Genomic DNA, 115,034 nt, shown 5'->3' with positions numbered 1-115,034 from the left:
GGTGGCCATGGGGCACCAGCGTATCCTGCTGGTAACTGACCAGATTCTGGTAGACCTCGGTATGGCAGAAAATATCCGTAAGTCGGTTGAAGAGGCGGGCGGAGAGCTGTTTGTTTATTGCGGCGTGCTGCCTGACCCGACCACAGCAATCGTCGAGGAGGGGCTTGCCTACTATCGCACTCAGCGCTGCGACTCGATCCTGGCTTTAGGTGGAGGCTCGTCCATTGATGCTGCCAAGGGTATTGCCGCCAGCGCGACCAATGGTCCGGTGCAGTCGCTGGTGGGTATTCTCAAGATCCGCCAGGCGCTGGCGCCGTTGTATGCCATTCCTACAACCTCTGGCACGGGTTCCGAGGCCACTTTTGCCGCAGTCATCTCCGATGCAGAAACCCATCGCAAGGGCTTTCTGGCGGACATGAAATTAATCCCACTGGGCGTAGCGCTCGACCCGCTGCTACTCACCGGTATGCCGCAGGGTGTGACGGCTGCCACTGGCGCCGACGCCCTGACGCACGCCATCGAAACCTATATTGGCCGCTGGTCGAACGATGAAGTTCGGCGCCTGTCCGGCACTGCGACCCGTCTGCTGTTTGACCATTTGCCCCGGGTCTATCGTAACGGCCAGGATGTGCAGTCGCGCGAAGCGGTATCGCTGGCCTCCTACTATGCCGGCCAGGCGATTAATCACGCCAGTGTGGGCATGGTACATGCGATTGCCCATCAGTTCGGCGGCTTGTATGGCACACCCCACGGTGTGGCTAACGCGATTGTGCTGCCCCATGTGCTCGACTGCTATGTTAAACACAGCCCCGAGGCGCTGGCGGAGCTTGCCGCCGTCATCGGTGTGGGCAGGTCCAGTCAGACTGATCATGAGCGCGCCAGCGCCTTCGTACAGGCGACTCGCGACCTGCTGGCGCAATTGGGTCTTGCGACCCGCCTGGAATCTTTTCCCACCTCCGATATTCCCGCAGTGGCCAATGACAGCATGGCGGAGTGCCGGCAGTACCCGGTGCCACACTGGGTATCCCGGGCGGAGCTGGAGACTATATTGGACAAGATAGCTGTTTAAGGAACGGACTGATGACGATCTTGACCTCGATTTGGATGACCGAGGAGCTGCGCATGCTGCACGACAGTGCGCTCAAATTTACCGAGCAGGAGCTGGGGCCGAATCGCGAGCGCTGGGAAGCCCAGGGTATGTGCGATCGCGATGCCTGGCGTACCACCGGCGCTGCCGGGCTGCTGTGCGCCAGTATTCCGGTGGAATACGGTGGTGCTGGCGGTGACTACACCCACGAGGCCGTTATTTACGACGCCATGATACGCGGAGGAGCGGCGGCGTCCGTGGGTGGCGGCAACACGGTCCACAGTCAGATTGTGGCGCACTACATTCTCAACTACGGCACCGAAGACCAGAAGCAGAAGTGGCTGCCGGCTATGGCCGCCGGAGAGCTCGTGGGTGCCATTGCCATGACGGAGCCGGGCGCAGGGTCCGATTTGCAGGGTGTAAAAACCACAGCAGTGCGCGAGGGTGACGAGTATATTATCAATGGCGCCAAGACCTTTATCAGCAACGGCCAGCACGCCGAGCTTATTATTGTTGTGGCTAAAACCGACCCCGCCGCAGGCGCCAAGGGCACGTCGCTGATCGTGGTGGAGACCGAGGGGCTCGACGGCTTCGCGCGAGGCCGCAACCTGGATAAAGTGGGTTTGAAAGATGCCGATACATCTGAATTGTTTTTCAATGACGTCCGTGTGCCCACCGCCAATCTGTTGGGCGACACTGAGGGCCAGGGCTTTATTCAGTTAATGATGCAGCTGCCTCAGGAGCGACTAAGTATTGCCTGTGCCGGTGCGACGATCGCCGAAATGGCCGTTGAGACCACCGTGGAATACACCCGTGACCGAGCGGCGTTTGGCAAAAGTGTGTTCGACTTCCAGAACACGCGCTTCAAGTTGGCGGAGTGCAAAACCGAAGCCACTATTGCCCGCAGTTTCGTCGATCAGTGCATTGCCAAGCACATTAATGGCGAGCTCAGCGCGGAAGAGGCGTCAATGGCCAAGTGGTGGTGTACCCAGAAGCAGTGCGACATTGTAGACGAGTGCCTGCAATTACACGGAGGTTACGGCTATATGTGGGAATATCCCATCGCACGAATGTACGCTGACAGTCGGGTGCAGAAAATCTATGGCGGCACCAACGAAATTATGAAAGAGCTGATCGCCAGGTCGCTCTGATAGGGCCACGCAATCACAGGTAATCACAATGAAGAACCTATTACACACCTTACGCCGGGCCTGCGCGGTGGCCGCAACACTGGCAGTGTCCTTTGGCGTTGCGGTTAGTCAGGCCGCAGACAAGCCCAACATCCTGGTGATCTGGGGCGACGATATTGGCTGGTCCAACCTCAGTGCCTATCACCGCGGCATGCTGGGTGGCAGCACGCCCAACATTGACCGAATTGCTAACGAAGGTGCGATGTTCACTGACTACTACGGCGAGCAAAGCTGTACCGCGGGCCGCTCTGCCTTCATCACCGGCCAGCACCCGCTGCGCACTGGATTGCTGAAAGTCGGTATGCCTGGCGCTGATATCGGCCTGCAGGCGGAAGATCCCACTATTGCCGAGCTGCTCAAGCCCCATGGTTATGTGACGGGCCAGTTCGGTAAGAATCATCTGGGCGACAAGGACGAGTTCCTGCCGACCAATCATGGCTTCGATGAGTTCTTCGGTAACCTCTACCACCTCAATGCCGAGGAAGAGCCGGAAACATATTTCTACCCGAAAGATCCTGCCTTCCATAAGCGCTTCGCACCTCGCGGTGTAATTCGCTCTTATGCGGACGGCAAGATCGAAGACACTGGCCCGCTGACCCGCAAGCGCATGGAAATGGTGGATCAGGAATTCACCGACGCAGCGCTCAAGTTTATCGACAAGGCCCACAGAGACGACAAGCCGTTCTTTGTTTGGTTTAACGCGACCCGCATGCACGTGTGGACCCGCCTGGCGCCCAAGTGGGATGGCGCATCCGGTTACGGTTTGTATGCCGATGGCCTGATGGAGCACGATTACCACGTGGGCCTGCTGCTGGACAAAATCGACGAGCTCGGCATCGCCGACAACACGATTGTGGTTTACTCCACCGACAATGGCTCGCAGACCAGCACCTACCCGGATGCCGGCGTCGAGCCGTTTCGTGGTGAAAAAGGCTCGACCTGGGAGGGTGGCTTCCGCGTTCCCGCCATGATTCGCTGGCCTGGGGTGGTAGAGCCCGGCACGGTGATCAACGACATCTTCTCGCATCTGGACTGGATGCCCACACTCTTGAGTGCGGCGGGTGAGCCCGGTGTGAAAGAGAAACTGCTCAAGGGCCACCGCGCGGGTGATATGACCTACCGCGTGCATCTGGACGGTTACGACCAGACGGAACTGTTGACGGGCAAAGGCCCCGGTAAGCGCACCACGCTGTACTACTTTGACGACAACGCCAACTTTAATGCCATGCGCTGGAATGACTGGAAGATTCACTTCGGCTGGTCCATGCAGGGCTGGGCGGGTCAGCGTGAGGCACTGAACTTCCCGCGGATGGTTCACCTGCGTTCAGACCCCTATGAAACCTCGCTGGACTCCGGCCTGTATACGCGCTTCTTCGGTGATCAGCTGTGGCTGTTTGTGCCGGCGCAGCAGGAAGTCGGCAAGTGGCTGATGACCTTCCGCGAATATCCGCCGCGTCAGCCCACGGCGAGCTTCAGCATCGATAAGATGATTGATCAGATGCAGCAAATGATGCACATGCGCGCCATGCAGCAGCAAGGTGCAGGTGCCCGTCCCGGGCAGTAATCCCCTTCCAGACCCCTGCCCTTCGGGGCAGGGTTAGTCCCCTTTATCCTCGCGATAATCCCCGAATTCACCGTCGCGCTGTGACAGCGCTTCGGTGAGCTTGCCTCCGCCCTGGGTGGCGGCTATGAAATCCTTGAAGCTCTGCTGGTGGGTTGCCAGCGTACAGATCTCGGTGCCCTGACGCAGGCCGGCACGCAGGCCCATGGCTTCCATCTGGCGGTGCACGGCGCGTTTGTTGAGGGCGAGGATATCCGCCGGAATGGCGGCGATGCGTTCCGCCTGGACAAGCGTGGCGGCCTCGAGTTCCTCCGCCGGGAAACTGCGCGTGGCCCAGCCGTACTGTACGGCTTCGGTGCCGCTGACGGAGTCGCCGGTAAGCAGCATCTCCATGCCCTTGCGCATACCCAGTAGCCAAGGGTGAAACTGCATATCGGGCACGCCGAAGCGCACCGCGGGGTAGCCAATCTGGGCGTCGTCGGCCGCATAGACCACGTCGCAACCGGTGGCCAGTTCGCTGCCACCCGCCAGGCAGTAGCCGTGAACTTCGGCAATGACTGGCTTGGACAAGTCCCAGATGCGCATCCAGCTCTCTACCACGTGGCGCGGCCACTGGCTGTCGCCGCCCGCGGTGTGGAAGGGGTAGGCCTGGCCGACGTTGCCGCCGCCCAGGTCATAGCCAGCTGAGAAACATTTGCCGGAGCCGCGCACAATCATCACTTTCACTTTCGGGTCGGCATCGCCGGCCTCCAGTGCATGCAGGAGCTCACCGCGAAGCTGGTGGTTCAGCGCGTTGCGCTTGTCAGGCCGATTGAGGGCGATACGCCTCACGCCAGGCGAAGGCTCATCGATCAGTACTACTTCATAGCCATTTTCACCGTAGCGGCCTTGCGCTGCTTGTCCCTCGGCGTAGGGGTTCGCTTCGTTGGTCATTGTGATCTCCTCAATAGTGGCATTGATTGTACGTCCCGCAAGGGGCGGAAGGGATACAGCAATTTGTACTAACCCTGCTCGGAACGGCGGCGAATGAGGCGCACCAGGCGTCAGTGTGTGGTGTATGCTGCGCGTTTTGAAGGTGCGAGAAACCCTATGCTAAGCCCGCTACTGGATTTGCTGACCGGCCCCTTGCCCGAGGACGTCGCGCGCCTGTTTCACGGCCGTGGCCTGTGCTATGAGGGCTTGTCTTTTCTCAATGTGGACTGGTTCGAGCCGGTGGTGGGGGCCGTTGTCTACGGTGATGTCGACGATGATCTGGTGGCTTCAATTGCTGCGGCGTTGGCCGCTTTCGGCGAACATGAAAGCAGGGTGCAATGTGTATCCCTGCAGCGTCGTGGGCGCGGTACGAACTGAATTTCTAGGCTAACCAGAATATTGGATTTTTCCTCGACGCACGTCCCGGGCGGCAGTGGCTGCGCGAACGTGCCCAGGGAAAGCGCGTGCTTAACCTGTTTTCTTATACCTGCTCGTTCTCGGTGGTAGCGCTGCAGTGTGGGGCGGCAGAGGTGATCAATATCGATATGGCCAAGTCCGCGCTGGCCACCGGGCAACGCAATCATGCACTCAATGGGCTGCCGCCTGAGAGAGCCAGGTTTTTGCCGCATGATGTCTTTCGCTCTACCCGCAACCTGGAAGATCTGGGGCCTTACGATCTGGTGATCTCTGACCCGCCCTCGCGCCAGAAGCGCAGCTTTGAGGCCGACAAGGATTGTGCGCGCCTGCTGCAGCAGCTGGCACGAATGCTGGCTCCGGGGGCCGAAATACTCGCGTGCCTGAATGCGCCCTATCTGGGGGCGGCCTTTCTACCCGAGCTATTCGAGGCACACCTGAAGAGCTGTGAGTACGTGGAACGTCTGCCGCAGCGTGAGGATTTTCCGGAAAAGGATCTGGATTGCTGCCTGAAGATGCAGGCCTTCAGGCCGCGCGGTGCTTAGCGAATGTGACGCAGCAGGAAGGAGACCAGCTCTTCGCCGGATGGGTCTTCCAGTGGCCAGGCAGGGTCGCGGGAATAGCCCACGCTTTCCAGGCCCACTTCGTCAGCACGCTCCTTGATCGCAATGCCATGCAAAGCGTGATGTAGGAACAGGTCCACCGGGTTTTCCAGTGAGGTCGTGAAGTTTTCCACGTAAATGGGCGCATCACCAGCGTCCATGAGTTCCAGCATGTCCACTTCTGCGCGGTAGTCCAGGGTGGCCTGGTCTTCCAGCGCCTCGACGCTGGGAACACCGAGGAAGGTCAGCAGGTAGTTGGTCTGGCCCAGCGTGTTGACGAGGGTCAGAATGTCGGTGCTGCCCAGGATGTCCTCGAGGGGTGCCGTGAGCGGCAAGAGCACATCTCCCCAATCGATAATGTCATAGGTGGACTGAGTGACCAGGCCGCCGACGGCGCTGACACGGGTTGATTCACGCAGGATTTCATCCGCGTTATCCGGGTCCGCAAGGTCGTCGCGGGTGCCCAGCCACAGGCTGGCGCCGGCACCGGCGGATACGCCGTACAGTGCGACATTGTCAACATCCAGGTTCAGGCTCTCGTAATAGTAGCGCATAAATTGCAGCGCCTGGGCTGTGTCCTGCAGGGAGGTGAGTACACCGCCTTGCTCAGCGGCTGCGACAATGTCACCGCCCTCTTCGGGTACCGTGAGCAGGGTGTAGTTGATGGTGGCATAGGCCACGCACTCCTGCAGGAAGGCCCGTACGTCATCGGCTGAGTTGTTATGGGCGCTGGATTTGTCGCCGCCGGTAAAGCCGCCGCCGTGGATGTAGATGACCAAGGGTGTCGGGTCATCGCACTCCGGCAGGTAGATATCGAAAAGGTTGCGCTCATCATCGCCGTAGGGCACGTCGGCGGCAAACTTGGCAGAGATGTTCGGCAGGTCGATTGGCGCCGTGGTGAAGGTCAGGTCCAGGGTTGGCCGGGGTACCTGAGCTGGGCTGCTGGGGCGGCTCGAATCAGAGCTGTCGCTACAGGCGACGAGGGTAGCACCCAGTAATACCGGGGCTAGAACACGGAGAAATTGCATGTGTCACTTCTAAAAGCTATTTTGAATCGCGACAGTAGCAAAATGTACTCATTGTTTACATTTTAATCAGCCTGAAAATCTGGACGGAATCACAAAAATGGAAAGAAATCGCCTCGGCCGCAGTGGCATTGTCGTCTCCGATATCTGCATGGGAACCATGACTTTTGGTAACCAGGCGGATGAGAAAACCTCATTTGCCATTATGGATGCCGCGTACGACATCGGCATCGATTTTTACGACACGGCAGAGGTGTATCCGGTCCCTCCTGAGGAACGCTATATGGGCGTGACGGAGGAGATCGTGGGCCGCTGGCTGAAAACCAAGCCGCGCGATTCCATCATTCTCGCCACCAAGGTGGCGGGTCCCGGTCACGGCTGGATTACACCGCCGGTGCGCTCGGGGAAAACCGGCCTCGATCGCCACCACATTGTACGCGCCATCGAGGGCAGCCTGCGGCGTCTCGATACCGACTATGTAGATCTCTACCAGACCCACTGGCCCGATCATGGTTATTACTATGAAGAAACCCTGCGAGCCCTCGAGGAGCTGGTGGATTCGGGCAAGGTGCGGGTATTGGGTTGCTCCAATGAAACCAGCTGGGGGCTGACCAAGAGCCTGTGGGCGGCGGACAAGCACGGTCTGCCTCGCTATGAGACGATCCAGAACAATTTCAGCCTCAACCAGCGGCGCTTTGAAGATGAGTTGGCCCAGGTGTGTCGGCAGGAAGAGGTGAGCCTGTTGCCTTACTCACCTTTGGCGGGCGGCGTGTTGTCGGGCAAATACAATGACGGGGCGACCCCGGCAGGTGCACGCTTCACCAACTACCTCACCGCCGGAGAGCGGCAAAAGAAAATGGCTGCCCGGTTTATTAATCCGATCGCCGAAGCCTCTACCAAGCGATTTACTGCGATTGCCGCAGATGCAGGCCTGTCACCGGTTACCATGGCGGTGGCCTGGAGCAAGCAGCACGATTTTGTCGCGTCGACGATCGTAGGAGCGACCAGTATGGATCAGATGCCTGACATTCTGGCGGCGGCTGACGTCACGCTCAGCGCGGAAACCATGGCCGCAATCAATGCCGTGAGCCGGGAGCTCAAATATCCGATGGGCTGAGCCCTCGCGGCCGGTGTTTAGTGGTTAATCGGGAGAATATGTTTTGTTGAAGAAGTTGTTGCTGGTGCTGTTGGCCGTGGTGGTTATCCTCGGTGTTACTGCCGCCCTGATGTTGGGCCGCGCCGCGCCGCCGGAGCGACAGGTGTTTATCAACGGCAAGATTCTGACCATGGATGCCAGCAACAGCATTGTCAGCGCGGTTGCCGTGGAGCGCGACCGGATTGTCGCGGTGGGCGACGAGGCCGCGATTGCAGCGTATCGTGATGGCGCCCAGGTGATTGATCTCGGTGGCAAGGTCATGATGCCGGGGATTATCGATGCTCACGGTCATTTTCCCGGCACCGGGGCGCGCGCCATTATGGCGGATCTGAACAGTCCGCCGATTGGCGCGATAGAGGAGATCGCCGATATACAGGCGGCGCTGCAGCCCTTTGTTGATCAGACAGCACCGGGCAAGTGGGTGTCCGCCATGGGTTATGACGACACCCTGTTGGCTGAGAAACGCCATCCCACCAGGCAGGAACTGGACGCGGTGTCGACGGAGCACCCCATCTTCATCACGCATGTGTCGGGTCATATGGGGGTGGCCAACAGCCTGGCTTTGGAAATGTCGGCTATTGATGCCAGTACCCCGAACCCCGAAGGTGGGGTGATTGTGAAGGACCCCGCCAGTGGCGAGCCCACGGGTCTGCTGGAAGAGACGGTGGCCCAGGAAATCCAGGTGGGCACGGCCGCTGACACCATGACTCCGGGCAACCTCATTGCCATGTTTAATACCGCGGTGCACGACTATGTGAGTCAGGGCGTGACCACGGGCCAGAGCGGCGGTGCAATGGGGCCCATGTATCAGGGCCTGGCCTGGGCGAGCAAGCTGGGGTTGGTGCCCTTCCGGCTGGAAGTGTGGCCGTTCTGGAAACTCCTGGGCGAAGACGTGCTCTCGGGTGAGTTCGATTTAACGCCCTACGATACGCCGTACTTTCGCGGACAGACCATGAAGATCGTTTCGGACGGCAGTATCCAGGGCTTTACCGGTTATCTCGCTGACCCCTACCACACGCCTTTCCGTGGCGATGCAGACTATCGTGGCTATCCGATCTTTCCACGTGAGGAGCTGGTAGAGATTGTTGGCCGGGTGCATGCTACGGGTATGCAGATGGCTATTCACGCTAATGGTGATGCGGCGATTGATGACGTCATCCACGCCTTTGATCTAGCCCAGCAGGCCAATCCTGTCGCTGACCCGCGCCTTATTCTGATTCACTCGCAAATGGCGCGGGATGACCAGTTGGATGAGATGAAACGCCTGGGCATTACACCCAGTTTTTTTTCTGCACATACCTACTACTGGGGTGATCGTCACCGTGATATTTTCATGGGGCCCGAGCGCGCCCGGCGCATGAGCCCAAGCCAGTCAGCTCTGGAACGTGACCTCATGTTCTCCACGCATCTGGATTCGCCGGTGGTGCCGATGGAGCCTATGCGAATGCTCTGGGCGACGGTGAATCGTATTTCCACCGGCGGCGAAGTGATCGGTGAAGGGCAGCGTATTCCCGCGATGGAGGCATTGCGCGCTATCACGATTAACGCGGCCTACCAGATATTCCGTGATGATGAACTGGGTTCGATAGAGCCGGGTAAATACGCTGATCTGGTCGTCCTCGATGGCGATCCTCTGACAGATCCCGCGGCGATTGCAGATATTCAGGTGTTGCGTACGGTCGTCGGCGGATTAACCGTGTTTGAGCGCTAGTCGACATTCCTGCATCTGGCTGCCCTGTCCAGTGCCAGACTTTGCTAGACTGCTTGAGGTCGATGCGGAGCGTCGGAGAATAATAAGACTCTACAAGGATCAAGCACTATGACCATTCGATACTCAGTGGCACTGCTGTGCCTGTTGGCGCTACCCGTCGCCGCTGCTGAATGGGCTGAACCTATCGAAGCTGCCGCGGAAGAAGCCAGCATTACCAAGGCTTTGGACTCGATTGAGCGTGGCAACCTCGAAAAGCACCTGAACTACCTGGCAAGCGACGAGCTCCAGGGGCGTATGAGTGGTGAGCCCGGCTATGATGCCGCGGCCAAGTACGTGGCCGAGCAACTGGCTGCCGTGGGTGTGGAACCCGCCGGGTTGTTTGGTGGCTGGTTTCAGGATGTGCCCCTACTGCGCCGACAAATTGATGTCGACGGCGCTTCTATCACCGTACATACCGATCGTGGCGATGCCGGGCTGCGATGGAAAGACGATTTTACGATGGGCGGTGATCAGGTGCGCGACGAAACTACCGTGCGTGCGGAAGTGGTCTACGCAGGCTTCGGCGTGCACGCGCCTGAGCTGGGTTATTCCGATTACGACGGAGTCGATGTCAAAGGCAAGATCGTGGCTATTTTCGGCGGTGCCCCCGCCAGTTTTCCGCACAATGAGCGGGCCTATTATTCCTCCGGGCGCACCAAACGCGACCTCATGGTAGAGCGTGGCGCAGTGGGCTACATCTACATGCGCTCACGTAGTGATCAGCAGCGCCGGAGTTGGGACGTGGTGACACTGAATGCCGGTGTGACCGCCGGCATGTCCTGGAAGAATTTGCAGGGCGAGGTGGCCGACCACCATCATCAGTTGGAAGGTAGCGCCCTGGTGAATGAGGCTGTGGCCCCGGATATTTTTGCACCGTCGCCGATCAGCTTTGAACAGGCACTTGATGCCGCAGAAGCGGGCCGGCCGGCGTCCCAGCCACTGGGTGTGGAAATGACGCTGACCCAGAAGAGCGAGCACACTGATATAACCAGCCCCAATGTGGTGGGTGTGATTCGCGGCTCTGATCCTGAGCTGGCCGACGAGTATATCGTCTATACCGCGCACCTCGATCATATTGGGGTTGGCACACCTGTCGATGGTGACGCTATCTATAACGGCTTTTACGACAATGCCATGGGTGTCGCGCTGATGATTGAGGCGGCCCGTGCGTTCAAGGCGATGCCGCGGGCACCGGCGCGATCCATTTTGCTGGTCGCGGTAACAGGCGAAGAGCGCGGGCTATTGGGGTCGGATTATTTTGCCCAGTACCCAACGGTGCGCGCCGAGGGAATGATCGCCAATATCAACCTGGACATGCCTTTGCTGCTCTATCCACTGGCCGACATCATCGCCTTTGGTGCCCAGCACTCCACTCTGGATGTACCTATTGCACGTGCGGTTGAGGCCGAAGGGTTTGCGTTGACCCCTGACCCCATTCCCGAAGAAGTGCTTTTTATCCGCAGCGACCAATACTCCTTTGTTCGCCAGGGCGTGCCCGCGGTATTCCTGGTTCCGGGGTTTACCTCTACCGACCCAGACATTAATGGTGGCGCCTTGTTTCAGGGGCATTTGAAAACCCACTACCACCGGCCCAGCGACGACCTCTCACGCCCGGTGGACTGGCCGTCGGCGCTGCGCTTTGCGCGCGCCAACGTGCGTATTGGCCTCGAAATTGCAAAAGATATGAAACCACCTCGCTGGCATGAGGGTGACTTTTTTGGCGAAAAATTTTCCAGAGGACAGTGAATTGGATGACTGACAAACAGCGTAGTACCGCCGCGGTCGTCGCGGCTTTCATGGGGGCTGTGTCCCCTTCGGCAATGGCGGGTATCGACACTGCAGTTGAATCCGTCATGGCGCCAGCCGCAGCGCTGTTGTCAGCCTTTGTGTTTGCCAGAGTCGATGTGTTTGGCGTCGAAATTCCCTGGATTGTGTTGTGGCTGGCGGTGGCGGCGACATTCTTCACCCTGTATATGGGCTTTATCAATGTCCGCGGCTTTGGGCTTGCGCTGCGCCTGGTCAGGGGCGATTACCACGACCCCAAAGCCCGCGGCGAAATTTCCCATTTCCAGGCCGTCGCGACGGCGGTGTCCGGTACCGTGGGTGTGGGTAATATCGGCGGCGTCGCGGTGGCCATTGTTATCGGCGGCCCCGGCGCTGCCTTCTGGTTAATCGTGGCGGGCCTGCTGTCCATGTCGACCAAGTTGGTGGAGTGCACTCTCGGGGTAAAATACCGCAAGCACAATCCGGATGGATCGGTGTCCGGTGGCCCCATGTATTACCTGGAACACTGGCTGAGCAGCCGCGGTCGTCCGGGTATGGGCAAGGGGCTGGGCAGATTCTATGCCCTGTCACTGGTGATTGGCTGCCTGGGGATCGGCAATATGTTCCAGTCCAACCAGGCTTACGTACAGTTTGTAAACATCACCGGTGGTGAAGCGAGCTTTTTCGCTGACAAGGGTTGGTTGTTCGGGTTGGCGATTGCCCTGTCGGTGGGCGCCGTCATTATTGGCGGTATCCGTTCGATCGCCGCAGTGGCGGGCAGGATCGTACCGTTTATGGCTGTGCTCTATATGTGCTCTGCGCTGGTGATTATCCTGATGAGTATCGAGCACTTGCCTGCAGCGGTGAGCCTGATCGTCAGTAGTGCGTTCACCCTGGAGAGTGCCACTGGCGGCATGATTGGCGCCATGATTGTTGGTTTTCAGCGCGCGCTGTTTTCAAACGAAGCGGGACTGGGATCTGCCTCCATCGCCCACTCCGCGGTGCAGACTGATCACCCGGCCTCAGAAGGGCTGGTGTCGTTGCTCGAGCCCTTCATCGATACCGTCGTGATCTGTACGCTGAGTTCTCTGGTGATTGTGGTGACGGCCTATCCGGCGGGCTTGATGGACCAGGGGCTGGAAGGTATTGCCCTGACCTCGGCGGCGTTTGAGCACCATATCGACTGGGCGCCTTATCCGCTGGCCGTGGCGGCGTTATTGTTTGCCTTTTCTACGGCAGTGGCCTGGTCGTACTACGGCCTGAAGGCATGGACTTATTTGTTCGGCGAGCACCCTCTCAGTGAGAATATCTTCAAACTGATCTTCTGCTCATTCCTTGCCATTGGCTGCATGATTCAGTTGAGCGCGGTGCTGGACTTTGCCGACGCCATGGTCTTCCTGATTTCCGTGCCGAATATTCTGGGCCTGTACCTGTTTGCCCCGGAGGTGAAGCGGGAGGTGAGTGAATTCATGGCCAAGGTGAAGAGCGGAGAAATCCGTAACTACCGGCGCGACGGCGCGCTGGGCAATACAGACTGAGGAACCACGCGATGGCCCCCGAACGCGAGATTGAGAATCTGGTGTATCGCTATGCCGAGCTCATTGATGACGGCCAATTCGATACCCTGGCTGCGTTGTTTGCCCGGGCGCAATATGTCGACCAGGATGGCAATGTGCTGGGTGAAGGTGCCGAGGCCATTGGTGAAATCTATCGTGGCTTCACCCGGCTTTACCCAGAAGGCACACCTCGCTCACACCATGTCACTACCAATGTCATCATCGAAGTGTCAGGGCAGACGGCGAGCGCGCGTTCCTACTTTACGGTGCTGCAGGCGACCGATAACCTGCCGCTGCAGCCGATTATCGCGGGCCGCTATCACGATACCTTTGCCTGCGATGCTGACGGCTGGTATTTCACCCGCCGCCAGGTGTTGATGCGCCTCGCCGGCGACCTAAGCCAGCATTTGCTGGCGGCCCTGCCAGAAACTTAGAGCCGGAAAGGCAGATCCCGCAGACGCTGCCCGGTGGCCGCGTAAATCGCGTTGCCCAATGCTGCCGGTGCAGGCGGTGTGCCGGGTTCGCCCACACCGGTGGGTGGTGCGTCAGATTCCACAATCGTCACGGCAATTTCCGGCGCTTCACTCATGCGTAGCGTCGGGTAGTCGTGGAAATTACCCTGAACAGCAGCACCGTCCTTGAAGGTTACCTCGCCATAGAGCGCCGCGGACAGGCCAAACAGCATGCCGCCCTCCATTTGCTGACGGACAATGTCCGGGTTGACGGCCCGGCCACAGTGGACCGCAACGTAACCCTTCTCGAGCCTGGGTTTGCCGTTGGTCATGGAGATCTCAACGACCTCGGCTACCACGGAGTGGAACGATTCGTGCACTGCGACGCCCTGGTAGTGCCCTTGCGGCGCATTGCCCCAGTTACTGAGCTTCTCGACGGTGTCCAGAACCTGGCGATGGCGACTATCCGCAGGCAGATGTCTGCGGCGGAATGCAATCGGGTCTTCGCCAACGGCCACTGCCAACTCATCAACAAAACTCTCGGCAAAGAAACCATTGTGGCTGTGGCCGACGGAGCGCCAGGCGCCAAGCCGAACCGGCGTTTCGACATTGCGATAGCCCATGTAGATGTGATCAAAGGCATAGGGGATGTCCTTCAGGCCCTCAGTGGCTGAACCATCTTTCTTCGCGGCCATATCGGCCCCGAAGTCGATCAGGAAATCGGGAATCCAGCTCGGCAGAATACCCACCGACATATTCTGCACATTGTGCTGCATCAGGCTGGGGCCTGCCAGCCAGTTTTCCCAGCTGAGGACCTCGCCGTTGCTGCCCAGGCGGGCCCGGAATCGGGTTTTCATGGGCGGGCGGAAGTAGTCGTGGCGAGTGTCGTCCTCACGGCTCCACACCAGACGCACGGGCTCACCCACTGCGCGTGCAATCTGGGCGGCCTCAAACACATTGTCCGGGATGGCCCGGCGGCCGAAGCCGCCGCCGAGGAATTGGTTGTGTACGGTGATCTTGTCGTCGTCGATGCCCAGCGCTTTGCTGGCAAAGCTGCGGGCGAGGTCAGGTGCCTGCACGCCCACCCACACATCAGCGCTGTCGCCGTTAATGGCCACCGTGGCATTCATTGGCTCCATAGTGGCGTGGGCCAGGAATGGCGCCGAGTATTCCACCTCGATCTGATCTGCCGCCCCGGATGCCGGGGGCTTGCCATCATCTCGAACAGTGGCAAAGTCGTCGCCATCCAGAGCCTCGGATAGCGCCTGCTCAATGGATGCACTGTCGACCAGCGGTGACTCGCTCTGCTGCCACTGGATCGTGACTTTCTCTGCCGCCTTGCGCGCCCGCCAGTAGTTGGTGGCGACGACAGCGACACCGCTGTCGATCTGGACAATGTGCTTCACCCCATTGAGTTTGCGGGCCTCGGAAGCGTCGAAGCTGGTCACGGGGCCGTGAGCAATCGGGGGACGGACCACCACGGCAACCAGTGCATCGGCGGGGCCGGCGTCGATACCGAAGTTGGCACTGCCTTCCACCTTTGGCTGGTTGTCCAGGCGCTGGTTCTGTTGGCCAATCACGTTGAACCGGGACGCGTTTTTGAGGGCGACCTTGCTGGGTACGGGTAATGCCGCTGCGGCACTGGCCAGCTCACCGTAGCTGTAACTGATACTGCCGTCGGCGGTAGCGATGACGCCGTCACCAGCGTGGAGTTCCTGCTCGGGATGGCCACTGCGACCCACGGCTGCGGCCATCAGCATGGCCATGGCAGTGGCGCCGGTCTGGCGCAGGGGTTCATAGAGAACGCGGATGGCGTTACTGCCACCGGTAATTTGCAGATAGTATTCAGGATCGCGGAAGGCGTCGTCCACATGGGCCATTTCGTAGCGGATCTGGTCCGGAGCGACCTCAAGCTCTTCAGCAATCAGACTGAGCATGCCAGTGACGGTGCCCTGGCCCATCTCGGTTTTATGCACCTGGACGATGATGTCGCCCCCTGGGGTGATTTTCAGAAAGGCATCGGGTGCAAGTTCGGCGTCGTCGCCCAGGGCGCTGGCGTAGCCCTGCAGGTGGAAACCGAGGGTCAGACCTCCGCCAATGACGGAGACGTTGCGCAGAAAGTCTCGTCTGCTCAGGTTCATGCGTTCACCTCCGGTTCCCAGTTCTGGACGGCGGATGCGGCGCGCTTAATAGCATTGCGGATGCGGCCATAAGTGCCGCAGCGACAGATATTGCCGGACATGGCGCTGTCGATTTCCGCGTCACTGGGGGCGGGATTGCTGGCCAGCAGTGAGGCCGCGGACATAATCTGGCCGGACTGGCAGTAGCCGCACTGTGGTACATTCTCTACCACCCAGGCTTGCTGCAGGGGGTGATCGCCATTGGTCGCCAGCCCTTCAATGGTGGTAATGGCCTTGCCTTCGGCCAGGCTGATGGGCAGGGAGCAGCTGCGTACGGCTGCTCCCTCCAGGTGCACGGTGCAGGCGCCACACAGGCCCATGCCGCAACCGAACTTGGTGCCGGTAAAGTTGAGCTCATCGCGCAGCACCCACAGCAGCGGGGTATCTGGCTCAATGTCGATCTGCACTTCGCTGCCGTTGAGGACGAAGGCAATGGTTTGTGTCTCCACAGTGAAACTCCGTTTGTATCGCTACGGGTATGTTACGGATTGTTGCTTAAGCCGGGATTAACAATTGGTTAGTTTTGTGGCTTTTTGGTGGTGGTACGCAACAGGAAGTAGCCGGTAAAACCGGCAATCGCCGAGGCCAGCAGAATACCGGTCTTGGCAGCGAGCAACTCTTCCGGCTTGCCTGCGAAACCCAGGTCTGCAATAAAAATCGACATGGTAAAGCCAATGCCGCCCAGTAAGCCTACGCCGGTGATGTGCTTCATATTGAGCTCGTCGGGCAGCTTGGCCCAGCCAAGTTTTATAGCAATCCAGGTGAATCCGGCGATGCCCAAGGGCTTGCCGAGCAGCAAGCCGCACAGCACCCCGAGGGTGATCGGGCTGCTGACGGCGCTGCCAAACTCGGCAAACTCGATGGGAATGCCGGCATTGGCCAGCGCAAAGATCGGAATCACCAGGTAGGCAACCGGCAAGTGCAGGGAGTGCTCGAGGCGCTGCGCCGGTGCCTGTACCAGCTGGACCCCGTCGCCCATGGCGATTACCAGCGAGCGGAACCGGTTGTTGTGAATAATGTCGGGGTTTTCTGCCACAGACTTCTGCATGGCAACAGTGCTGTCCTTGACTCGGTCGATAAAGGTCTCGGCTTCGAATTTGGGGCGTATCGGGATCACGAAGGCCACGACAATGCCTGCAATCGTGGCGTGAATACCGCTGGCGAGCATGGCTGTCCACAGCAGAATGCCCACGGCGGCATAGGGCAGCGGGCGACGGACACCACCCAGGTTGAACGAGAGCAGCACGAAGGTGAATATGCCCGCATAGAACAGGGCAACGGTGTCCAGGCTATCGGTATAGAACAGCGCAATCACCGCGACCGCGCCCAGGTCGTCGACAATGGCCAGGGCGATCAAAAAGGTGATCAGGGTTTTGGGTATGCGCGGCCCCAGCAGGCTCAGGGCACCGATGGCGAAGGCGATGTCGGTGGCCATGGGAATACCCCAGCCCTTGGCATCCGGCCCGGAAGTGTTAAACACGAAATAGCCGAGAGCGGGGATGAGCATGCCGCCAATCGCGGCACTGATGGGCAGCATCGCCTGGCTGGGGGACGACAGTTCACCCACCAGCAATTCTCGCTTGAGTTCCAGGCCCATGATAAAGAAAAACATGGCCATCAGCGCTTCGTTAATCCAATGGTGAATGGACAACGAGAAGGACTTTTCCCCCAGACTGATAGCTAGTTCCTTGTGCAGGAAGTGTTCATAGCTGTAATGGAAGGGGCTGTTTGCAATGATCAGCGCGACGACGGCACAAATCATCAGCAGAATGCCCGAGGTGGTCTGGCGATGGATAAACTCTTCCAGCGGTGTGAGGATGCTGTCGAAAGATTTTTCCCAGGGGGCGTGGTAGACGCCTTTGGCCATAGCGGTGCTCCGAGATCTTTGGGTACTGCAGGTATGGCGGTATATCTTAGCGCCGAAGCCTTACTGGGTATAGCTTGACTCAGGCCGCCGCAGGGCGCACTTTCCTTGATCTTCGACAAACCGCCGAGGTGCTGCGGGGCCTACAATGGTGCAGTGTCAGATGGAGATAAAGGAGTTAGCCGATGTTGAAACGGTACCTGAACTCGTCCAGGAAGCCCGTGCGGGGCTGCGTTGCCTGGACGCGGCCGCCGCCAGGGTGGAGTGCGCAGCAAAGCATGGCACGGTGGTGGATGTGCGTGAACCCGGCGAGGTGAGCGCCCAGGCTGTCGCTGGCTCCGTTAATATCCCCAGGGGTGTACTGGAGATGAAAATTACCGATGCCGCGCCCCACGCACAGCACCCGCTGTATCTGCATTGTGCGACCGGTGGCCGCGCCACTTTGGCGGCCCGGCAGTTGAAAACCATGGGCTACCGCAATATGGCGGTGATTACCTGCCCGATCGATGCGGNGTGCGCCGCCATGGCAGACTAGCTGGCCAGCGCGGGGGCACCCTCGACCAGGAACGGGCCATCGACGCACAGCCGGCGGCCGTCTGGCGCTGCGCAGGCACCGCAAATACCCACGCCGCATTTGGTCAGGTAATCGATGGCGCTGAATATCTGGTCGTCTCGACAGAATTCCTTCTGCACCGCGATGGCCGCTAATACCATGGGCTCGGGGCCGCAGTTGTAAAACACCAGTTTGTCGCGTTCTTCGGCGGACATTTCCTGCAGGCGCTCGCGCAGCAACTCGGTGACCACGCCCTGGAAGCCGGCGCTACCGTCATCGGTAGCGACATGCACATCGGCAATCTGCTTGCACTCCTCGAGGAAGTAAAGGCGCTCGGCGGTGCGGGCCCCGGCAAATACCTCGGCGTTGCCGAAATCCCGGGCGATCTGGTACACGGCGGCAAGGCCAGTACCGCCGGCAACAGCCATGATTTTCTGGTCTTCCGCGGGATCCACGGGAATGCCGTGGGGGCCGCGCACATAGCATTCGGTGCCAATGTCGAGGTCGAGCATGGCGTGGGTGAATTCGCCCACATCGATGATGACCAGCGAGAACGGGTCGTCAGTCAATGCCGAGAAGGGCTTTTCGCCGATGCCCGGTACCCAAAGGAATACGAACTCGCCGGCCTGAACGTTTATTTTGCGATCGAAAGTCATGATGGTGATGTCGTCACAGACCTTCTCATTCTTCACCACAGTGACGGGCTTGAAGTTCATGTCCACGTCGTAGCGAATATGAGTCTCGGCGCGGTTTTTGCCGCTTTCCAGGTCCGCAGTGACCGCCTTGAAGTAGTCGTCGATCTCTTGAGTAGTCAGTCCGACCAGGGCTGAGCCCACGCCGATAACGTCTGCCCCTGCCTGCTGGAATGCGCGGACATCGTCTGCACTGGAGATACCGCCGCAGCCAATAATGGGCAGGTCGGTGACGACGCGAATTTCGCGCACGCATTTCAGGGCAATGGGCAGTACACCCTTGCCGGACATGCCGCCGGCACCATTGGATAGCACCGGGTGGCCGTGGGCCGAGGTATAGCCGGGCCCTACCGTGTTAATGGCACACAGGCCGTCGGCGCCGCCGGCCTCGGCTGCCTTGGCTATGGCGCCGATATCGGGGGTGTTGGGGGTCAGTTTGGCGACCACCGGAATATCCACCGCAGCCTTCACCGCGCTGACAATCGCCTTCACCATCTCTGGGTCCTGGCCCATGGCCATGCCGTAACCCTTGGCGTGGGGGCAGGAGAGGTTCAGTTCCAGGCCGTCGGAGACCGGTGCCAGGATCTTCGCCACCTCGACAAACTCCTCGACGCTGCCGCCGAAGATCGAGGTCAGCAGGAAGCGGTCTTCCGGCACATTCAGCTTCGCCAATGATCTGGCCGAGGCGGCCGGCCCAGCATTGGTGAGGCCCACGGCGTTCACGAAGCAGCCCGGCGCATATTGGCTCAGCACCGGCTCGCGGTAGCCCAATCTTGGCTCGGGTCCAATACTTTTGGTGGTGATCACGCCCACTTCGGGGATGTTGTCGAAGAAATACTGCATGATTGGCGCCGCAGTAGTAACGATACCGGAGGGCACGGTAAAGGGGCCTGACAAGGTTTTGCCGAAGAATTCAATGCTCACGGGCTATTCTCAATCGTGTGGTGTGGGTCGCTAGATGGGTCGAATTATAGAGGGATTCAAGGCCTCGCGCAGATATTTCGCCCCTGTACGTCTCACTGGCTTACAGCCCACTTTAATGTGAGCTCGTTCGAGCGGTAAAAAGTGGTACGGAAAACCCTGATCGCAACCAGATGAGGTGGCTACGGAGTGGCATCACTGCTTGAAGAACTAAAGCGTCGCAACGTCATACGCGTGGCCGAGCTGCCTCGTGCTGGCGCGGGTGTGGGACGTGATGGATTACGATTTATACCAATTCTGGCCCGAGGGTCCGAGTGACCCGAACTACTGCGTGATTCGGGTCGACCCGGAGCGGGTGGAGTTGTCCAAGATGTTAGGTACTATGGAGAAGCGCGTCTGGCGGGCCTAGTGCTCAGCCTTTCGTCAGGTCGCGAATATCTGTTGAGGTGCCGTTGGTTTTGACCGACTCAACGCCGTTGTCGCAGCCGGATCCCGACGTGTACATCTGGCTCTGGCCGATCACCTGGTGATTGGCGGCTTTCAGGACAAAGTAATGCTTGTCGTCCCCTGATGCCTTGCATTCATAGCGATCGGCGTCGCTGCAATTTTTCTGTACTGAGGCAATACCGTTCTCGGCAGCGCCCCTGCTGCTGTACATCTCACTCTTGAGGATGTTCTGGCCATTCCCGGCCACAAGGTTAAAGAAGAATTCGCCGTTTTTGGCGAGTTTAAGTTCATAGTATCCGGCCATCATAAAACTCCTCGGAATGGTGGGCGGCCCCGGTGGCTGCCCGGCTGTTTCAGCTTAGTCTGTGGCCGGAGTTTCGCCAGTCAGGTGCCGCAGAATGTCCGCTGTACGATTTCCTGGGGCATGGGTGGCACCGCATAGTGCGCGCAGTCTTCCCGCCATGTGTAAGGATCTTCCAGACACGCCCCCAGGGCGTGAAACGCGCGGAAGTCCTGCTCATCCTCGGCGGCACGAATGGCTTCTTCCACCCGGTGATTACGGGGAATAAATACGGGATTGGCCAGTCGCATTCGCTCCGCCCGGGTCTCTGGGGTGAGTGGGTCGTTGGTGAGCCGTCTGCGCCACTGGGCCAGCCAGAGCTCGAAGGCCGGTGTGAACTCAAACCATGGGTCAATGTCGCTTCCCTCATCGCGCGCCAGTTCATAGAGGCGCCTGAAGGCCAGGGTGAAGTCGCACTTCTCGGCTTCGAGCAACGCGAAAAAGTCTTCGATGAGCTTGTTGTCTGGCTCGGTAATATCGGCCAGGCCGAACTTATTGGCCATGCCTTGATGATGGGCCAGCTGATACTGCCCCGGAAAGCTGTCTACCGCTGCCTGTGCCAGGGCGACGGCCTCTTCCTGTGACTCGTGGAGTAGCGGCAATAGTGCCTGGGCCAGGGTCGCCAGATTCCAGTGTGCGATGGCCGGCTGATTGGCGTAGGCGTAGCGGCCGTGCTGGTCAATGGAAGAGAACACCTTGCCAGCGCTGAATTCATCCATGAATGCGCAGGGCCCGAAGTCCACGGTTTCGCCGCCAATCAGCATATTGTCGGTGTTCATGACGCCGTGAATAAAGCCCAGGCACATCCACTGGGCTACCAATTCGGCCTGTGCCGAGATGACGCTGTTGAGTAGCGCCAGTGGCTGGTTGGGCGCATCTGCCTGGTCGGGATAATGGCGCTGCAGCGCGTACTCGCTGAGAGTTTGCAGGGCTTCCTGTTCGCCGCGTGCCGCGAAGAACTGGAAGGTGCCAATACGGATATGGCTGGAAGCGACCCGGGCCATGACAGCCCCCGGCAGAGGGTATTCTCTGAACACGTCCTCGCCGGTGCTGACGGCCGCCAGGGCGCGGGTGGAGGGTATGCCCAGGGCATGGAATGCTTCGCTCAGCAGATACTCGCGAATCACCGGCCCCATAGGTGAGCGCCCATCGCCGCCGCGGGAATAGGGCGTGGGGCCCGAGCCTTTCAGCTGGATGTCGAAACGTTGTCCATCTACAGTGACAACCTCGCCCAGCAGCACGGCGCGACCGTCGCCGAGCTGCGGGTTGTAACTCCCGAACTGGTGTCCCGCGTAGACCGCTGCCAACGGCTCGGCGAGCTCAGGTACTGTATTACCCGCGATAACGTCAGTTCCCTCGGGGGATGCGAGCCAGTCAGGGTCGATACCCAGGTATTCTGCGAGCGGCCTGTTTACGGCAATCGGCCCAGGTACGCGAACCGGTGTGGGCGCCTGGCGCGTATAAAAGAGGTCGGGTAGGCGGGCGTAGCTGTTGTCAAAAGGGATCGAACCCATGATAGGAATTGTCCTGTGGTAGTGCTATCTGCTATATACGTCAGGTTCGGAATGATAGCCTAAAGCGCTCATGGGAGCCGGAGTTAGTTTATGTCCAGAAAGACCTGGGACACCCTTATCCAGAATGCCACTGTTTTCGATGGCAGCGGCGATAAGCCAAGAGAGATGGATATTGCCATCAAGCGCGGCAAGATTGCCGCCATGGGTATGTTCTTGCCGCGGTCCATGGCCGACGAGGTTATTGATGCCACTGGTAAGTGGGTGACACCGGGGCTGCTGGATATTCATACTCATCTGGACCTCGAGGTCGACCTCGAACCCGGGCTGCCTGAAGTCGTGCGCCACGGAACGACCACCGTGCTGGTGGGGAACTGTAGCCTGGGTACGGCATTCGGGAGTCAGCGGGTGGGTGACCAGGATCCGATCGTGGATTGTTTCACTCGTGTGGAGAACATCCCCAAGTCAGTGTTGCGCAAGGCTGCCGAGGCGGTCACCTGGGAGTCCACCGGCGAATACATGGATCATTTCGATGATATGCCCCTGGGGCCTAACATCGGCATTTTCATTCCGCACTCCATGCTGCGCATTGAGGTCATGGGTCTGGAAGCCAGCATTAGCCGTGAACCTACCGAGGCCGAACTGGTGCGGATGGAGAGCCTGCTGGACACGGCGATGGACCAGGGCTACCTGGGCATGTCCACCGATGGCCTGCCCTTCCATTACCTGGCGAACTCACCGCACACGGACAAACGCATTCCAACCCAGTTTGCCAGTTTCGGTGAGCTGAAGCGTCTGCTGCGGGTGGTGCGTAACCGCAACCGTGTTTGGCAGACCACGCCCATTATTGAAAACCGCGCCAAGGCATTCCTGTATTTCGCACTCACCAGCGGCCGCCTGTTCGGCAAAACGTTGAAGACGTCGGCACTGTCGGTGATGGAGTTTGTGCTCGCGCCCAAGGTACACCGGGGTTTTCTGGGTTTTGCCGCACTGATGAACAGCAAGTTGTTCAAGGGCAATATGCATTTTCAGGCATTGGGAACCAATTTCCGGGTCTGGTCCGACGGTATTGTCAGCCCACTGTTTGAAGAACTGGATTCAACTGCTGAACTCATCGCCAAAGAATACGATGATGTTGAAGGGCGCATGGCGCTGCTCAACGACCCCGCCTGGGTGGAGCGGTTCCGCAGCGACTGGTTGCACGGCCGCGTTGGCAAGGGCCTGGCCGGGCTGAAGACCAAGCTGGGTATGCCTGACAACCTGGTGCCTCGTGAGTTGCGGATGATGATCTTTGACGGGGCGCCGGTGTCCGAGTGGGAAGGCGAGAGCCTGCAGGATGTCTATAATCGTGTGCAGCGCTACCAGCGCGGCCAGTCGGACCAGGCTCGATCGGATGCAGAACGCGAGGCCTTTGATAGCTTCCCGCGCACGATGGCCGATGACGCCGATTTCATGCTTGCCTTGCTGCGTGAGTATGACAAGGGCTTCCGTTTCTGGGTGGACATTGGCAATCAGGGCAAACGCGCCACGCTGGATTTCCTGTTGCACAAAAATGCCATGCCCGGTTTCAACGATTCCGGCGCGCATATCACCAACATGGCCTTCTTCGATTCCAACCTGAGTTCGTTGAAGCTCGCCTACAACCAGTCGATGGAAACCGTGGCCACCATGGTCAAGCGTCTCACCAGTGAGCCGGCGGCGTTCTTCGGCCTGGAGGATGTGGGCAAGCTGGAACTGGGTGCCCAGGCCGACCTGGTGATAATCGACCCGGAAGCCTTGGCTAACTGGGATGACAACGAAAACCGGATTCTCGCCTATCGGGAGCTGTTCGAGCACAACCAGATGCTGAGTCGCTCCGATGGGGTGGTCACCCACACGTTCATTAATGGTGAACAGGTCTGGTGCGACGGTGCGGTGACCGAGGCCCTGGGCAGTAAGCCGCTGGGACGGGCACTGCGCGCGGCCTAACACCCGGCCGCGCGTCAGTCGGTGCGGGGTGTCAGCCCGGGAATGGGTGTTCTGTCTGCCAATGACGTGCAATCTCAATACGGCGGGCAAACCAGACCTGGCTGTGAGACTGAGCGTATTCGACAAAACGCTTGAGAGCCGCGAAGCGCCCTGGGCGCCCGACCAGGCGACAATGCAGGCCGATAGACATCATTTTGGGCGCGTCGACGCCTTCGGCATAGAGGGTGTCGAAACTGTCCTTGAGGTAGCTGAAGAACTGGTCACCGCTATTAAAACCCTGTGGTGTGGCAAAGCGCATATCGTTGGCATCCAGGGTATAGGGCACGATTAATTGGTGCTTGTCCGCATCGGTATACCAGAAGGGCAGATCGTCACTGTAGTCATCGGCGTCATAGACAAACCCGCCATCTTCCATGACCAATTTGCGCGTCTGCGGGCTGGTGCGGCCGGTATACCAGCCCAGCGGTCGCTCGCCTGTGAGTCTTTTGTGAATTTCGATGGCCTGTTGCATGTGCTGTCGCTCGACGTCCTCCTCCACGTACTGGTAATCGATCCAGCGCAGGCCGTGAGAGCAGATCTCATGACCATCGCGCAGCATGGCCTCGACAACCTCGGGGTGACGCTGCATGGCAGAGGCGACACCGAATACGGTGACCGGTACCTCGCGCTCTCTGAACAGCCGCAGCAGCCGCCACACACCGACGCGTGACCCGTATTCGTAGATCGACTCCATACTCATATGACGGGTGCCCTGGCGGGCATCGGCTCCGATGATTTCCGATAGAAACTTCTCGGAGGTCGGGTCGCCGTGAAGAATGCAGTTTTCGCCGCCCTCTTCGTAATTGATGACAAACTGTATGGCGATACGGGACTGATTTGGCCAGTTGGCATGCGGCGTGGTTTCGCCGTAGCCACTCAGGTTTCTTGGGTAGTGCTGGTCGGACATGGTCATTCTTTCCGGTCAACTCATGCCAGCGTATGGCTGGCATGAGTCAGGTTGGCATTATTGGCCGACAGTCGCGTCGGGCCGGCTTTCCAGTGGCGGCAACATGCCTGCATCGACAATAAAATCAATGATGTCCTTTAAACCTTCCTCTTGCTTCAGATTGGAAAAGACGAAGGGGCGATCGCCGCGCATTTTAGTGGCGTCGCGATCCATGACTTGCAGTGAGGCACCGACGATAGGAGCGAGGTCGGTCTTGTTGATAATGAGCAGGTCGGAGCGGGTAATACCTGGGCCTCCCTTGCGGGGTATTTTGTCGCCCGCAGATACGTCAATCACGTACAGTGTGAGATCAGACAATTCCGGGCTGAACGTTGCACTCAGGTTGTCGCCGCCACTCTCTACAAACACTATGTCCAATTCGCCGTGGCGCTTTCGAAGTTCGTCGATCGCAGCGAGGTTCATGGAGGCATCTTCACGAATGGCAGTGTGCGGGCAGCCCCCGGTCTCTACGCCGATGATTCGATCCGCTTCCAATGCCTCGTGCTCTGTGAGGAACTTGGCATCTTCCTTGGTATAAATGTCGTTGGTGACTACTGCGATGTCATAGACGTCGCGCAGGTGGCTGCAGAGCGCGCGCAGCAGGGCTGTCTTACCGGAGCCTACAGGGCCGCCGACACCAACTCGCAAAGTTTGTTTTACAGTCATGTATCTCTCCTTCAGGAACGGAACAGGCGGGAGTACTGAGACTCGTGACGGCAGCTGGCCAATGCCAGTGCCGGCAGTGACCCGCCAATATCTATGTCTTCAAGTTGTTTGGCTGCGCTCAAGCAGGCTTCCAGATCGGCCTGCAGCAGGCTGATCAATTGCTGGGCGGCCGTTTGTCCAAGTGGCACCAGTTTGGTCGCGGCCGCGGCCTGGTTTTCCAGCCAGGACCACAGGTAACCTCGACATGTACTGTCTTCGTCGATACCCCAGTGCGCAGCGGCGCAGGCGAAAATAGTTACAAAACTTTGCTCGCCGTCGATCGCGGGCAGTGGCATATCAAGGTCGCCCAGCAGGCGCGCCAGTGCCTGCCCCATTGCTGTGTCAGTGAGGCGTAATTCTGCAGTTTCGCGGCAGGCTAGCGCCAGCGCATTGTTGTAGTTTAGAGTATGGATGTCGCCGGACAGGCTGGACCGGTGCTGTCGCAGCAGTAGTGGCAGATCAACCCGCCCCAGCGAGAATGCCAGTTGTTGGCGCAACCAGTCAGCGGTGCTGTCTCGGTCAGTAAGCCAGCCGGCATCGACGGCATACTCCATACCCTGCGAGAACGCATAGCCTCCTACCGGCAGGGCTGGGCTGGAGAGCTGCAGCAGTCGCAACAGCGCGCTGTCAGTGGTGATGGCCATGTCCCCCCCGAGCGTAGGCACCGGATTCGGGAACGAATACCGCCTGGGTGCTAACCGTTGCCAGGCCCAGTTCGCTGAGCATTTCTTCCAGCACATGGTCGGGGGAAATACGCAGCCAGCCGGCGCCGATCTGTACCTTGGTATGACGATTGCCCAGGTGATAGCAGGCGCGGCTGAACAGCAACGCGTCGTCGGTACTGGCTTCCAGCACCGCTTCCCTGGCGCCGTCCACCTGTAAGAATTTGCCACATCGGGTTTTCAGGATCTCTCCAACCTGCAGGGTTTGGCCGCGCTCCAGGAAAATACGGACCTCTTCGCCGTTGCTGGACTCAGCCTTGAAGCGTCCTCGTTCGCGCTGCAGGTGATCGAGTACCACCTGGGCGTGGATGTTGTCGGCGGCAGCCGCGGTCTGGCGTTCGTAAACTTCGAGCATTCCTACCTCAGAACAGGTTGTACAACTGGGCGAGCGGCAGTACATCCGCTGGCTCGCAGGTAAGTAGTTCGCCATCGGCCCTCACCTCATAGGTTTGTGGGTCGACGGTCACCGTGGGCTGCCATGTGTTGAGCAGCATATTGGCTTTGCTAATGGATCGGGTATTGCGGCAGGCCACCATTTTACGGCGCACGCCGAGGGTCTCAGCAATGGCTGCTTCGACGGCTGCTCGCGAGCAGAAAGTGACCGAGGTATGCCGCGCGGCGCCGGCATGGGCACCAAACATGGGTCGATAGTGGACTGGCTGCGGTGTGGGAATCGATGCATTGGGGTCTCCCATGGGAGCCGCAGCAATAAAGCCGCCCTTGATAATCATCGAAGGTTTGACGCCGAAAAACGCCGGTTTCCACAGTACCAGATCGGCCAGCTTGCCCTCCTCAATTGAGCCGACTTCGTGATCTATGCCGTGCGTAATCGCGGGGTTAATCGTGTACTTGGCGACATAGCGTCGCGCGCGGAAGTTGTCGTGACGCTCGTTGTCCTCGGCCAGAGCGCCGCGCTGTACTTTCATTTTGTGGGCGGTTTGCCAGGTGCGTGTCACCACCTCGCCGACCCGGCCCATCGCCTGGGAGTCCGACGCAATCATGCTGAATGCGCCCAGGTCATGAAATATGTCCTCGGCGGCAATCGTCTCTTTGCGAATTCGCGAGTCAGCGAAAGCAACATCTTCCGGAATAGAGGTGTCCAGATGATGACATACCATGAGCATATCGAGATGCTCATCTACAGTATTGCGTGTATAGGGCCGGGTCGGGTTGGTCGACGACGGCAGTACGTTAGATTCGGCGCAGGCGCGAATGATATCAGGCGCGTGTCCGCCTCCGGCACCTTCAGTATGGTAGGTGTGAATCGCGCGACCCTTGAACGCAGCCAGAGTATCGCCGACAAAACCGGACTCATTCAAGGTGTCGGTATGAATGGCCACCTGTACGTCGAACCGCTCTGCCACGCTAAGGCAGGTGTCGATGGTAGCAGGCGTGGTGCCCCAGTCCTCGTGGAGTTTTAAACCGCAGGCACCCGCAGCGAGTTGTTCTTCCAGCGGCAGTGCCTGGCTGGCATTGCCCTTGCCCAGGAATCCGAAGTTCATGGGCAGGTCATCGGTGGCCTGAAGCATCTTGCCAATGTTCCATGGCCCGGGTGTGCAGGTTGTGGCATTGGTGCCGGTTGCAGGTCCAGTGCCTCCGCCAATCATGGTAGTCACACCCGACATCAGCGCCTCTTCGATCTGCTGTGGACAGATAAAGTGAATATGCGCATCGACCCCTCCCGCAGTAAGAATCTGCCCTTCGCCGGCGATGACTTCGGTGCCGGGGCCGATAACGATCGTGACGTTGTCCTGAATATCCGGGTTGCCCGCTTTGCCAATGCCGCATATGCGTCCTGTTTTAATGCCGACATCCGCTTTGACGATTCCCCAGTGATCGAGTATCAGGGCGTTGGTAATGACGGTATCTGCCACTTCTGAGCTGGTTAGTTGGCCCTGGCCCATGCCGTCACGAATGACCTTGCCTCCGCCAAACTTTACTTCGTCGCCGTAAACTGTGTAGTCCTTCTCCACTTCGATCAGCAGCGCAGTATCGCCGAGCCTGACACGGTCTCCGGTCGTGGGACCGAACATGGCGGCATAGGATTTTCTGTCGATGGTAGTCATGCGTCCGCCTCCTCGCTGTCCAGTGGTCCCATCACCTCACCGCGGAAACCATAGACCTCGCGTTTCCCCGCATAGGCGACCAGTTCCACCTCGCGGTCCTGGCCTGGCTCAAAACGAACCGCGGTGCCGGATACGATATTCAGGCGGAAACCACGGGCGGCTTCCCGGTCGAATTCCAGTGACGGATTGACCTCATAGAAGTGGTAGTGGGAGCCCACTTGTATCGGCCGGTCGCCGCTATTTTTGACGAATAGGGTGACGGTGGTGCGCCCCACGTTGAGTTGCAGATTGCCTTCTGCGGCGAGTATTTCTCCTGGCTTCATGGCCGTATCCTCAGTTTATGGGGTTGTGAACAGTGACCAGCTTGGTGCCGTCGGGAAAGGTCGCCTCTACTTGTACTTCGTGAATCAGGTCAGCCACGCCGGGCATTACCTGGTCGGCGGTGAGAATTTCCCTGCCGTAACTCATGAGTTCTGCCACCGTTTTGCCGTCGCGTGCCCCTTCCATAATCTCCAGGGTTAGCAGTGCGACTGCCTCCGGGTAATTCAGCTTCAGTCCACGCGCCAACCGTCTTTCTGCCAGTAGTGCCGCCGTGAATACCAGTAACTTATCTTTCTCTCTGGGGAGCAATTCCATGTCGTCTTCCGTCAGTTGTTCAGGTTAACCAGATACGTGGTTGGCAAGAGGGCCTGCCCAGTAGCCGAGGGCGTAGTGCATGCCACCAGCCTGTGAATGCCTTGCGTGCCTGCTCGGCGCTGTCGCCCAGGTAGCGGCCAACGACAAAGCTACCCACCTGAGACAGGTCGGCCTGAGGTGTGTGAGTAGCGTTGCGTAATTGATCCATGTCTTCTTCTGTCAGTGGTTTGCTTAAAGGGCCTGCAAGAAACAGGCCGCAGCTGGTCTCACCACGCAGCGTCGCGCTGCCCTGGAGTTGGTTTGTCAGGTTCTCTTCAGTAATGTGCAGCCCTTCGACAAACACCGGAACGCCATCGTGAAAGACGCGATAGCGCTGCAGGAAACTGCCCTGAGAAAACGGCTGATTCGAAGCAGGGAGACCAAAACAACTGATTTCCCAGCCCACAAAATGGCTGTCTCCCTCGAGCTCTATCTGGGTGTCCAGTTGCACACAGGCGCCGTTATAAATAATGGTCTCAAGCGGAAACCATTCGAGGCTGCAGCCAGGGGCGAGCTTGAGTCGGACGTCCTGCTTTTGCACTGGGTTGAAATCTCGCGCCCGGTAAATGCGTGCAGCTCCGGGCGTGGTAATCAGCGCCCTGGCGGCGTTCTCCATGTCGACATTAATGGTGAGATGGTCGCCTGAAACAACGCCCCCGGGGGGGTGCAGCAGATACAGGTGCGCCAGCGAATCACCCTCGGGGTAAAAGGCCTTTTGTACATACAGTGGCCCTTTGTGCCTGCAGCGATACAGGCGCGTCTGTGCTTCGCGCTGTGCGAGGCTGAGTTCTAGGGAGGCGTGCCAGGCAGATTCATCCACCAGGTCCGGTGCGACGATCGTATTCAACGCGACTGCTTGTCCTTAGCGGTGAGGTGGGTAGATACGGCGCGGCCTGCAGCCGGTGCCAGTATCGCCAGCCCGGCCAGCCCGGCCAGTACCGCCATTGCGGGACCCCAGTGGTCGAGGTGGGTCCATAAGTGGGCGAGATTAGTCAGTATGCCATCCGGGTGGGTGCCGTTGTGGGCGAATACGCTGCCGCTGGCAAAGGTGGTGGCGATCGCGAGAGAAAGGGACTTATTCATAGGTTCTCCAAAATGGGCTTTACCCAGGGTTTATGGTGAGTGATCTCGTCATCGGTCAGGCCCTGCAGCTCGTAGGGCAGTACCAGCCAGTCTGATGTTTCATGCAGAAAGTAATCGGGGATACGTCCTGTTCGGTTTTTGTCTGGGCGGTAAAAAGGCACAGCAATCCGCACGTCCTCGGGATAGTTGCGCTTGCACTTGGCTTGCAGGCGTTGCAATACCGCCTCAATGTTGTGGCCGCTGCTGAAGACGTCATCGACGAGTAGCAGGCGGTCATCCCGGTTGAGCTGCTCGTAGAGATACTGGAGGCCATGCACACGAATTGTTTCCGGCGACTGCACTTTTTCCAGATAGCTGTCCATACCGCGATAAGAGGTGCGGATGGCGATGTGGTCGGTCATGACGCCCAGGTATTGAAGGCACTCTTGGACGTAGATGCCAACCGTCGACCCGCCTCGCCAGATACCGACAATGAAATTGGGCCGAAAGCCGCTTTCGTAGATGTTCACTGCCAGACGGAAGGCGTCGTTGAGCAGTTCTTCCTCTTCGATAAATCGTTTCTCAGACTGCAGGGACACAATATCTCCAGACATTCGTACGTGTGCGCTCTATACTAGTCATAGTGTAGACCCAGTCGACAGGTCATGATCGAGAAAACCTATCTCTCTGCCCAGCAATTGCTGGAAGACTCTTTCCGCCTTGGCGCAGATATTGTCGCCGATGGATTTCGCCCTTCGTTTATTATCGCCATCTGGCGGGGCGGGACGCCGGTCGGCATAGCCGTGCAGGAAATGCTGGCCTATTCCGGCATTGAGACCGATCACATCGCTATTCGCACATCGTCTTACGCGGCAGAGATCGACGGACGTTCCGCAAGCATCCGCATACACGGTATGAACTACCTGATCAAGTACATTACCCACGATGATCGTTTGTTGATTGTCGATGATGTGTTCGACACCGGGCATACGATCGATGCCGTGATTCGCCATCTGCAGGAGAAGGCCCGGCTTAATACGCCGAGGGAAATTCGCGTGGCTGTGCCTTACTACAAACCCACCCGTAGCGAAGTTGAGCGCGTGCCGGATTACTACCTGCACGAGACTGAAGCCTGGCTCAAGTACCCTCATTCCCTCGAGGGCCTTACCCGAGAGGAAATCCGTGAACACCGACCTGTCCTTTACGACATTCTGGGCCAACATATTCGCGACGACTGAGGCGGGCATCTTCAGTTAGCCGGCGCGCCGGCATCAATCCATGCACCCAGAGTTGCTCGTTCTGCCGGCGTCATGCCGGTCTTGTTCAAGAAAGGCATGTCCTTGGAGTCCACAGTACGCGCCTTGATCCGGGGTGCCCATTGCTGCATCTGGTCAACGGTGTCCAGCATGACACCCATGGGTGCGGTGGTAAATGTCTCGTCGGTAGGTTGCGCAGAGTGGCAGCTCACACAGTGTTTAGTCAGGATCTTCTGCGCAGTCGGAGCGTTTACCTGAGAGACCGTGTCAGTCGAATCGCTGACCGGCGCTGGCTTGGGCATGACTGCCCAGGCCAGTGTGGCGGTGGCGAGCAGTGAGATAACCAGAATAATGGGTTTGTTAATCCCTTTGTGGCGGAGGTTAAAGTAGTGCCGCGCGAAGGCGGTGATTGCGATAATCGCCAGCAATATGAGCCAGTTGTGCTCATGGGCATAGGTCATTGGGTAGTGGTTGCTGATCATGATGAACAACAACGGTAACGTGAGATAGTTGTTGTGCGTCGATCGTAACTTGGCTTTCTGTCCCCAGCTTGGATCCGGTGCATCGCCAGCCTCAATGGCTGCCACGAGCGCGCGCTGCGAAGGCATGATGACCCTGAATACGTTGCCGGCCATAATCGTGCCAATCATTGCTCCCATATGAATATAGGCTCCCCGGCCGCTGAACAAATGAGTCAGCGCGTAGGCACTGACTACAGCGAGTCCGATAAGGACCAGACCCAGCACGTAGCCATTGCGGGCCAGTGGTGTCGCACACAGCGTTTCGTAAAGTACCCAGCCGCCCACAATAAACCCCAGGCCGGTGGCTATGGCCTGAAACTGGCTGAGTTCTGCCACCCTGCGATCAATGAGGTACGCATCCGCGCCCACATAGAACACCAGGATCATCAACACCATGCCAGTCAGCCAGGTGCTGTAAGCCTCCCACTTAAACCAGTGCAGGGTTTCGGGCATTTTCTCGGGTGAGAGCTCGTATTTGGCGACCTCGTAAATTCCGCCGCCGTGAATGGCCCATAAGTCACCTTTGATGCCTTTGTCGCTTTTCCAGCGCGGCGGGTCTTGCAGGTGATTGTCCAGCCAGACAAAGTAGAACGAGGCTCCGATCCAGGCTACACCGGTAATGACGTGCAGCCAACGGAAAATAAGCTGCAACCAGTCGAGGACATAGGCTTCCATATCAAGTAGTTTCCGAGTTGTCCCGCTGGTGCACACAAGCGCCAGCGGCGTAAGTTGCGAGAATACTGCGATCATCGCCGAGCATGGCAAGTACGAAAAGCAGTTCCAGGAGAGAGTCGCAGCGCTCGCTGCGATACTCCATCAGTGGTGTTGCAGCGGGATCCAGCACCACGAAGTCGGCCTCTTTGCCCACAGCGAAGTTGCCAATGTGTTGGTGACAATCGATGCTGTGGGCGCCTCCCAGCGTGGCCAGATAAAAGGCCTTGAAGGGCGTCATGCGGTTGCCATCCAGCTGCTGGGTTTTGTACGCGTCGGCCATTGTCTCCAGGATCGAGAATGTATTTCCTGCGCCCACGTCTGTTCCCAGTCCCACTTTGACGCCTTCGTGTACCGCCCGTTGCAGCTTGAACAAGCCACTGCCAAGAAAGAGATTTGAGGCAGGGCAAAAAGCAATCGCTGAGTTTGTATCAGCCAGGCGCTGCCACTCATCGTTTTCCAGGTGGATGCAGTGTGCGAAGGTACTGCGCTCTCCAAGCAGTCCGGCGCGGTCGTAGCTGTCGAGGTAGTGCTTCGCTTCAGGGAACAGCTCCTTGACCCAGGCAACTTCGGCGAGATTTTCCGAAAGATGCGTGTGCATATGCACGCCCGGATGTTCCGTTAAGAGTTTGCCAGCCAGGGCCAGCTGCTCTGGCGATGAAGTGGGTGCAAAGCGCGGCGTCACGGCATAGCGAAGCCGGCCGCGTCCGTGCCAGGTCTCTATCAGGCGCTTGCTGTCGGCGTATCCCTCTTCCGGTGTGTCGCGCAGTTCCTCGGGAGCATTGCGGTCCATGAGTACTTTGCCGCAGATCATGCGCAGGTCGCGTTGCTCAGCCGCGGCAAAGAACGCATCTACTGACTGTGCGTGGACAGTGCCGAATACTTGAGCCGTTGTGGTCCCATGGCGCAGTAATTCATCGAGAAATCGCTCCGCGACGGCTGCGGCGTAGTCCTCGTCGGCAAACTGGGTTTCTGTGGGGAACGTGTATGTTTCCAGCCACTGAAGCAATTGTTCGCCGTAGGAAGCAATCATTTCCTTCTGGGGGTAGTGGATGTGGGTGTCGATAAAACCCGGACAGATCAGCTTGTCGCGGTAGTCGGTAATTGTGGCCTCGCTGCCCAGTTCGGGTAGGAGCTGCTGAGCACTACCGAGTGCCGCGACTCTGCCATCTTCGATGACTAGCAGGCCATCTTCAATATATTCGTAGCTATCTTCGATGGGTACCAGGTCGGGATCGTGGAGAAAGTGCAATACTCGGGCACGGTAGGCGTGGCTGGTCATGCGGGCGCCTCCAGACGGAACTCGAGCGGCGGCGACAACTCGACTTCATCGCAGTTCTCCCCCGATCCCTGTCTATCGATGACGAGAAAGTTACTTGGTGTATCCAGCGCGAGGCTGTAGTGATGCCAGGTTCCCTGGTGATAATTCACTCCCTGATCGGGGCGAGCCAGGAACAGTTCCACGGATTCGGGATTGAATTCTCCCGCTGGCGCCACAGCAACCAGGTAGGGGCTTGATCCGAGGGGCATGAATGCCTGGCTGCCTTTCGGGTGGCGCTCCATGACTTCGGCGCGAAATGGCAGGACTATTGGCTGGCTGCAGAACACGCTGATGATGGCACTATCGTTGGCTTCTTGCAGTTGCACCGTCGCCAGCGCGTGATGGCGCTGGGTACGGCCGTAGTTGATTGGGAACTGCTCGTTGTCCTCGCTGATTTCGATGACGTCACCGTAGGGCGAAAATGCATCGCGTGTCAGGGTCTTCGCAGTTAGGCTTAATGTTTGCATTAGCTGCCTCTATAGGTGGAGTAACCAAAGCCCGATAGCAGCAGCGGTATGTGGTAGTGAGCGCCATCTTCCTCGATGTTAAAGACCACCTCTGCCCAGGGGTAAAACACGGTTTGTCCATGGCGTTGGAAATAAGCGGCTGTTGCGAAGTGCATCCGGTAGGTGCCTGCAGGTAAAACAAGGTCCTGTGGACAGAGGTCGGCAACGCGGCCGTCCTCGTTGGTGATTCCTTCGCCCATGATTACCCAGGTGTTTTGTTCCTGGCGGCACAGCGTAATGGCCACTTCGGCAGCCGGGCAGCCCCTGGCGGTGTCGAGAATATGGGTGGTGATCTGGCTCATAGCAGTTTCTCCAGGCGCAGATGGAAGATCTTGCGCTGTTCTTCGGCGGCATTCGCCAGCTCCTGTTCGCGGGGGTTGGGCAAGCGGGCCTGCAACAGGTTGAGCATTTCGCTGGCGCTTTTGCCGGTGGCACAAACGATGAAAATAAATCCGAACTTATGCTCGTAGTCGCGATTGCCCTCGGCGAGCGCAGCGATTACATCATCATTAGCTTGCGCCACGGATGCCTGCTCACCTGCGGCAAGCGCTTTAGTGTTGGCGTATTTGGCCTTGAGTGAATTTACGTCGCCGATCTTGGGATGGCCGTCAAACGCCTGTAGATAGTCCTCTTCCGCCAGCTGTCCCCAGACCCTGTCGACCGTTGCAATCAATTCTGCCGGGCTTGCGAATGGACGCGCGGCAAGCACGCCAGCAATCCAGGCTTCGCTGGTACAGCATTGTCTCAGTAGATGCTCTGCATCTTCCCTGGAGGCGTTGTTCAAGGCGTGTAGGCTCATGATGCATCTGTCCAGTCAGGTTCGCCGATAATGCGCAGTCGGCTTATGCCGCCATCGGGGAAGATATTGAGCCGCACGTGGGTGAAGTGTTGCTGCGGTCGTACCAGAATTTCGTCGATGAACAGGTGGATGAGGTCCGCCTGGAGCGGCGTTTTATCGATTACTTTTACCCACTCTGTGTTGCTGTCGGTGTAGTGCTCGTTGATCGAGGCGGCTTCAAGGCTGAAGTGGTCGGGGTAATTACCGAGGTAATGGGCGGTGTCGATCAGTACCTTGCGGATGGTGCCCTTGAGGCCCAGTCGCACAATGCACCAGTCGTTGTCTTCATCCCGGCGTCGTTTTGTCTCCCACCCGTCGCCCATGTTTGTGCCGACGTAAGGCATGAGTAAATTGTTTGGCGAGCTGTAGAACATGTCGCTGCACTGCTGTACATGACCGCCGAGGACCACGCTGGCCAGATCCAGTATTTCACCCGGCACATAGTGTTCCCGGCGAGGCAGTGGTCTGCCCCAGGTGCGCAGGCGTGCTACGCCTCCGTCGGGATAAATTTTCAGGCGTATGTGAGTGCAGGGGCGCTGCTCGTGGATTGCAAATACATTGTGGCTGTCAGCCTCTGTGGGCGACTTGGGCAGTAGTTCGAACCACTCGGCGTCTTCATCGAGGGCACCGATCGCCCAGGCACCCTCGACCGCTGCGAACAGCGGGGCATTACCTGTGAAGTGGGTGGTTTCGATATCAATGCCATGCAGTTCGCCTGCGATACCCAGCCGCAGCACACACCAATCGTGATCAAGATCCGATTTCGCTCGCGCGCGCCGGCCAAAGGAGCGGCGGGATTCCCAGCCGTCCATCCATTGACCGGTAGCGATAAAGTGCCCCTTTTTGAAAATAGGTTCCTCGTGCTTGACCAGGTTTGTGCACTCGGCGAACCATTGGTCGGAGCATGCAAGGGCTTTGCCGCCCACGCGCTCGCTTACCAGGTCGGTGAAGTCTCTTTGAAAGTCCTCAGGTCTCATGTTGTTTCCATTACTCTCGTGGCTGGAGCCCACCTGTGTAAAGGTTCAGGTAGTGCTCGCGCCAATTGCGGTTTTCTCTGAGCAGAGCGAACGCGTTAGTCGTCCTGCGCCAGTACGTTGTGCTGGAGTGTTACTCCCAGCGCTTTCAGGCTGCGTCTATCCACGCCTTTCACCTGCGAGTGCAGGTTGTGCTGGTGGTATCGCTGAATAATCTGTGCCGCTACAGAAACGGCAACTTCCACTGGTTCCTTACCTGGTACCTGTTGCAGGCCTATTGGACAGTGCACACCTGCATAGGCGTCGGCTGTTATATCCTCGTGCTCCAGGCGCATACAAAAACGGCGCCATTTTGTAGTCGAGCCGATCATCCCGATATAGCCGGCGTCTCCGCGTTGTAGAGCGGCCCGCAGAATGGCGTAATCCTGCTGGTGGTTGTGGGTCATGATGATGAACCAGGTACCAGCTGGCAGCGCCTTGACAGCGTCTGTGGGGTCTTCGCTGCAGTGAATAGGTGTGTACTCGTCGTGGGCGTCTTCGAAGTCTTCACGACTGTCAAACCAGTGCAGACGACAGGGCATTTGTTTCAGCAGGGGGGCGAGGGTGCGGCCTACGTGCCCTGCGCCAAACAGAGCAATATTCAGTTTGGCCCCGGCAAAGCTTTCAAACAGCAGGCTGGCACTGCCACCGCAGCACTGACCTAGCGATGGGCCCAGGGGAAAATATTCGATGCGCTGATCGTCGCTGCCAATCATTTCAGCTGCGATGTGGCTGGCGCGATGTTCCAGGTGGCCGCCACCGATAGTGCCGAACCGATCGTCCTTGCTGATCACCATTTTGGTGGTCGTTGCGCGCGGTGTAGACCCTTTGGTGCCAAGTACGGTCACAATGACATAGGCATCTCCGCGCGTTTCCAGTGCCTGCGCTGCATCCGCCCAATGGGTGTGGGTATTGAGTCGGGTCATGTCTGACGCTCCATGAATTTCTGCATGTCTGCACAGGCCAGCAGCACGCGTTCTGGTGTGGCAGGCGCGTTGAGCGCAGGCGACGCCCGATGATCTGCGAGACTGCCAATCGCGTCCCTAATTGCTGCCCAGACGGAAATGCCGAGCATCAGCGGTGGCTCGCCTACGGCCTTGGAGTGAAAAATGGTGGCTTCAGTATTTGGGCTATCGGGTAGCAGCTCTACATTGAGGGTCGCGGGCGTGTCGCTTATCGCAGGAATTTTGTAGCTGGCCGGGCCTGCCGTTTGTAACCGTCCGTCTTCGCCCCAGATCAGTTCCTCTGACGTCAGCCAGCCCATACCCTGGATGAAGCCACCTTCAATCTGGCCGATGTCCAGAGCGGGGTTAAGTGACTGCCCAACGTCCTGGCAGATATCGGCCTGCAGTAAACGGTACTCGCCGGTTAATGTGTCCACGACGACCTCGGACACGGCTGCGCCATACGCATAGTAAAAAAACGGACGGCCGTTAGCCATGTCACGGTTGTAGTGAATCTTGGGAGTCTTGTAAAAACCGGTTGCAGATAGCGATATGCGCTGCAGGTAAGCCAGTTGCGCCAGGTCAGCGAAACTTATCGACTCCTGACCTGCTTTGACCTCGCCCTGTTCGAATACGATTTCACTTTCGCTGACACCGAAATGCCCGGCAGCGAATGTCGTCAGGCGCGACTTGATTTTGCGGGCAGCGTCACGCGCCGCCATGCCATTGAGGTCGCTGCCCGAAGAGGCGGCCGTGGGCGACGTGTTGGGTACTTTGTCGGTACGGGTCGAGGTGCAGGTGATCCGCGACATATCCACCTGCAGTTCGCTGGCGACAATTTGCGCGACCTTGGTGTACAGGCCCTGTCCCATTTCTGTGCCGCCATGATTCAGCTGGATGCTGCCATCGGTGTATACATGGAGTAGCGCACCCGCCTGGTTGAGATGCTGGACGGTAAACGAGATCCCGAATTTGACAGGAGTGAGTGCCAGACCTCGCTTGAGTACTGGGCTTTGCGCATTAAACGCGCTGATTTCCTGGCGGCGCGCCCGATAATTGGCGGTGTTTTCAAGCCGCTCGACCAGTGGTCCTATGATGTGCTGTTCAATTTTTTGCCCGTAGTGCGTGGTGTCACGGCCGTCTTCGGCGCTATAAAAATTGCGCTTGCGAACATCCAGCGGGTCCAGGCCGGTGGCCGTGGCCACTTGCTCAATGATGTTTTCCATGGCGAGCATGCCCTGGGGGCCGCCAAAGCCACGAAACGCGGTGTGCGATACGGTATCGGTGCGCACCCGGTGGCCGCGGATATCGGCTGCTGGCAGGAAATAGCAGTTGTCCGCGTGAAACATTGCCCGGTCGACAATGGCGTCAGAAAGGTCGGGCGACATGCCGCAGTTGCCTGCCAGTTCCAGATCCAGGCCTTTGATCGTGCCATCATTGTCGAACGCTACCTGATAGCGGCTGAAGAACGGATGACGTTTGCCGGTGGCAGCGAAGTCGTCAGCCCGGGCAAGTCGAAGTTTCACGGAGCGCCCGCTACGGTGTGCCGCTAGTGCGGCGATGCACGACCACTGGTTGGCATTGGTCTCCTTGCCACCAAACGCTCCTCCCATGCGGCGCACGTCTACCGTGACTTTGCTCATTGGCAGATTCAGTACTTCGGCAACCAGCTTCTGTCCTTCGGAGGGGTGTTGGGTGGAGGCGTATACCAGCATGCCGCCATCATCCTGGGGCACCGCCATAGCTGCTTGGCCCTCGAGGTACATTTGTTCCTGGCCGCCACTGTGAAACTCGCCAGTCAGTTGTTTGTCGGCAGTAGCTTGGGCACGGTCAAGGTCGCCTCTGCTCTGGCGGTGGGTGGGGCGAACGAAATATGCCTCCGCCAGAGCCTCCTCGACATCGAGGTGGCTGTCGATGGGGGCGTATTCCACTTGTGCCAGTCGCGCTGCCCGGCGTGCTGCAAGCTGACTGTTAGCGACCACGACGAATAGTACCTGGCCATAGAACAGGACTTCACCATCGGCCAATAATGGATCGCCAGGGAATACCGCACCGATATCACGGTGGCCGGGAATATCATTTGAGGTGATGACATCGACTACGCCCGGAGCGCATTGCACGGCGCTCAGGTCCATGCTGATGATGTTGCCGCGGGCAATGCTCGACAGACCTGGATAGGCATAGAGTGTGTCTGCGGGGCCACGGCGATCGTCCACATAGCTGGCCTGACCGGTTACGTGACCTACGGCGCTTTCGTGGCGCAGCGGATGGCCCGCGAGCCCGGCGGTAGCGCGGGAGTTGCGGGCCTGTGGCAGCCTACGCATAGTGGGTTACCTGTAGTTGCTGGGCCGGCAGGTTGTGCGAAAGTTGCAGCCGTCGCAGCAGGTTGCCAGCAACCTGCATACGGTAGTCTGCGCTGGCGCGAAAATCGGAGATTGGGCAGAAATCTTCCGCCAGCGCTGCCACAGCTGCATTTATTGTCGTTTCTGTTAATGGCTTGTCACGCAGCGCGTCTTCGCAGTAGTGCGCACGCCGGGGTATCTCTGCCATGCCGCCGTAGGCAATACGCGCGCTGGTCACGCGGTCGCCGTCCATGTCCAGGGCAAATGCTCCACACACCGTAGAAATATCGTCGTCGATACGCTTGCTGATCTTGTAGGCGCGAAACAGAGTGCTTGCGTGTCGCCGCGGCACATGAATGCGCTCAATGAATTCGCCTTTGCCTAGCACAGTCCGCCGATAGCCTACAAAAAAGGTATCGAGCGGCACTGACCTGCGTTGCTCCCCACAGCGCAGGATTACGCTGGCATTCAGCGCCAGCAGCACAGGCGGCATGTCGCCAATCGGCGAGGCGTTGCCGATGTTGCCGCCAATGGTGCCCTGATTGCGAATCTGTTTGGAGCCCAGTCGCTCCAGTAATTCGTGCAATTCTGGCCACTGATGCAGCAACAGAGGTGCACTGTCGCTGTAAGTGACCGCTGCGCCAATGTCGAGGTGGTTCGAAGTCTCTTGTATGTCGGTCAGGTCCGTGGCGCGCCCGGTATGAATGAGCGTGGTGATCGTTGCCAGTGATTGGGTCAACTCCAGGCTGAGGTCCGTGGCACCTGCCACCAGTCGGGCATCGGGGTGCTGTAGGTAGAGCGCTGCCAGTTCAGCCGACGATTGTGGGGCGAAATAGCGATGATTGTCTCCCTGCAGGTCCGCAGGGACTTGCGCCATTGCCGCGAGTGTCCCTCTGACATTGTGGGGGGGCTGGTCATGCGTTGCCTCGAGAGCCGGATCGTACATAGCCACAGCAGCATCCAAGATGGGGCGGTAGCCGGTGCAGCGGCACAGGTTGCCGCCAAGGGATTCGAGAATTTCCTGCCGATCCGGTTGCGCGTGGTTCTGATAATGGGCGTATAGCGACATGACGAAGCCAGGCGTACAGAAGCCGCACTGTGATCCATGGCACTCCACCATGGCCTCTTGCGCAGGGTGAAGATCGCCATCTGCTGCCAGGTCCTCGACAGTGAGCAGCTGCTGGCCGTGGAGGCTGCCAATCGGCGTAATGCAGGCGTTGATGCTGCGGTACTGCAGTTGATTATCCGCCGATACTCGCGCGACCACCACGGTGCATGCACCGCAATCGCCAGAGGCGCAGCCCTCCTTGGTGCCGGTGCGACCCAGGTGGTCACGCAGGTAGTCCAGCACGGTGGTGTTGGGGTCTATGTCGTCAATTCGATGCTCGATCGAATTGAGTAAAAATGTAATCACGAGAGGCTCTGTAAAAAGTTAACACAAGTGTCAGGAATAATAGCAAATTTCGTGCCCGCCTGACAGTTGTCAGCCACTATGGGACCATATTCGTAAAGATTGGCTCGGTTCAGGGCACAATTTAACCGCAGGCCAAATATTTCTGACATAAGTGTCAGCTTTTATGCCGACAGTGTGCCCCAATCCGGTGCGACGCTGCGCTCTTTTAGCGCCTGAGCAAGGCGCGTAGCCCCTAGACGAAGGCGAATTTGGCCAGAAATATAGCTGCCAGGAACCAGGCGCCGAAGCTGACCTCGTCGGTTCTGCCAACAATGACCTTTACTGCCACATAAGTAATAAAGCCTACGGCAATGCCATTGGCAATTGAGAATGACAGCGGAATCATGATTGTGGTGAGTAGTGCAGGTAAAAGCTCGGTGGCGTCGTCCCAGTTCAGGCCCTTGAGGCCCGAAAGCATTAGTAGCGCTACATACACGAGCGCGCCGGCGGTGGCAAAGGCGGGGACCATACCTGCCAGGGGTGCGAAGAACATTGCCAACAGGAATAGCGCGCCTACCGTGATCGCCGTGAGGCCGGTGCGACCGCCCGCGGCCACGCCTGCTGCGCTCTCGACGTAGCTGGTCACCGGCGCACAGCCAAGAAAGGCGCCTGCCACGCTGGCGCCGCTGTCGGCCTTGAGTGCGCGGTCAATGTTCTTGATTTCGCCCTGGTCATTGACGAGACCGGCGCGGGTTGCGACGCCCATCAGTGTTCCCGATGTATCGAACAGATTGACGAACAGGATGGCGATAATCACGCTGACCATGGCTATATCGAGTGCGCCGAGGATATCCAGCTCGAACAGTAAGGGGCTCATATCCGGCGGGGGGGCGATGAATCCGCTGTAAGTCACCAATCCGGTGGCCAGTCCCAGCAGCGTCACCGTTAATATTCCGATCATAATCGCGCCAGGCACCTGGCGAACTGAGAGAGCGGCTATCAGTATAAAACCGATGCCGGCCAGCAGGGTCTCCGGCTGAGTGAAGTCACCCAGCGAGAGCAGTGTGGCGGGATTGTCCACCACGAGACCGCCGCTGCGCAGGCCGATGAAACCAATGAACAGGCCAACACCTGCGCCCATGGCGATGCGCAGATCCATGGGAATGCTCTCCAGCATCCAGGCCCGCAGGCGGGTAACACTCATGATGAAAAACAGGATGCCGGCAATGAATACTGCGCCGAGGGCTACCTGCCAGCTATAGCCCATCTCACCGACAATTGTGTAGGTGAAGAAGGCGTTAAGTCCCATCCCGGGGGCCAGCCCGACGGGCCAGTTGGCGTAAAGGCCCATGACGATACAGGCGATAGCGGCTGCCAGACAGGTCGCAGCAAAACTAGCCCCCTGGTCCATGCCGGCTGAAGCCATCATCTGTGGATTGACGAAAATGATATAGGCCATGGTGATAAAAGTAGTGAGGCCGGCGGTGATCTCGGTTGTTACTCGCGTGTTGTGTTCACCAAGCCTGAACAGTCGTTCAAGGAGTGCATTCATGAAGGGGTCCGCGTTTCCTGTATTCAGTGCAGTCGCGCGACGAGCGCGGCAGCTTGTTCGTGTTGTCTGGCAATGAGTCGAGGCAGATCCAGGCCGGGAATGGCACCGTCGATCACGCGCCAGTGGCCGCCGATCATGACTCGGTCAGCTCGCTGAGCGTTACACAACAGCAGCGCGGCGAGGGGGTCATGACTGCCTGCAAATGAGATGTCGTCGCGTCGGAATAACGCGAAGTCGGCCTGCTTGCCCACGGCAATCTGCCCAATATCCTCACGTCCCAGGACAGCGGCAGAGCCACTGGTGGCCCAGCGTAATGCATCGCGGTGACTGACCGCTGCAGAGCCGTAGCGCAAGCGCTGAATATACATGGCCATACGCGCCTCTACGATCATATTGCTGCTGTCGTTGGAGGCTGAACCGTCGACCGCCAGGCCAATGTTGACGCCTGCCGCCTCGAGTTCCAGATTGCGACATATTCCCGAGGCGAGCATCATGTTAGAGCCTGGGCAGTGGGCAACCCCGACACCTGCAGCACCCAGACGCTGAATTTCAGCGTCGTTGAAATGGATGCCATGGGCCAGCCAGGTGCGCGGTTGTAGCCAGCCAACACGTTCCAGGTAGTCGACGGTGCGACAACCGAAACGCTCCAGACAGAAAGCCTCCTCGTCGAGAGTCTCCGCCAGATGTGTGTGCAATTGAATATCGAGTTCGTTGGCCAATGCTGCGGAGTCTCGCATCAGTTCTTCGCTGACCGAGAACGGCGAACAGGGCGCGAGCGCGATCTGTACAAACGCTCCGTCGCCACGCTCGTGATAGCGGTTAACCAGCCTTTCCGAGTCGCGCAGAATGACCTCCTCGTCCTGAACAGTCGTTTGCGGTGGAAGGCCGCCATCGTCTTCACCTAACGACATTGATCCGCGGGTCAGCGTGACTCGCGAACCGATTTTTTCTCGCGCTTCCACCTGGATGTCGATGGCCTCTTCCATGCCGGTCGGGAATAGATAGTGGTGGTCTGCAGCAGTGGTGCAGCCGGACAGCAATAGCTCAGCCAGTGCAATCTGGGTGCCGCTATAAAGCATATCCGGGGTCAGGCCAGCCCATACTGGGTACAGACTCTTCAGCCAGTCAAACAGCTCTTTGTCCAATGCGCAGGGCAGCGCTCTGGTCAGTGTCTGGTAGAAGTGATGATGGGTGTTGATTAGGCCGGGCAGGAGGACGTGTTCGCGAGCGTCAAAGACCTCATCGACCGGCTCGCTTGGCTGTTCATTGGCTGAAAGTAGCTCGACGATACGTCCGTCGCGGATAACCACGCCGCCGTCGGCATTGTCCGTGCCTGCTGTGAAACAAGCCAGGGGTTGTTTTATCCAGATGCTGTTTGCGCCGAGCATACTTGATCCTGAAAAATCGTCATGGTCGCACATGAATTGCGGTTGGCAAAGTGATGGTCATTGACTTACCGGTGAAAAAAAGGGCGCCATTCGGCGCCCAAAGATTTGGAACTTGTTGGCGTCAGAAGTCACCCAACGCATAGCTGAGAGTGACTGAAACGGTGCGGCCCTCCGACGGTTTAACTACCACAGAGTCAAACAGGTCGGCCGAAGTATAGTATTCTTCGTCGGTCAGGTTATTGACCTGCAGCAATGCGCTGAAGCGGTCGTATACGTAACCCACGGAGCCCGTCCAGACGGTGTAGTCGGGGAGCTTAATGGCCTGCAGCGCGTCGGTGTAGGTGTCGTCTACCCAGGTGAAACCCAATGACGCCGTGAGGTCGCCAGAGAACAGTTCCTGGTTCCAAGAGGCTGCGACGCTGACGATGTTGTCTGGCAGTCCGCCGCGATCAAGTTCGGTGCCTGCGCCGGTGAAGGTATCCCGGTCACCGGAAATACGGCCACCGTATACCTCCCAGGCTTCCAGCCCATTCTGAGCAGCGAACTCCGCGCCGTTGATGACAACAAAGGTGTTGCCGATTTCAGTGGTGTCGGTGTGGGTTGCTGTGGCGATTAATGACAGGTTGTCTGTGACGACGCCACGTACCTCCAATTCATAACCTTCTGAGAACACGCTGACGATGGCATTGGTCTGGCCTGCCCGCTCGACTTTCTCCTGATCATAATAGGTTAGAGCCGCGTAAACCCGATCATCCAGGCCAGAGAACTTCACCCCGATCTCGGTAAGCTCTGAGTCCTGCAGCCACAAGCCGGCATCTACCGATGACGGGATAATGCCGCCTAGTTGGTTGGCGCTCAGCGAGGCGGCTTCGGCGTAGGTGATGTATGGTACAAAGCCCGATTCGAAGTTGTACGACAAACTGGCGTTGAAGCTGGTGGAATCGTCGCTGTCAGTCACTTTGCCTAGGTCGGAGAAGGGGTTTTGGAGCAGCGTGACTGCCACTTCCTCCGACTCGATTTCGAACTCGTCGTAGCGAGCACCGAGCAGGAGGTTCAGGTTGCCATAGCTGATATTTGACAGGAAGAAGAAGCCGAGATTGTCCACCACCGAGATCTGACTCTCGTTATAGTTACGGCCGGGGTCGCCGGATGCGATGCCCGTATTGTTGCCGTTTTCGTCGGTTTCAAACGTGACGCCGACAAACGGATCTTCCACTGCTGGTGCAATACGGTCATCGGGGGTGGCACCTACCGTCATGTCACGGAAGTCGAATGTTTCGTCGAAGAACGCATGATTCTTTTCCAGGTCTTCGCGGCGGAAGTTGGCGCCAACGACATTATCGAACGTCAGGTTGCCGGTCTCCCACGTGAAGTTCAGGCTGGAGCGGAATTCGTAGATTTTTGCGTCCGGATAAAGTGCGGTAAAGCCCCAACTCTGGTACTTGGTATGATCCAGGTAGTCGTAGAAGAACTGGTTCTTCCATACCATCTCGTTGTCGAATTCGTGGGTTACATCGAAGTACGCGGTGATGGCAGTGGTGTCGGCATAGTCTTCTGGATCAATAAAGGTGTCGTCGTGGTCAATGGATCCCACACCGGGATTGGCCAGTGGTGATACCCAGGGCGTGTCATTGCCGCCAAAGCAGGTGAGTGCGACGCCGTTGTAGGTCGCTTGATTGAATCCCAGGTCGGGCACACAGAACGTGCCGACACCGGAAAACGAATCGTTAATACCGATGCCGGCAGCGCTGGAGATAAATCCGGATTCATTGGGGCGCAGATCAATGCCGCCATTGACGTTGCGGAACGGCGCGGCGCCCGTGATGTAAGTGCCGTCGTCGATCAGTTCCTGTGTCACGCGTGTCCAGCCCGGCACCTGGATGCTATCTGTTTCTTGATACTGAACACCGAATTCCAACTTGGTAGCGTCGGAAATGTCGATGTCGAAAGCGGCCTGTACCAATTCGCTGCTGGGTTCGTACAGCTCAAAATAGGATTCGGAGTCTTCTACCTCCACAAATAGCTGGAAGCCACCTTCGCTGTCACCCAGGGTGAAGGGCATAGCGAACTCGCCGGTAATGATTTGCTGGTCGTAAGACCCAAGCGTGACGCCGATCGAACCGCCGGGGCCACTGATGTACTTGTTACCCTCTACCTTAGCCGACTTGGGAATATAGTTCAGCTGGCCGCCCACACTGCCCGTCCCGTAAAGGGGGGATACCGGACCGCGGAGGATTTCCAGTCTTTCAGCGCCCCGCACAATAGTATTGAACGCCCCGGGATTCGCTACCCGACGAAAGCCACGAAAGTAGTTGTCAGCCGGTTCACCGCGGATATCCATAGCACCCTTAATCCCGAAGAAGGAGCTCGTGAATGCTCCCGGGGTGAGGCGCACTAGGTCATCTACGCTGCGCAGTGCAAATTTGGAAATCAGGTCTTCACGTACCTCCGAAACGGAACGCGGTGTATCCACTAGCGACATATTCAGGCCGAAGGCACTGTCAGTAGGCTGGTCGGGAAGAATGCTGAAGTAGTCGCCTTTGGCGGTGACGACCACTTCTTCGAGTTGTGTCTCTTCCTGGGCTATTGCGCCTCCCGAGAGTGTCAGTCCTCCCAGCGCCAGCATGACAGCTGAAGCGAGCGGCTTCATGAGTACTTTTTTCTCTGTTGACATAGGGGTCCCCTTGCAATGTTTAACGCTTAAATGAGCAGTGTGTTAAATCGGTGCTGATCTATCGCTGGGGAATAAAGCAATGTCCGTGCCACTTTTTTGACGAAGCTGTCAGGAAAATCATTTGCCGCTTAAATCTCGAGAGTAACTACGGTAATTATGCATCGTTCGGCCATGCGTGGCATGGATCTAGGGCGATGCTAGCGGGATCGTGATCCGGAGGTGTGATTGATTTTGGTGCGCTCACGCACTTTAATAGTGCATTTCTTGACGATATAGTCAGGTTTGGTGTGCCTATGATCGCGGGACGTCAGGCGTGGAGCGGCATACGCGGTTCTGGCATATATCCTGCGTTGTGTTCAGGCTAACACCGGGCAATGAACCCCGATACACTCAGAATAATCAGGAATGCGCTACCCATGACAGCTCCACTCTCCTCGGAACTCATTTATCGCCTGGACGACAAACCGCCGGTGCCGGAGGCGAGCTTTGCCGCGTTGCAGCATTTATTGGCCTCGTTCGTGGGCGTTGTGACTCCCACCCTGATTATCGGCAATATTCTCGGGCTGCAGGAGGAAGTGCCTTACCTTATCAGCATGGCGTTGCTGGCCTCGGGCATCGGCACGTTTATTCAGGCCTATCGACCGCTGGGAATCGGCGCAGGTATGTTGTGTATTCAAGGCACCAGTTTCGCTTTTCTAGGGGCGATTCTGAGTGCGGGCTTCATGGTGAAGGACCGGGGTGGTAGTAGCGCTGATATTCTGGCGCTGATTACCGGCATGTGTTTTGTGGGCGCATTTATCCAGATTGGCCTGAGCCAGATCATCCCCTACCTGAGGCGTATAGTAACGCCACTGGTGACCGGTATTGTTATTACGAGTATTGGTATCAGCCTTATCAAGGTGGGAATGACCGATCTTGCCGGTGGCGCCAATGCTGAGGACTTTGGCGCACCGATCAACCTTGGCCTGGGCTTCTTCGTGATTATCGTTATTGTTGCACTCAACGCCTCCAGTAATAACTGGGTGCGATTGTCGTCGGTTATTCTGGGGTTGCTGGCCGGCCTGGTCGCAGCGCTGGTGCTGGGTGAACTGGCCCTGCAAGATCTGGGCATGTCAGCCGAAATCGCCGTGCCACAGCCGTTCAAATATGGCTTCAGTTTTGAGCTGGCAGCATTTATTCCGCTGGCGGTGATTTACATTATTAGCTCAGTGGAGACCACCGGCGACCTGACGGCCAACTGCGTTATCTCGAACCAGCCTATTGAGGGTGAAGGGTATATCCGCAGAATTCGCAACGGGGTTCTGGGCGATGGTGTGAACTCGTTGATTGCTGCGGTGCTGAATAGCTTTCCCAATACCACGTTCAGTCAGAATACCGGTGTCATCCAGCTCACCGGCATTGCCAGCCGTTATGTGGGCATGTATGTCGCGGGGATTCTGGTGGTATTGGGCTTGTTTCAAGGAGTAGGCGATTTCCTGTTAAGTATTCCCAAACCGGTGCTCGGTGGAGCAACGCTGGTGATGTTCGGTACCGTGGCTGTTGCCGGTATTAAAATCTTGGCCACCGAAGAGCTGGATCGGCGCAAGGTGATTATTATTGCGGTGTCGTTTGGCCTGGGGCTGGGTCTTGCGCTGGTGCCTGAGGTATTTGCCCAGACACCACTCCTGTTTCAGAATATTTTCAGTTCCGCGGCGGCCACTGCGGGCCTGACAGCAATTACACTTAGCTTGATCATTCCAGAAAATGTCGGCGCAGTTATTGAGGTAGAAGTATGAAAAAGTCTCCGGCGGAGATGGTGTTGGAGCTGCCGTCTCACGAAGGGCGGAAATCCACCGGCCGAATCAGACGTAAGAATGAAGAGTTGATTGTCAATGCCGCCAAGGAGGAGTTCGCGCTTAAAGGATATGATGGCGCGACAATTGATTCCATCGCAAAGCGCGCAGGCCTGCCGCGCCCGAATATTCACTATTACTTTGACAGCAAGCTGGCGCTATACGGTGACATACTAAGTGGCATTGTGGATTTATGGGACGATGCACTGAACGATCTTGAACCAACCGATGAGCCGGCCGCGGCGCTGACAGAGTATATACAACGCAAATTGATGTTTTCACGACGATATCCCTTGGACTCACGCATTTTTGCCAAGGAAATACTGTCCGGTGCGCCTCGTCTGGAGACTTACTTTGAGCGCGGCTACAGGCCCTGGTTTGAGCGCAAGGTGAAGGTGTTCCAGGAGTGGGCCGAGCAGGGCAAGATGGACTCCATAGACCCCGCTCACCTGATGTTTCTGATCTGGAGCTCAACCCAGCATTACGCTGATTTCGAGGCACAGATTGGCGCCGCGCTGGGAGTTAAATCGTTGGGTGACTGGGAGTTTGATGCCGCGGCGCAGACTCTTGTCAGTGTCATCCTCAAAGGGGTAGGTATTCATCCGACTGACTAACTCGGTTGGCAGCTTCGACGCCTTGTTCAGGCCGTCCCTGCCGATGTCGCCTGTGATTTCATTTTAGTCAGCGTTTCTGGAAAAAACCCGGGGTATTAATAGTGGAAATTCCGCTCATCGATTTTTCATCTGGGAGCGACGAGGAACTAGCCGCACAGTTGGCGTATGCCATGGGGGAAGTGGGGTTCATGACGGTCACTAACATTGGCATACTCACTGAAATCATTGATGCGATCTTTCGGGTCAGCAGCCAGTTCTTTGAGCGCGATACAGATTACAAACATCAATATCTATATCGCAATGCCAGCGAAAATTTTGGCTATCAGGGCGTGGGCATGGAGAGCCTGGAGCCAGGTAAGCCAGGGGACCTGAAGGAAACCTTTACTCTGCGTCTCGCGCCTGGCAGTGACCTGGGTGAAGATCGTTGGCCCTCTGAAGCGTTCCGTAGCACAGCGCAGAACTTCTATAATGAGTGCCTGGGCGCCGCCACTCGGATTATGCGGCTCATGGCCCGGGTCTTTGAACTGCCTGAAGACTTTTTCAGTGCCACGGTGGGAGGGGAGAACGTCGCATTGCGACTGCTGTTCTATCCCAGGGGACAGCAGGTGGCCGATGGGGGTGAGCAACTCGGTGCCGGGGCTCACACGGACTACGGCATTCTCACTCTATTATTCCAAAGCGGTGTCGGTGGGCTGGAAGTGCGAGACGGGAATGGGCAGTGGATTCCGGTGCCAAGCATTCCCGGGTCGGTGGTGATCAATACCGGTGACTTGATGCATCGTTGGACCAATGGCCATTTTCGTTCTACAGAGCACCGCGTAAAGCCCATGACCGGCACCCAGGACCGCTACTCGGTGGCGTTCTTTGTCGATCCTGATTCCCAGACGTTGATTGAAGTGCTGCCCCAGTGTGTTGATGAGTCGGAAGGCGTTACCTATCCGCCCATTACGGCGGGCGAACATATTCGCCAGAAGTTGCAGCGCAGTCACAACTGACTCAGCTGAGCTTCGAGCGTGCTTTACAAGTTTTTACAGACTGGCGGCCGGCAGATGTTACGCTGACTGAATACATGAGTCGGAGCGATGAGATGAACAAGTGCCTGGCGTTGATGATTGTGGCAGGACTGACGGCCTGTACCACGACCGATGATATTATTGTCGACCGCAAGGGTGTGGACCCGGCAAAGTACCAGCAGGATCTGGCCGAGTGCCAGGGCTATTCATCCGAAGTGAAAACGGGCGAAAAGACGGCCCGCGGCGCCGCCTCGGGTGCGGTCGTGGGTGGCCTGATCGGTGCTGCTGTGGGAAACAGTCGCGATGCCCAGCGCGGCGCCGGTGCAGGCGCCGTCAGTGGCGCGGCTCGCGGTGCCAGCGAGGGCTCCCGCGAGGAAGTGCAGGTGGTTAAGCAATGCCTGCGGGGCCGGGGTTATAAAGTCCTCAACTAGGCCTAGTTACCCAATAGCCCTTTCAATAGTTTGCCGGCGTCCTCGCCAAAGCGGTCTTCCACCTCTTTGGCGGCTTTGCGTTTGAGTTCGTTCTCGGCGAGGTCTGCGATGATTTCGCCGGTGTCTACGGAACACCAGTTGCCGGGCTCACCGGTGATATCACCGGCGCAGTTGACCGGCCATTTCACAGAGGTAATTCGTTCATTCACCCGACAGGCCGGGTCGATTTTCTCCAGGCCCGGTTTTACCCGCGCCTTGAAGGTTGCGTCGAAACTCATGGTTTCCAGGGCGAAGTAGCCGGTGCCGTTCAGGGAAATTTCACTGAGCTCAGCCTTGAGTGGTTTAAGATTGGCCTGGCCCTTGGCCATTTGAATCTTGATCGACAATGTATCGACCGGGGTGTCTGTCGGGAAGGTGGCGGTGAGGCTCTCCTGATTCACCAGGGCAACGGCGTCGCACATCATTTGTTCCACGCTCATATCCTTGAGTACTGTGTCCGACGCGGTGAGGTTAATGGGGCCCTTGAGGGTGTTGGTAACGGCAGAGCTCACATTGCCCTGACCGTTAAGCTTCCAGTCCAGGTCGACCTTGCCGGTGGCAATCGGTTGGGATTCCACCGATTCAAGCACCTGGGCAATATCGATTTTGGTGAGCTTGCCTTCGGTGTTCACTCGGGCCACCGGGTTCTTGGCATTGAGGCTGGCTTTCATGTCCAGTTTGCCACCGTGAACCTCACCGGTAACGGAGGACAGGTAGGCCGTGCCTTTCATGACACGCAATTTGGCTTTGAGATTGGTGACCACGTGAGGGTCCCACTCCACCCGGTCGATGGTAAGGGCGGCTCGGGTATCCATGGCGCGAATGGCTTCAACCGGTATCGCCGTATCGCCGGGCTCTGCGGGCTCGTCGGTGCTGGTCTGTTCTGCCGCAGCGGCATCGGTGCCGGCTAGCGCCAGCAGCGCCGGGGTGAATTCATTCAAACTCAGTTTGGCGTCAATCTGCGGGCTTTCGAAGCTTGCGTAGCGCACCTTGCCGTTGGCACGGGTGTCAGCAATGCTCATATCGAGCGTGAGGTCGGCGATCTCGTTGTTGATCTCAACGCTGCCGGATGTGGTCAGTACGACGGTCTCCGCCAGCGCGCCTTCCACGGAAATGGCCATATCTGTCAGGGTGGCGATTTGGGTGGTCTGGTCGACGGCGATATCGCCTTTCGCGGTGACGGTCATGGGGGTGTCGCCCGGCATGCGCAGTGTGGCCGATAGCGGGATGGGGCGGTTGTCGAGGTTCAGGTCGGTGGCGCGCAGTTCGACGATTTCCAGCACGCTGGTGTCACCGCCAGCCTCTGTCGTTTCCAAGCGGGAGTCCGTCACCACCAGGCTGGCAACATTGAGTGCCAGGGGCACGGCAATAGTTGACTGGGTGCTGGCTACCTGACCGGCTTCTTCTTTGGCGCGCGTGCGCTTGGCATAATATTCTTCCAGCTCCTCGCGGCTGTACTTACTGGTGTTGACGGGTGCCGGAGCCGGGGCGCTCACTGTTTTGACGGCCACACCATCCAGATACACCGTATCTACGACCACCTCATTGGACAGCAGTGGCACGAACTGCACACCGATTTCCAGTTCTCGCGCCGCCAGGCTGGTCTCCTCTTCGCCGGGCATTTCGAGGGCGACTTGTCCCAACTTCACGCCGAGGGTGGGAAAGATGCTGAGATCCACCTCGCCGCCCACGCTGAGCCTGGCGCCGGTTTGTTCCTCGATCTTCTGTGAGGCAATGCTGAGCACCTGGTCCTTGTCGAGAATGATCGGGATCAGAATGGCCGCGGCCAATATCAGTATGAGAGGAATAGCGATCAGGAATAACAGTACACGTGACATTGAGGAGCCTCAGGAAAGGTTGTGCCAGCTTGGATCCAGAATAATAGAACAGGTTCGGCGGCGCTGCGTATTAAGCTTCCGAATAAGCCTGTGTGACTTCCTCGGCGATGATGTGGATGCCCCGGCGCACCACGTCGGCATCCTGCGCATAAGACACGCGGATACATTCGTGCTGGTGTGGCCATTCGTCGTCGATGCCGACGAAGAAGTTTTGTCCAGGGACGATAAGCACCCCGCGTTGCTTAAGCCGTTCGTAGAGCGCCTGGCTGGTCACAGGCAGATCTTCAAACCAGAGCCACAGAAAAATAGCGCCCTCGGGTTTGTGTATATGGAAGGGCAGGTCACCGAGTGCCTGGCGGAACCAGGCTACGGTTGCTGATGCGCGCTCCTTGTAGAACGGGCGTATCAGCTGATTGGAGATGGAATCGATTTCCCCGCTGGCAAAGAGTTGTTTCGCCAGGGCCGGCCCGAGGGTGCCGCAGGCCAGGCTGACGATGGTGTTGGCGTTGGTGAACGCCTGCACAATATCCTCGCGGGCGACGACAATGCCAGTGCGTACTCCGGGCAGGCCAAGTTTGGACAAGCTCAAGGCCAGAATCGTATTGTCGTTCCAGTGGGGCTGGGCGTCGGCGAACAGAATGTTGGGGAAGGGCAGGCCGTAGGCGCCGTCGATAATCAGTGGAATATCACAACCCGCGGCGATCTCGTCCAGGTGGGCGATTTCCTCGTCGGTCAATACATTGCCGGTGGGGTTGGTTGGTCGCGACACGCACAGGGCGCCTGCCTCTGGGCCAGGGCTAAGGCTCGAGAAATCAACACGATACTTGAACAGATTATCTTCGAGTAGATCGATGCTGGGGCGAGTGGCGGAAAAGAAGTTGTGGCTGAGGCCTGCATCAGCATAGCCGATGTATTCCGGAGCCAGGGGCAGGTGAATGGTGCGCTGGTTGCCGTCGGGCATAGTGCCAGCCAGCATATTGAACAGCACAAAAAAGGCCGCCTGGCTGCCGTTGCTGACGGCGATGTTCTGTTCCCCCAGTGCCCAGCCGAACTGCTTGTTGAGATAGGCAGCCATCTGCTGGCGGAACTCGCGATCGCCCTGGGGTGACTGGTAAATGCCGAACAGGCTGTGACGTTGGGCCGGGTCCGACATGATGTCTTCCAGGCGTTGCTGGAATACGGCCTCTACCTGCAACAGGCGTCCGGGATTGCCGCCGCCCATGAAAATCATGGCGGGGTTCTCGTTCAGGGCTGACCCGAGGTCATCCATGAGCTCGACGATGCCGGACTCACCGGCAAATTTTTTTCCGAAGGCTGACAGTTTCACATTCGTTAACCGCTGGTAACTGAGAGTCATAGTAGCCCCAGTCCCCATAGCTGTATATGCTCACTCTTTTACAGGGATAAGGACCAATACCTTGGAGCAGCAGCGCTGTCGCAACTGTGGCCATCAGGTAGACGGGGAGTACTGCAGCAATTGCGGCCAGCGCGAAGGCCGGGCAGATCGCCGCTTTATGGATCTGGCGGGTGAAATTGTCGGCGATGTGTCCGACGTGGACTCCCGCTTCTGGCGCACTCTGGTGTCTTTGTTGTTCCGGCCGGGGTACCTGACCGCTGAGTTTATCGCCGGCAGGCGAGCGCGCTATTTGCCACCGCTGCGGCTGTATCTTGTGTTCAGCTTCATTGTGTTCCTGGTTATGGCTATCGATGCCTCCAATGCCCTGGAGTCAGGGAACGGCGTGGAGGTGGTGGACGAAAGCGGCGAAGTAGTCGCCTTTGACCCCAATGACGTGGCCAATGCGTTTGTTGGCGAGGACGGCGCCGAACCGGAGGTGAGCATCGGCATTGCCGATGAACAGAGCCCGCAGTGGATGCAAGACCTGCAGGCGAGGCTGGAAGGCAATGCCCGGCAACTGAACGACGATCCCAGCGAATTCATTGAAGATATGGTGAGCTTCCTGCCGCAGATGATGTTCATTCTGTTGCCTTTGTTTGCCTTCCTGATGCTGCTGGCCTATCTGGCCTCGCCGTTTCACTACTTGCAGCACCTGGTGTTTGCCCTCCACTACCACAGCTTTGTCTATCTGCTCTATTTGGTTGATCAGCTAATCGGTTATGGTGGTATTGAAATCGACGGCTGGCTGGCGCTCTGGTTGGTGGCTTACCTCCCTCTGGCTTTGCGCACCTGTTATGACTCCAGCGTGAAGGGAGCAATAGCCAAGAGCTTCTTTATTTATATCGCCTATCTGGTGCTGCTGGTTCAGGCATTCGCCGGAGTGGCACTTATTGCCCTCGCCATGTTGTAGTTCGGGCGACAATCAGGGTGCTTGTCTTAATACTCAGCCATCTCATTATCCCAAGGAAATCCAATGCACCGCCTCGCGTCCACCGTGCTACTGGGGCTGGCCCTCGTTGCCCCATCGGTTGTTGCCGACAGCGAACCCACCGCTAAACACCCCTACCTCGAACAGAAAAATGTCCTGGTGTTGGGGACGGCCTGGCAGGAGGCCGACGCCACGATTCGCGCGACGGTCGACCCGCTGCCAGAGCAGGAAATCGAGCTCGGCTAGCTGGGGCTTGATACAGAATATACCTCGTACTATGCCGAGTGGCGCCATCGGCTGAATCACAAGTGGTGCCTGGTAGCTGCCGCCCAGACCTTTCAGAGTGAGGGCGATCTCAGACTGGCCCGCGATATCAACTTCGGCGGCGTCGAGTTTCCCGCGGGCATAGATGTGGACTCCGAGCTCGGGGTGGTTATCTACTTTATCGATCTGATGTACAACTGCTACACCACCGACCAGGCCGAGCTCTCGCTGGGATTTGGTGTGCATGCCTTTGACACGGATGTCAGTGTCGATAGGCGTGTTTTTGTGGGAGACAACGAGGTGCGTGGTAGCAGCTCCAGTGGTGAGTTATTGGCCCCACTGCCCAATATCCGGGGTTCCGCGTTCTATGCCTTTAATGACAAGCTCTCAACATTTGCGACTCTGGGTTGGATGAGTGCCAACGTCGGCGAGTGGAGCGGCTCTTTTACTTATTTGCACTGGCGCTTGCACTATGCCTTCGGCGATCGTTGGGGGCTTGCGGCGGGCTACCAGTACACAGACGTTGACGTCGAGCGCGATCAGGGTCGAAAGGAAACAGCTTTTGACATGCAGTTCAAAGGCCCGTCCCTCAATCTCACCTTTATGTTCTAACTGGCGCTGCCGGCGTAGCGAATATGCGCTGGCGAATCCACGTGTTTGTGCTGGGCAGCCTCATTGCCCAGCAACTCAAACCACTCGCCCCAGGAAGGCTGTTGTTGTTCCTCCCTGAAATCTTCCTGCCACTGTTCAAGCTTGCGGCTCATCGTCGATACAATGCCGCCGGCCAGATCGAGCAGCAGTTGCATGGGGGCAATACCCTGGTGCACCAGCAGGCCTATGGTTTCGAAGGAGGTACACACCGTGATGGTCGCATGCTCATACTCAGGCCCCCGGGCGCGAAGCTCATTCAGTGAAATACCGTCGGGCAGTGGCTGAAGCAATCCGATCGCGCGGGGGAGATCCGGGCTGTAGAAGGTTTGTGCCAGGTTGATCGCCACCGCGTCGCGCTGCTGGATGCGAAACTGGCGTATCTGGAACAGGCCGACAATCAGGCCGGTGAGGATGCTGCTGGCGCCGATAATTTCTGCAATGACGGCCCAGGTTGAAAGGGGGATGCCGGTCATGAGCGTGCACTTCTTGTGCTGTTGTTATCGCCTGAGTTTAGCAGTCGATGCACGCGCTGCAGTGGGGATCGCGGATGTGGAGCTTAGTCGGTCCGGGCGGCGGCCTCGTTCATGGTGTCGGCCAGCACGGAGTAGGTGGTGGTCCAGGCGGTTCTTGTGTCCGGTGTAAACGCCTCTCCCAGCCATCGCGCCAGGGTCCACAGTAGCGCCTCGCCGACGGCGTCGTAGTCTGCTGCGGTAACACCATAGCCTACATGTCGTTTCCCCAGCGCCTGGATGGCGGGAACAACGGCCTCCCGCCGATCAATCGACATGACTGTCGTATTCAGTATGGCTATGAGCATTTTGCCCTGGGCCCGCATGTCGCCTGTGAACAGTGCCCGGTACGGCGGGTTTTGTTCAAACAGTCTGGCGTAAAAGGTGTCGGCCGCCTGTTCGGCAATCGGCGTCATTGCCGCCAAGGCGGTTTTAACCAGATGGATTTGCTCGGGGGGCATCGCTGGCGATTCCTCGTCGCGGCGGGTGGTGAATTTTNGGGCGCGCGCGCCACAATGGAGCCACAAAAGAGCGCCCCGATCCAGCCCGGGGGCCGGAATCGGGGCGCGAACACACATGGATGGAGACTTCAATGGTGTGAGCCCGGGCACAGGCCCTGGCTCGCTATTCGAAAAGCATAAACTGTGCCAACCAAAGAGGCACTGTTTCGGCGGTCCGTGAGGTGCGACCGATGCGTTAGTTTGCGCTCACCGGCGTGCACTTAAATTGCGGTCCTGTGCAGAAATTGCACTGGTTAATCATTGATCGGTAAGGAGTTTTTTTCACAATATCTTGTGGGGACTATTGTGAGTGCACCGATATGTGGGTATCGTTGCACGTTCTAACTACAAGCTTCGCAATCGCAATTCGATGGCAATTTTCTGACGTACAAGGGGCATCATGGAATCAGTAGCCAAGCAAGGCAAAAACATCCGCAGCACCACCAGCAACATCGAGCTCCAGGGCGCATCTCTGGATATCTGGGACAAAAAATACCGACTCAAAGACGCACAGGGTAACGCCGTTGACAGTGATATCGACGCGACCTATACCCGGGTTGCCCGTGCGCTGGCAGACGTCGAGGACGAGGCCGGACGCCAGGAGTGGGAGCAGCGTTTCGTCTGGGCACTGCAGCGCGGCGCGATCCCGGCGGGCCGCATTGTGTCCAATGCGGGTGCCCAGGAACACAAGCCTGCCACCTCCACTATTAACTGCACGGTCTCTGGAACGGTACCCGATTCCATGGAAGGCATTCTGCAGAAAAACATGGAAGCCGGCCTCACCCTGAAAGCGGGCTGTGGCATTGGCTATGAATTTTCCACGCTGCGCCCCAAGGGCGCATTCGTGTCGGGTGCTGGAGCGTACACTTCCGGCCCCATGTCCTTTATGGATATCTTTGACAAGATGTGTTTCACCGTGTCCTCCGCTGGCGGTCGTCGCGGTGCGCAGATGGCGACCTTTGACGTACATCACCCCGATGTATTCGATTTCGTGAAGGCCAAGCGTGAGGACGGTCGCCTGCGCCAGTTCAACCTCTCTTTGTTGATTACCGAGGACTTTGTTAAAGCAGTCCGCGATGACAGCGAGTGGGCCCTGTCCTTCCCTATTACCCAGGCCGAGTACGACAGCCTGCAAAGCCAGGAAGACGCGGAGATTGTCTGGCGTTCTTTCCCGGTCACCGAGGGCTATGTCACTGACGACACCGGCCAGGTGGCCTGCCGCGTGTACCAGCGCATCCGGGCGCTGAAGCTGTGGAACGCCATTATGTCGTCCACTTACGACTACGCTGAGCCGGGCTTTATTCTCATCGATGAAGTGAACGAGAAGAACAACAACTGGTTCTGCGAGAACGTGCGCGCTACCAACCCCTGTGGTGAACAGCCTCTGCCGCCCTACGGCAGCTGTCTGCTGGGCTCGGTTAACCTGACGCGCTTTGTACGCGAGCCGTTCACGGAAAGCGCCTGGTTCGACTGGGAGGAATACCGCGAAGTAGTCGCCGTGTTCACCCGGATGCTCGACAACGTCGTGGAAATCAACGGCCTGCCACTGGAAGAGCAGCGCCGTGAGATTACCAGCAAGCGCCGTCACGGCATGGGCTTCCTGGGTCTTGGTTCCACCATGGCAATGCTGCGCATGAAGTACGGTGAAGCCGATTCCCTGGAGTTTACCGAGCAGGTGAGCAAGGAAATGGCAGTCTCTGGCTGGAAGGTCGCGCTGGACCTGGCACGTGAGAAAGGCGCTGCGCCCATCATGGAGCAGGAGTTTGAAGTCACTGGCGATATGCTGCGCCGGCGTCCGGAAATGGCTGCCGACGGCATTAAGGTAGGCGACAAGGTTGCGGGCAAGGTATTGCACGCCAAGTACAGCCGCTACATGCAGGCCCTGGCACTGGAAGAACCGGAATTGGTGGATTCCATTATCGCTGAGGGTGCGCGCTTCACTCACCACAGTTCCATTGCGCCCACCGGCACAATCTCACTGTCGCTGGCCAATAACGCCAGCAACGGTATCGAGCCCAGCTTTGCCCACCACTACAGCCGTAATGTGATTCGTGAGGGCAAGAAGTCCAAGGAAAAGGTCGACGTCTTCTCCTACGAGCTGCTGGCCTACCGCGAGTTGGTCAATGGCGACGCCATGCCATTTACCGACGACGAGACCAAAAAACTGCCGGAGTACTTTATTGCGGCAGACGACATTACGCCCACCCAGCACGTAGACGTGCAGGCCGCGGCTCAGAAGTGGGTGGATTCCTCTATTTCCAAGACGATTAACGTGCCCACGGATTTTGCCTACGGGCAGTTCAAGGACACCTATCTGTACGCGGCAGAGCAGGGTCTAAAAGGGTGCACGACCTTCCGCTTCAACCCGGAGGCCTTCCAGGGCGTACTGGTAAAAGAGGAAGATCTGGAGAACACCAACTACCAGTTTACGCTGGAAGACGGCTCGATCGTGGAGTTCAAGGGTAATGAGGAAATCGAATACGACGGCGAAACGCACACTGCTGCCAACCTGTTCGATGCACTGAAGGAAGGATACTACGGCAAGTTCTAAGCGCGCCGTTTGAAGGTAAATAGACCATGAGCAAGAAAATCGACAAAAAAATCGTCGGCTTCCAGGTGAAGTCCGAAGAAGACAAGCAACAGGAAGTCGAAAGCAATATCGTGCAGATGCACGAAAAAGTGTCGCGCCCCGAACAGCTCGAAGGCGCGACTTACAAGATCAAGACCCCGCTGTCTGATCACGCCCTGTACCTGACTATTAATGACATCATCCTCAATCCGGGGACAGACCACGAATTGCGTCGCCCCTTCGAGGTGTTCATTAATTCCAAGAACATGGATCACTTCCAGTGGATTGTGGCCCTGACCCGGGTCCTCTCGGCAGTTTTCCGCAAGGGCGGCGACTGCACCTTCCTGGTAGAAGAGCTGAAGGCGGTGTTCGATCCGCAGGGCGGATACTTCAAATCGGGCGGACGTTTTATGCCGTCGCTGGTCGCTGAAATCGGCTGGGCGATTGAAGACCACCTGCAGAATATCGGCCTGCTGGAAGCACCCGGTCTCAGCGATCACCAGAAAAAAATTCTTGATGAGAAGAAAGCTGAATACGAAGCCAAGACCGGCGACGACGGTGCCAACACCGAGTTTCCCGCCAGTGCTGAGCTGTGCAAAAAGTGCAGTGTGAAGGCTGTCATCCTGATGGATGGCTGCATGACCTGCCTCAACTGTGGCGATTCCAAGTGCGGTTAAGCCGCACCTGAGCCTCGCTGTCTGCCACGCCCCGTCCAGTCGGGGTATATCATTGCAAACCCTCTTTGCCCCTTGTCTGCTCAAGCGCACAGGGGTCAATTTCTTTGTGCTACTGTCGACCCGCTGAGATAAAAATTCGAACAGCAGGAGACATAGCATGAAACTTAAATCACTTCTTCTCGGCGCTGGTTTGGCGCTGGGCTCCCTCAATGCATCCGCACTGAACATTGTGCTCACCAATGACGATGGCTGGTCTACACCGGGTATCCAGGCCATGTATCAGGTGCTGACTGAAGCCGGCCACACGGTGGTATTGTCCGGCCCCCTCGATGGCCAAAGCGGTAGCGCCGCCGGCTTTAATATTGGTGGTCTGGAAATCACCAAGCAGGCTGAAAACCAGTATTCCGTGGCCGTTGCGGGTGGTGAGACTGGAGCTGAACCTGCCACCTCTGGCATTGTCGGTATGCAGATTCTCACCGAGATGACCGGTGGCCAGGCGCCTGACCTGCTTATCTCCGGGATTAACGACGGCGCCAATGTCGGCGGCGCAACGACTTTCTCCGGTACCGTTGGTGCGGCGATTGCCTCGATCTCCTATCTTAATGGGCAGAGTGTGCCGGCGATTGCTATCAGTGCCGATGAGCACTGCGACGAGGAGCTGCCACTGGAGGAGTCGACCTGCATTGAGGTGGCTGAATTCACTCTGAGCTACCTGAATCACCTTCTGGAGCGGCCCGCCTATGTCAACGGTGACGACGCCTTGATTCCGAATCTGCGTGCATTGAACATTAACTATCCTGCCGGTACGCCCATGGGGGTGATGACTGCGCGCCAGGGCCTGCAGCCCTTGCTAGGCGGTCGTGCGATCGGGCTTGAGTGGGGCTGCAGCACCAGCTGTGCTGAACTGGAAGTAGGTGAAACTGCCGAGGGCGGTATTCTCGGCACCATTGATTTCAGTGACTTTGAAGACATTGATGAGGCGGATTCTGTTTACTTCTCCCAGGGTTACATCACTGTGGTGCCGATTCGCGGCAGCTATGACGGTGGCGCCCAGGGATTGAAAAACTACCTCAATACCTACGACTACTAAGGCACAGGGCGGCGGTCATGACTCACACACAACAAGCCATGGTAACGGGTGCAAGCTCTGGCATCGGCTGGACCTTTGCGTCGCGCCTGGCTGATGCGGGATATGCGGTGTGTGTCGTGGCCGGGCGTGAAGACCGGCTCAAGTAGCTGGTCGCCAGTCTGGCGGGTGAGGGCCATACTTACATGGCAGCTGACCTGGCTGACGCGGCCGATCTGGCCGCGGTTGGCGCGGAGCTGGGATCAGCAGCGTGCACGGGGTGTGTACGTCATGGCGCTATGCCCAGGTATGACAGAGACGGAGTTCATTGCCGCGGCAACCGAGGGCGAATCTGATTTCTCCTCGATGCCCGATGCGATGGTGCAGTCACCGGATGAGGTGGTGGATGAAGCGCTGCAAGCGCTCGCGGCGCGCCGCGATGCCATCGTGATTACCGGCCGCACCAATCGCATGATGGCACAGCTGCCCCGATTGCTGAGTCGCAGCCGGCTTATCCGGATGATGTCAAAGGTAGGTGATCCCGAGGCCAGGCTGTAGGCAGTCTGGCACCTGCTCAAAACAGTTTTTCAGGCACGATCAGTTTGAGGGTGCCCGTGGTGACCCGCTGTAGCCAGGTCGTATCCGGTTCTTCATCCAGTACTTCTTCGACGCCATCACGGCGAGTCACCCATTGCAGGTTGCCGTCGTCATCGAGTTCAACCCTGAAGGCGTACTTGATGATTTGCTCATCAAAGTTCTTCGATTGGCCGGCCGCATCCTCGGCGCTGACGAAGTAGGCCCCCAACTCGGTGTTATAAATGGTTGAGCGGCCATCGATGTTATACGAACCCACCCACAGCCACCTCTCATCGAACACCATGAACTTGGCGTGCAGGCTGCTTTTTTCTGATTCAACGGCGTCGCTGCCCGCGTCCACCCGTTCGCCGAGATCGGCCCGCAGTTCGTAGAGTTCGACCCCACCTTCAACCAGATCCTGCCTGTAGCGGATATAACCCGCATGCACAGCCGGGACGTCGTTGGACAACAGGGAATTGGTGAGAATACGAACCCTGACTCCGTCGGCCACGCGCTGTATGAGATAGTCGGTGAATTCCTCGCCGGGAATAAAGTAGGGTGAGATGATCAGCAGATCTTCCTCGGCTGCGTCCAGTCCCTCCTTGAGCTTGGGTGCCAGCAGCACGTCGCGGTCGGGCTTACCACCATCGGCTTTCTCCGGCAGGTCGTAAGCGAGCACCCAATCCGACCAGTTGTAATTGAGTTCGGCGAAGTGGCGTGTCTGGGCAAGCTTCATCTGTTTTACCGCCGCTGCATACGGTGTGCGCCTGGCCAGCTCCAGTTGGGCGTCTGCGCGGATGTGGTAGTACTCGATGTCCTGTTCGGTGGGCAGGTCGTCGTAAAATTCGCCGATGGGGTAGGCGTGGCGGCTGTTCCAGTACAGGTCAAACTGGCTGCCTACCTCTGCGGCAATAGGGCCCACAGCCAGGGCGTCCATGTCGCTGAAAAACAATTCGCTGTCTGCTGCGAAATATTCGTCGCCAATATTGCGCCCGCCAAAAATGGTCGCAATCCCATCGGCGGTGAGGGTTTTGTTGTGCATCCGGTGGTTGATACGCGCGGTGTCGGTGAGCATGTCATCGAGGCGGTTGTCCCGGTTGGCGAATGGGTTGAACACGCGTATTTCGAGGTTATCCATGGCGTCCAGAACCCGCAATGTTGGGTCTTTGCCCGCTGTATCCAGATCGTCCAGCAGCAGCCTCACGCGCACGCCACGGCGAGCGGCTTCTGCCAGCTGGTGCATCATCAGGCTTCCCGTGAGGTCCTGATGCCAGATGTAGTACTGCATATCGAGAGTGCGGTCTGCCTGTTGGATCAGCGCCCAGCGGGTGATGAAGGCGTCCTCGCCGGCCATTAAGGTATAGAAGCCTGATTTATCCGGGTTGGCATCGATGACGTCCTGTAGGTCGCTGTGCAGCCGAGTGCCGTCGATATCGGCAATGGCGTAACTGGCCGTGCGCTGAACATCGTCGGGCAGGCTGGCGCAGGCGCTGAGGAACAGGACCAGACAGGCAGTGATAAGGCGCGTGGGGTTATGGGAGGGTGCGCTTTCTGTGGCTTTCATTCGTGGATCATTCCTGCGGCTGGAGTTTTGTGAAAGTATAGCTGTGAATAACACGAAGAAGGACATTCATATGGATGTTGAGCAGCGATTACAGGCGCTGGAAACTGAACTCGGGCGATTGTCGGCCATGGAAGAGATTCGCCAGTTGAAGGCTCGGTACCTGAACGCCTGTGATCGTCAGGACCCTGAGGCGGTCCGTGACTGCTTTGCCGAGGGCGAAGTCATTATTGATATGTCTTATTTCGGTCATTGTGCGAACCGGGATGAGTTTGTCGACGGCATCTTCGTCCCTCGGGGCTGCCATGATCATGTGCTGGATATGCATCATTGCGCCAACCCGGAGATCGCTATTGTCGATGCCGATCGTGCCACGGGCGTGTGGTCGTTGAACTATCGCAATATCAATACCAACGACCAGACGGTGACCATGATTTCCGCGTTGTATCACGATGAGTACCGACGTGTAGATGGCCTCTGGAAAATTGCACGATCGCGCACCGAGTATCGGACAGCGCTACATTTTTTGTATGAGCCGGGAAGCCTGCAGTTGCAAACTGCTGCGCGCACCTTGATGGGCTGAATGTCGTCAGCAGGTTGTACTATGCTGGTCCATTAATGAAATACGGATAACGAAAACCAAGGGAATTGAATCAATGAGTATCAGAATGAGAATCCTGGGCATTGTGTGTTTATTACCTCTGGTGGTGGGCGGCTGTGCGACCCCTCCCGCAGAGGAGCAAGTGGCGCTGATCGAGCGCTCTCAACTGTTCGGTAATCCGAGTCGGTTTCAGGGCCGCCTCAGCCCAGACGGGACGCTGATGAGCTTCCGCGCACCGCTGGACGGTGTCATGAATATCTGGGTGGCCCCCGTGGGGGATTTCGAGGCCGCCAAACCTGTCACGCGCGATACTGGACGAGGGGTGCCCAGTCATTTCTGGGCCCTGGACAGTGTGCATCTGCTGTATATACAGGATCGCGACGGCGACGAAAACTGGCATATGTACCGGGTGAACGTGGGAACTGGTGAAATGGCCGACCTGACCCCCTATGACGGTGTGCGAGCGGTTAACCTTGGCCAGAGCGAGCGTCATCCAGGCAACATCGTCATCGGCATGAACGACCGCGACCCCCGCTGGCACGATGCCTACCTTGTTGACCTGGCGTCCGCCGAGCGCACGTTGCTGGCAGAGAACGAGGGCTTTATCAGCCTGTTGGTTGACAACAATCTTGAAGTGCGCGGCGCTCTGGCGCCCACTGACGAGGGTGGCGCGACCGTACTGAGGCGTTCGGGCGATGAATGGTTGCCGGTACTCGATATACCGGTGGAAGATTACCGCACCAGCTCGGTGCTGGGTTTTGATGCCGACAACAAGCACATCTACATGCTGGACAGCCGCAATCGGGACAAGGCGGCGCTGGTCCGTGTTGATTTTGCCACGGGTAAGACTCGCCCGATCGCACACTCCGACCAGGCTGATATCGGCTCCGTGCTGATGGATCCGCGGACCCACAAACCTGTGGCAGTCGGTGTGCGTGTGCATGAGCTCAAGTGGACAGCGCTTGATCCTGCCTTCGAAGCGGATTTCGCTGCGCTGGCAGAACAGGCCATAGGCGATGCGGAAATACTGGCGACGACTCTCGATGCCAGTCGCTGGATCATCTATCAGTCCCGGGCCGATGGTTCGCCGGTATATGCGGTATATGACCGGTCTACCCGAGCCCTGGATACCATGTTTGTGACCAACCCGGATCTAGAGGGGTTGCCGCTGTCTCCTGTGCACAATTTGACCATTCCCTCCCGCGACGGCCTCGACCTGGTGTCGTACCTGACCGTACCACGCGGAGTTCAGGTGGATGCAGAGGGGATGCCTAGTCAGCCGGGCCCGATGGTGTTGTTGGTTCATGGCGGCCCCTGGGCCCGGGATATGGCCGGTTACTCCGGTGAGGTGCAATTCCTCGCCAATCGCGGCTATGCCGTATTGCAAGTGAATTACCGGGGGTCTTCTGGGTTTGGCAAAGCGTTCATCAATGCTGGCGACAAGCAGTGGGCGGCCAACATGCACAATGACCTGGTAGATGCGGTAGCCTGGGCTGTAGATGCTGGCGTCGCCGACCCCGACAGTGTTGCCATCATGGGCACCAGCTATGGTGGTTATGCCACGCTGGTAGGACTGACCTTCACCCCGGAGCTGTTCGCTTGTGGTGTCGATGTGGTCGGTCCCTCCAATCTTGAAACGCTGATTGCTTCAATCCCGCCGTACTGGACTTCCTTCCTCCGGTCCCTGATTAACGCGCTCGGTGATCCGGATACCGAGGAAGGCCTGGCTTTGCTCAAGGATCGCTCCCCGGTGAACCGGGTCGATCAGATCCGTCGCCCTCTGCTGATCGGGCAGGGCGCCAATGATCCCAGGGTCAAGCAGGCTGAGTCAGATCAGATCGTCGAGGCCATGCAGGCGCGCAACATTCCGGTGACCTATGCCTTGTATCCCGATGAGGGGCATGGCTTCCAGAAGCCAGAAAATACCATCTCCTTTTACGCACTGGCCGATGGTTTTCTGAGTGAGTGCCTGGGGGGGCGACACCAACCGATTGGCGATGATCTCCAGGGATCCAGCCTGCAGGTACTCGAAGGTGTCGAGGGAGTGCCCGGGCTGGCCGAGGCTCTGGAGGCCGCTGAACGGCGCTAGGTCTCGCTTAGGGTAAGGCAGTGCTGTTAGGCTAGGCACATAACAAGAGCAGGAGTTGGCTGTGAAGAATATGCGCCTGGCGTTGGTGACCCACACTATCTTACTGGCGGTTGTCGCGATATTGCTAACAGCGTGTGCGTCGGTGCCCTATGACTACCCCCGCTCAACCACGACCTATGTGCCGGGTTCGGACGCCACGGTACTGGGCACGGCCGGGGAACGCTGGAAGGCAACCCACGGCGACAAGGGTGGTTTTGTCGGTATGGCATCGGGCGTGGATGCCCTCGGCGCCCGCCTGCGCCTGTTCGAGCTGGCCGAAGAAACGGTCGATGCGCAGTATTTCATTCTAAAAAAGGACCGGGCGGGCGTCCTATTCGTCAATGAACTGCTGCTGGCCGCTGACCGGGGTGTTCGGGTGCGGTTGCTGGTGGACGACATCTTCTCGCCGGGTGTGGACCACGCTTTTTCAGTGATCGCTGCCCATCCCAACGTCGAGGTGCGCCTATTCAACCCGCTGCCCCGCCAGACCTTCAAGTATCTCGGCTACCTCACGCAGTTTGAGCGCGCGAACCGGCGCATGCATAACAAGTCGTTCACGGTGGATGGTGCCTTCAGTATTGTCGGCGGGCGCAATATCGGCGAGGAATACTTCGAGATCGATCAGGACACACGCTTTGATGACTACGAAGTGCTGATGATCGGTGACATCGTTGAGCAGGTGCAGCAGGGATTCGACGTGTTCTGGAACAGTGAGCTGGCGGTACCCATCGAGGCGTTTGGGATTGATGTATCTCGGAACGAGCTGGACGAATGGCGCTCGGGTGCCTTGCGAGAAGTGCATGAGGAGGCGAAAGCGCTCTACGAGGGCGCCCTGGACAGTCGGCTGTTGCAGCGTCTGAACAGTGGCGAACTAAGCCCGGTGGTTGCTGAAGCCACCCTTTATACGGACACCCCTGACAAGCTGTTAACCAAGGTGGGGGATCGCGACCAGGCGGTGTTGGCCCTCGAGCTGGGGCGCCGCTTCCGCGAGGCCTCTGATGAGCTATTCATCGTCACGCCGTATTACATCCCCCAGGACTACGGCATGAAACTCGTAGAGGATCTGTTGGCGCGGGGAGTCACGGTCAAGTTGGTCACCAACTCGCTCGCCTCCACGAACCATGTGCCTGTTCATGGTGCTTACAAGTACTACCGGCGCAAGTTGTTGGAAATGGGAGTGGAGATCTACGAAATTAAGGTCGATGCCGTCGATGGCCCTAATGAATGGGGGTATCAGCCCGGCAAGCTGACCCTGCATTCCAAGGCGACGGCCATTGATCGAGACAGTATTTTCATTGGCTCATTGAACTTTGATCCGCGATCTATCCTGATCAATACCGAGATGGGGATTTTCATTGAGTCCAGCGAAGCCGGGAGTGGATTCACCCTGCTGCTCGAGGATGAACTCAGCCGCATCAGTTGGCGGGTCGAGCTCGATGATGACGACAAGCTGCGCTGGACCTACGATCACGAGGGGGTTCAAGAGGTGGTTTACAAGGAACCCCAGGCCGGCTGGTGGCGGCGATTTCAAGCCGGATTCTACGGTTTGCTGCCGATCGAAGATCAGCTCTGAGGTACGGTCAATCAGCGGTTGACTGGCCGGTATAGCCGCCCGCCAACGACATAGCCTTGGTCAGTCCATGTTGGCGCAGCATCGCCACCGCAGAGCGGCTGCGAATGCCAGATTGGCAATACACCAATACCGGTTTGCCGCTCTCCAGCAAATCATCTGCTGCCTCAGCGAGTTCTGCCAGCGGTATGTGGTCTCCACCCAGATTGCCCGCAATGTGTTCCTCATAAGAGCGGACGTCGATAAGCAGCGGGTGATGCTCTTCAAGGAATTGCTTGAAAGCCGCGGCAGCGACTTCCTCAATGCTCGTATCAATTCCCGGGGGCTGGTAGTCACCGGTTCTGTCGCGATAGGTCTGGCGGCCGCTGCAGAGTACGCAACCTGGGTCAGGGCTAAGCTTGAACTGGCGCAACTTGAGTCCGGCGCCGTCGACGCTCACCAGGCTGTTATCGGTGGGTGTGTTTTCAGGGCCCAGGAATTTGATAGCTTGCAGCGCCTGCAGGGTGCCCATGACACCGGGGACCGCCCCGATTACACCTGACTGGTTGCAGTCGGGGGCCTCACTGAGCTCTGGGAACAGGCAGCGGAAGCAGGCCTCCCCTGGGGTGAACAGGGCTAGCTGCCCGGAGAAGCCGAGGACACTGGCATATACCCAGGGTTTGGCCAGCGCGTGGCAGATATCGTTAATCAGGTAGCGGGTGTGGAAGTTGTCCGTACAGTCCAGCACCAGGTCTACATCGCTGAATAACTGTTCCGCCAGCGCAATGTCGAGAAAGGAATCCACGGCATGGATTGCGATGCCGCTGTTGCGCTGTGCCAACTGCTCCGCAGCGGCAGCGGCCTTGTTGCGGTCGATATCCGCTTCGCGAAACAGCACTTGACGTTGCAGATTGGAGAGGCTGACGGTGTCGCCGTCGACGAGGGTCAGTCTGCCTACGCCGGCGGCCGCCAGGTACAGACTCGCCGGGCAGCCCAGTCCGCCAAGCCCAACAATACAGATGTGGCTCGCCCCCAGTGCCTGCTGTCCGGCTTCGCCGAAGCCCTGCAATTGCAGGTGGCGCTGGTAGCGCTGGCGTTCGCGTTCATCCATGGCTGGCATTTACACCATTGGCCATCCGCGCCATCAGGTCGCGGGTGACGGATTCCGGGTCGTCTGCATCGGTGATTGCGGTAATCATGGCAACGCCCGAAACACCGGTGGCGGACACCTGGCCAATGTTGTGATCCTTGATGCCGGCGATGGCGACCAGTGGAAAGTCCGCCAGGGCCTCGGTCCAGTATTGCAGTCCGTCCAGCCCGTGGGGTACCCAGGGCATGTCCTTGGTCTGGGTGGCATAGGTGGGGCCCACGGCGATATAGGAGGGGCGCAGCGCCAATCCCCGGGCGAGTTCGTAGTGGCAGTGATTGCTCACACCCAGGCGCAGGCCGGCCGCAGCAATAGCCCTCAGGTCGGCGCTTTCCAGGTCCTCCTGGCCCAGGTGAACGCCGTAGGCATGGTGTTCAACGGCTAGCTGCCAGTAATCGTTGATAAACAGGCGACAGTGATGGTCGCGGGCGATGCGCACGGCTTCGGCAATTTCATCCGACAAGGCATCGCCGTGCAGGTCTTTGATGCGCAGTTGAATGGTGGTCACGCCCAGGGGCAAAAGTTGCTGTAGCCAGACGGCGCGATCGACAATGGGATACAGACCAAGCTGGGGCTGCTCTTCGCTGACACAGGAAGGGAAGTTCAGGGCTGAGGGAAGCTTATCGTCCCGATAGCTCGGCCAGTTTCCGTTGGGGAACCCCATTGGCCTTGGGCAGCCTCGTTGACCATTGACGGGACCTGCGCGTTCGATGGCCTGATGCAGCGCCATGCGAGCGATCACCAGCGCATCGCGGACCTCGTAGCCGCGGGCCATCGCCGCCGCGATCAAGCTCGCAAGGGCGCAGCCGGTTCCTCGCAAATGGGGCGTGTCCAGCCGGGGCTGGGCGAGCTGGAAATGATGATCCGGCCCGACACAGGTATCGACAATCGGGTCGGCATCGCTGTGCCCGCCTTTGACCACAGCCCATGTCGCGCCAGACTCACGCAGCGCCGCTGCGGCCTGATCGGGGTTGTTGCCCGCGGCGGTGAGAGCGCCAGCTTCAGGCAGATTTGGTGTTACAACTGTGGCCAGTGGAAGTAGTTTCGTCAGCGTCTTGGCTCGGCCCGTAAGGTCTGCCTCGGCGCCCTCACTGGATGTCGCAAGAACGGTATCCAGTACGACCGGCAGCCCCAGCTGCGGCAGCTTGTGCCCGAGCATCTCGATCTGCTCAGCACTGGCGAGCATGCCGATTTTAATTACGCGGGGCGACAGGGCCATCGCCGCATCGATCTGCGATTCGAGTACGTCGGCATTTACCGGATTCACGGCGAACAGCCCGTCGTTATTCTGCGCTGTGGTGGCGGTGACCGCCGCGGCGGCATGAATGTCCAGTGCCTCGCAACTGCGTGCGTCCATGTGCAGCCCCGCCAGGCCAGCCGAGTCCACGCCGCCAATGCACAGCACCGTGGGACGATCAGTGACGGGGTGGTAGGCGTGGGTGGTAACCGGGTACAGCTCAGCCATTTTGCTGCCAGAAGGGCGTGCCCAGCGTGGGGGTACTGGGTTGGGCCAGGTCTTTCTCCGGCATGATGCCCGCTTCATAGGCACAGCGACCGGCTTCGACGGCGGCCCCAAAGCCTCGCGCCATGGTCACCGGGTCGGGTGAGCGTGCAATCGCCGTATTGAGCAGTACCGCGTCATAGCCCAGCTCCATGGCCTGGGCCGCGTGGGAGGGGGCACCAATTCCCGCGTCAACCACCAGCGTGATATCGGGCATACGTTGGCGCAGCTGCTTAAGCGCGTAGGGGTTGATGAGCCCCTTGCCGGTGCCAATCGGAGCGCCCCAGGGCATCAGTATGCGGCAACCTGCGTCTACCAGCTTTTCGCACAGCACCAGGTCATCGGTGCAGTACGGGAACACCTCAAAGCCCTGGGCAATCAACTCGCGGGTGGCTTCCAGCAGTGCGAAAGGGTCCGGCTGCAGGCTGTATTCATCACCGATGACTTCCAGCTTTATCCAGTTGGTGTCAAACAGCTCACGCGCCATTTGCGAGGTGGTCAACGCTTCCTTGACTGAGTGGCAGCCGGCGGTGTTGGGCAGCACGTGCAGGCCGGTTTCTTTAATGGTTTCCCAGAAGATGTTCTGGGCACCAGCCTGCTGGGCCTGACGCCGCAGAGAGACGGTGACAACATCTGCGCGTGAAGCGCGAATGGCGTCGGCCATAATCTGTGGCGAGGGATACATGGCAGAGCCGATGAACAGGCGGCTCTCGATCTGTTGGTCAGCGAGATTCCACATACGGTTCAGCCCCCTTGCATGGGAACCAGCAACTCGAGCTGGTCTCCGGCTTCGATGGTGGTGTCTGGATAGGCGGGGCGAGGTACAAAGTTCTCGTTGACTGCCACGGCAAAGTTGGCGGGCAGGNCGGGCAGCTGCGCCAGGAGCTCGCTGAGGGGCTGCGGGCCGCTGACCTGGCGCGCTTCGCCATTAATCTGTATCTGAATCGTACTCATATTGCTTGTTTTACCGATGATTGGGTGGCGTCCAGCAGATGTTGGGCGCGTTCGGCCATAGCTGGTGCCAGCAAGTACCCATGGCGGTACAGGCCATTGACTTGCAGAACACCTTCTTCCAGCCGAACCAGGGGCTGGTTGTCCAGCAGCGCGGGGCGGCAGTTGGTGCGGGTCGCGACAATTCTCGCCTCGGCAAAGGCCGGATGAATGGCATACAGCGCCGACAAAAGTTCCAGCGCCGAGCGCACACTGATCTCACTGGTGTCGTCGCTTTCGATCTGGGTGGCGCCGAGCAGGTAGTGATGATTCGCGCGTGGTACCAGGTACAGGCGATAGCGCGGGTGCATCAGCCTAACCATGCGCGAGATGCTCACCTCGGGGGCATAGACCTCTATGACTTCGCCGCGCACACCGCGCAGCCCGGGCAAATCCTCAGCGGCGCCCAGGCCGCGGCAGTCCGCCACCCAGTCAAAGTGGTGCCGGCCATTGGCGCTGACGATAAGTTTGGCTTGGAGTTCACTGACCTCGCATTGGCTATGCCACAGGGCACCGTTGGCTTGCAGGGTGTCGGCGAGGGCTGCCATGAGTGTGTCTGTATACACCCAGCTCTCGGCTGCCAGGAATGTGGCGTTGCCAAACTGTGGCGCCAGTTCCGGTTCCAGTTCTGCCAGACCTTGCCGGTCCAGAAACGCAATGCCCGGCTCGCCGGGGAGCTTGCGTGCCAGTAACTGATTGAAGTGTTCCAGGTCTGCTGCATCTTGCCCATGGGCGACCGCCAGTGATCCACCGCTATGAAAAACCTCCGGGGCATCCAGCTGAGCCACGATGTCGGGCCAGAGGCTCAGACTGCGCTGGCCCAGTTCGTAGATCAGACTTTCGGCGGACTCCAGTTCCGTGTATGGCGCGAGCATGCCGGCGGCGGTGTAGGCCGCCGCCGACCCGCACTCTATCGGGTCGCGATCGAACAGCGTGACCTGATGTCCGGCATGTTGCAGTCGCAATGCCAGCAGCCGGCCCATAATGCCGGCGCCGGCTATGCCCACTGTGGTGCGTGCTTGGGTCATGCGCCTGGTTCAGACCTCGTGGTAGATCTCGCTGCCTTCGGAGCGGAACTTTTCGGACATTTCTTCCATGCCCTTTTCCGCCTCCTGTTTGGCCGCATAGTCACGCACTTCCTGGGTGATTTTCATGGAGCAGAATTTTGGTCCGCACATGGAACAGAAGTGGGCGACCTTGGCTGATTCCTTGGGCAGGGTCTCGTCGTGGAATTCCCGGGCACGGTCTGGATCCAGGCTCAGGTTGAACTGGTCTTCCCAGCGGAACTCGAAACGCGCTTTCGACAGGGCGTTGTCGCGAATCTGGCTGGCTGGGTGGCCCTTGGCCAGGTCGGCTGCGTGGGCGGCAATCTTGTAGGTGATGATGCCTTCCTTTACATCGTCGCGGTTGGGCAGGCCTAGGTGCTCTTTGGGTGTTACGTAGCAGAGCATGGCACAGCCATACCAGCCAATCATCGCGGCGCCAATGCCCGATGCAAAGTGGTCGTAGCCCGGCGAGATATCTGTCACCAGCGGGCCGAGGGTATAGAAGGGCGCCTCGTGACAGTGCTTGAGCTGCTCATCCATGTTCTCTTTCACCATGTGCATGGGCACATGGCCGGGGCCTTCGATGAATACCTGTACGTCGTGTTCCCAGGCAATCTTGGTGAGCTCGCCCAGGGTGCGTAGCTCAGAGAACTGGGCCTCGTCGTTGGCGTCGGCCACACAACCGGGGCGCAAGCCATCGCCCAGGGAGAAGGTCACGTCGTAGGCCTTCATGATCTCGCAGATATCTTCGAAGTGGGTGTATAGGAAGTTCTCCTCATGATGGGCCAGGCACCACTTGGCCATAATGGAACCACCGCGGGACACAATGCCGGTAACGCGCTTGGCGGTCATGGGGACATAGCGCAGCAGTACGCCGGCATGAATGGTGAAGTAGTCCACGCCCTGTTCGGCCTGCTCAATCAGGGTGTCGCGGAAAATTTCCCAGGTGAGATCCTCGGCAACACCGTTCACTTTTTCCAGGGCCTGGTAAATCGGCACAGTACCAATAGGCACCGGCGAGTTACGCACAATCCACTCGCGGGTTTCGTGGATGTTGTCGCCGGTGGACAAGTCCATCACAGTGTCACCGCCCCAGCGGGTTGACCACACCATTTTTTCAACTTCTTCCTCGATCGACGAGGTCACCGCGCTGTTGCCGATATTAGCGTTAATCTTCACCAGGAAGTTGCGGCCGATAATCATCGGTTCGGATTCCGGGTGATTGATATTGGCGGGGATCACGGCGCGGCCCGCAGCGACTTCCGAGCGGACAAATTCAGGTGTGATGAATTTGGGGGTGTTGGCACCAAAGTTCTGGCCGGGGTGCTGATCGCGGCTGGCTTCTTCCATAGCCGCTTCCGACAGCGCCAGGTTTTCGCGGATGGCGATGTATTCCATCTCCGGCGTGATGATGCCCTGGCGGGCGTAGTGCAACTGGGTGACATTGTTACCCGGTAGTGCGCGGCGGGGCTTGCGCACATGTTCGAAGCGCAGGTTTTCCAGGGNGATGTTGGCGTCGCGCAGACGGGTGTAGTCGGAGGTGAACCGGTCCAGCTCCACAGAGTCAGCGCGCTCTTCGATCCAGGTGCCGCGCATGGGGGCCAGGCCCTGGCGCACGTCGATGTCGATGGCGGGATCAGTATAGGGCCCTGAGGTGTCGTAAATGCGCACCGGCTGGTTCTCTTCCAGAGAGCCATCCTGCAGGTGAGTAGGTGACAGGCTGACCTCTCGCATGGCCACCTTCACACCCGGGCGACTGCCCTCGATATAAATCTTGGTGGAGTTGGGCAGGGGTTGGGTCGAAAGCTCGTCAACGCTGGCGGATTCAGCGAGTTTTTGGGCGTATTGGCTGGATTTGGGCATGTGCAGTCGCTCCGGTGGAGTTGAATGACATGCGGCCCGTCGCGGTGCGAGGTTGGATACTTCTTGTTCCCTACGCAGGTTTTAACCTGTTCAGGTGCAGCGGGTTTGGAGCTTCCATCTCAGCCATCCGAAGACGGCACCCCGACAAGACGCAAAACTTGAAGAAACGATTGTAGGTAGGGAGCGGCGAAAACACAAACGGAATGCGCCGCTCACAGTGCTCGGCAGCCGGGCACGGGGGCGTGGCTTAGTATTTGTCGAACATCGCCTGAATATCGCTGGCGTCTTTGGTGGTCAGCAGGGCCAGCTTGAGCAGCACGCGCGCCTTGGCCGGATTCAGCTCGCCGGAGGCAACTGTGCCCAGCTTATCGTCGTCGGTCTCGACATTGCGCCCGGTGGCACCACTGACCACGCGCGAGGAGCGCACTACTGCCACACCGGCGCCCGTGGCGCGGGCCACGGCTGCCTGGGCCTCGGTAGTCATATTGCCATTGCCTACACCGGCGATCACCAGGCCCTTGGCACCATTGGCGACCGCTGCATCGATGATGTCAGCGGAAAAGTTGGCGTGCATATAAATAATGTCGACCCGAGGCAGGGCCTTCACCCCTTTCAGGGAGAAGTCGCTGCCGCTGGTGTGGGCGCGGTAAGGGGTGCGGAAGAAGGTGTTCTTGCCGTACAGGGCGGTGCCGATAAGTCCGCGCTCTGGGGACACAAAGGTCTGTACGTCCGTGGTATTGGTTTTGGTGACCGCCCGGGCGCTGTGAATATCGTCGTTGGCCACCACGAGTACGCCGCGGCCACTGGCTCGGATATCCGCTGCTACTGCAACGGCGTTGTAAATGTTCAGCGGCCCATCAGCAGACAGTGCCGTAGAGGGGCGCATTGCGGCGGTCATGACCACGGGCTTGTCACTGTCGACCACCAGGTTGAGAAAATAGGCAGTCTCCTCGATAGTATCGGTGCCGTGCGTGATGACAATGCCCTCGGTTTTCTTGGTCGCCAGGAGTGTATTGATGCGCGATGCCAGATCGAGCCAGATGGCATCGCTCATATCCTGGCTGCCGACATTGACCACCTGCTCACCGCTGACATCGGCCAGCTCCTTTAGCTGTGGCACTGCTGCGAGCAATGTCTCCACACCGACTTGTCCGGATGTATAGCCAGCCTGAGTCTGGGTTTCCGCAGACCCGGCGATAGTACCGCCCGTGGCGAGTATGGTGATGTCCGGGGCGGCGTAGGCTGGCAGCGAGCTAGATACCGCGGCCAGTAGGGCCAGTACGAGCAGGCGAAAGTGTTTCATGTAATTGGTCTCCGTCATTTCAGGTTGCTCCAACATTAGTATATGTACCTGCTGTTTGCCCAGTTGCTCACTTGGAAATTGGCGAATACCTGCTACTTTTATTTTGATGATCACCTATGAGTGGGACTGACATAGTATGGAATTAAACCGGGATTGGATTCTGGCGGCGGCTGTTACAGCACTTGCAGCAGCGCCTACCGCGATGGCGCAGTCAGACGCTGAGCGCATCAGAATACTCGAGGAGCAGTTGCAGCAGCAGCAACAGATGTTGCAGCAAATGCAGGCTGAACTGCAGCGCCTCAAAGCAGCGGGTGTATCGGCCGATGCGGTGACAGTGCCAGTGGAAGATTTGCACGAGCCTGTGGCTGTGGCGTCGGCGCCCAAAGAACTGGACGCAGAAACCGTCCTTGGCTTTGATATCTACGGCTTTGTGATGGCGGACGCGATTTATGACTTCAATCGGGTAGATCCGGATTGGAATGACACCTTGCGAGTGAGCACTATCCCCACAACCGAAGGCTTGTACGGTGAAGACGGCGAATTTATATTTTCAGTGCGCCAAAGCCGCCTAGGCTTTAAAGGCGATTGGGATACCGATGCCGGTAAAGTCACCGCGCTGTTCGAATGGGAGCTGTTTGGTACCGGCGGCGACGCCGGACAGACAACACCGCGACTGCGTCACGCCTGGGGCACCTGGAAAAACTTCGGCATGGGCCAATACTGGTCTAACTTCATGGACGCAGATGTTTTCCCGAATACCATCGATTACTGGGGCCCAACCGGCATGGTGTTCTACCGAAACAAGCAGGCGCGTTACACCTTCCCAATGGGTGACAATGAATTTGCGGTTTCACTGGAAGACCCCAGTACGGCTCTCACCGTGGGCAAATTCCGCGATGATTGCACCAGTGACCCTAATTGTGACTCGTTAATTGGCGATGTTTTTCAGGCCAAGAATGATGTACCTGACCTCGTTGCACGTTATCGCAGCAACAATGACTGGGGCCACTGGCAACTGGCGGGTATCGCCCGCAAGCTGGGCTTTGAACGCACAGACACTGGCGATACCGACAGTGAGTTTGGCTGGGGTCTTAACGCCAGCTCTGTGGTCAAGATCAATGACCTCGATCGCCTGAAGTTACAGGTTGTATACGGCGAGGGTATTGGTAACTACATGAACGACGGTGGTATCGATATCGCGCCCAAGAACGCAGAGCTCGCTGACAATCGCGCTGAAGTAGTGCCGCTGCTGGGTATTGTTGCCTACTACGATCATTACTGGAACGAGCGTTGGTCCACCTCGGTGGGTTGGAGCACGACGCGCCTTGATACCACTGACGGCCAGGCATTCGATGAATTCGAGACCGGCCAGATTGCCCAGGTCAACCTGCTGCACTATCCCACCGACGGTGTGCTGGTGGGCGGTGAGCTGATCTGGGGTGAGCGCGAAGAGGTCGATGGTGTCAGCGTCGATGACCTGCGTGTACAAATGTCACTGAAAGTTAACTTTCCCCGCTAATTCTATTTGAGAGATAAGAGATATGTTGTTGAAGAACACACTGAAAAGTCTAGCGCTAGTTGCCGCCGGGTTATTGGTTGCAGGCCAGGCACTGGCAGGGGCAATTACGCCAGAGCAGTATCAAAAGGTCGTCGACGAGGCCTACGCAAAGTTCAAAGGCGTCAAGGATGGCGCGAATGCGGATTACATTCCCATTCTGGCCAAAGTGCCCAGCGACATGTTCGGCATAGCTCTGGTCACCCGCGATGGCAAGGTATACGCCGCGGGTGAGCAACAATACGAGTTTTCCATTCAGTCTGTATCCAAGCCGTTTACAGCGTCGCTGATCATGGCCGAACAGGGGCCAGCGGCGATCCGTGAAAAAATCGGTGTAGAGCCAACAGGTCTGCCGTTTAACTCGAAAATGGCTCTGGAGCTGTACCCCGCTCGCTCGGTTAACCCACTGGTTAACGCCGGTGCCATCGCCGCAGTGAGTATGGTGGAGGCCGATTCCGAAGAAGATCGCTGGAACAAGGTCTACAACAATATTCAGGCATTCGCCGCCCGCGACCTGCAGGTGCTGGAGGAAGTGTACGAGTCGGAAATGAGTGAGGTGTGGGGTAACCGCGCCATTGCCAACCTGCTCTATAACTACGGTCGCCTGTACGCTGATCCTGAAGAGTCACTGCGTGTTTACACGCGCCAGTGCTCCATCGGTATTAACACGCGTGATCTAGGCATCATGGGTGCAACGCTGGCCAATGAAGGCGTTAACCCCATCACCAACAAGAAGCTTCTGGACAAGGAAGATGTTCCCGAGTTGCTGGCTATCATGGCAACCGCTGGGTTCTATGACGAGTCTGGTGAGTGGATGTATCGCTCCGGTCTGCCGGCCAAGACCGGTGTGGGCGGCGGTATTGTTGCTGTGGTGCCAGGCAAGTTTGCCATTGCCACGTTCTCACCGCCTTTGAATGAGGCAGGTAATAGTGTGAGAGGCTTGAAGGCCATCAATCACATTGCCGGCGAACTGGGTGTTGGGCTGTATGGCCCGAATACCGGCGAGTAATCTCGAGTTGGGTCAGGTAGGTTCCTGGCCCTAACGCATTCCGGCACAAGTCTGTGCCAGCAGTTTTTCCAGGGCCCGCGCAGCGGGCCCAGCTGTTTCCTGATCAGCGTGAATCAGATTCAACTCTGCATAGCGTCGACTGGCTTTGCCCAACGGCAATTCTCTCAGTATTCCTGACTCCAGCCCCTCGGCAACGCGTGTGCTGGGCAGCCAGGCGTAGCCCATGCCGCGGCTGACCATGTCCGCGGAGGTGGCGACATGGGAAACCGTCCAGCGTTGCTCTGCACCGAGCCATCCAGAGTCTCTACTGTCGTGCAGGGCTGAGTCGCGAATGACGATCTGGCGGTGCTGGCGCAAGTCGTCCAGGGAGAGTTCACGCTGTAAACGGTGGAGGGGGTGCTCGGCGCTGGCCACCGCGATGAATTCCGCGCGGAGGAGGGGGTTGCCCATGAATCCCTGCGGTGCTGATCCGGCGATGAGAATATCGACTTCGCCCGCCACCAGCTTCTCAGCCCCGCCAGAGAGCACCGTTTCGAACAATTGAATGCGGGTGTTCGGGAATTGATTGGAAAACGCCTGCAGTGCGTCAGCCAGAAAACACTGCGGGAACACTTCGTCGATAGCCAGGCGAAGCTCTGCTTCGGTGCCCGCGGCGAGGCCAGTGGCAATGTCTTCCAATTGCTCGGATTGTTCCAGCAGCCGCTCAGCCCGGCGCAACAAGAGTGCCCCGGCTTCGGTGAGATGGGCCTTGCGGCCTTTTACTTCCAGCAGTGCTACGCCGAGTTGGTCCTGCAGCTTATGCACGGCGTGATTAATGCTGGACTGGCTCTTATGCACAGCCTCTGCCGCATGAGCGAAGCCACCGTGTTCGACGACCGCTTTCAGCATGCGCCATTGTTCGAGAGTCGTTTTGCTCATATTCGTATTTATAGAATATTAATGTCGTTATTATGCGTTTTCATTTCGTCAAATACGACCATAAGATCCTGTTCAAGAGATTGAGGAGGTCGATATGACACAACGACAGATTACCGAAGTACGCACCGCACACCCCAGCCGGGATGGCGATGGGATCGCCATCCAACGCATCTCTGGCATGCGCCATGCTGGCATGGACCCCATTCTCATGATTGATGAATTGCGCTCAGAGCAACGTGAGGATTTTGCCGGAGGTTTCCCACCGCACCCGCACCGGGGTATGCAAACGCTCACCTACCTGAAGCGGGGAGGCATCTCTCATGAGGACAGCCTGGGCAATCGCGGCGAGATTCGCGGCGGTGGCGCCCAGTGGATGTCCGCCGGCCGTGGCGTTATTCACTCGGAAATGCCGACTGTGGATACCAACGGTCTGCATGGCTTTCAACTCTGGGTGAATTTGCCCGCTGCGCGAAAGATGTCGGCGCCCAACTATCGCGATGTGCCTGCAAATGAACTGGTTGAATGGCGCGGCGAGGGCACCAGTGCCACCGCCATTGCCGGCCAGTGGCATCTGGCTGACGCCGATGTGACCGGGCCGCTGGCAGAGTTGGCCGGTCACGCTGGTGTATTGGATATGAGCCTTGACCCAGAGGTTGAACTGACGCTGCAGGTGCCTGATGAGGAGAACTTGTTGGCCTATGTTTATGCTGGAAGCATGATTGTGAATGCGCGCGAGGTGCATGCCCAGCAAATGGCCGTCACCAGTGCCGGTCGTGTCATGACTTTGCACGCTGGCGTCGAGGGTACTCAGGTACTGCTGCTGCGAGGAGCCCCGCTTGGTGAGCCGGTCGCAAACTATGGCCCATTTGTAATGAATACACCCGACGAAATCGAGCAGACCCTGCGCGATTACCAGTCTGGCCAGTTCCCCTGATTCAAGGGTGGGCAAGGGGCCAAGACCGGGACCGACGGGCATCTTCCGGGCGCCAAGAATATTGGCAAGATCGCCCAGATGCGCGGTATCGAGGCGGGCCAGCCTGCCATTTCCCCGCTGACCTTCTCCGACCTGCAGACACCGGCAGACTTCGGCCGGTTTGCCGATCGCGTGCGCGAGATCAGTGGCGGCATCCCGGTGGGCTTCAAGCTGAGTGCTAATCATATTAAGCGCGATGTTCAGTTCTCGCTCGATGCGGACGCCGACTACATCACTCTCGATGGTCGTGGCGGCGGCACCGGCGCTGCGCCGCTGATGTTCCGCGACCATATCAGCGTGCCTACGATTTCCGCCCTGGCCCGGGCGCGGCGTTATCTGGATGCCCAGGGCGCTTCCGGAAGAGTCACCCTGATCGTCACCGGCGGTTTACGCACCCATATGGAGTTCGTCAAGGCCATGGCCCTGGGCGCGGATGGGGTCGCCCTGGCCAATAGCGCCATGCAGGCGATTGGATGTGTGGGTGCGCGCATCTGTAGCAGCAACAACTGCCCGGCCGACATAGCCACGCAGAAACCCGAGCTGCGCGCCCGCCTGGATGTCGCTGAAGGGGCCCAGCGTCTTGCGAGATACATGCAGGCCAGCGTGGACTCGATGCAGGTCATGGCGCGCGCCTGTGGTCATGACAATCTAGCGGACTTCTCCAGAGACGATCTGGGGACCTGGCAGGAGAGCATGGCGCGTCTCTCTGGTATTGCATATGCAGGATATGGCGAGTTTTGACGGCTCTGGGAGTTCTACTATGCTCAATGCTAACAGCGGGTGACTCACAGAGGATGTTTAGCTGCGATGACTAGATGTAAAACCGGTGGGCTACACAAACAGGTGGTCCGCCTGCTCAGTGTCGGCCTCGTAGTGGTGGGTATGGTATTCTCTGCCGCGAGCAATGCGGCAGAGCCACTGTCTTCCTGGCGCGATGGCGCCACTCGCGACGCCATCGTGCGCTTTGTGACCGAGGTCAGTGACACAAGTTCGTCTGCCTATGTGTCACCATCGGAGCGCATTGCGGTATTCGATAACGATGGAACGCTTTGGGCGGAGCAGCCCATGTACTTCCAGCTCATGTTTGCGATTGATCGCGTGGAGGCCATGGCGGCCGATCATCCCCAGTGGAAAACCCGGGAGCCGTTTGCCTCGCTACTCAAAGGCGACGTCTCCGCAGCCCTGGCCGGAGGTATGCCTGCCATTGTTGAGTTGGTGATGGAGACGCATGCCAATGTCAGCACCGATGAATTTACAGCCGCCGTGAATGACTGGCTGGCCACGGCGCGGCATCCGAAGACAGGCTACAAGTACACGGAAATGGTGTATCAGCCGATGCTTGAGTTGCTCGATTATCTGCGCGCCAATGGGTTTACCACCTACATCGTGTCCGGCGGCGGAATCGATTTCATGCGGCCCTGGACGGAAGCAGTTTATGGCATCCCCCCGGAGCAGGTCGTCGGCTCCAGTGTGAAAACCCGTTATGAAGTGCTTGGTGGAGTGCCCACATTGGTGCGGGCACCGGAGATGAACTTCATCGACGACAAGGAAGGCAAGCCCGTCGGCATTCATACGCATATCGGTCGCCGGCCCATTATGGCTGTGGGTAATTCCGATGGCGACTTCCAGATGCTGGAGTGGGTTACCGCACGGCCCGGGCCAAGTCTCGGTGTGATCGTGCATCATACTGACGCCGAGCGCGCGTGGGCCTATGACCGCGATTCCCATATCGGCAAGCTCGACCGCGCCCTGGATGAGGGACCGGATCGTGGGTGGGTCATTGTCGATATGAAGTCTGACTGGCGGGAAGTCTTCGCAGGGCCGGAGTGAGTCTATACGGCAGGTGTCCTCTCCGCATAAGTTTGACCGCTAGCCATATTGGCCTGCTGCCGCAGACCGACTAAGGTAGCGCCCATAGCAACCGAGAGGAGTGGGCCATGAAAACGGTACTGGTGACCGGGGCTGCCCAGGGCATTGGTCTTGCCACGGCGCGGCGCTATGCGGCGCAGGGATGGATGGTCGGCCTTTACGACCTGAACACTGCGGTGATCGAGGAGCTGCTCACCAGCCATGACTTTCCTCAGGCCTGTGGTGGGTACTGCGATGTTACCGATCTGGCTTCGATCGAGGCCATGGTGACGGACTTTTCTAGCCACAGCGGGGGGCAGCTCGATCTACTGGTCAACAATGCTGGAGTGCTGTCCGCAGGGGCGTTCACCGACATCGCGGCAACAGCCCATGACCTGATAGTGGACGTTAACGTGCGTGGGGCAACCCACGTGCTCCAAAGCACATTTCCCCTGTTGGCGCAAACAGTCGGCGCTACGGTGGTGAACCTGTGCTCCGCGTCCAGTATCCACGGTATGCCTTCGCTGGCGGTTTACAGTGCCAGCAAGTTTTACGTCGACGGTTTGACTGAAGCGCTGGACCTGGAATGGCGTGCGTATGACATCCGCGTGACCTGCGTAAAACCGCCGGTCATTAATACGGCTATGGGGCGCGCAGTAGACAGCATCATTCCCCAGCGAGCGCCAGTGACCTATGGCCCGGAAGATGTGGCTCGCTGGATCCAGAAGGCCGCAGAAGGTCGCGGCACATCGTTTCCCATGGGCATTGCTATGTCTGGATATTACTGGCTCGACAAACTTCTGCCCAACCCATTGCGGCACGTTATGGCGAGATATTTGATGCGCGCCTAGGCCTGACGCTGGACCGGTGAACTGTTGCTGTATTAAGGTCCGTACCAACAACCATAACAAACAACGGAACACACCCTATGTTATTCCCGAAGCTGGCCACGGCCTTTGTGGCCACAGTCGCTCTTGCGGCTTGCAGTAGTAGTGATCGCAGCAGTAGCCCCCCTGCACCTCCACCAGAGCCGCCTGTTGAGGCGCCCACCTTCGAGGCCAATATCACTCGCACCGAATACGGCGTGCCGCACATTGTGGCCGATACCTGGGGTGGGCTGGGCTACGGACATGGTTACGTCTTTGCCGAAGACAACTACTGCATGCTGATTACCGAGATTATCCGCGCCAGCGGTCAGTCTCTGGAATTTTTCGGTGAAGCGGGCGGCAGTGAAGGCACAGACTTCATCTTTTCGCTGGTGAATAACAACGCCGACGGCCAGCTCGAAGAGCGCTATCTCTCCCAGCAGCCCGAGCACATTCTCGAGTTGGTTGAGGGGTACGCTGCGGGTTACAACCGTTATCTGCGCGAGACCGGTGTCGAAAATTTGCCGGAAACGGACCCGAATTGTCGTGGCCAGGATTGGGTGCGTGAAATTACCGCCATCGATTTGTGGAAGTACTTCCGCCGTATTCAGCTGCAGGGCAGTACTGATCAGGGCATTGTGCGGGACGCGATTCTCGCTGCCACGGGCCCATCAGACACCGCCCCTACAGTGGCACCTGCACCTGTCTCCCTGGAGGCGTTGCGCGCAGCCTTTGCCAGTGAGGATGTCGGCAGTAATGCAATTGCCCTGGGTCGTGACGCCACCCAGACCGGCGCGGGCATGCTGCTGGGTAATCCGCACCAGCCCTGGTACGGCGTGGGCTCTTGGTACCAGGTGCACCTGACCATTCCCGGTGAGTATGACGCTATGGGGGCGGCACTTAAGGGCTTCCCCAAGATTGCGATTGGCTTCAACAAGGATGTCGCCTGGACGCATACAGTGAGCGTCGCGAACCGTTTTACCCTGTTCGAATTAACGCTCAATCCCGACAACCCGCTGCAGTATGAAGTGGATGGCGAGTTCAAGGACATCGTGCCCGAGACGGTTACCATCGCGGTGCGCGAAGCCGACGGCAGTATGAGTGAGCGCGAGCACACCTTTTACCGCTGGGAGTACGGGTTGATTGTGAATCTGGCTTCCACCGCCGCTGCGATTGACCCTGCTTTCGCAGCACTGTTTGACGGTTGGCCCACAGCGCGTGGCACGGTGTACGCGGTGCGCGATGCCAATCTCGACAATCTGCGCGGCATTGAAATGTGGGTGGATATTGGTCAGTCGACGACTGTGGCCGAGCTGTATGACGCCCTTGGGGTTATCGGTAACCCACTGTTCCACACCCTGGCGGCGGACCGTAACGGTGACGCGTTTTATGGCGAGGTATCCTCGATTCCCAACGTGACCGAGGCCAAAATGCAAGACTGTGTCACAGGGGTGAATACCGTGGTGCGTGCGCTGACCAATAACGCGATTGTCGCGCTCGATGGCAATCGCAGTGAATGCCAGTGGGGTGAGGACGCCGATGCGCCGGAGGGCTCCGGTGTATTTGGCGCGAGCAGTCTGCCCAGCTTCTTTACCGCAGATTACGCGGCCAACAGCAACGACAGTTATTGGCTGAGCAACCCCATGATGCCGCTGGAAGGCTTTCCCACCACCATGGGTTTTGTGGGGCATGAGGGCCAACAGCAAAACCTTCGCACCCAGATCAATCACGCCATGGTGGCTGAGCGTCTGGCCGGCACGGACGGCTTCGATGCCAGCCCTGGCTTTACCCTGACTAGTCTCCAGCAACTCATGTACGACAATCGCGTGTGGGGTGCGGAGCTGGTGTTGGACGATGTGCTGAGTGTGTGTGAAACACTGCCTGCGGATACCGATCTCGCTGCGTCTGCCTGTGGCGTATTGGCTGATTGGGATCGGCGGGCCAACCTCGATAGCCGCGGTATGCAGGTTTTCACGGAGTTCTGGAAAGCGTTGACGGCAGGTGGCAGCGCTTTTGGCAACGCCTTCAGCGACGAGACGTTCTGGTTGGTGGACTTTGATCCTGCAAGCCCGCTGACTACGCCAAGGGACATCGATCTATCCGTTCCCGCCAATGGCGAGCGTGTTATCGCCGCGCTGACCAGTGCGGTGGAAGCGTTGCAGAGCGCCGGGGTGGCACTGGATGCGCCCTGGGGTGAGGTTCAGGTGTTGCCGAAAAACGGTGTGGACATCGGCATTCACGGCGGTAGCGGCAGCGCCGGTGTATTTGGCGCAATCAGCGCAGGATTGGACGAGGGCGGGTACCGCAACATCCGGTCGGGCAATTCCTACGTGCAGACCGTGACCTTCGACGAGAGTGATTGCCCGGTGGCGGATGCCATTATCACGACATCGCAGTCAATCAATCCTGCGTCACCGCATTACGCTGACCAGAGTGAACTCTACTCCCGCAAGGAATGGGTACGCATGCCTTTTTGCGAGGACGATGTTGCTGCTGCGAGCCTGGGTGAGCCGCAAACGATCAGCGAGTAGCTCAGGGCGAATTGTCCCGGTAGCGCTTAAGCGTCTCGGGCTTACCGAAGAACAGGGCCGCACTGATCGCCAGGCGGCCGGCGGGGCTCAGCTCAGCTCTTTCGTTTAATACCTGGCGGGCCAGCGCTGGCTCGTCAGTAATCACTCCATCGACACCCATGGACATCCAGTGGCTCAATGAAATCGGGTCGTTCACTGTCCACACGAATACCTGCTTGCCCGCCTTGTGGGCCCGACGAATAAATGCCGGGCTCGCCAGTCCCTGGTTAACGGCCAGGAAGTCGGCGCTCAGACGGGTAATGTCGCCAATGGCTGTGGCTGCCAGCAGGCCGCCCGTCCAGTCCGGACGCAGTGCTTTAAGCTTATGCACGCCGTCGAGCTTGAGTGACATGATGGCCACACGCTCAGCCATGTCGGCAGCTTCCACGAGGCCGACCACGCGTTGTTCCAGCTGTTGATCGTGCCCGTAATACTTCAGCTCAATCACCAGGTTCGCAGAAGAGGCGGTGATAACCGTCAGGACTTCGGCGAGCGTAGGGATGCGCTCGCTGGCAAAGGCTGGATCGTACCAACTGCCCACGTCGATGTTGCGGAGCCTCGCCAGGTCGCCCTCCCAGACTTTAATCGGGTCGCCGGCTAGTTTCATAAAGTCGGAATCGTGAACCACCACGACCTGTCCGTCACGACTTTCCTGTACGTCGATTTCCACCCAGTCGGTGCCATCTGCAATCGCCTGCTGAATAGAGGCTAGTGTGTTTTCTGGCGCAGAACCGGCCGCGCCGCGGTGAGCGATAATGGCCACGTCGTCCCTGAAATCGACCTGGTGCAGCATTAGCGCCAGTGCGCCTACCGCTAATACACAGATAACCGTGGTAATACCCAGCGCCCCCATTGAAGAGCGTCGGGTGTCCCCAGTCGATGGCGAAGGCATGTCGGCTGCGTTGCCGCCAGTGATGTCGTGCAGGTCATTGATGACCGCGGCGAAGCCGCCAAAATTCAGCGCAGTGATCAGGACATTAAGTGCGGACCATAGAGCGCCCAGCAGACCCAGAGCCAGGGCGAGTGTGGCCAGTGAGGTCAGCCCGGTACCTAAAATGATTTCCATGCCCAGAGTGAGTACCAGTAGCGGCAGGGCAGAGAGCCCGATCACTACCAGCAGCCAGTGGAGCAATGCGCTGCGCACCTGTGCCGGATAAGCCATCACCCGCTGCTTGCTGAGTTCGAATGCTGCCGCTGGTTCGACACCTTCCATCAGCACAATGGGCAGCACCAGGCTCCAGTGCCAGAGGCGCAGGCACAGCACCCAGAGCAGTGGCACAGCGAGTACCAGTGCCGCGGCCACGGTCCCTGTAAAGACGGGCGGTCGCTCTGCCAGGTAGTAGTTGATGTCGTGATCAGTGAGCAATGCGAATACGAGTCCTGCAACCACCACCAGGTAGGGCAACAGGATGAGCAGCACCCTCAACGTTAGCCGGATGGTCAGCCCCAGCAGTTGGCTGGCTCGGGACAAGCTGAACCGAATCGCCTCGATAGGGGCAATGACGTCACCGGAGCGGCTGGAGCGTGCGATGAGTAGCAGCGCGCCCAACTCCAACCCCACGAAAACCAGGGCCACGGAGATCAGGAATACGGCACCGATAAACCCCGTCGGGGAGAGCAACAGGCGCGCAATGTCCTGATCCACTGCTGCCGCGGTACCTGCTGCCATTAGCGTCAGTTTCAGCATCAGACCGAACAGGGGCGCAAGTACTGTAATGGCCAGCAGTGTGTACAGCAGGTGGGTGATGAGTAATGGCTGCCAACAGGCACGCAGATGAGACAGCAGTATGGCTGGGCGCATAAAGCCTGTTCCCCTGATTATTGCTTTCCCACAGTGTAGTCGAGCACCGGGCAATCGCAGCGGAGGTTATTTTACGGCCTGGCGTACCCGCTCGTGGATGCGGTCCATGGGGAGGTGTTGTTCCGCTTCTTCCATCACAAATTGTCGGAAGGAGTCTGCTACGGCGCTGAGCTGTTTCTGGCGTCGATGAATCATGTGCCAGTGGGTAAGCAGCGGAAAACCGCTCACGGGCAGCTTGGTCAGGCCCTCCGCATTGGCATCGATCAGGGCATTGCAGCGAACCAGTCTATTCAGAACACCGTAGATCTCAATTACGACAACCGGGGCACGCCCTGTAATGGCTTCGATACCAGTGTGGGTGTAGCCAAACATCTGGCGATTCAAAAAACCGAGGCGTCTCCCAATCTCGGCTTTCATAAAACCTTACTGAGATTGGCCAAGGACTACGGTGGGTCCACTTTGGTCGGGGGCGTGAAGGTGACACTGGGTATTGTAAAATTCTGACGCCAGGGCTTACTGCAGCAGGGACTGGACCTGGAAGACATTCGGGACACGCTGCTCGGCCGCGAGGGAGCGCTGGCGAAGGCAACCGGATACAACATGGCCAAGCGCAACCTGATCGCTGAGGCATTGCAGGTATCCCTGTAGCACACCTGTTAGGAGGTGCCTGTGTTGCGCACGCCAGGCACCGGTATTATCTGATGTACCGCCGTGCAACATTCGGCGCTGTAGCTGGTGGAATCCCGCCACTGCGCTAGCCTCATGGTTAAAACCAATCAGCGGAAACCGGCAATATGAACGATAAGAGCCAGGTCGAGCGGGAGGCGCTCGACACCTACGAGCGCTTTATCGCGCAGCGCGATCGCATCGATGAGGGGCAGGCGGGCTGGGACAGCCTGGCGGACTTCTTCACCGAAGACGCGGTGTATCTTGATCCCGCCTGGGGTCGACAGGAGGGACGGGAGACGATTCGTCAGTTCTTTGTGCAGTCCATGGCCGGTTTGACGGGCTATGGCTGGTCTACACCCGAGCGCTGGACCATGACCGACGGGCACCGGTTGGTGAGTCACTGGGATCAGGTGCTTGGCGAAAAGCCGGACGGTGGCCAGTGGATTGTTCCCGGGTTGTCGATTCTTTACTACGCGGGCGATGGTCTGTTCTGCTACAGCCACGACTATCTGAACATGACGTACATTGGCGAGACACTCAAAGCCATGCAGTGGCAGCCGCCGGCAGAATTTAATATGCCACCTGCTAAACCAGAGTGGTCTACACACCTGCCGCCGGCCTGGGCGCATTTGCCCGAGGTATTTGCTGGCGAGGCCTGACTGCGCTCCTGGTCATCGTCAGGGCCTGTGTAGCTTCATCTCCACCTTGTGGGTGACGAAGCCCAGCTTCTCGTAGGCACGAATGGCGCCAGCGTTCTCTGAGTACACATCGAGATAAAAATCCGTCACGCTGCGCTCACCGCTCCAGGCTATCAGGCGCTCCATGATCTCGCCGTTCAGCCCCTGACCGCGCTGCGCTGGCGAGACATACATAAACCCGAGATAGCCGTGCCGGGTGTGCGTAAACACCGGCCTGGATTCATCGATACGGACATAGCCACAGGCCGCAATCTCACCGTCTAGCTCCGCCAGCAGCAGGCAGACATTGTCGCTGTCGATCAGCCCTTCGAGATCGTAGTAGATGACACCTTCTGGCTTGATGCTGTCGTTGAAAGGGCGCTCCGCCTCTACCACGCCCTGTTCGAGCTGGCGCAGTGCGGAGACATCGTCGAGGGTGGCTTCGCGAAATTTCATGGCGCGTCTCTGAGAGTTATGCCAAAAGGAAGTGGCCGTGAAAAGAGGATTGAGCGTAACACGCTTGGGCCGGGGTCGCGTACGAATGTTGCGACCCCTGCGTGGCGCCTGCGGCGTCTAAACTGCTGGCGCAATTTTTCGAATTTGGGAGGTTTTAACCATGTCTTTCTGGCAGACCGGATCATAAAAAGCCTTCCTCTGGAGGGCAGTGCTCTATCCAGCTGAGCTGCGGGCTAATAAAAAATACAAATAAAATCAACAGCTTGTGGTTTTTATTATGGCAAGACAAGCACTGGCAGGGCGATAGTCAATCGTTATACCCCAGTAACAATCATATGCCGTGTACATGGCGAGTTTGATGCTTCACCGGATCGGCTCATGCAGGGGCTCACATTTCTTTAGCTTTTGCTTGGCTGCCGCTTGCCCAATCACAGAATTTGGTCTACTTTGTAAAGTGTTTACACTGTCAACAATAAACTAACAAGACGGGGTTTCATGATGAAAAAGACCAAGAGTGGTGAAGCGGGTCTAAAAGTTGTTTTCGCTGCGCTATTGGCTGTGGTGGTGGTTTCAGGCTCCACGGTTGCCAGGAGTGATAACTCGGGCGCTGTCCAGTATCCCATTGTTCTGGTGCATGGTTTATCAGGCTTCGATACGTTGCTGTTCGTGGACTACTTTTTTGGTGTAGAGAATGCGCTGTCCAGTGTCGGGGCAAACCAGGTATTCACGGCGCAGGTCACCGCTTTCGAGAGCAACGAAGTTCGTGGAGAACAACTGTTGAGTTATGTACAGGATGTACTGGCACTGACAGGGGCTCGAAAAGTTAACCTCATAGGGCATTCCCAAGGGGGGCCAACTTCGCGTTACGTCGCGGCAGTGCGCCCCGACCTTGTGGCATCTGTCACCTCTATTGGCAGCCCTCATTATGGAAGCGATGTAGCAGATCTGATCAACGGCTCTCCCCTCAGCCCCGCGGTCAGCGGGATTGCGAATGCGCTGGGTGGCCTGATTAGTGCATTATCTGGAGACCCGCAGCAAACGCAAAACGCGATGGCGGCTCTCGCCTCGCTGGATTCGGAGGGGGCAGCAGCATTCAACGCCACCTACCCCCAGGGATTGCGTTTTGGCGCGTGCAAAGAAACGCCCTGGGTCAATGTGGGCCGATGGTGGTGGCCTCAGTGGGTGAAGGACTACTCTGTCAATGATGGTGCACACGAGGTAGCCGGCGTTCGCTACTATTCGTGGGGCGGTACATACAATGCACTTGCTAACTCCAATGCGTTGGATCCCATCGATGCTGTACTTGCCATCACCGGTCTCGTACACGGGGCAGAAAACGACGGGTTGGTGGAGCGCTGCTCAATGCATCTCGGTGATAATATTCGCGATGATTACACGATGAATCATCTCGATCAGACGAATGGTCTGTTCGGGCTGAGGGGGCTGTTTACGACATCGCCGCTCCCACTCTACAAAGCCCATGCAGTGCGTCTCAAGGCTGCCGGGCTCTGAATACGAAGACCAAAACGCAAAGCTCCGGGGCGCCCTTGAGGTGCCTTGAGGGCCAAGCGGGGAAGTGCGAAAGTCCGCTATGAAGACGCATTCGATTGTCGCTGCATTGATAGTGATGACAGGCTGCGTCGGCTACTTCTATTTCGGCGAACCTGATTCAGTGGCTGGAAGTGGCGACATAGCTTTGTACGATCCTGCTCTGCCCGAAGCGGTGCTTCCGAACGAGACCATAGAGAACATTGTGAGGGGCTCAGCCCAGCCTGAGAGTCTGCTGCCTGAAGAGTATTTTGATCAGGTACCAGCATCACTGTCAGGCATCGGTGCGCCTGTGCTTCTATCGACCGATGATAGCGGGTCTTTGATAGTCGATTGGCGTTTAAGGGATCTCTTCGAACACTACCTTGTGGCAATTGGCGAGGAGCCCCTGGAGATCATCATTGCGCGCATCCAGCATTACCTTCGCGGTAAGTTGAGTGTGGATAACTACACAATTGCGATAGATATTCTCGAAGGATACATAAAGTATCGCAATAACATCGGCGCTATTATCAATGACGCAAATATTAAAGGTGGCATGTCCGGGGACAGGGAGAGCATCGCAGCACTGAAAAGAGAAATTCGTGAGTCCAGATTAGACTTTCTGCCCGCTGGCGTAGCAGAGGCGATGTTTATCAGGGAGGACGCCTACGATGACCTTATGCTCGAAAAGTGGCGAATTACCACCGATGCAACTTTGACACCGCAGCAGCGCTCGGAAGCGCTTGCGTATTTGAACGAACAAGCGCTACATGCCGGTAACATTGGAAGCCGAATGTCGTCAGCTCTTATTGAAATACGTGAAATATCCGCAAACCTGAGCGATTCGGGTCAATCCCCAGAGGCTATTTTCGAGGCCCGTCGTCAAGTTGTAGGAGTCGACGCTGCCAGTCGTATGGCTGCACTCGACGCTGAGCGCCTGGATTGGCAGCGGCGTGTCGATGAATACAGGCAGGAATTGTCTGCGGTAGAAGGCTACCCAGAGGAAGAGAGGGCGCATCTTGTTGAAGAAATACGGCGCCGACACTTTCAGAGCTATGAGCTTGTCAGAATTCGGGCCATTGATAGAGGCGGCTGACGTGCATCGCGCCTTGTGCGTGCGGGCTTCCTCCAAGCGCTCAAGGCGTATGCAGCTTCATCTCTACCTTGTGGGTGACAAAGCCCAGTTTTCATGGGCGCGAATCGCTGCTGAGTTTTCTGAGTATACCTCCAGGTAATAATCATTAATGCCGCGCTCGGTACTCCAGCCCATCAATCGCTCAATGATGGCGCCGTTCAAACCTTACCGCGTTGCTCTGACGACACGTACATGAACCCCAGGTAGAATGCTCGGTGTGAACGAAAGCCGGTTTGGATGCATCAATTCGGGCATAGCCGCTAGCCACGATATCATCGTCCAGTTCGGCCACGAGCAGGTAAGTATCCTTGCTGGCCATGAGACCCTCGAGATCGTAGTAGTGAGCACCCTCGGCTCTAATCCCGCTTTTGAAGGGTCGCTCAGCTTCGACAACGCCCTGCTCGAATCTGCGTAGCAAAGGTAAGTCGTTGTGGGTGGCTTCGCGAAGTATCATGGGTTTTTCTTAAACTAAAACTGTCTACTAAGAGGCGGTCTTACCGAGGGAATTCGAAGCCATCACTGTCTGCCCAAAGACGTGCACATCAAGTAAATCTGGAAACCGCAGTTCATGCTCACACTTCCACAATGGCTACTTTTCTAGGCAATAAGAGCGAGATTTCTCTCTGCACTCATATAATAGGCGAATTGCTTTTTGAAACGTTTCTAGATGAGTTTTTTGAGCTGCCGATGAAACAATCCTCGGGGCATTGGCCGGTGCAGGAGTGAGGCTTGCCGACGGTTTAGCTATAGGCTTTGGATGCCTCTTAGTGTGACACCCGGAGCAGCCTAAAGTTGTCTGAAATTTAGAGCTGATTATATCTGGCATCCCCTGACAACTTACAGTGTGGGAAAATTTGTTCAGCCTCACTCAGGCCTTTCGCAATTTGCATTGTTCGTTGCGACTCAAATCAGTTATAGCAAGTAGCTCAGCCGTCAGGGGTTCCATGGACCGTGAAAGATTCGCGCTTTAGGAATAACTGGCTTGGCGGTACAGAGCGCACTTGCCGGGCGTGGCAGAGGTACCTCGTCTCTGTTGCTCAACATTGATTTCCAGGGATTTGCAGGAGTAATCAAAGTTCAGCCATTTAAGCCTGCTCAGAAAATATTAAAAGTTTCACAAGCCGCTTACGGCGTATGAGCATATTTCTACCAAGCAAAGTCAATTAATCATAATCCTTTGAGCCAGCAAGCATTGGCGTGTTCCCAATGCATGTGTCGATTCTCTAGTCGCCTCAGGGGTAGATTATTTTCGCAGATCGAAGGACTGCGACGGACGCGCCGGGTAGATCTTGTCTCAGTGTATGTGAGATGGGCTTTCTACCAGGCTGCATGGCTAGAATACAGGAAAAATAAACCTATTGAGCGCGCCTTTCAGAAATACAGTCTACACTTGGCATAGTTCATGCAGAACTACTCGAGAGTAGAACGACACAAGCGAGGAACGCAAAATGCGAAAATTCTTCCCGCACAAGTTACATACGCACCACGCTATCGCGTCATTTTCTTTCAGCACTTTTTGTATGTGCTGCCTGACTGCCACTGGGCAAACTGCTTTAGCTGATGAAGACTTGGCTCAAAAACTCGCGAATCCGATTGCAGCAATCACGTCATTGCCTTTGCAAATAAATCTTGACGACAATCTAGGGCCTAATGACAAAGGCACCAGGAAGACCATTAATTTTCAGCCAGTAATTCCATTTTCTCTGGGCGACGAAGCCAGCTTGGTTACACGCACCATCGTTCCATATATCGATCAGAAAGACGTGATCCCTGGTACATCTCAATCGGGTTTTGGCGATATCCTGTTCAATGCTTGGTATTCAAAGACTACGCCTGACAAAGTGACTTGGGGTGTTGGTCCAATAGTGCGTATACCAACTTGGTCAGACGTTTCGACAGATACCTGGGCCGGTGGTGCAACCGGGATTGTACTGAAGGTGGCAGGCCCTTGGACGATGGGTGCACTGGGTAACCACATCTGGGATCTTGAGAGCAACCCGAAGGTTCCTACTAGCGCAAGTTTCGTTCAGCCGTTCGTTTCTTACACGACGAGCAGTGCGTTCACATACACTTTGACATCTGAGAGCACCTACGATTGGAAAGCTACAGAGTGGACGATCCCGATTAACTTGAGTTTGGCTAAGATTCTGCCTATTGGTGGTGTCCCCATTAACTGGGTGGCGGGCGCTGGTTATTGGGCAACGTCGCCTGATAATGGGCCCGAGGGATGGCGACTCCGTTTCCAGCTGCAAGTCGTTATACCAAAGGGCTGACACTGACAGGATGACACTTCGATGAAAATGCTGAAAAGATTAGAAACAAAACAGGTAGCGGTACTGGCGCTGTGTCTATTAGTAGCGGTGCTCGGGACGGCAGCTGAACCAACGCCAGGATTTAATCAAACCATTCCTAAATCGATTCTTACAGAGGATGCGGTTGACACTTCGATTGGAGAGCTCCGTTTCTTTGATGGTATGCCGGATGATGAAACTGTCGGAAAACTCTATGACAATCTCGATACGATTAGAGCCACTGATGTTTTTCTGAATATGGTCCCCGCAGCCTCACTTGAAGGTATACGTCGTGGTCTCGAGGGTCTTGGTGTGACGAAGCCAAACCAAGTGATGATGTTCGATCAGCTACTCGACTCCAACCCACTATTTTTGACGGGGAATACAGATACGGTGTATTCCGTCGTAATTTTTGATCTGAGTCGCGATGGCCCTGTTGTCGTCGAAATCCCTCCGGGTAGCGGTCCTAGTACCGTCAATGACGCGTATTTTCGTTTCGTGACGGATATGGGCGCACCCGGACCTGATCGTGGAAAGGGGGGTAAATACCTAATTTTGCCTCACGACTATGAAGGGGATATTCCGAAAGGCTACTTCACAGCGACTTCGCCCTCCGCAATAAATCTGATGGTTCTGCGAGGCTTTCTTGTTGATGGAAAAACAGACGCAGCGGTACGGTCCGTCAAGGAAGCTTTGAAAATATATCCCCTGAATAAAAAAGATAATCCGCCTGAGATGAAATTTATCAGTGGGTCGACGATTCCATTCAACACGGTGCACGCCAACGACTCGAGCTTTTTTGACGAAATTAATGATGTTATTCAAAGAGAGCCAGTAGGATTCCTGGACCCTGAACTACGCGGTCAACTGGCGAGCATAGGTATACAAAAAGGTAAACCGTTTGAGCCAGACGAGCGCATGCAGCGGTTGTTGCGCGACGGCATTGCCATTGGCAATGCGACTGCTCGTGCGTTGCTACTGCAGCCACGAGATAAAACCGCATATTTGTATGACGATCGTCGGTGGTACTCCGCTTTTATTGGGGGCGATTATCAATGGCTGATTGCAGGCGGTGATGGTGGGCGCAACCTCGATGCACGCACAGCGTTTTTCTACGGATACACGTTGAACACCCCCGCTATGGTGATGAAGATGGTCGGCGCCGGATCGCAGTACGCGGTCGCCGCTTCTGATCAGTCGGGTAATTATCTAGACGGCAGTAAATCTTACCGGATCCGCATTCCTCCGAATGTTCCAGCAAAGGACTTCTGGTCAATGGTGGTGTACGACCCTCAGACGAGAAGCGAACTTCAGACAGGCCAGCCTTTTCCAAGTAAAAACAACAAACGCGATAGTTTGATTGTCGATAAAGACGGGTCAATCGAACTTTACTTTGGCCCAACGGCACCGGACGGAAAAGACGCCAATTGGATAGAGACTGTTCCCGGCAAGGGATGGTGGGCCATCTTTAGGTTGTATGGACCGCTAGATGCCTGGTTTGACAGGGAATGGCGCCCCGGCGACTTCGAACTCATCGGAGATGGATTCGGCGATTCGCATGATCACTAGAACCCCGTGAAGCGGTCACAACTACTGGAGCATCAAGATGAATCGATTGAAGGTTGTACTTTGTATGCTGTGTGCCGCTTCTGCATCGCTTGATGCGGCAACACCTGATCAGGATCAGTTGCTGTTTGGTACGACACACGGTCACACGAATTGGTCCATTGATGCCTTTGGCATTGGCAACCAGTCGTTGGGGTCGAAGGTTGATCACGATGTTGCCCTTGGTGATGCAGTGACGCATCACACTGATAGCAAGGTGAAGTTGCAGAGGCAGCAGTACTATGCACTGCCGAACCGCGCTGAGATGATGGGCATTGTACTCGGTTTGATCAAAGCGAGTGGCCTCGTTCACATCGGCCAATGGGTCGCTTCAGTTGGGCTTGGAAAAGCGATCGCCATCGATACTCATGACTGCAGATGTCGCCGCTAAATTATTTGCGGAGATTCACTTCATTTGCTGAATGCAGGGCGTCGAATCTGTCGGAAGGATGCACAACCACCGCGAGAAGTTGGGAAAGTGTAGGATGTCCAAAGGGCATTAACAACCGATGGAACTTAAATTGGTTGTCGTTCGTACTTTGCAGAGCACGAGAGCTGTGGAGGGCAGATTCGAGTATCGCCAGGCTCTCCCTGGAAGTCACTACTGTATTTTGGTCGAATTTAAGGTGCGGCATTTGGTCCGCTCCACTAAAACGCAGCAAAACCTTGAAAGGATGAAGAACTATGAAAACCATATGCCTGTTAGCCTCTGTCGCTATTCTTAGCTCCACGTTTCTTACCGCTTGCTCGACAAATCGCTCAGATACACGAGTGGAAGCTCGTACCGAGGCACGTACAACCGAGCGTGTTGAAGACAGACGAGATTGATCTATGTTTTATAAAGGCGTTGCGGTATCGCTAGGGAGTTGATTGTTAGTGAGAACAAGGACACCTATCTTGCATTAATTTTAATGCGCGGGAAGTATTCACGAACTGTTCGGGGTATTTATCTAAGGTGATTGTGTCGACTGGACCCTCGGGACAGTCGACGTATCTCTCGGCGAGTGCTAGAAGCTTCGGCTGCATGGGGCCACTAAGCGCTCACAGCATGGGCCGGCGCTACGCCGGCCCCCATTGCTTTTGTTTATTAAAGGTCACTGAAGTGCTGCCGCCGCAACGAGGGCAGCCAAAACCCCTGCCCATACTTTTGTAGCTAAACCTTGTGAATATTTAAATTCGGAGACTGCATCGGCATTGCCTCCCTTATCAGGATGTCGGAAAACAAAGTGATATTCATAGAAGAACCACACTGGTGGACCAATCCCCCAGCTGGCGAGGACCGCAGTTTTTATAGTGTGACAATCGGGAAACTTCAGAATGAGAGCCAAGCCAGTCAGAGCCAGAAAAACACCTAGGAATGTAATAAATCGAATGAACTTCCTCGTCGATTCTGATTTGTATATCACTTGGTGGTCAGTCATATATGGACCCCTAATAGCTAAAGATATGGACTACTTAATCGTGCACAGAAAAGCCTCGCTTTTTCGGGTGCAGCTTTGTGGACGTGGTCAGCCTTACAATCTACCACAGCCCCCAGAGGCAGCTAATGACCCCAAAGCGGACATTTGACTTACGGCAATGAGTGCCCATTTTTAGGCGAAAGCAGACATAACTAGCAGCATGGACCAGCTTTAGCTAAAGGTCAGATTTTCAGCTGTTTGACCTATTAAAAAACAAAAGTGGTCCAGTTATGGTCCAACTGCCATTTAGGTTAGTGCGAACTTGCTGGGAAAGGCTTTGTAGAATGGCCCGCCCGAGAGGATTCGAACCTCTGACCTCTGCCTCCGGAGGGCAGCGCTCTATCCAGCTGAGCTACGGGCGGAACGGGGGCGAATGGTACCTTTAGCGCGGTGGCGAGTCCAGCGCCTATTCGTGGGTGATCAGGCCGTGTAGCGGTCTATGCGGGGGGTGAATCTGCACCGCGTCATATAGACGTATATTGTGCACTGATTATTCTGGAGAGCATTCCCAATGCGCGTACTAATGGTCCTGACCTCACATGATCAACTCGGTGATACCGGCGAGAAAACCGGCTTCTGGCTGGAGGAATTCGCCGCTCCTTACTACCGGCTGCTGGATGCGGGGGTGGAGCTCATCCTGGCCTCGCCAGCGGGGGGGCAGCCGCCGCTGGACCCCAAGAGTAGCGCACCTGAGGCCCAGACCGAGGCCACCGAGCGGTTTAATACCGATCCGGCGGCACAGGCTGTGCTGGCAAGCACTCACTTGCTCGCAGAGATGGACGCTTCAAATTTTGACGGGGTGTTCTACCCCGGCGGCCACGGCCCGCTCTGGGACCTGGCCGAGAGTGCTGATTCCATTGCCCTGATTGAAAGCTTCATGGGGCAGCAGAAACCCGTAGCCGCTGTCTGCCATGCTCCCGCGGTGTTGGTGAATACTCACATTAACGAGGAGCCACTGGTCAAAGGCCGTAAAGTTACGGGCTTCACCAACAGCGAGGAGGCCGTGGTAGGTCTCACCGAGGTGGTGCCGTTCCTGCTGGAGGACCGCTTACAGGCGCTCGGCGGCGAGTTCAGTGCTGTGGCCGATTGGCATCCCTATGCGGTGACGGACGGCCTGCTTATCACCGGCCAGAACCCGGCGTCGTCGGAGCCGGTGGCTGATGCATTGCTCGCGGCGCTGCAGGCTGGCTAATTATTCTCGCGCCGGCCTCTGCTTGCAGTACAAGTCATTTGCTCAGTCTTGGGGTAAACCCGAATTTGACCCAATTGCAGTGTATTCCGCTGCGCTGTTGAGACAGACTGAAATCCATAGCATATGATGAATTTGTCGCCACAGGATTGACAGCACACAGGCAATATGATCGTTTCGCATCGGTATAAGTTTATTTTTATTAAGACGTCCAAGGCGGCCGGGACCAGTCTGGAAATTGCACTGTCTCAATACTGCGATGACGGCGACATTGTCACGCCTATCAGCAAGAAAGACGAGGCCACGCGGCAAGCCCTGGGCTATCAGGGGCCGCGGCATTATCGTGAACCGCTGGGAGAATTAGCACTGGGTGCGGTAGCGCCGCTTGCAAATCACAGCGGTGCTAAACATGCGCGTAAATTTCTCGGGGAGAAAGTGTGGTGTGAGTATTTCAAATTTTGCGTCGTACGAAACCCCTGGGATCGATTTCTCTCTTTTTATCATTGGCGTTACCCGTCGGAGCATCGCCCTAGTGCCACAGACGTATTGGTTTCAACGGAGGCTAATAAGCTCATCAAACTGGGTTACGAGCTCTATACCCAGGATGGAGAGGTTCTCGTGGACCAACTGCTGCGCTACGAGAACCTCGGTGCTGAAATAACGCAGCTTGCCCCTCGTCTTGGGCTTCCCGGGCCGCTTCAGCTACCGCTGGCGAAGGGCAGTCATCGCCCCAAAAGCAGCCGTGTGGATGATTTGTCGCTTAGCGAGAAGCTCATGATTCAGAAACTCTGTGAGCGCGAGATTCGGTTGCTGGGTTATTCATTTCCCCTCTAGTTCTGCCGGAAAATCGTATTTGAAATACGCGAGGTCGTCGGCGTAGAGATGTTCCACCCAGCGCCTTGTTTCATCTCTGCGGTAGTAATCGGCCAGGCTGCGGTACTCTTTGGGTCGGTGATCTCTGGACACGTTTACTTTAGGAAGCGGTGTGTCCGGCAGCTGCAGTTGTTTGGCAACGGCAGAGAAATCTTCGTTTAGCTGCTCGAAGCGAATTACCCGATTGACCAGCATATTGCCATTTTTGTCGTTTAGATACTCTACTTGGGGCCGTACGAACCAGTACATGTTGCGCCACAGATGTCGGAAGAAGCGGTTAAATACAAAGTCATCGAAACTAGTTGCCCGAGACTGAGGTAAGTAGTGGTACATCGATATCAGCCTCTTATAGGGGTTGCGCACAATACTGAAACGGAAGTAGGTCTCGAACAAATCAGCACTTATGTGGCCGCAGTCTACGTATTGGTGTGCCAGCAAGTGCGCCATTCTGGGCGGGCCCTTCTCGGGGTCGTCATTGCGGTAGAGCAGCAGCTTTGGGCGGTCTTCCTCTTGCAGGCCCAGTCTATCCAGAAACCACTGTTCAACACTCATACCTGCTGTCTTGGGTATGTGTACGAAGACACAATTGTGTTTATGGCAAAGCATGCAGCGGCTCCAATTCGGGGACGATTGGTATTCGTGATCAATCTCCCTATACTTCCTCTTTTGCCTTCACGCTACAAGACTGGAATAACGATTGTGATTGCTGGACATTCTCTCTGCCTGGTCATGATGGTCAGGAATGAGAGCGCTGTTATTGAGCGCTGCTTGGATTCCGTAAAACCTTATATCGATCGCTGGTTGATCGCTGACACCGGTAGTGATGATGATACCTGCGAGCGTGTTGAGCGGGCACTGGAAGGCATTAAAGGTGAGCTGCTCCATTTGCCATTCACTGACTTTGCGCATGTTCGCAATCAGTTGGTGGATGCCAGTAAGGGCTTGGCTGATTTCGTGCTCTGGCTGGACGCAGACGAGACGCTCAAGGTGTCCTCTACCATTGACCAACTGCGAGTAGCGCCGGCGTTTCAGCTGGCCGTTGAGGCCGTTGGCGCTAGTTATCTGCAGCCGCGGTTGGTACGAAACGATGCGCACTACGTCTTCCGTGGCGCATTGGCTGAGACTGCTGTTGGTCTGGAGGAGGCTGTTTGGCTCGACTCGTTGCGAATTTGTCATCACTGTGATGGTGTGCGCTGGCGCGATGCGTTGCGGCTTGAGCGAGACGGTCTCTATTTTGAGCAGGCGCTGCTAGAGGCTCCCACGGATATTGGTCTGTTGTTCCCGCTGGCCGATACTTTATATTCCAGAGGGAGTTGGGTTCAGGCCATGGAACAGTATCGTCGCGCCGGAGACTATGCCATTGAGTCGGCACATCAGTGGTATGCGAAATATCAGCTCGCTCGAGCGGCTGATCGAGCTGATCACCATTTGACCCGAGTGATTGGTGCATACCACACAGCCTATGAACAAGACTCAGGGAGGGTGGAGCCACTGGTTTGGATGGCGCGACGATTGCGTCAGGAAGGCCAGTTGCAGGCTGCTTTTGATCTGGCCGTCGCGGCGATTGATTTGCCAGAGACTGAGCCATGCTATTACTTCGAGCCGAGCTTGTGGTCAGAAGGTCGGTATGTGGAATTTATCAGGATAGCGTCAGCGCTCAACTACCACTCGCTGGCGATCGAAACGGTCGAAGCGCAATTACATAAGTACGGTCAACGCTGTGCGTTTCTCGATGAGTTGTCGCAGCTGAGAGAGGATGTTCTGGATCAACAGGCAGCCCATCCGGAAGCTCTTCCCGGTGATACTTCCACTGCAGCTGGTGTCAGTCTCCACTATGAGCCTGCGGAGATACCAGAGGCTACTCCCATTGGAGAGCGGCGCAAACTGTGTATAGGCATGGCGACCTTTGACGATTATGACGGCGTGTACTTCTCGATTCAGGCAGTGCGCATGTTTCACCCGGAGGTGCTGGATGAAGTCCAGTTCGTCGTGCTGGATAACAATCCCACCAGCCCTTGCGCCGCGGCGCTGAAATCAATGGGGGAGGATGTCCCGCATTATCGATACATACCGCAGCCGGAGGCAGTTGGAACGGTATGCAAGGACTATATCGTTCGCGAGGCGAACGCAGAGTATGTGATGATAATGGATTGTCATGTATTCCTTGCCCCCGGTGCGATTCGGCGTTTAATTGATTATCTGGATTCGCGCCCTGACTGTACTGATTTGCTGCAGGGTCCATTGGTGTATGACGATCTCAAGAGTCTTTCCACGCACTTTAAGCCAGGGTGGAGTGGCGGCATGTACGGTACCTGGGATACCGACCCGCGCGGCGAGAGCATTGACGCCGAGCCATTTGATATAGAGATGCAGGGGTGCGGCTTGCTCGCGTTCCGTCGGGATGCCTGGCGGGGCTTTAATCCCAGATTCCGAGGGTTTGGTGCGGAAGAGGGTTATATTCAGGAAAAGTTTCGTCAGGCAGGAGGGCGTTCGCTCTGCGTGCCTTTTCTTCGTTGGTTGCACCGTTTCAATCGTCCGCTAGGGGTGCCCTACGTGAACGATTGGGACGATCGAATTCGGAACTATGTGATTGGCTGGACTGAGTTGGGGCTGGATGTATCGTCAGTTCACGCACATTTCAGTGAGCTGCTGGGGAGTGCCCATGTCGATGTTCTGTTTGCCGCGTTGCAAGAAGAGATGGAAGGGCCTCTATTTGATTTCGATGCCATCGTCTATTTGCCTGGAGAGGGGCAAGACGTACCGGCACTATTGGCGAGTCTGGGGATAGACAAAGTGGTAGTGCGGCCGTTTGCAGGCAATGAATTGGACGCTGCAGGGCGCTTGCAGTGGCTGTCGAGTTATCTTCAGCAATTGGCGAATAGCCCCTGCCGTCACTGTTTGGTAATACAGGATGTAAAACAGCTGGCTGAAGTGCAGTTAGCAGACGCCCAGGATGCACTTTGCCAGGTGGCTGACGGCATGCCTCAGGTTGTGCTGGCTGGATCCACAGAGGGATTGGAAAATATGGTCGTAGGCAGTGCAGGATTGAGCGATTTGGCTGCCGCGCTCGCTGAGGTTGCAGTTGCTACCCGTCAATTGACGGATATGCCTGGTTCTATGAGCGCTTGAAGCTCAATCTGCAGCATAATTGCGCCGCCAGGAGTCCTGATGATAGCCATGTTGTTCGAAGTCTTCTCGTTGCAAATGGAAAACCCTGTCTGCCAGTTCCTTCGTATACAAGGCGTGCCAGCTGTTCCGATTGGCCGAGTTGGCGTTACGGTGAAGCAATCTCGGTATAAAGCCCACGCGTTGCCACAGGCTCAGCTCATTCCATTGTTGCTCAAGTGACTCGTAGCGCAGCAAGTGGCTGACTTCTATGTCTCTTAGCCAGGAGCAGGCCGGGGGATCGTCTGCGAGGCCCCACCAGTGCAGGCAATGCTTCTCCAGCTGCGCAATATATTCATGGAAGGTCCAGTGCCATACGGAGCGTGGGTGGCTGTCACGGCGGTGCAAGTAGTGGCTTGCCATGCGTTGATAAGGGTTGCGCACGCCCGCGATGATCGTGTAATCCCCTTTAGTGCATTCGACGGGGATATTCATACGATGTTGTCCCATATTCACAGAATCTGGAAACGCTCTCTGGAGAGAGTGTGAGATCGCGGTGGATGCGGTTCGAGGTACCGCGAGATAAACAAACCGGTGTTCGTGGTTAATAATCAAAGTTCTGGGCAGCGGTGCGGGTGTTCAGCACAGGCGTTATTTGGATTACGCTTCGTCCTTGTCGTTGCGTTTCTTGTCGGCGATAGCTGCTGCCAGGGCGAGACCTGTTGCCAATCCGGTGATACCCACAGCACCAATGGCCGGGACAGGAAGAGGCGCAGCGGTGGTTGTGGGGGGGGGCGCTGTAGTCGTTGGGCCACCGGTTGTGGTTGGGCTCCCCGTTGTGGTCGGTTGTACGGTGGTTGTGGCCGGTTGTACGGTGGTTGTGGTCGTTGTGGTCGTTGTGATGCCCGGTTGGGCGTAAGCCTTGGGTACCAGTCCGCTATTAATAGTGCCGGCTGCAACGATGAAGCCGCTGGCAGTCAGTGCTTTGCGAACAAAGTCGCGGCGGCTGTCCTGTCCTGCGGACGGGTTGTCGTCAGAGTGTGCCTTTTGGCCCTTCTTCTTATTGTCATCCATGGCGATTTTCATTCAGATTCTACGTCGCGCAAATTTTATAGGTATTGGCCTTATACGTCGATGGAAATGTTACGTTTTCCCAAAAAGATTACTGTGGCCGTGCCGATACTGGCTGGGTGTCATCCCCACGCATTTCTTGAAAAAGCTATTAAAGGTGGCCTTGCTATTAAAGCCCGCGGCGGTTATCACGTCGGTGACCGTGCGATCCCGCCAGTCGCTGTCCCTGAGGAGGCGCTTGGCCTCTTCAACGCGCCGTCATCCTGTAATACCTGCAGAATGTCTTGCCGTGGCGAGTTGGCGGGCAGGTGATACAGTGAAGTCGTCATGGAGCAGATCACTCTATATTGCGGGGGCGTTGGGATGCGTCAGTGATGCTGTGCGACAGTGTGTCCGGCGTCATCGCTTCGCTGCCATTCAGGAGGGCCGAACACGCTCATCCAGCGATCGTGACCTGAACGGGACTGCAGCAGATCACGCGCTATCTGCTGCCACACATAAAATGTGAGCTTTATCGGATTGTTGCTGTCAATGTTCTTGATCAGGCCGTAGCGCACCGGTGATTCTTCCTTGGCATAAGTGCCGAATAGATGGTCCCAGAGCATGAAAATGTTGCCGTAGTTCTTGTCGATATACTCGGGGTTACTACCGTGGTGCACTCTGTGCGCGGACGGCGTATTGAACAGAAACTCAAACGGTCTTGGCAGGCGGCCGATGACCTGTGTGTGTCCCACTACGCCCCAGAGCGTTGCGATAACACCGGCGACGGCTGTGATACTTGGGTCGAAGCCCACCAGCGGCAGTGCTATGAAGAAGGGTACCTTGCTGAGCGGACCGAACCAGGCCTGACGGAAAGCGACACTGAAGTTCATGTGCTGGCTGCAGTGGTGATTCATATGCACGGCCCACAGAAACCGCACCCGGTGGGATGCTCTGTGATACCAGTAGAACGTGAGATCGATGGCGAAGAATATGACGATCCACTGCATCCACAGCGGTAGCTCACGGGCAATATCGAACAGGCGGAACTGATAGAGGTAAAAATACAGACCGATGATAGTGCTCTGTGTGATGCCGTTGATGAGTATGTTGCCCCCTAGCAGACCGAGCGTGCCGAGTACGTCGCTCCGGTCGTAGTGGGGCAAGCCGCGCGCGGCGGTGAAAGCGACCTCTGCAGCGATCATCAACACCACAATGGGCGCGCCTATGGCATAGACATCTGCGCTGGTCATGACAGGTATTCCTTTTTCAGTGCCCCGGTAGCCCACAGGTCAATGACCGTGTGCAGAGCGCTGCGGCGGGTCATGTCACAGCGCTCAAAGACGTTTTGCTCGCTAGCGTGTCTCATCATTACCATCAAAGTCGACAGGGCAAGGTCAGCGTTGAGGTCCTGCCTGATGGTATCGAGCAGACTGCGGCGTGAATGTGCCATGAAAAGCTGGTAGTGCTCTACATAGACGGCATGGGCCTCGGGGAAATCGCGCTCCAACTGCAGCCAGAACTCAGCGGAGAAACGGCCGATATGATCCATCCACTGGGTGATGAGAAGCTCGATCCTCTGTTTAGGCTGCAAGCCCTCTTTCAATCCACGCTCACGTCTGGAGAACCATATGTCCGCCCAGGAGTCGATGAGTGCGGTGACGATATGCGCTTTGCTGTCGAACAATCGATATAGCGTCCTGCTGCTAATACCCACTTCCCTGACCAGCTGGCTAATAACGACATTGCGTGGCCCGACCGTCCGGGCGTGTTGTTCAAATACCGACAGAACACGTGCGCGTAGGGCATCGTCCCGGGCAGTGATCGCGGTGTCTGTTGCCATGGTTGCTGTTGTGTCGGTGTTACTTGTGGAAAATATGAAAATCATAATATTTTCCTTGTTATCTTAAGTCAACCTTTTTACACTCGCGCGCCGCATACAACCTTCCGCAAGCCGCCGTGCAACAGTCAAGCCCGGCTGCGGAGGTACTGCAAATAACAGAATAGAGGGCGGTATGAGATACAGCATCAATTGGCTCGATGCAGCAATGGGCTTTCCACGAGGTTCGGTCCTGACGCGAGCTGCGACGATCGCGGTGTGGGCTTTGCTGCCGCTTACCGGGCAGGCACAGATGCTGGAGGAAGTGCTGGTCACGGCTCAAAAACGTGCGCAATCTCTGCAGGATGTGCCTATTTCCGTCTCGGCGGTCAGCGGTGAAAAACTAGAGCGTGCCGGCATTCTAGACTTTGCTGACCTATCTGCCTATGTGCCGAATTTTCAAAAGGCGGATACCGCGCTGGGGCCGGTGCTGTTGATCCGGGGTATCGGCTCCGGCGTCAATCAAAGTTTTGAACAATCGGTAGTCCAGTACGCCGACGATGTTGCGCTTGGGAGGGCGCCTCTGGCCCGCATGCCGTTCATGGATTTTGAGCGTGTAGAGGTCTTGCGCGGCCCGCAGAATGTGCTGTTTGGAAAAAACAGCATCGGCGGAGCACTATCAATTACTACCGCGGAGCCCACAGAAGCCTTTGAAGGCCGTGTCTCTGCCGAGTACGAGCATGATTACAATCAGCAGCTCTATACTGGAGTCCTATCGGGACCGCTCACCGGCGCATTGGCCGGACGCCTCGCGGTCCGATCGTATTCGGACGCCGGTTACTACGATAACTTGACCTCAGGCAATCAAGAGCCGGGACGGGACGAGTTCTCCATTCGCGGAAAACTGCGCTGGGATTTCAACGACGCTATCACCTCCACGTTGAAAGCTGAGCACGCTGCGATTGAGGCCAATGGTACCCCCAGTGAGGTATTTCTGAACATGCCGTCTGGCACAGGGCCTTTATCCTTTCTGTTTTCCGGTTTGACTTATCCCGAAATCGGCGAGCTGCTAGGAGAACTGACCGGCGAGGACGTCGGTTCCGAGGACGGCGTATTCAACTTCAGGCGGTCCACGAACGTCGAGGAATCATCGGAAATCGCTGCGACCAATATCACGCTGCGGCTGGAGGGTAAACTCGGCGCTATCGATGTGACCGGCGTAACGGCGTGGCTCGAATACGACACCGACGAGCTGTGTGATTGCGATCAGTTAGGGCTTGATGTCCTATCGATCACACAGAGTGAGGACTACCAGCAGTTCAGTCAGGAACTGCGCTTTACTTCGCCCGTCGGTGGTGCTTTCGACTGGATAGGCGGTGCGTTCTATCAATATTCGGACCTTGCTTTTGACAGTTTTAGTCTGGTTGACGATAACAATGTGTTGACCGCTCTGGGCGTGCTGGGTGACAGCCTTGGCCCGGCTGGTGCAGAGCTCACAGCGATTGGTTTGGGTGCTAATTCACAGACTGGGCGTGCATACGACTCAGAGAGTGAGATTTTCGCTGTATTCGCACAGGCCACTTGGCACCTGTCGGCCCACGCGCGTATGACAATTGGCGCCCGTTATACCTACGAGGAGAAGACGGCATCGCGTGTTATCGATAGCCGGAATACGGCGACAAACGACTTTGATCTCGAACAGTCGATTGTTGTCAATCAGCTGCTGGGGATCGACCTGCAAACGCTCGGTGAGCTCAGTGCCACCCAGGCGCTGGGTCCGGAGTACCCCAAGGGCTTCTTTTCCACTCACAACCTGGATCAGACGAACAGTGAAGACGCGTTCACGCCCAGCTTGGTTCTCGAATGGGACGCCAGTGACAGCGCTATGGTCTACGGCTCTGTCGCCAGCGGCTACAAATCTGGCGGTTTTGATGCCCGTGGCAATCGCGAGGGTGATTTCTTCTACGACAATGAAACCGTGGTAACTTACGAGCTTGGTGCGAAAACCAGGCTTTTTGACAACCGTGCAGAGCTTAACGCTGCAGCCTTCTACACCGATTATCGTGATCTACAGGTCAGTCAGTTTGATGGTGAAGCCGGCTTTTTTGTTGGCAATGCGCCCAAGGCCGTGACGCAGGGCGTTGAACTGGATGGCCGGGTCCAGCTATCCGAAGGACTGTCGGCCACCCTCTCGATGGCCTATCTTGACTTCGAATTTAAGGAGTATGAGGGTTCCTGCTCCAGGCCCGAGTTTATTGAGACGGGCGTCAGGCAGTGTGACTACCAGGGCAGGCGCAATATATTTACGCCCGAGTGGTCGGGCAGCCTGGGTCTGGCCTATACCAGAATGATTGCATCTGGATACTCTTTGTACGCCGGCTTAGACGTGAGCTACGTCGACGAGCAGTTTGTCGAGGTGACCCTTTATGAACCATTGCAGCAGGATGCCTATACTCGGGTTAACGCGCAGCTGGGTCTCGAGTCGGATCGCTGGTCGATCTTGCTGATCGGCCGCAACCTGACGGATGAAGATATCACAAGCTATATTTCAGAGGTCACCCTGTCCGGCGGTAACCCGTTTTATGCACCTTCATACGCCGGCTTTTACGAACGTCCGCAGACCGTGGCGCTACAATTCAACTACTGGTTTGACTGAGTGCTATTGGCGGGGGGCAGAAAGTTCTGAGGCGGCTCCTGTGCGCACCGATGCCAGAGCCCGGGCACTCTGGGCGACGCCAGCCTATGCCTATCGCTTCGCTTAGGGCGGTGTACTGTATATCCAGTCCGTCGGCAAAGACCGTTTTGGTACACGGAAAATACAGATCGACAGTCTCCTAGACGTTACCGTGCTGACAGATCATGCGGAGCTTCTTTGCGAGTTGAAAATCTATCACACGCCCGGCGCAGGGTACGATTCCAGATACGCCTGCCTGATGGATCGATACTTGTCCGATGTGGGGATGCAGATCTACAGCTGGGTGGTGGTCATGGAACGCAACCGCGTAGCCGAGAGGTCAGTGTCCTCTGAGTGATATCGGGCGTTGGCAGGCGGCCATAGCACAAACACGTGGCGCAGGTTATCGCAGGCATCGACCCATAAACTCTTCCGCAATCAATCCAGATCGAGTATACAGCCACGCAACCACTGCCACCCCAAATCATTACTGCGAGAGCTGTGCCACATCAGGTAGATCGTTAAGGGCCGTATATGAAACGGCACCGGCAGTATTTGGAGGCTGGGCGCGAAGCCTTCGAACTGGGCCATGCGTTGAGGCACGATGGCAATGGCATCTGACTTCATCACGACGGGAGGCACGGCAAGGTACTGATGCACTGCCGTCATTATGTTCCGGGTGCCGCCGCGTGTGGACATGAAGTCTTCCAGGATGGCTCTCCGCTCCTCGCCGAATGTCATTACAACGTGACGTTCAGCAAAGTACGCTTTTTTAGTGATCGAGCCCCGGATTCGCGGATGGCCCTTACGGGCGATCACTGCCAAGGCTTCCTGTCCAAAAATGGCGTACTCCACCTGCGGCAATTCTGGCTTAACAAAGTCAAAACACCCATCAATGGCGCCAGAAGCTACAAGCTCAAGGCCGGTCTGGCTCTGGTCAAGCACCGATTGAATCCCGATACTACTACCGGCACTGCTGAGCAGGCTGAGGATTCTGGGCAGCAGGTCTAGCTCACCATAGCGCCCGAAGGCCAATTTGAAGATGCGGTTTGAAGCGGCTGCATCGAATGCTTGTGAATTTTCTAGCGCCGATTCGACGATGTCTAGCGCGTGTTGCAAGGGCTCAAAAAGCTCTTCTGCGCAGTGTGTTGGCGTCATCCCCCTGGGCGCACGCACGAACAAGGTTTTGTTGATGGACTGTTGCAGTCGCTTAAGCGCAAGGCTCACGGCAGGCTGCGTCATATGCAGCGATTCGGCAGCCCGGGATATGCTACCCGTCTCGTATACCGCGAGGAATACTTTGAGCAGGTTAAGGTCGAGCGTTCTGATATTAAGCATGTTTATACCAGTTAATAATAAATATTAATTATTAATATATATGAGCGTACCCTAGACTGCCAAGGTCGAAACGGCGAGGTAAAGGTTGTGATGGAGTCAGGCAGCGTTAACGACCAGTTCACCTACATAACACTGGGGTTGTTCGGGTTTTATATCATCTATGAGGGGCTGCGCGGCCGCTACCGCGATGGCCGCAAAACCTTCAAGGACTGGCAAATCTTCGGTATCTCGTTTGCCTGGCTGCAGTTCGTTGAGCGGCCAATGCTGATTGTGTGCTCATACTTCACATACCGTACATTGATGCCAGGTCTAGAGGGTAATTACGGGCACTGGCAGGACGCTTATTTGGTGCCTTTGATTGTTGCCTTTGTTCTTATCGATGAGCTGCTGCACGGCTCTGTACACTACTTTGCCCACGCGAAACGCGCGAAAAACAAGTGGCTTGCAGTGATACAGCGCTGGTACAAGGGTGCTCACCGGCTGCATCACACTAACGGCGGCCCCGATGGTAAAGGGCAGATCGGGGCTTCTCAGACCATTGTTGTAAGCTGGGGGTGGCCGTTCTCGTTACCCAACTACTGGTTCGGTACGTTCTGCCTATACCTCGGGCTGTGGGAGGTCTGGATTTGGGGCACCTCGATGAAGAGTCTGTGGGGCATTCATAATCATGCCAACCTGACCTATGACATGACCTTATTGAAGCACAGAAGTCCGCTGATTTCGAAAACCATGTATGCGCTTTGCCATGTGTTTGTATTTCCGAATCAGCACCACCATCATCATAGTCGCAGCAGCAACTCGGGGAAAAACTTTCAGAATTTTATCGCGCTTTATGATTGGTTGCTGTGGAAGAAGCTGGTGATATCGACAGAGCGGCCCGAGGTTTACGGCTGGCGCAAAAGCGAGGCCGAAGAAACTAGCGTTCTCTATCGATTTTTTCACAGGCCCTTTATGGATAAATGGAAGTTGGGGTTCTTCAAGCCGTGAGTGATGTAGAGTCCGAAGCAAATGCTTGCGATAGCGACGAGGCAAGTTTTGTGGAGGTGATCGTCGTTGGCGCAGGCTTTGCAGGTATTGGTGCCGCAATCAAGCTTAAGGAAGCCAACTTTGACTTCGTTATTCTCGAGAAAGCAGCAGACATAGGCGGCGTGTGGCGAGAAAATACTTACCCGGATTGCGCCTGTGATATACCTTCGAGCCTATACTCTTTCTCCTTTGCGCCTAAAGCTAACTGGTCGCATTTTTATGCGCGCCAGGTAGAAATTCAACAATACGCAAAAGATACGGTAGGCCGATACGGTCTGCATGACTCTATACGCTTTCACAGCGAGTTGTATGAGGCGCGCTGGGATTCCGCCAGAAATGAGTGGCTCCTCGACACCGCTACGGGCAGGTACCGCTGCCGTTACTTCATTGCCGCCACCGGTCCGATGCACGTGCCCGTAACGCCCACAATCACGGGAATGGAGACATTCAGCGGTGATCGTTTCCATTCTGCGCAATGGCCTAAAAGTTACGATTTTTCCAACAAGCGTGTTGCGGTTATTGGCAGCGGAGCATCAGCTATACAGTTCCTTCCGGTAGTTCGCAAACAGGCGCAGCACGTGACGCTATTTCAGCGAACTCCGCCGTGGGTGCTGCCCAAGCTGGATGTGCGTATATCGCCCGCGTGGCAACGCCGATTTGAGCGCTTCCCCTTTTTGCAGCGATTGCTAAGAAAGGCGCTCTATATCCAGTTTGAGCTGCTTAACAGCGGCCTGAAATGGTCGACTTTTACCCGACGATTGCAGTCGGCGGGTATCCGCAACATGGAAAGGGCAATCAACGATAGCTCACTGCTCGCAAAGCTGACGCCCGACTATACGATAGGTTGCAAGCGCATCTTGCAGTCCAACACCTGGTATCCGGCACTGGCTTCCGACAATGTCACGGTAACCGACGGCGTCAGCCATATCGAAGATGGTCAACTGGTCGCCGCGGACGGCTCGACCCATGAGGTCGATGTCATCATATTCGCGACTGGATTCGAGGTGGCCAACCCGCCGATAGCAGAGCTAATTGTATGTGCTGGCGGTGAGACGCTGGCGCAGCAGTGGGCTGGAAGTCCTAATGTTTATCTCGGCACCCTTGCCGAGGATTGTCCAAACCTTTTTCTTACCTTTGGTCCGAATCTCTATACGTTCTCCTCGGCGTTTGTGATTATTGAGGCGCAGCTTAAACTGATCATTCGCACGTTGACGCAGGCAAGGCGCCGGCAGGTGGTGAAGCTGCAAGTTTATGCCGAGAAAAACAGGGACTACAACGTAGAGTTACAACAGGCGCTTCAAGGCACAGTCTGGAATAGCGGCGGCTGTTCCAGTTACTTTATGGATAGCAATGGCCGAAACAGTAGTAACTGGCCATGGACTACTTGTGCCATGCGCAGGCGCTTTGCAGCGTTTCGCCTGAATGACTGCGAAACAAGCTAAGGCTGGCAGAGCAACACTTACACATTCTTTCGCCGGGATAAACAGCGTCACGTCGCCGGAGTGTGCTCGCTGCAGAATTTTTCGCTGGAGGTCTGTCTATGAGGCCACAAATTCACTATTCACGGATATTTTCCTGGTGGCGCGGCTTAAATACGTTCATCTGTGATCCTGAGGCTAGCGTATATTAAGTACAATTAGTCTGCCGGACGACAACCCATGACAGATAGCCAGCCCGAGCCCGGTACGCGTAAGAACGTGCTGGGTAAGCCACTAGTCGCGTGCTGTCACGCACCCAGAACAGGTTTCTATCGCGATGGTTTTTGCCGCATGGACAAGCATGACAGGGGGCGGCACGTCATTTGTGCTGAGATGACAGCGGCGTTCCTGGCGTTTACCAGGCAGCTTGGCAACGACTTGTCCACTCCGCGGCCTGAGTTCGACTTCCCAGGCCTGCAGCCGGGTGATCGTTGGTGCCTATGTGCTCTGCGCTGGCGTGAGGCGCACGAGGCGGGCACGGCCCCAAAAGTGATTCTGGAGGCCTGCGATGCCAGCGCCCTGCAGGTTGTGTCAATCGAGGTCCTCCAACGTTACGCGATCACGGGTAGCCATTGAAGCCAAAGCTGGGCTATTTTCTTGGCTTGCCGGCTTGGGCGTTTCCCGGTTGGTCTGGCAGCTACTTTCCTGAGGGAGGAAGTTCCCTGGCGCACTATGCCAGTGTCTTCAATACTGTTGAGGGGAATACCACCTTTTACCGGGTGCCGGATGAGGCCAGCGTTGCCCGTTGGCAGCAGGCAGTTGCGGGGTCGGACTTCCGCTTCAGCTTCAAGCTGCCGCGCTCCGTCACCCATGAGCGCAGGCCAGACTGGATCGTACTGAGCACATTTCTTCGTGTGCTGGAGCCTTTAGGCGATCATCTCGGACCTTTCCTAGTGCAATGTCCTGCCACGCTGGGCCCGATGGAGCTGGCCGTGCTCGAAAGATTGTTCGCGGCCTTACCGGCCGACTTTCGGTATGTGCTGGAGGTGCGCCACCCGGAATTCTTCTATTGTCCACAGCTGCTGGAGCCTCTGTTAGAGCGAACCGGCGCTGGTCGAGTGATGTTCGACAGTAGGCCAATCTATAATGAAGACATACGGCACCCCGAGGTCTTAGCCGCGCGCCATAAAAAGCCAGACGTGCCGCTATTAGACACAGTTTACAACGGCCTAGTTTACGCGAGGGTGGTCCTGCATCCTGACCAGAATCTGAACGCCCCATATGTCGATGAGTGGTTGCAGCGTTGCTCGGATTACCTTTCCGCAGGGTGCACGGTGTACTTCATGATGCACTGTCCCAATAACCAGCACTGCCCTGAATTCGCCGCGACTTTCCACGACGCTTTACGAGGGAAAGTAGCTGATCTTCCCGGTCTTCCTGCCTGGCCAATGCCACAACAGAGCAGCTTGTTTTGAGCCGAGCTATAGTACCCCGAATCAACTCAAAAACTGCACTCCTTCTCCAAAATTGCTAAGCCTGGGCAAGGCGTTGGCGAGGTCGTTCTCGCCCAGTCCGAACCAGCGTCCCAGAGGAGCTGCAAACTGCTCTACGGACTGAGTGGGAATCAGGCGGCCACCGCCGGCGTCCTGATCGTGATCAAATTCCGCTTCAGGAATGTCCCCAAAAATCTGCTTTCCTTTGACTGCGCCGCCGACAACGAAGTGATGCGCACCCCAGCCGTGGTCGGTGCCATCACCGTTGATCGCTAGTGTGCGGCCAAAGTCGGATGCGGTGAAAAGGGTCACGTCGTTGGCCAGTCCCATACCATCGATGGCCCCATAAAATGCCTCGATCGCGTCACCTAGAGCTGTCTGCAGCGCAGGCAAATCCTGAGCCTGGCCAGAATGTGTGTCAAAGCCGCCCATGGCGACCGTGAAAATCTGTCTGTGCACGCCCAAATGTGCTCTGGCGGCGATGGTTCTAGCCACCGATCGCAGCTGCTGACCAAGCGGTGTGGACGGGAAAGGCGTTTCGTTCGATGCGTCGATTTTCTGAGTGGCGATGTTGTAAAGCTCATTGGCATCGAACGAGGCGTGAACTTTACTGGCCATGTCCCTGCGCAGGAAATTGCCGCGGTTATATCGTTCTGCGCGAAAGTGTCTGCGTAGTTCGTCTCGAAGCTTTTCTTCGGTGTACTCTAGAACCCACGGCTGGGAGGCACCTTCTTCGCCTACTTGGTAGGGAGCCGTCTCACGGCCGGTGATGAAAAGCGCACTACCGCCGGTGGTCACGGTGCTGAAGGCCGCGCCAAGGTTGGCACCCGACTGTTGCATTGCATCTGCGAATAGGCCACCCCAGCCAAATTGGGCACCCTCCGGTGCGCCCGCCATCCAGGTTGCCTGCTGATCGTTATGGGAGAAGAGGCGTGAAGGAAGTGGGACAAGTTCGTTGGTGAAACTGCTGCGATCAGTGCGCGTCAACAGTGGGCCGACGTTGCCGATAACAGCGGCATTGCCAGTTTCATAGAGCCGATGCAGCCCTGCCAGCTCCGGAGGCAATGCGAACTTCCGGCTGCCGAAGCCGAGTTTTTTTTCATTTGAAAGCTGAAGCAGGTTGTCGCGTGCGCGGCTGGCGCCCTGTGCTCTGATGAGTGAGGAGCGAATGTTCGCCCAGCGCTGGTAGCTGCCCTGATCGTAGGGGATGATGGTGTCGTGATTGTCCATACCGCCGAACAGGAATACACAGACCATCGCTTTGTAGCCACTGGTATTCCCTGCCTGGGCCTGGATTCCAGATAGTGCAGTCGATATACCGCCTAAGGACGCGCCAGCGATCGAGCCAGCGCTGAGGTTCAGGAATTTTCTTCGAGAAACTGGCATGGCGTTCTCCTAGCGAATTACAAGGTAGTCGGGGGAGGTCATAATCATCATTACCGCGAACATCACGCGCAGTTCGCGCAGTTCATTATCCTCTGGAGGAATCTCTGCAAGGACGCGTTTTATCTGCGCTCGAGTAACTCCCGACAGCTGGCCGTGGGTGAGAATGATGTCAAGGCGATTGAGGAGAGCGTTGCTGTTATTCGCCAGCTGGATTTCTCTGCTGTAGTTTGGTTCGAAACTGGTGAGGGCGAGTTCTGCATTGAGCGGCAGCCCTTCTTCGTCATACTCTTCTTGCAACTCTTCTACATCCGTCTCGCGGGCCTCGTTAAAGATGAACGGCGTCATGAAGTTGGCATAGCCGGGTACTGAACTGGCGTTCACAATTTGTAGCTCAGGTGCCGTCAGGTTGCGGCTGCCCGTCAGTGTGCCCGGTGCCACGTATCCGGGGCGAAAAAAGTTGAATACCGAGGGTGCCCTGTAGGGGTGCTGACCGAGCGCGGTAGCCTCGCTGGTGTCCCACAGGGCCCAGGAGTATTCGGGCGTTACCTGTTTGGCCCTAAAGGCTCTGGCCCAATGGGTCATACGCAGAATCGGTTCGCGTACCTTCCCCGTGACTCGGCCGTTGGGATTACGCGCCTGGCGATCAAACAGTATAGCTGCCAGAGTTGCTGTCAGGTCGCCTCGCCGACCAGTACCCACCCGTGTGCCGTCAGGCAATGTGTACCGGCCGCGCTCGAAAGTACTGGCCACGCGTTTTGTATAGCCGCTAGTAGGATGACTGGTCACAAACCGCTGTATTAACTGGCGACCGACGAAAGGTGCTACGTTAGGATGGGCGAAAAGGTGGTCTAATGCAGCATCGATGCTCTGCTTGCCCGGCGTATTAGCTGCGATGCTGGTGCCCAGAAACTGCTTCGGACGATCTGAGTGACTGTCTGGGTAGATCACCATCGGTACGGCGAATGCGATGCCATCAGCGTCTTCAACGTCATCGCCGTCAAAGTAGCGTTTATCGATATTAAGCCCGGT

The 115,034-nt window shown here is 57.2% G+C and carries 106 protein-coding genes, 1 tRNA gene, 2 pseudogenes and 1 riboswitch (2 of these 110 running past the window's edge); of the genes and pseudogenes, 51 read left to right on the top strand and 58 right to left on the bottom strand.

Annotated features, from left to right (window positions below; genetic code table 11):
- The 3 genes in view from A3709_RS14635 to A3709_RS14625 are tightly spaced (at most 28 nt apart) and all read left to right on the top strand, a layout consistent with a single transcriptional unit that may run on beyond the window.
- Positions 1–1,069: the 3' portion of an iron-containing alcohol dehydrogenase gene (locus tag A3709_RS14635; RefSeq protein WP_066056037.1), read on the top strand. Its footprint begins 131 nt before the window's first position; only the last 1,069 of its 1,200 coding nucleotides appear in the window; its start codon lies beyond the left edge, outside the window; its stop codon occupies positions 1,067–1,069.
- 11 nt (positions 1,070–1,080) lie between these two features.
- Positions 1,081–2,238 carry an acyl-CoA dehydrogenase family protein gene (locus A3709_RS14630; protein ID WP_066056035.1) on the top strand — a complete coding sequence of 386 codons (1,158 nt, stop codon included), beginning with the start codon at positions 1,081–1,083 and terminating at the stop codon, positions 2,236–2,238.
- 28 nt (positions 2,239–2,266) lie between these two features.
- Positions 2,267–3,841: an arylsulfatase gene (locus A3709_RS14625; RefSeq protein WP_066056032.1), complete on the top strand. Its 1,575-nt coding sequence runs from the start codon at positions 2,267–2,269 to the stop codon at positions 3,839–3,841.
- A gap of 33 nt (positions 3,842–3,874) precedes the next feature.
- On the opposite strand, the gene A3709_RS14620 is transcribed toward A3709_RS14625, so the two are convergent.
- Complete coding sequence (locus tag A3709_RS14620; protein ID WP_082850127.1) at positions 3,875–4,771, bottom strand: enoyl-CoA hydratase-related protein; 897 nt, start codon at positions 4,769–4,771, stop codon at positions 3,875–3,877.
- A 156-nt stretch (positions 4,772–4,927) separates the two neighbouring features.
- Here A3709_RS14620 and A3709_RS24845 point away from each other — a divergent pair, with 156 nt between their 5' ends.
- On the top strand, positions 4,928–5,188 hold the full coding sequence (locus A3709_RS24845; RefSeq protein ID WP_197484201.1) for a class I SAM-dependent methyltransferase: 261 nt from the start codon (positions 4,928–4,930) through the stop codon (positions 5,186–5,188).
- A gap of 20 nt (positions 5,189–5,208) precedes the next feature.
- Positions 5,209–5,769, top strand: a complete 561-nt coding sequence (locus A3709_RS14610) for a class I SAM-dependent methyltransferase (RefSeq protein WP_082850126.1) — start codon at positions 5,209–5,211, stop codon at positions 5,767–5,769.
- On the opposite strand, the gene A3709_RS14605 is transcribed toward A3709_RS14610, so the two are convergent.
- On the bottom strand, positions 5,766–6,854 hold the full coding sequence (locus tag A3709_RS14605) for a carboxylesterase family protein (protein WP_066056022.1): 1,089 nt from the start codon (positions 6,852–6,854) through the stop codon (positions 5,766–5,768). The two genes, A3709_RS14610 and A3709_RS14605, sit on opposite strands and share 4 nt — an antisense overlap.
- A gap of 97 nt (positions 6,855–6,951) precedes the next feature.
- Here A3709_RS14605 and A3709_RS14600 point away from each other — a divergent pair, with 97 nt between their 5' ends.
- The 5 genes from A3709_RS14600 (at position 6,952) to A3709_RS14580 (ending at position 13,511) form a co-directional block, all read left to right on the top strand.
- Positions 6,952–7,968, top strand: a complete 1,017-nt coding sequence (locus tag A3709_RS14600) for an aldo/keto reductase (RefSeq protein WP_066056019.1) — start codon at positions 6,952–6,954, stop codon at positions 7,966–7,968.
- 43 nt (positions 7,969–8,011) lie between these two features.
- Positions 8,012–9,718 (top strand): amidohydrolase, encoded by a 1,707-nt coding sequence (locus A3709_RS14595; protein WP_231871190.1) that lies wholly within the window; start codon positions 8,012–8,014, stop codon positions 9,716–9,718.
- Positions 9,719–9,826: 108 nt separating this feature from the next.
- Positions 9,827–11,503 carry a M28 family peptidase gene (locus A3709_RS14590; RefSeq protein ID WP_066056015.1) on the top strand — a complete coding sequence of 559 codons (1,677 nt, stop codon included), beginning with the start codon at positions 9,827–9,829 and terminating at the stop codon, positions 11,501–11,503.
- Positions 11,504–11,508: 5 nt separating this feature from the next.
- Positions 11,509–13,059: a sodium:alanine symporter family protein gene (locus tag A3709_RS14585; RefSeq protein WP_082850125.1), complete on the top strand. Its 1,551-nt coding sequence runs from the start codon at positions 11,509–11,511 to the stop codon at positions 13,057–13,059.
- An 11-nt stretch (positions 13,060–13,070) separates the two neighbouring features.
- Positions 13,071–13,511 (top strand): nuclear transport factor 2 family protein, encoded by a 441-nt coding sequence (locus tag A3709_RS14580; RefSeq protein ID WP_066056012.1) that lies wholly within the window; start codon positions 13,071–13,073, stop codon positions 13,509–13,511.
- On the opposite strand, the gene A3709_RS14575 is transcribed toward A3709_RS14580, so the two are convergent.
- The 3 genes from A3709_RS14575 to nhaA all read right to left on the bottom strand — a co-directional run bounded on the left by A3709_RS14575 (position 13,508) and on the right by nhaA (position 17,576).
- Positions 13,508–15,670: a molybdopterin cofactor-binding domain-containing protein gene (locus A3709_RS14575; protein ID WP_066056010.1), complete on the bottom strand. Its 2,163-nt coding sequence runs from the start codon at positions 15,668–15,670 to the stop codon at positions 13,508–13,510. The genes A3709_RS14580 and A3709_RS14575 overlap by 4 nt on opposite strands.
- A complete protein-coding gene (locus A3709_RS14570; RefSeq protein WP_304438770.1) occupies positions 15,667–16,158 on the bottom strand; it encodes a (2Fe-2S)-binding protein in 492 nt (163 codons plus the stop codon). The genes A3709_RS14575 and A3709_RS14570 overlap by 4 nt, the downstream gene beginning before the upstream one ends.
- Before the next feature lie 68 nt (positions 16,159–16,226).
- Positions 16,227–17,576, bottom strand: a complete 1,350-nt coding sequence (gene nhaA, locus A3709_RS14565; RefSeq protein ID WP_066056008.1) for a Na+/H+ antiporter NhaA — start codon at positions 17,574–17,576, stop codon at positions 16,227–16,229.
- A 160-nt stretch (positions 17,577–17,736) separates the two neighbouring features.
- Between nhaA and A3709_RS14560 the strand changes: the two genes are divergently transcribed.
- Entirely contained in the window at positions 17,737–18,108 is a 372-nt protein-coding gene (locus A3709_RS14560; RefSeq protein ID WP_066056244.1) for a rhodanese-like domain-containing protein, read from the top strand.
- Here the strand turns inward: A3709_RS14560 and A3709_RS14555 are convergent.
- Entirely contained in the window at positions 18,105–19,742 is a 1,638-nt protein-coding gene (locus A3709_RS14555; protein ID WP_066056005.1) for a tRNA-dihydrouridine synthase, read from the bottom strand. The two genes, A3709_RS14560 and A3709_RS14555, sit on opposite strands and share 4 nt — an antisense overlap.
- Before the next feature lie 271 nt (positions 19,743–20,013).
- On the opposite strand from A3709_RS14555, the gene A3709_RS24840 reads away from it, so the two are divergent.
- Positions 20,014–20,148: a hypothetical protein gene (locus A3709_RS24840; RefSeq protein WP_255359744.1), complete on the top strand. Its 135-nt coding sequence runs from the start codon at positions 20,014–20,016 to the stop codon at positions 20,146–20,148.
- Between the two features lie 3 nt (positions 20,149–20,151).
- Here A3709_RS24840 and A3709_RS14550 read toward each other — a convergent pair whose 3' ends face one another.
- Both A3709_RS14550 and A3709_RS14545 read right to left on the bottom strand, forming a co-directional pair.
- Positions 20,152–20,490: a YegP family protein gene (locus A3709_RS14550; RefSeq protein ID WP_197484200.1), complete on the bottom strand. Its 339-nt coding sequence runs from the start codon at positions 20,488–20,490 to the stop codon at positions 20,152–20,154.
- Between the two features lie 80 nt (positions 20,491–20,570).
- On the bottom strand, positions 20,571–22,040 hold the full coding sequence (locus A3709_RS14545; protein ID WP_066056000.1) for a YdiU family protein: 1,470 nt from the start codon (positions 22,038–22,040) through the stop codon (positions 20,571–20,573).
- A 90-nt stretch (positions 22,041–22,130) separates the two neighbouring features.
- Between A3709_RS14545 and A3709_RS14540 the strand changes: the two genes are divergently transcribed.
- On the top strand, positions 22,131–24,005 hold the full coding sequence (locus A3709_RS14540) for an amidohydrolase family protein (protein WP_066055997.1): 1,875 nt from the start codon (positions 22,131–22,133) through the stop codon (positions 24,003–24,005).
- A gap of 31 nt (positions 24,006–24,036) precedes the next feature.
- Here A3709_RS14540 and puuE read toward each other — a convergent pair whose 3' ends face one another.
- Genes puuE through A3709_RS14490 form a run of 10 tightly spaced genes read right to left on the bottom strand, consistent with a single transcriptional unit; the run spans position 24,037 to position 30,819 of the window.
- Positions 24,037–24,951 (bottom strand): allantoinase PuuE, encoded by a 915-nt coding sequence (puuE, locus tag A3709_RS14535; protein ID WP_066055994.1) that lies wholly within the window; start codon positions 24,949–24,951, stop codon positions 24,037–24,039.
- A 57-nt stretch (positions 24,952–25,008) separates the two neighbouring features.
- Complete coding sequence (gene ureG / locus A3709_RS14530; protein ID WP_066055991.1) at positions 25,009–25,656, bottom strand: urease accessory protein UreG; 648 nt, start codon at positions 25,654–25,656, stop codon at positions 25,009–25,011.
- Positions 25,657–25,667: 11 nt separating this feature from the next.
- A complete protein-coding gene (locus A3709_RS14525; RefSeq protein WP_066055989.1) occupies positions 25,668–26,339 on the bottom strand; it encodes an urease accessory protein UreF in 672 nt (223 codons plus the stop codon).
- A complete protein-coding gene (gene ureE, locus A3709_RS14520) occupies positions 26,323–26,772 on the bottom strand; it encodes an urease accessory protein UreE (RefSeq protein ID WP_066055986.1) in 450 nt (149 codons plus the stop codon). Before ureE ends, A3709_RS14525 begins: the two co-directional genes overlap by 17 nt.
- Before the next feature lie 7 nt (positions 26,773–26,779).
- A complete protein-coding gene (ureC, locus tag A3709_RS14515; protein ID WP_066055982.1) occupies positions 26,780–28,483 on the bottom strand; it encodes an urease subunit alpha in 1,704 nt (567 codons plus the stop codon).
- Positions 28,480–28,806 carry an urease subunit beta gene (locus A3709_RS14510; RefSeq protein WP_066055979.1) on the bottom strand — a complete coding sequence of 109 codons (327 nt, stop codon included), beginning with the start codon at positions 28,804–28,806 and terminating at the stop codon, positions 28,480–28,482. The genes ureC and A3709_RS14510 overlap by 4 nt, the downstream gene beginning before the upstream one ends.
- 10 nt (positions 28,807–28,816) lie before the next feature.
- On the bottom strand, positions 28,817–29,119 hold the full coding sequence (locus A3709_RS14505; protein WP_066055977.1) for an urease subunit gamma: 303 nt from the start codon (positions 29,117–29,119) through the stop codon (positions 28,817–28,819).
- A 19-nt stretch (positions 29,120–29,138) separates the two neighbouring features.
- Positions 29,139–30,005, bottom strand: coding sequence for an urease accessory protein UreD (locus tag A3709_RS14500; RefSeq protein ID WP_066055973.1), 867 nt, complete (start codon positions 30,003–30,005; stop codon positions 29,139–29,141).
- Positions 30,002–30,241, bottom strand: a complete 240-nt coding sequence (locus A3709_RS14495; protein ID WP_066055967.1) for a hypothetical protein — start codon at positions 30,239–30,241, stop codon at positions 30,002–30,004. The genes A3709_RS14500 and A3709_RS14495 overlap by 4 nt, the downstream gene beginning before the upstream one ends.
- Positions 30,238–30,819 carry a phosphoribosyltransferase gene (locus tag A3709_RS14490; RefSeq protein WP_229801769.1) on the bottom strand — a complete coding sequence of 194 codons (582 nt, stop codon included), beginning with the start codon at positions 30,817–30,819 and terminating at the stop codon, positions 30,238–30,240. Before A3709_RS14490 ends, A3709_RS14495 begins: the two co-directional genes overlap by 4 nt.
- Before the next feature lie 66 nt (positions 30,820–30,885).
- On the opposite strand from A3709_RS14490, the gene A3709_RS14485 reads away from it, so the two are divergent.
- A complete protein-coding gene (locus tag A3709_RS14485; RefSeq protein ID WP_066055961.1) occupies positions 30,886–31,458 on the top strand; it encodes a phosphoribosyltransferase in 573 nt (190 codons plus the stop codon).
- An 11-nt stretch (positions 31,459–31,469) separates the two neighbouring features.
- Here A3709_RS14485 and A3709_RS14480 read toward each other — a convergent pair whose 3' ends face one another.
- From A3709_RS14480 to A3709_RS14425, 12 genes are all read right to left on the bottom strand, one after another.
- Positions 31,470–32,672, bottom strand: coding sequence for a urate hydroxylase PuuD (locus tag A3709_RS14480; protein ID WP_066055958.1), 1,203 nt, complete (start codon positions 32,670–32,672; stop codon positions 31,470–31,472).
- 1 nt (position 32,673) lies between these two features.
- Positions 32,674–33,990 (bottom strand): guanine deaminase, encoded by a 1,317-nt coding sequence (gene guaD / locus A3709_RS14475; RefSeq protein ID WP_066055956.1) that lies wholly within the window; start codon positions 33,988–33,990, stop codon positions 32,674–32,676.
- Complete coding sequence (locus A3709_RS14470) at positions 33,987–34,496, bottom strand: ureidoglycolate lyase (RefSeq protein WP_066055953.1); 510 nt, start codon at positions 34,494–34,496, stop codon at positions 33,987–33,989. The genes guaD and A3709_RS14470 overlap by 4 nt, the downstream gene beginning before the upstream one ends.
- A complete protein-coding gene (gene uraH, locus A3709_RS14465; protein WP_066055950.1) occupies positions 34,496–34,837 on the bottom strand; it encodes a hydroxyisourate hydrolase in 342 nt (113 codons plus the stop codon). Before uraH ends, A3709_RS14470 begins: the two co-directional genes overlap by 1 nt.
- The gene (gene uraD, locus A3709_RS14460) at positions 34,834–35,334 is read right to left on the bottom strand and encodes a 2-oxo-4-hydroxy-4-carboxy-5-ureidoimidazoline decarboxylase (RefSeq protein ID WP_066055948.1); all 501 of its coding nucleotides are present in this window, start codon (positions 35,332–35,334) and stop codon (positions 34,834–34,836) included. The genes uraH and uraD overlap by 4 nt, the downstream gene beginning before the upstream one ends.
- A complete protein-coding gene (alc, locus tag A3709_RS14455; RefSeq protein ID WP_066055946.1) occupies positions 35,331–36,350 on the bottom strand; it encodes an allantoicase in 1,020 nt (339 codons plus the stop codon). The genes uraD and alc overlap by 4 nt, the downstream gene beginning before the upstream one ends.
- Before the next feature lie 95 nt (positions 36,351–36,445).
- On the bottom strand, positions 36,446–37,312 hold the full coding sequence (gene xdhC / locus A3709_RS14450) for a xanthine dehydrogenase accessory protein XdhC (protein ID WP_066055943.1): 867 nt from the start codon (positions 37,310–37,312) through the stop codon (positions 36,446–36,448).
- Positions 37,309–39,654 carry a xanthine dehydrogenase molybdopterin binding subunit gene (gene xdhB / locus A3709_RS14445; protein ID WP_066055940.1) on the bottom strand — a complete coding sequence of 782 codons (2,346 nt, stop codon included), beginning with the start codon at positions 39,652–39,654 and terminating at the stop codon, positions 37,309–37,311. Before xdhB ends, xdhC begins: the two co-directional genes overlap by 4 nt.
- The gene (xdhA, locus tag A3709_RS14440; protein WP_066055937.1) at positions 39,647–41,086 is read right to left on the bottom strand and encodes a xanthine dehydrogenase small subunit; all 1,440 of its coding nucleotides are present in this window, start codon (positions 41,084–41,086) and stop codon (positions 39,647–39,649) included. Before xdhA ends, xdhB begins: the two co-directional genes overlap by 8 nt.
- Before the next feature lie 232 nt (positions 41,087–41,318).
- Complete coding sequence (locus A3709_RS14435) at positions 41,319–42,617, bottom strand: NCS2 family permease (RefSeq protein ID WP_066055934.1); 1,299 nt, start codon at positions 42,615–42,617, stop codon at positions 41,319–41,321.
- Positions 42,618–42,640: 23 nt separating this feature from the next.
- Entirely contained in the window at positions 42,641–44,005 is a 1,365-nt protein-coding gene (locus tag A3709_RS14430) for an 8-oxoguanine deaminase (RefSeq protein ID WP_066055931.1), read from the bottom strand.
- A gap of 121 nt (positions 44,006–44,126) precedes the next feature.
- On the bottom strand, positions 44,127–46,679 hold the full coding sequence (locus tag A3709_RS14425; RefSeq protein ID WP_066055928.1) for a TonB-dependent siderophore receptor: 2,553 nt from the start codon (positions 46,677–46,679) through the stop codon (positions 44,127–44,129).
- 416 nt (positions 46,680–47,095) lie between these two features.
- On the opposite strand from A3709_RS14425, the gene A3709_RS14420 reads away from it, so the two are divergent.
- The 4 genes from A3709_RS14420 to A3709_RS14405 all read left to right on the top strand — a co-directional run bounded on the left by A3709_RS14420 (position 47,096) and on the right by A3709_RS14405 (position 50,569).
- Entirely contained in the window at positions 47,096–48,454 is a 1,359-nt protein-coding gene (locus A3709_RS14420; protein WP_066055925.1) for a uracil-xanthine permease family protein, read from the top strand.
- A complete protein-coding gene (locus tag A3709_RS14415; protein ID WP_219722777.1) occupies positions 48,451–49,125 on the top strand; it encodes a TetR/AcrR family transcriptional regulator in 675 nt (224 codons plus the stop codon). Before A3709_RS14420 ends, A3709_RS14415 begins: the two co-directional genes overlap by 4 nt.
- 101 nt (positions 49,126–49,226) lie before the next feature.
- Entirely contained in the window at positions 49,227–50,120 is an 894-nt protein-coding gene (locus A3709_RS14410; protein ID WP_082850124.1) for an isopenicillin N synthase family oxygenase, read from the top strand.
- 74 nt (positions 50,121–50,194) lie between these two features.
- Complete coding sequence (locus A3709_RS14405; RefSeq protein ID WP_197484198.1) at positions 50,195–50,569, top strand: YMGG-like glycine zipper-containing protein; 375 nt, start codon at positions 50,195–50,197, stop codon at positions 50,567–50,569.
- Positions 50,570–50,571: 2 nt separating this feature from the next.
- Here the strand turns inward: A3709_RS14405 and A3709_RS14400 are convergent, their stop codons facing one another.
- Together A3709_RS14400 and A3709_RS14395 are read right to left on the bottom strand one after the other, a co-directional pair.
- Positions 50,572–52,446, bottom strand: a complete 1,875-nt coding sequence (locus tag A3709_RS14400; protein ID WP_066055915.1) for an AsmA family protein — start codon at positions 52,444–52,446, stop codon at positions 50,572–50,574.
- Positions 52,447–52,516: 70 nt separating this feature from the next.
- Positions 52,517–53,773 (bottom strand): valine--pyruvate transaminase, encoded by a 1,257-nt coding sequence (locus tag A3709_RS14395; RefSeq protein ID WP_066056239.1) that lies wholly within the window; start codon positions 53,771–53,773, stop codon positions 52,517–52,519.
- A gap of 91 nt (positions 53,774–53,864) precedes the next feature.
- Between A3709_RS14395 and A3709_RS14390 the strand changes: the two genes are divergently transcribed.
- From A3709_RS14390 to A3709_RS14380, 3 genes are all read left to right on the top strand, one after another.
- Positions 53,865–54,752 carry a DUF3667 domain-containing protein gene (locus A3709_RS14390; RefSeq protein WP_066055912.1) on the top strand — a complete coding sequence of 296 codons (888 nt, stop codon included), beginning with the start codon at positions 53,865–53,867 and terminating at the stop codon, positions 54,750–54,752.
- 63 nt (positions 54,753–54,815) lie between these two features.
- Positions 54,816–55,016 (top strand): hypothetical protein, encoded by a 201-nt coding sequence (locus A3709_RS14385; RefSeq protein WP_066055909.1) that lies wholly within the window; start codon positions 54,816–54,818, stop codon positions 55,014–55,016.
- A 165-nt stretch (positions 55,017–55,181) separates the two neighbouring features.
- Positions 55,182–55,646 carry an outer membrane protein gene (locus tag A3709_RS14380; protein ID WP_066055906.1) on the top strand — a complete coding sequence of 155 codons (465 nt, stop codon included), beginning with the start codon at positions 55,182–55,184 and terminating at the stop codon, positions 55,644–55,646.
- On the opposite strand, the gene A3709_RS14375 is transcribed toward A3709_RS14380, so the two are convergent.
- Both A3709_RS14375 and A3709_RS14370 read right to left on the bottom strand, forming a co-directional pair.
- The gene (locus tag A3709_RS14375; protein ID WP_066055903.1) at positions 55,643–56,158 is read right to left on the bottom strand and encodes a hypothetical protein; all 516 of its coding nucleotides are present in this window, start codon (positions 56,156–56,158) and stop codon (positions 55,643–55,645) included. The two genes, A3709_RS14380 and A3709_RS14375, sit on opposite strands and share 4 nt — an antisense overlap.
- Positions 56,159–56,241: 83 nt before the next feature.
- Positions 56,242–56,655 (bottom strand): globin family protein, encoded by a 414-nt coding sequence (locus A3709_RS14370; RefSeq protein ID WP_066055900.1) that lies wholly within the window; start codon positions 56,653–56,655, stop codon positions 56,242–56,244.
- 439 nt (positions 56,656–57,094) lie between these two features.
- Here A3709_RS14370 and A3709_RS14365 point away from each other — a divergent pair, with 439 nt between their 5' ends.
- From A3709_RS14365 to A3709_RS14350, 5 genes are all read left to right on the top strand, one after another.
- Positions 57,095–59,245 (top strand): adenosylcobalamin-dependent ribonucleoside-diphosphate reductase, encoded by a 2,151-nt coding sequence (locus A3709_RS14365; RefSeq protein WP_066055897.1) that lies wholly within the window; start codon positions 57,095–57,097, stop codon positions 59,243–59,245.
- 26 nt (positions 59,246–59,271) lie between these two features.
- A complete protein-coding gene (locus A3709_RS14360; RefSeq protein ID WP_066055894.1) occupies positions 59,272–59,940 on the top strand; it encodes an NrdJb in 669 nt (222 codons plus the stop codon).
- A 157-nt stretch (positions 59,941–60,097) separates the two neighbouring features.
- Positions 60,098–61,030 (top strand): 5'/3'-nucleotidase SurE, encoded by a 933-nt coding sequence (locus A3709_RS14355; protein WP_066055891.1) that lies wholly within the window; start codon positions 60,098–60,100, stop codon positions 61,028–61,030.
- A 17-nt stretch (positions 61,031–61,047) separates the two neighbouring features.
- On the top strand, positions 61,048–61,176 hold the full coding sequence (locus A3709_RS23330) for an SDR family NAD(P)-dependent oxidoreductase (protein ID WP_156507769.1): 129 nt from the start codon (positions 61,048–61,050) through the stop codon (positions 61,174–61,176).
- 121 nt (positions 61,177–61,297) lie between these two features.
- Positions 61,298–61,564: a hypothetical protein gene (locus tag A3709_RS14350; protein ID WP_156507768.1), complete on the top strand. Its 267-nt coding sequence runs from the start codon at positions 61,298–61,300 to the stop codon at positions 61,562–61,564.
- Between the two features lie 16 nt (positions 61,565–61,580).
- On the opposite strand, the gene A3709_RS14345 is transcribed toward A3709_RS14350, so the two are convergent.
- Positions 61,581–63,146, bottom strand: a complete 1,566-nt coding sequence (locus A3709_RS14345) for a phospholipase D family protein (protein WP_066055886.1) — start codon at positions 63,144–63,146, stop codon at positions 61,581–61,583.
- A gap of 43 nt (positions 63,147–63,189) precedes the next feature.
- On the opposite strand from A3709_RS14345, the gene A3709_RS14340 reads away from it, so the two are divergent.
- The 3 genes from A3709_RS14340 (at position 63,190) to A3709_RS14330 (ending at position 67,445) form a co-directional block, all read left to right on the top strand.
- Complete coding sequence (locus A3709_RS14340) at positions 63,190–63,726, top strand: nuclear transport factor 2 family protein (protein ID WP_197484197.1); 537 nt, start codon at positions 63,190–63,192, stop codon at positions 63,724–63,726.
- A gap of 73 nt (positions 63,727–63,799) precedes the next feature.
- Entirely contained in the window at positions 63,800–65,833 is a 2,034-nt protein-coding gene (locus tag A3709_RS14335) for a S9 family peptidase (protein WP_066055880.1), read from the top strand.
- A gap of 70 nt (positions 65,834–65,903) precedes the next feature.
- Positions 65,904–67,445 (top strand): phospholipase D family protein, encoded by a 1,542-nt coding sequence (locus A3709_RS14330; RefSeq protein ID WP_231871195.1) that lies wholly within the window; start codon positions 65,904–65,906, stop codon positions 67,443–67,445.
- 7 nt (positions 67,446–67,452) lie between these two features.
- Here the strand turns inward: A3709_RS14330 and A3709_RS14325 are convergent, their stop codons facing one another.
- The 7 genes from A3709_RS14325 to A3709_RS14295 form a co-directional block, all read right to left on the bottom strand.
- On the bottom strand, positions 67,453–68,532 hold the full coding sequence (locus A3709_RS14325; RefSeq protein WP_066055875.1) for a ThiF family adenylyltransferase: 1,080 nt from the start codon (positions 68,530–68,532) through the stop codon (positions 67,453–67,455).
- Positions 68,525–70,033, bottom strand: coding sequence for a thiamine phosphate synthase (thiE, locus tag A3709_RS14320; protein ID WP_066055872.1), 1,509 nt, complete (start codon positions 70,031–70,033; stop codon positions 68,525–68,527). Before thiE ends, A3709_RS14325 begins: the two co-directional genes overlap by 8 nt.
- Positions 70,026–70,808 carry a thiazole synthase gene (locus A3709_RS14315; RefSeq protein WP_066055869.1) on the bottom strand — a complete coding sequence of 261 codons (783 nt, stop codon included), beginning with the start codon at positions 70,806–70,808 and terminating at the stop codon, positions 70,026–70,028. The genes thiE and A3709_RS14315 overlap by 8 nt, the downstream gene beginning before the upstream one ends.
- A 5-nt stretch (positions 70,809–70,813) precedes the next feature.
- Complete coding sequence (gene thiS / locus A3709_RS14310) at positions 70,814–71,023, bottom strand: sulfur carrier protein ThiS (protein ID WP_082850120.1); 210 nt, start codon at positions 71,021–71,023, stop codon at positions 70,814–70,816.
- Positions 71,020–72,087, bottom strand: coding sequence for a glycine oxidase ThiO (gene thiO / locus A3709_RS14305; protein ID WP_066055866.1), 1,068 nt, complete (start codon positions 72,085–72,087; stop codon positions 71,020–71,022). The genes thiS and thiO overlap by 4 nt, the downstream gene beginning before the upstream one ends.
- 9 nt (positions 72,088–72,096) lie before the next feature.
- A complete protein-coding gene (gene thiC / locus A3709_RS14300; protein ID WP_066055863.1) occupies positions 72,097–73,968 on the bottom strand; it encodes a phosphomethylpyrimidine synthase ThiC in 1,872 nt (623 codons plus the stop codon).
- A 50-nt stretch (positions 73,969–74,018) separates the two neighbouring features.
- Positions 74,019–74,122, bottom strand: a riboswitch (TPP riboswitch).
- Between the two features lie 93 nt (positions 74,123–74,215).
- A complete protein-coding gene (locus tag A3709_RS14295; protein ID WP_066056233.1) occupies positions 74,216–75,271 on the bottom strand; it encodes a type II asparaginase in 1,056 nt (351 codons plus the stop codon).
- Between the two features lie 136 nt (positions 75,272–75,407).
- On the opposite strand from A3709_RS14295, the gene A3709_RS14290 reads away from it, so the two are divergent.
- Complete coding sequence (locus A3709_RS14290) at positions 75,408–76,790, top strand: DcaP family trimeric outer membrane transporter (RefSeq protein ID WP_066055860.1); 1,383 nt, start codon at positions 75,408–75,410, stop codon at positions 76,788–76,790.
- 22 nt (positions 76,791–76,812) lie between these two features.
- The gene (gene glsA, locus A3709_RS14285) at positions 76,813–77,835 is read left to right on the top strand and encodes a glutaminase A (RefSeq protein WP_066055857.1); all 1,023 of its coding nucleotides are present in this window, start codon (positions 76,813–76,815) and stop codon (positions 77,833–77,835) included.
- A 30-nt stretch (positions 77,836–77,865) separates the two neighbouring features.
- On the opposite strand, the gene A3709_RS14280 is transcribed toward glsA, so the two are convergent.
- Complete coding sequence (locus A3709_RS14280; protein WP_066055854.1) at positions 77,866–78,753, bottom strand: LysR family transcriptional regulator; 888 nt, start codon at positions 78,751–78,753, stop codon at positions 77,866–77,868.
- A gap of 94 nt (positions 78,754–78,847) precedes the next feature.
- Between A3709_RS14280 and A3709_RS14275 the strand changes: the two genes are divergently transcribed.
- The 5 genes and pseudogenes from A3709_RS14275 to A3709_RS14255 all read left to right on the top strand — a co-directional run bounded on the left by A3709_RS14275 (position 78,848) and on the right by A3709_RS14255 (position 84,971).
- Positions 78,848–79,687, top strand: coding sequence for a pirin family protein (locus tag A3709_RS14275; RefSeq protein ID WP_066055851.1), 840 nt, complete (start codon positions 78,848–78,850; stop codon positions 79,685–79,687).
- Positions 79,688–79,702: 15 nt separating this feature from the next.
- Positions 79,703–80,467: pseudogene (locus tag A3709_RS14270) on the top strand (FMN-binding glutamate synthase family protein); the annotation flags it as partial.
- Positions 80,468–80,533: 66 nt separating this feature from the next.
- The gene (locus A3709_RS14265) at positions 80,534–81,556 is read left to right on the top strand and encodes an HAD family phosphatase (protein WP_082850119.1); all 1,023 of its coding nucleotides are present in this window, start codon (positions 80,534–80,536) and stop codon (positions 81,554–81,556) included.
- A 107-nt stretch (positions 81,557–81,663) separates the two neighbouring features.
- Complete coding sequence (locus A3709_RS14260; RefSeq protein WP_066055848.1) at positions 81,664–82,425, top strand: SDR family NAD(P)-dependent oxidoreductase; 762 nt, start codon at positions 81,664–81,666, stop codon at positions 82,423–82,425.
- A 77-nt stretch (positions 82,426–82,502) separates the two neighbouring features.
- Entirely contained in the window at positions 82,503–84,971 is a 2,469-nt protein-coding gene (locus A3709_RS14255) for a penicillin acylase family protein (protein ID WP_066055846.1), read from the top strand.
- Between the two features lies 1 nt (position 84,972).
- Here A3709_RS14255 and A3709_RS14250 read toward each other — a convergent pair whose 3' ends face one another.
- Both A3709_RS14250 and A3709_RS23325 read right to left on the bottom strand, forming a co-directional pair.
- Positions 84,973–86,811, bottom strand: a complete 1,839-nt coding sequence (locus A3709_RS14250) for a glycerophosphodiester phosphodiesterase family protein (protein ID WP_066055843.1) — start codon at positions 86,809–86,811, stop codon at positions 84,973–84,975.
- A gap of 66 nt (positions 86,812–86,877) precedes the next feature.
- Entirely contained in the window at positions 86,878–87,228 is a 351-nt protein-coding gene (locus tag A3709_RS23325; protein WP_066055840.1) for a hypothetical protein, read from the bottom strand.
- 377 nt (positions 87,229–87,605) lie between these two features.
- Here A3709_RS23325 and A3709_RS14240 point away from each other — a divergent pair, with 377 nt between their 5' ends.
- Entirely contained in the window at positions 87,606–88,139 is a 534-nt protein-coding gene (locus tag A3709_RS14240; protein ID WP_066055837.1) for a nuclear transport factor 2 family protein, read from the top strand.
- Positions 88,140–88,157: 18 nt separating this feature from the next.
- Here A3709_RS14240 and A3709_RS14235 read toward each other — a convergent pair whose 3' ends face one another.
- The gene (locus tag A3709_RS14235; RefSeq protein ID WP_066055833.1) at positions 88,158–88,613 is read right to left on the bottom strand and encodes a GNAT family N-acetyltransferase; all 456 of its coding nucleotides are present in this window, start codon (positions 88,611–88,613) and stop codon (positions 88,158–88,160) included.
- A 495-nt stretch (positions 88,614–89,108) separates the two neighbouring features.
- On the opposite strand from A3709_RS14235, the gene A3709_RS14230 reads away from it, so the two are divergent.
- Entirely contained in the window at positions 89,109–90,125 is a 1,017-nt protein-coding gene (locus A3709_RS14230; RefSeq protein WP_066055830.1) for a triacylglycerol lipase, read from the top strand.
- 79 nt (positions 90,126–90,204) lie between these two features.
- Entirely contained in the window at positions 90,205–91,239 is a 1,035-nt protein-coding gene (locus A3709_RS14225) for a lipase secretion chaperone (RefSeq protein ID WP_066055827.1), read from the top strand.
- Between the two features lie 181 nt (positions 91,240–91,420).
- Here A3709_RS14225 and A3709_RS14220 read toward each other — a convergent pair whose 3' ends face one another.
- On the bottom strand, positions 91,421–91,732 hold the full coding sequence (locus tag A3709_RS14220; protein ID WP_197484196.1) for a hypothetical protein: 312 nt from the start codon (positions 91,730–91,732) through the stop codon (positions 91,421–91,423).
- Between the two features lie 994 nt (positions 91,733–92,726).
- Here A3709_RS14220 and A3709_RS14215 point away from each other — a divergent pair.
- The 3 genes from A3709_RS14215 to A3709_RS14205 are packed head-to-tail and all read left to right on the top strand — an operon-like array spanning position 92,727 to position 95,565.
- On the top strand, positions 92,727–93,551 hold the full coding sequence (locus A3709_RS14215) for a hypothetical protein (RefSeq protein WP_082850118.1): 825 nt from the start codon (positions 92,727–92,729) through the stop codon (positions 93,549–93,551).
- Positions 93,552–93,572: 21 nt separating this feature from the next.
- Complete coding sequence (locus A3709_RS14210) at positions 93,573–95,138, top strand: DUF1254 domain-containing protein (RefSeq protein WP_231871189.1); 1,566 nt, start codon at positions 93,573–93,575, stop codon at positions 95,136–95,138.
- A gap of 37 nt (positions 95,139–95,175) precedes the next feature.
- A complete protein-coding gene (locus tag A3709_RS14205) occupies positions 95,176–95,565 on the top strand; it encodes a DUF3604 domain-containing protein (RefSeq protein ID WP_066055824.1) in 390 nt (129 codons plus the stop codon).
- 703 nt (positions 95,566–96,268) lie between these two features.
- On the opposite strand, the gene A3709_RS14195 is transcribed toward A3709_RS14205, so the two are convergent.
- Both A3709_RS14195 and A3709_RS14190 read right to left on the bottom strand, forming a co-directional pair.
- Positions 96,269–96,595 carry a hypothetical protein gene (locus A3709_RS14195; protein WP_066055818.1) on the bottom strand — a complete coding sequence of 109 codons (327 nt, stop codon included), beginning with the start codon at positions 96,593–96,595 and terminating at the stop codon, positions 96,269–96,271.
- Positions 96,596–96,919: 324 nt separating this feature from the next.
- Positions 96,920–96,996, bottom strand: a tRNA-Arg gene (locus A3709_RS14190).
- A gap of 149 nt (positions 96,997–97,145) precedes the next feature.
- Between A3709_RS14190 and A3709_RS14185 the strand changes: the two genes are divergently transcribed.
- Both A3709_RS14185 and A3709_RS14180 read left to right on the top strand, forming a co-directional pair.
- Positions 97,146–97,826 (top strand): type 1 glutamine amidotransferase domain-containing protein, encoded by a 681-nt coding sequence (locus A3709_RS14185; RefSeq protein ID WP_066055815.1) that lies wholly within the window; start codon positions 97,146–97,148, stop codon positions 97,824–97,826.
- A 165-nt stretch (positions 97,827–97,991) separates the two neighbouring features.
- Entirely contained in the window at positions 97,992–98,657 is a 666-nt protein-coding gene (locus tag A3709_RS14180; RefSeq protein WP_066055813.1) for a sulfotransferase family 2 domain-containing protein, read from the top strand.
- Here the strand turns inward: A3709_RS14180 and A3709_RS14175 are convergent.
- Complete coding sequence (locus tag A3709_RS14175) at positions 98,643–99,302, bottom strand: sulfotransferase family 2 domain-containing protein (protein ID WP_082850117.1); 660 nt, start codon at positions 99,300–99,302, stop codon at positions 98,643–98,645. The genes A3709_RS14180 and A3709_RS14175 overlap by 15 nt on opposite strands.
- Here A3709_RS14175 and A3709_RS14170 point away from each other — a divergent pair.
- Positions 99,291–101,825: a glycosyltransferase gene (locus tag A3709_RS14170; RefSeq protein WP_156507767.1), complete on the top strand. Its 2,535-nt coding sequence runs from the start codon at positions 99,291–99,293 to the stop codon at positions 101,823–101,825. The genes A3709_RS14175 and A3709_RS14170 overlap by 12 nt on opposite strands.
- A gap of 3 nt (positions 101,826–101,828) precedes the next feature.
- Here A3709_RS14170 and A3709_RS14165 read toward each other — a convergent pair whose 3' ends face one another.
- The 5 genes and pseudogenes from A3709_RS14165 to A3709_RS14150 form a co-directional block, all read right to left on the bottom strand.
- Entirely contained in the window at positions 101,829–102,416 is a 588-nt protein-coding gene (locus A3709_RS14165; protein WP_231871187.1) for a sulfotransferase family 2 domain-containing protein, read from the bottom strand.
- Between the two features lie 45 nt (positions 102,417–102,461).
- Complete coding sequence (locus A3709_RS23770) at positions 102,462–102,875, bottom strand: hypothetical protein (RefSeq protein ID WP_066055801.1); 414 nt, start codon at positions 102,873–102,875, stop codon at positions 102,462–102,464.
- A gap of 69 nt (positions 102,876–102,944) precedes the next feature.
- A pseudogene (locus tag A3709_RS22675) lies at positions 102,945–103,118 on the bottom strand (helix-turn-helix domain-containing protein); the annotation flags it as partial.
- A 122-nt stretch (positions 103,119–103,240) separates the two neighbouring features.
- Positions 103,241–104,104 (bottom strand): sterol desaturase family protein, encoded by an 864-nt coding sequence (locus A3709_RS14155; RefSeq protein WP_066055798.1) that lies wholly within the window; start codon positions 104,102–104,104, stop codon positions 103,241–103,243.
- Entirely contained in the window at positions 104,101–104,739 is a 639-nt protein-coding gene (locus A3709_RS14150; RefSeq protein WP_066055795.1) for a TetR/AcrR family transcriptional regulator, read from the bottom strand. The genes A3709_RS14155 and A3709_RS14150 overlap by 4 nt, the downstream gene beginning before the upstream one ends.
- Before the next feature lie 127 nt (positions 104,740–104,866).
- Here A3709_RS14150 and A3709_RS14145 point away from each other — a divergent pair, with 127 nt between their 5' ends.
- Together A3709_RS14145 and A3709_RS14140 are read left to right on the top strand one after the other, a co-directional pair.
- Positions 104,867–107,326, top strand: a complete 2,460-nt coding sequence (locus A3709_RS14145) for a TonB-dependent receptor (protein ID WP_066055792.1) — start codon at positions 104,867–104,869, stop codon at positions 107,324–107,326.
- Positions 107,327–107,516: 190 nt separating this feature from the next.
- Positions 107,517–107,702, top strand: a complete 186-nt coding sequence (locus A3709_RS14140; protein WP_066055789.1) for a hypothetical protein — start codon at positions 107,517–107,519, stop codon at positions 107,700–107,702.
- Positions 107,703–107,782: 80 nt separating this feature from the next.
- Here the strand turns inward: A3709_RS14140 and A3709_RS14135 are convergent, their stop codons facing one another.
- Positions 107,783–108,682: a LysR family transcriptional regulator gene (locus A3709_RS14135; RefSeq protein WP_066055786.1), complete on the bottom strand. Its 900-nt coding sequence runs from the start codon at positions 108,680–108,682 to the stop codon at positions 107,783–107,785.
- A gap of 90 nt (positions 108,683–108,772) precedes the next feature.
- Here A3709_RS14135 and A3709_RS14130 point away from each other — a divergent pair, with 90 nt between their 5' ends.
- From A3709_RS14130 to A3709_RS14115, 4 genes are all read left to right on the top strand, one after another.
- On the top strand, positions 108,773–109,669 hold the full coding sequence (locus tag A3709_RS14130) for a hypothetical protein (RefSeq protein ID WP_066055783.1): 897 nt from the start codon (positions 108,773–108,775) through the stop codon (positions 109,667–109,669).
- Positions 109,666–111,150, top strand: a complete 1,485-nt coding sequence (locus A3709_RS14125; protein ID WP_231871186.1) for an NAD(P)/FAD-dependent oxidoreductase — start codon at positions 109,666–109,668, stop codon at positions 111,148–111,150. Before A3709_RS14130 ends, A3709_RS14125 begins: the two co-directional genes overlap by 4 nt.
- Before the next feature lie 216 nt (positions 111,151–111,366).
- On the top strand, positions 111,367–111,762 hold the full coding sequence (locus tag A3709_RS14120) for a DUF2237 family protein (RefSeq protein ID WP_066055780.1): 396 nt from the start codon (positions 111,367–111,369) through the stop codon (positions 111,760–111,762).
- On the top strand, positions 111,759–112,601 hold the full coding sequence (locus A3709_RS14115; protein ID WP_066055777.1) for a DUF72 domain-containing protein: 843 nt from the start codon (positions 111,759–111,761) through the stop codon (positions 112,599–112,601). Before A3709_RS14120 ends, A3709_RS14115 begins: the two co-directional genes overlap by 4 nt.
- A 21-nt stretch (positions 112,602–112,622) precedes the next feature.
- Here A3709_RS14115 and A3709_RS14110 read toward each other — a convergent pair whose 3' ends face one another.
- Together A3709_RS14110 and A3709_RS14105 are read right to left on the bottom strand one after the other, a co-directional pair.
- The gene (locus A3709_RS14110) at positions 112,623–114,005 is read right to left on the bottom strand and encodes a DUF1501 domain-containing protein (protein WP_066055773.1); all 1,383 of its coding nucleotides are present in this window, start codon (positions 114,003–114,005) and stop codon (positions 112,623–112,625) included.
- Between the two features lie 9 nt (positions 114,006–114,014).
- Positions 114,015–115,034, bottom strand: the 3' portion of a protein-coding gene (locus A3709_RS14105; RefSeq protein ID WP_082850115.1) for a DUF1800 family protein. The gene runs 723 nt beyond the window's last position; only the last 1,020 of its 1,743 coding nucleotides appear in the window; its start codon lies beyond the right edge, outside the window; its stop codon occupies positions 114,015–114,017.

Source organism: Halioglobus sp. HI00S01, from assembly GCF_001635445.1.
Classification (GTDB): Bacteria; Pseudomonadota; Gammaproteobacteria; order Pseudomonadales; family Halieaceae; genus Halioglobus; species Halioglobus japonicus.
Note: the sequence above shows the minus strand (reverse complement) of the source record. Positions and strands in the feature narration are given on the sequence as shown.

Bases quoted from the DNA above. Each gene is read 5' to 3' on its own strand.
- A3709_RS24840 (WP_255359744.1), top strand. From the start codon at position 20,014: ATGGATTACGATTTATACCAATTCTGGCCCGAGGGTCCGAGTGACCCG.
- guaD (WP_066055956.1), bottom strand. From the start codon at position 33,990: ATGACCAGCCACGCCTACCGTGCCCGAGTATTGCACTTTCTCCACGAT.
- A3709_RS14575 (WP_066056010.1), bottom strand. From the start codon at position 15,670: ATGAACCTGAGCAGACGAGACTTTCTGCGCAACGTCTCCGTCATTGGC.
- A3709_RS14260 (WP_066055848.1), top strand. From the start codon at position 81,664: ATGAAAACGGTACTGGTGACCGGGGCTGCCCAGGGCATTGGTCTTGCC.
- ureC (WP_066055982.1), bottom strand. From the start codon at position 28,483: ATGACTACCATCGACAGAAAATCCTATGCCGCCATGTTCGGTCCCACG.
- A3709_RS14630 (WP_066056035.1), top strand. From the start codon at position 1,081: ATGACGATCTTGACCTCGATTTGGATGACCGAGGAGCTGCGCATGCTG.
- A3709_RS14625 (WP_066056032.1), top strand. From the start codon at position 2,267: ATGAAGAACCTATTACACACCTTACGCCGGGCCTGCGCGGTGGCCGCA.
- A3709_RS23770 (WP_066055801.1), bottom strand. From the start codon at position 102,875: ATGGATGACAATAAGAAGAAGGGCCAAAAGGCACACTCTGACGACAAC.
- A3709_RS24845 (WP_197484201.1), top strand. From the start codon at position 4,928: ATGCTAAGCCCGCTACTGGATTTGCTGACCGGCCCCTTGCCCGAGGAC.
- A3709_RS14240 (WP_066055837.1), top strand. From the start codon at position 87,606: ATGAACGATAAGAGCCAGGTCGAGCGGGAGGCGCTCGACACCTACGAG.
- A3709_RS14255 (WP_066055846.1), top strand. From the start codon at position 82,503: ATGTTATTCCCGAAGCTGGCCACGGCCTTTGTGGCCACAGTCGCTCTT.
- A3709_RS14230 (WP_066055830.1), top strand. From the start codon at position 89,109: ATGATGAAAAAGACCAAGAGTGGTGAAGCGGGTCTAAAAGTTGTTTTC.
- A3709_RS14425 (WP_066055928.1), bottom strand. From the start codon at position 46,679: ATGTCAACAGAGAAAAAAGTACTCATGAAGCCGCTCGCTTCAGCTGTC.
- A3709_RS14415 (WP_219722777.1), top strand. From the start codon at position 48,451: ATGAAAAAGTCTCCGGCGGAGATGGTGTTGGAGCTGCCGTCTCACGAA.
- xdhC (WP_066055943.1), bottom strand. From the start codon at position 37,312: ATGACCCGACTCAATACCCACACCCATTGGGCGGATGCAGCGCAGGCA.
- A3709_RS14430 (WP_066055931.1), bottom strand. From the start codon at position 44,005: ATGCTCGGCGCAAACAGCATCTGGATAAAACAACCCCTGGCTTGTTTC.
- A3709_RS14180 (WP_066055813.1), top strand. From the start codon at position 97,992: ATGATCGTTTCGCATCGGTATAAGTTTATTTTTATTAAGACGTCCAAG.
- A3709_RS14170 (WP_156507767.1), top strand. From the start codon at position 99,291: ATGGCAAAGCATGCAGCGGCTCCAATTCGGGGACGATTGGTATTCGTG.
- A3709_RS14600 (WP_066056019.1), top strand. From the start codon at position 6,952: ATGGAAAGAAATCGCCTCGGCCGCAGTGGCATTGTCGTCTCCGATATC.
- ureG (WP_066055991.1), bottom strand. From the start codon at position 25,656: ATGACTGTAAAACAAACTTTGCGAGTTGGTGTCGGCGGCCCTGTAGGC.
- A3709_RS14195 (WP_066055818.1), bottom strand. From the start codon at position 96,595: ATGACTGACCACCAAGTGATATACAAATCAGAATCGACGAGGAAGTTC.
- A3709_RS14375 (WP_066055903.1), bottom strand. From the start codon at position 56,158: ATGACCGGCATCCCCCTTTCAACCTGGGCCGTCATTGCAGAAATTATC.
- A3709_RS14620 (WP_082850127.1), bottom strand. From the start codon at position 4,771: ATGACCAACGAAGCGAACCCCTACGCCGAGGGACAAGCAGCGCAAGGC.
- A3709_RS14325 (WP_066055875.1), bottom strand. From the start codon at position 68,532: ATGGATGAACGCGAACGCCAGCGCTACCAGCGCCACCTGCAATTGCAG.
- A3709_RS14405 (WP_197484198.1), top strand. From the start codon at position 50,195: ATGAGTCGGAGCGATGAGATGAACAAGTGCCTGGCGTTGATGATTGTG.
- A3709_RS14510 (WP_066055979.1), bottom strand. From the start codon at position 28,806: ATGAAGCCAGGAGAAATACTCGCCGCAGAAGGCAATCTGCAACTCAAC.
- A3709_RS14480 (WP_066055958.1), bottom strand. From the start codon at position 32,672: ATGGAAGCCTATGTCCTCGACTGGTTGCAGCTTATTTTCCGTTGGCTG.
- A3709_RS14290 (WP_066055860.1), top strand. From the start codon at position 75,408: ATGGAATTAAACCGGGATTGGATTCTGGCGGCGGCTGTTACAGCACTT.
- A3709_RS14215 (WP_082850118.1), top strand. From the start codon at position 92,727: ATGCGAAAATTCTTCCCGCACAAGTTACATACGCACCACGCTATCGCG.
- A3709_RS14235 (WP_066055833.1), bottom strand. From the start codon at position 88,613: ATGAAATTTCGCGAAGCCACCCTCGACGATGTCTCCGCACTGCGCCAG.
- A3709_RS14335 (WP_066055880.1), top strand. From the start codon at position 63,800: ATGAGTATCAGAATGAGAATCCTGGGCATTGTGTGTTTATTACCTCTG.
- A3709_RS23325 (WP_066055840.1), bottom strand. From the start codon at position 87,228: ATGAAAGCCGAGATTGGGAGACGCCTCGGTTTTTTGAATCGCCAGATG.
- A3709_RS14155 (WP_066055798.1), bottom strand. From the start codon at position 104,104: ATGACCAGCGCAGATGTCTATGCCATAGGCGCGCCCATTGTGGTGTTG.
- A3709_RS14135 (WP_066055786.1), bottom strand. From the start codon at position 108,682: ATGCTTAATATCAGAACGCTCGACCTTAACCTGCTCAAAGTATTCCTC.
- A3709_RS14585 (WP_082850125.1), top strand. From the start codon at position 11,509: ATGACTGACAAACAGCGTAGTACCGCCGCGGTCGTCGCGGCTTTCATG.
- A3709_RS14280 (WP_066055854.1), bottom strand. From the start codon at position 78,753: ATGAGCAAAACGACTCTCGAACAATGGCGCATGCTGAAAGCGGTCGTC.
- uraD (WP_066055948.1), bottom strand. From the start codon at position 35,334: ATGAGCCTACACGCCTTGAACAACGCCTCCAGGGAAGATGCAGAGCAT.
- A3709_RS14400 (WP_066055915.1), bottom strand. From the start codon at position 52,446: ATGTCACGTGTACTGTTATTCCTGATCGCTATTCCTCTCATACTGATA.
- thiO (WP_066055866.1), bottom strand. From the start codon at position 72,087: ATGACCCAAGCACGCACCACAGTGGGCATAGCCGGCGCCGGCATTATG.
- A3709_RS14540 (WP_066055997.1), top strand. From the start codon at position 22,131: ATGTCCAGAAAGACCTGGGACACCCTTATCCAGAATGCCACTGTTTTC.
- A3709_RS14315 (WP_066055869.1), bottom strand. From the start codon at position 70,808: ATGTGGAATCTCGCTGACCAACAGATCGAGAGCCGCCTGTTCATCGGC.
- A3709_RS14350 (WP_156507768.1), top strand. From the start codon at position 61,298: ATGGCGCTATGCCCAGGTATGACAGAGACGGAGTTCATTGCCGCGGCA.
- A3709_RS14210 (WP_231871189.1), top strand. From the start codon at position 93,573: ATGAAAATGCTGAAAAGATTAGAAACAAAACAGGTAGCGGTACTGGCG.
- A3709_RS14265 (WP_082850119.1), top strand. From the start codon at position 80,534: ATGACTAGATGTAAAACCGGTGGGCTACACAAACAGGTGGTCCGCCTG.
- thiE (WP_066055872.1), bottom strand. From the start codon at position 70,033: ATGGCTGAGCTGTACCCGGTTACCACCCACGCCTACCACCCCGTCACT.
- puuE (WP_066055994.1), bottom strand. From the start codon at position 24,951: ATGTCCGACCAGCACTACCCAAGAAACCTGAGTGGCTACGGCGAAACC.
- ureE (WP_066055986.1), bottom strand. From the start codon at position 26,772: ATGCTCGAAGTTTACGAACGCCAGACCGCGGCTGCCGCCGACAACATC.
- nhaA (WP_066056008.1), bottom strand. From the start codon at position 17,576: ATGGCCAAAGGCGTCTACCACGCCCCCTGGGAAAAATCTTTCGACAGC.
- A3709_RS14145 (WP_066055792.1), top strand. From the start codon at position 104,867: ATGAGATACAGCATCAATTGGCTCGATGCAGCAATGGGCTTTCCACGA.
- A3709_RS14275 (WP_066055851.1), top strand. From the start codon at position 78,848: ATGACACAACGACAGATTACCGAAGTACGCACCGCACACCCCAGCCGG.
- A3709_RS14590 (WP_066056015.1), top strand. From the start codon at position 9,827: ATGACCATTCGATACTCAGTGGCACTGCTGTGCCTGTTGGCGCTACCC.
- A3709_RS14470 (WP_066055953.1), bottom strand. From the start codon at position 34,496: ATGCAAACATTAAGCCTAACTGCGAAGACCCTGACACGCGATGCATTT.
- A3709_RS14330 (WP_231871195.1), top strand. From the start codon at position 65,904: ATGCGCCTGGCGTTGGTGACCCACACTATCTTACTGGCGGTTGTCGCG.
- uraH (WP_066055950.1), bottom strand. From the start codon at position 34,837: ATGAGCCAGATCACCACCCATATTCTCGACACCGCCAGGGGCTGCCCG.
- A3709_RS14120 (WP_066055780.1), top strand. From the start codon at position 111,367: ATGACAGATAGCCAGCCCGAGCCCGGTACGCGTAAGAACGTGCTGGGT.
- A3709_RS14365 (WP_066055897.1), top strand. From the start codon at position 57,095: ATGGAATCAGTAGCCAAGCAAGGCAAAAACATCCGCAGCACCACCAGC.
- A3709_RS14420 (WP_066055925.1), top strand. From the start codon at position 47,096: ATGACAGCTCCACTCTCCTCGGAACTCATTTATCGCCTGGACGACAAA.
- A3709_RS14185 (WP_066055815.1), top strand. From the start codon at position 97,146: ATGCGCGTACTAATGGTCCTGACCTCACATGATCAACTCGGTGATACC.
- A3709_RS14355 (WP_066055891.1), top strand. From the start codon at position 60,098: ATGAAACTTAAATCACTTCTTCTCGGCGCTGGTTTGGCGCTGGGCTCC.
- A3709_RS14220 (WP_197484196.1), bottom strand. From the start codon at position 91,732: ATGATACTTCGCGAAGCCACCCACAACGACTTACCTTTGCTACGCAGA.
- glsA (WP_066055857.1), top strand. From the start codon at position 76,813: ATGTTGTTGAAGAACACACTGAAAAGTCTAGCGCTAGTTGCCGCCGGG.
- A3709_RS14550 (WP_197484200.1), bottom strand. From the start codon at position 20,490: ATGGCCGGATACTATGAACTTAAACTCGCCAAAAACGGCGAATTCTTC.
- A3709_RS14130 (WP_066055783.1), top strand. From the start codon at position 108,773: ATGGAGTCAGGCAGCGTTAACGACCAGTTCACCTACATAACACTGGGG.
- A3709_RS14205 (WP_066055824.1), top strand. From the start codon at position 95,176: ATGAATCGATTGAAGGTTGTACTTTGTATGCTGTGTGCCGCTTCTGCA.
- A3709_RS14150 (WP_066055795.1), bottom strand. From the start codon at position 104,739: ATGATTTTCATATTTTCCACAAGTAACACCGACACAACAGCAACCATG.
- alc (WP_066055946.1), bottom strand. From the start codon at position 36,350: ATGAGACCTGAGGACTTTCAAAGAGACTTCACCGACCTGGTAAGCGAG.
- A3709_RS14295 (WP_066056233.1), bottom strand. From the start codon at position 75,271: ATGAAACACTTTCGCCTGCTCGTACTGGCCCTACTGGCCGCGGTATCT.
- A3709_RS14505 (WP_066055977.1), bottom strand. From the start codon at position 29,119: ATGGAATTGCTCCCCAGAGAGAAAGATAAGTTACTGGTATTCACGGCG.
- A3709_RS14485 (WP_066055961.1), top strand. From the start codon at position 30,886: ATGATCGAGAAAACCTATCTCTCTGCCCAGCAATTGCTGGAAGACTCT.
- A3709_RS14110 (WP_066055773.1), bottom strand. From the start codon at position 114,005: ATGCCAGTTTCTCGAAGAAAATTCCTGAACCTCAGCGCTGGCTCGATC.
- A3709_RS14360 (WP_066055894.1), top strand. From the start codon at position 59,272: ATGAGCAAGAAAATCGACAAAAAAATCGTCGGCTTCCAGGTGAAGTCC.
- A3709_RS14250 (WP_066055843.1), bottom strand. From the start codon at position 86,811: ATGCGCCCAGCCATACTGCTGTCTCATCTGCGTGCCTGTTGGCAGCCA.
- A3709_RS14545 (WP_066056000.1), bottom strand. From the start codon at position 22,040: ATGGGTTCGATCCCTTTTGACAACAGCTACGCCCGCCTACCCGACCTC.
- A3709_RS14580 (WP_066056012.1), top strand. From the start codon at position 13,071: ATGGCCCCCGAACGCGAGATTGAGAATCTGGTGTATCGCTATGCCGAG.
- A3709_RS14370 (WP_066055900.1), bottom strand. From the start codon at position 56,655: ATGCCCCCCGAGCAAATCCATCTGGTTAAAACCGCCTTGGCGGCAATG.
- A3709_RS14175 (WP_082850117.1), bottom strand. From the start codon at position 99,302: ATGCTTTGCCATAAACACAATTGTGTCTTCGTACACATACCCAAGACA.
- A3709_RS14605 (WP_066056022.1), bottom strand. From the start codon at position 6,854: ATGCAATTTCTCCGTGTTCTAGCCCCGGTATTACTGGGTGCTACCCTC.
- A3709_RS23330 (WP_156507769.1), top strand. From the start codon at position 61,048: ATGACTCACACACAACAAGCCATGGTAACGGGTGCAAGCTCTGGCATC.
- A3709_RS14385 (WP_066055909.1), top strand. From the start codon at position 54,816: ATGCACCGCCTCGCGTCCACCGTGCTACTGGGGCTGGCCCTCGTTGCC.
- A3709_RS14345 (WP_066055886.1), bottom strand. From the start codon at position 63,146: ATGAAAGCCACAGAAAGCGCACCCTCCCATAACCCCACGCGCCTTATC.
- xdhB (WP_066055940.1), bottom strand. From the start codon at position 39,654: ATGCGTAGGCTGCCACAGGCCCGCAACTCCCGCGCTACCGCCGGGCTC.
- A3709_RS14495 (WP_066055967.1), bottom strand. From the start codon at position 30,241: ATGAATAAGTCCCTTTCTCTCGCGATCGCCACCACCTTTGCCAGCGGC.
- A3709_RS14225 (WP_066055827.1), top strand. From the start codon at position 90,205: ATGAAGACGCATTCGATTGTCGCTGCATTGATAGTGATGACAGGCTGC.
- A3709_RS14525 (WP_066055989.1), bottom strand. From the start codon at position 26,339: ATGGCCATCACCACTGACAGCGCGCTGTTGCGACTGCTGCAGCTCTCC.
- A3709_RS14435 (WP_066055934.1), bottom strand. From the start codon at position 42,617: ATGAATGCACTCCTTGAACGACTGTTCAGGCTTGGTGAACACAACACG.